At 39.5% G+C, this 115,343-nt stretch carries 97 protein-coding genes and 1 tRNA gene (2 of these 98 only partly in view); 58 read left to right on the top strand and 40 right to left on the bottom strand.

The window, feature by feature from the left end:
* Positions 1-457, bottom strand: the 5' portion of a protein-coding gene (locus MJO53_RS14950; RefSeq protein WP_224837007.1) for an RNA polymerase sigma factor. The gene continues 128 nt to the left of window position 1, outside the view; only the first 457 of its 585 coding nucleotides appear in the window; the start codon lies at positions 455-457; its stop codon lies off the left edge, out of view.
* Positions 458-708: 251 nt separating this feature from the next.
* Here MJO53_RS14950 and uvrA point away from each other — a divergent pair, with 251 nt between their 5' ends.
* The 5 genes from uvrA to MJO53_RS14925 all read left to right on the top strand — a co-directional run bounded on the left by uvrA (position 709) and on the right by MJO53_RS14925 (position 12,975).
* Positions 709-3,486, top strand: a complete 2,778-nt coding sequence (uvrA, locus tag MJO53_RS14945) for an excinuclease ABC subunit UvrA (RefSeq protein ID WP_252079693.1) — start codon at positions 709-711, stop codon at positions 3,484-3,486.
* 382 nt (positions 3,487-3,868) lie between these two features.
* Positions 3,869-8,704, top strand: a complete 4,836-nt coding sequence (locus tag MJO53_RS14940; RefSeq protein WP_252079692.1) for a gliding motility-associated C-terminal domain-containing protein — start codon at positions 3,869-3,871, stop codon at positions 8,702-8,704.
* Between the two features lie 23 nt (positions 8,705-8,727).
* A complete protein-coding gene (locus MJO53_RS14935; RefSeq protein ID WP_286037768.1) occupies positions 8,728-9,708 on the top strand; it encodes a type IX secretion system membrane protein PorP/SprF in 981 nt (326 codons plus the stop codon).
* A gap of 10 nt (positions 9,709-9,718) precedes the next feature.
* Positions 9,719-11,656: an OmpA family protein gene (locus tag MJO53_RS14930; RefSeq protein WP_252079690.1), complete on the top strand. Its 1,938-nt coding sequence runs from the start codon at positions 9,719-9,721 to the stop codon at positions 11,654-11,656.
* 107 nt (positions 11,657-11,763) lie between these two features.
* Positions 11,764-12,975, top strand: a complete 1,212-nt coding sequence (locus tag MJO53_RS14925) for a hypothetical protein (RefSeq protein WP_252079689.1) — start codon at positions 11,764-11,766, stop codon at positions 12,973-12,975.
* A 43-nt stretch (positions 12,976-13,018) separates the two neighbouring features.
* Here MJO53_RS14925 and MJO53_RS14920 read toward each other — a convergent pair whose 3' ends face one another.
* The 4 genes from MJO53_RS14920 to MJO53_RS14905 are packed head-to-tail and all read right to left on the bottom strand — an operon-like array spanning position 13,019 to position 18,470.
* Entirely contained in the window at positions 13,019-14,485 is a 1,467-nt protein-coding gene (locus MJO53_RS14920) for a lipopolysaccharide biosynthesis protein (protein WP_252079688.1), read from the bottom strand.
* On the bottom strand, positions 14,485-15,753 hold the full coding sequence (locus MJO53_RS14915; protein WP_252079687.1) for a glycosyltransferase family 4 protein: 1,269 nt from the start codon (positions 15,751-15,753) through the stop codon (positions 14,485-14,487). Before MJO53_RS14915 ends, MJO53_RS14920 begins: the two co-directional genes overlap by 1 nt.
* Positions 15,753-18,185: a YfhO family protein gene (locus MJO53_RS14910; RefSeq protein WP_252079686.1), complete on the bottom strand. Its 2,433-nt coding sequence runs from the start codon at positions 18,183-18,185 to the stop codon at positions 15,753-15,755. Before MJO53_RS14910 ends, MJO53_RS14915 begins: the two co-directional genes overlap by 1 nt.
* A gap of 24 nt (positions 18,186-18,209) precedes the next feature.
* Positions 18,210-18,470: a DUF4834 family protein gene (locus MJO53_RS14905; RefSeq protein WP_252079685.1), complete on the bottom strand. Its 261-nt coding sequence runs from the start codon at positions 18,468-18,470 to the stop codon at positions 18,210-18,212.
* An 86-nt stretch (positions 18,471-18,556) separates the two neighbouring features.
* Between MJO53_RS14905 and MJO53_RS14900 the strand changes: the two genes are divergently transcribed.
* From MJO53_RS14900 to MJO53_RS14765, 28 genes are all read left to right on the top strand, one after another.
* Positions 18,557-19,525 carry a transporter gene (locus MJO53_RS14900; RefSeq protein WP_252079684.1) on the top strand — a complete coding sequence of 323 codons (969 nt, stop codon included), beginning with the start codon at positions 18,557-18,559 and terminating at the stop codon, positions 19,523-19,525.
* Between the two features lie 80 nt (positions 19,526-19,605).
* On the top strand, positions 19,606-20,724 hold the full coding sequence (locus MJO53_RS14895; RefSeq protein WP_252079683.1) for a GTP cyclohydrolase: 1,119 nt from the start codon (positions 19,606-19,608) through the stop codon (positions 20,722-20,724).
* 146 nt (positions 20,725-20,870) lie between these two features.
* A complete protein-coding gene (locus tag MJO53_RS14890; protein ID WP_252079682.1) occupies positions 20,871-21,986 on the top strand; it encodes a tyrosine-type recombinase/integrase in 1,116 nt (371 codons plus the stop codon).
* 405 nt (positions 21,987-22,391) lie between these two features.
* Positions 22,392-23,195, top strand: a complete 804-nt coding sequence (locus MJO53_RS14885) for a hypothetical protein (protein ID WP_252079681.1) — start codon at positions 22,392-22,394, stop codon at positions 23,193-23,195.
* A 414-nt stretch (positions 23,196-23,609) separates the two neighbouring features.
* The gene (locus MJO53_RS14880) at positions 23,610-24,248 is read left to right on the top strand and encodes a hypothetical protein (protein ID WP_252079680.1); all 639 of its coding nucleotides are present in this window, start codon (positions 23,610-23,612) and stop codon (positions 24,246-24,248) included.
* Positions 24,249-24,370: 122 nt separating this feature from the next.
* The gene (locus MJO53_RS14875) at positions 24,371-24,940 is read left to right on the top strand and encodes a nucleotidyltransferase family protein (RefSeq protein ID WP_252079679.1); all 570 of its coding nucleotides are present in this window, start codon (positions 24,371-24,373) and stop codon (positions 24,938-24,940) included.
* Between the two features lie 191 nt (positions 24,941-25,131).
* Positions 25,132-26,553, top strand: coding sequence for a pyridoxal phosphate-dependent decarboxylase family protein (locus tag MJO53_RS14870; RefSeq protein ID WP_252079678.1), 1,422 nt, complete (start codon positions 25,132-25,134; stop codon positions 26,551-26,553).
* A gap of 2 nt (positions 26,554-26,555) precedes the next feature.
* Positions 26,556-27,398, top strand: a complete 843-nt coding sequence (locus MJO53_RS14865) for a methylated-DNA--[protein]-cysteine S-methyltransferase (RefSeq protein WP_252079677.1) — start codon at positions 26,556-26,558, stop codon at positions 27,396-27,398.
* Positions 27,399-27,554: 156 nt separating this feature from the next.
* Positions 27,555-28,025 (top strand): GNAT family N-acetyltransferase, encoded by a 471-nt coding sequence (locus MJO53_RS14860; protein WP_224837330.1) that lies wholly within the window; start codon positions 27,555-27,557, stop codon positions 28,023-28,025.
* 143 nt (positions 28,026-28,168) lie between these two features.
* Positions 28,169-28,720: a Crp/Fnr family transcriptional regulator gene (locus tag MJO53_RS14855; RefSeq protein WP_252079676.1), complete on the top strand. Its 552-nt coding sequence runs from the start codon at positions 28,169-28,171 to the stop codon at positions 28,718-28,720.
* A gap of 148 nt (positions 28,721-28,868) precedes the next feature.
* Positions 28,869-29,489: a hypothetical protein gene (locus MJO53_RS14850; protein ID WP_224837328.1), complete on the top strand. Its 621-nt coding sequence runs from the start codon at positions 28,869-28,871 to the stop codon at positions 29,487-29,489.
* A gap of 1 nt (position 29,490) precedes the next feature.
* On the top strand, positions 29,491-30,336 hold the full coding sequence (locus MJO53_RS14845) for an endonuclease/exonuclease/phosphatase family protein (protein ID WP_252079675.1): 846 nt from the start codon (positions 29,491-29,493) through the stop codon (positions 30,334-30,336).
* A gap of 6 nt (positions 30,337-30,342) precedes the next feature.
* Positions 30,343-31,026 carry a hypothetical protein gene (locus MJO53_RS14840; protein WP_224837326.1) on the top strand — a complete coding sequence of 228 codons (684 nt, stop codon included), beginning with the start codon at positions 30,343-30,345 and terminating at the stop codon, positions 31,024-31,026.
* Between the two features lie 123 nt (positions 31,027-31,149).
* On the top strand, positions 31,150-31,725 hold the full coding sequence (locus MJO53_RS14835) for a pyridoxine/pyridoxamine 5'-phosphate oxidase (protein WP_252079674.1): 576 nt from the start codon (positions 31,150-31,152) through the stop codon (positions 31,723-31,725).
* Positions 31,698-32,450: a metallophosphoesterase family protein gene (locus tag MJO53_RS14830; RefSeq protein ID WP_252079673.1), complete on the top strand. Its 753-nt coding sequence runs from the start codon at positions 31,698-31,700 to the stop codon at positions 32,448-32,450. The genes MJO53_RS14835 and MJO53_RS14830 overlap by 28 nt, the downstream gene beginning before the upstream one ends.
* A 163-nt stretch (positions 32,451-32,613) precedes the next feature.
* Entirely contained in the window at positions 32,614-33,159 is a 546-nt protein-coding gene (locus MJO53_RS14825) for a hypothetical protein (RefSeq protein ID WP_252079672.1), read from the top strand.
* Between the two features lie 360 nt (positions 33,160-33,519).
* On the top strand, positions 33,520-34,116 hold the full coding sequence (locus MJO53_RS14820) for a hypothetical protein (RefSeq protein ID WP_252079671.1): 597 nt from the start codon (positions 33,520-33,522) through the stop codon (positions 34,114-34,116).
* A 189-nt stretch (positions 34,117-34,305) separates the two neighbouring features.
* On the top strand, positions 34,306-35,007 hold the full coding sequence (locus MJO53_RS14815; RefSeq protein WP_252079670.1) for a DUF4386 domain-containing protein: 702 nt from the start codon (positions 34,306-34,308) through the stop codon (positions 35,005-35,007).
* Positions 35,008-35,421: 414 nt separating this feature from the next.
* Positions 35,422-36,204: a DUF6090 family protein gene (locus MJO53_RS14810; RefSeq protein WP_252079669.1), complete on the top strand. Its 783-nt coding sequence runs from the start codon at positions 35,422-35,424 to the stop codon at positions 36,202-36,204.
* A 43-nt stretch (positions 36,205-36,247) separates the two neighbouring features.
* Positions 36,248-37,021, top strand: coding sequence for a DNA alkylation repair protein (locus tag MJO53_RS14805; RefSeq protein ID WP_252079668.1), 774 nt, complete (start codon positions 36,248-36,250; stop codon positions 37,019-37,021).
* A gap of 26 nt (positions 37,022-37,047) precedes the next feature.
* On the top strand, positions 37,048-37,542 hold the full coding sequence (locus MJO53_RS14800) for a hypothetical protein (RefSeq protein WP_224837318.1): 495 nt from the start codon (positions 37,048-37,050) through the stop codon (positions 37,540-37,542).
* 521 nt (positions 37,543-38,063) lie between these two features.
* Entirely contained in the window at positions 38,064-38,582 is a 519-nt protein-coding gene (locus tag MJO53_RS14795; protein ID WP_252079667.1) for a RidA family protein, read from the top strand.
* Positions 38,583-38,791: 209 nt separating this feature from the next.
* Complete coding sequence (locus tag MJO53_RS14790) at positions 38,792-39,634, top strand: sterol desaturase family protein (RefSeq protein ID WP_252079666.1); 843 nt, start codon at positions 38,792-38,794, stop codon at positions 39,632-39,634.
* Between the two features lie 146 nt (positions 39,635-39,780).
* Positions 39,781-40,416, top strand: coding sequence for a hypothetical protein (locus MJO53_RS14785; RefSeq protein ID WP_252079665.1), 636 nt, complete (start codon positions 39,781-39,783; stop codon positions 40,414-40,416).
* Positions 40,417-40,543: 127 nt separating this feature from the next.
* Positions 40,544-41,458: a glutaminase gene (locus MJO53_RS14780; protein WP_420485534.1), complete on the top strand. Its 915-nt coding sequence runs from the start codon at positions 40,544-40,546 to the stop codon at positions 41,456-41,458.
* Between the two features lie 275 nt (positions 41,459-41,733).
* On the top strand, positions 41,734-42,309 hold the full coding sequence (locus tag MJO53_RS14775) for a sugar O-acetyltransferase (protein ID WP_224837314.1): 576 nt from the start codon (positions 41,734-41,736) through the stop codon (positions 42,307-42,309).
* 50 nt (positions 42,310-42,359) lie between these two features.
* Entirely contained in the window at positions 42,360-42,686 is a 327-nt protein-coding gene (locus MJO53_RS14770; protein WP_252079664.1) for a DMT family transporter, read from the top strand.
* An 88-nt stretch (positions 42,687-42,774) separates the two neighbouring features.
* Positions 42,775-43,599 carry a hypothetical protein gene (locus MJO53_RS14765; RefSeq protein WP_252079663.1) on the top strand — a complete coding sequence of 275 codons (825 nt, stop codon included), beginning with the start codon at positions 42,775-42,777 and terminating at the stop codon, positions 43,597-43,599.
* A gap of 27 nt (positions 43,600-43,626) precedes the next feature.
* On the opposite strand, the gene MJO53_RS14760 is transcribed toward MJO53_RS14765, so the two are convergent.
* From MJO53_RS14760 to MJO53_RS14750, 3 genes are all read right to left on the bottom strand, one after another.
* Positions 43,627-44,886: an aminotransferase class I/II-fold pyridoxal phosphate-dependent enzyme gene (locus tag MJO53_RS14760; protein WP_252079662.1), complete on the bottom strand. Its 1,260-nt coding sequence runs from the start codon at positions 44,884-44,886 to the stop codon at positions 43,627-43,629.
* Between the two features lie 127 nt (positions 44,887-45,013).
* Positions 45,014-46,054 carry a PLP-dependent cysteine synthase family protein gene (locus MJO53_RS14755; protein WP_252079661.1) on the bottom strand — a complete coding sequence of 347 codons (1,041 nt, stop codon included), beginning with the start codon at positions 46,052-46,054 and terminating at the stop codon, positions 45,014-45,016.
* A gap of 71 nt (positions 46,055-46,125) precedes the next feature.
* Positions 46,126-48,264, bottom strand: coding sequence for a S9 family peptidase (locus tag MJO53_RS14750; RefSeq protein WP_252079660.1), 2,139 nt, complete (start codon positions 48,262-48,264; stop codon positions 46,126-46,128).
* A 103-nt stretch (positions 48,265-48,367) separates the two neighbouring features.
* Here MJO53_RS14750 and MJO53_RS14745 point away from each other — a divergent pair, with 103 nt between their 5' ends.
* Entirely contained in the window at positions 48,368-48,694 is a 327-nt protein-coding gene (locus tag MJO53_RS14745) for a YbaB/EbfC family nucleoid-associated protein (protein ID WP_252079659.1), read from the top strand.
* 307 nt (positions 48,695-49,001) lie between these two features.
* Here MJO53_RS14745 and MJO53_RS14740 read toward each other — a convergent pair whose 3' ends face one another.
* Both MJO53_RS14740 and MJO53_RS14735 read right to left on the bottom strand, forming a co-directional pair.
* Positions 49,002-50,027, bottom strand: coding sequence for a threonine aldolase family protein (locus MJO53_RS14740; protein WP_252079658.1), 1,026 nt, complete (start codon positions 50,025-50,027; stop codon positions 49,002-49,004).
* A gap of 8 nt (positions 50,028-50,035) precedes the next feature.
* Positions 50,036-52,438 carry a zinc-dependent metalloprotease gene (locus MJO53_RS14735; protein WP_252079657.1) on the bottom strand — a complete coding sequence of 801 codons (2,403 nt, stop codon included), beginning with the start codon at positions 52,436-52,438 and terminating at the stop codon, positions 50,036-50,038.
* Between the two features lie 212 nt (positions 52,439-52,650).
* Between MJO53_RS14735 and prfB the strand changes: the two genes are divergently transcribed.
* From prfB to MJO53_RS14715, 4 genes are all read left to right on the top strand, one after another.
* Positions 52,651-53,746 (top strand): peptide chain release factor 2 gene (prfB, locus tag MJO53_RS14730; RefSeq protein ID WP_252079656.1). Its coding sequence is split into 2 segments (ribosomal slippage): positions 52,651-52,713 and positions 52,715-53,746, totalling 1,095 coding nucleotides; the frame shifts between segments, so codons are not numbered across the junction.
* 35 nt (positions 53,747-53,781) lie between these two features.
* The gene (gene arsC / locus MJO53_RS14725) at positions 53,782-54,123 is read left to right on the top strand and encodes an arsenate reductase (glutaredoxin) (protein ID WP_224837304.1); all 342 of its coding nucleotides are present in this window, start codon (positions 53,782-53,784) and stop codon (positions 54,121-54,123) included.
* Between the two features lie 69 nt (positions 54,124-54,192).
* Positions 54,193-54,675: a hypothetical protein gene (locus MJO53_RS14720; RefSeq protein ID WP_252079655.1), complete on the top strand. Its 483-nt coding sequence runs from the start codon at positions 54,193-54,195 to the stop codon at positions 54,673-54,675.
* Positions 54,676-54,776: 101 nt separating this feature from the next.
* Entirely contained in the window at positions 54,777-57,266 is a 2,490-nt protein-coding gene (locus tag MJO53_RS14715) for a TonB-dependent receptor domain-containing protein (RefSeq protein ID WP_224837302.1), read from the top strand.
* Positions 57,267-57,449: 183 nt separating this feature from the next.
* Here the strand turns inward: MJO53_RS14715 and MJO53_RS14710 are convergent, their stop codons facing one another.
* Entirely contained in the window at positions 57,450-57,623 is a 174-nt protein-coding gene (locus MJO53_RS14710) for a hypothetical protein (RefSeq protein ID WP_224837301.1), read from the bottom strand.
* Positions 57,624-57,761: 138 nt separating this feature from the next.
* On the opposite strand from MJO53_RS14710, the gene fumC reads away from it, so the two are divergent.
* The gene (gene fumC, locus MJO53_RS14705) at positions 57,762-59,159 is read left to right on the top strand and encodes a class II fumarate hydratase (RefSeq protein WP_252079654.1); all 1,398 of its coding nucleotides are present in this window, start codon (positions 57,762-57,764) and stop codon (positions 59,157-59,159) included.
* Positions 59,160-59,242: 83 nt separating this feature from the next.
* Here the strand turns inward: fumC and MJO53_RS14700 are convergent, their stop codons facing one another.
* On the bottom strand, positions 59,243-60,133 hold the full coding sequence (locus tag MJO53_RS14700; RefSeq protein ID WP_224837299.1) for a hypothetical protein: 891 nt from the start codon (positions 60,131-60,133) through the stop codon (positions 59,243-59,245).
* A 167-nt stretch (positions 60,134-60,300) separates the two neighbouring features.
* Here MJO53_RS14700 and MJO53_RS14695 point away from each other — a divergent pair, with 167 nt between their 5' ends.
* The gene (locus MJO53_RS14695; RefSeq protein WP_252079653.1) at positions 60,301-61,095 is read left to right on the top strand and encodes an MBL fold metallo-hydrolase; all 795 of its coding nucleotides are present in this window, start codon (positions 60,301-60,303) and stop codon (positions 61,093-61,095) included.
* A gap of 68 nt (positions 61,096-61,163) precedes the next feature.
* The gene (locus MJO53_RS14690; protein ID WP_224837297.1) at positions 61,164-61,841 is read left to right on the top strand and encodes a hypothetical protein; all 678 of its coding nucleotides are present in this window, start codon (positions 61,164-61,166) and stop codon (positions 61,839-61,841) included.
* A 25-nt stretch (positions 61,842-61,866) separates the two neighbouring features.
* Here the strand turns inward: MJO53_RS14690 and ettA are convergent, their stop codons facing one another.
* From ettA to MJO53_RS14675, 3 genes are all read right to left on the bottom strand, one after another.
* Positions 61,867-63,558: an energy-dependent translational throttle protein EttA gene (gene ettA, locus MJO53_RS14685; RefSeq protein ID WP_224837296.1), complete on the bottom strand. Its 1,692-nt coding sequence runs from the start codon at positions 63,556-63,558 to the stop codon at positions 61,867-61,869.
* A 32-nt stretch (positions 63,559-63,590) separates the two neighbouring features.
* The gene (locus MJO53_RS14680) at positions 63,591-63,773 is read right to left on the bottom strand and encodes a CAL67264 family membrane protein (protein ID WP_224837295.1); all 183 of its coding nucleotides are present in this window, start codon (positions 63,771-63,773) and stop codon (positions 63,591-63,593) included.
* Between the two features lie 66 nt (positions 63,774-63,839).
* Positions 63,840-64,823, bottom strand: coding sequence for a Gfo/Idh/MocA family protein (locus tag MJO53_RS14675; RefSeq protein WP_252079652.1), 984 nt, complete (start codon positions 64,821-64,823; stop codon positions 63,840-63,842).
* Positions 64,824-64,886: 63 nt separating this feature from the next.
* Here MJO53_RS14675 and MJO53_RS14670 point away from each other — a divergent pair, with 63 nt between their 5' ends.
* Positions 64,887-66,515 carry an acyl-CoA carboxylase subunit beta gene (locus MJO53_RS14670; protein WP_252079651.1) on the top strand — a complete coding sequence of 543 codons (1,629 nt, stop codon included), beginning with the start codon at positions 64,887-64,889 and terminating at the stop codon, positions 66,513-66,515.
* A gap of 1 nt (position 66,516) precedes the next feature.
* On the opposite strand, the gene MJO53_RS14665 is transcribed toward MJO53_RS14670, so the two are convergent.
* From MJO53_RS14665 to menC, 6 genes are all read right to left on the bottom strand, one after another.
* Complete coding sequence (locus tag MJO53_RS14665; RefSeq protein WP_252079650.1) at positions 66,517-68,259, bottom strand: carboxypeptidase-like regulatory domain-containing protein; 1,743 nt, start codon at positions 68,257-68,259, stop codon at positions 66,517-66,519.
* Positions 68,260-68,350: 91 nt separating this feature from the next.
* On the bottom strand, positions 68,351-70,525 hold the full coding sequence (locus MJO53_RS14660) for a TonB-dependent receptor plug domain-containing protein (RefSeq protein WP_252079649.1): 2,175 nt from the start codon (positions 70,523-70,525) through the stop codon (positions 68,351-68,353).
* A gap of 9 nt (positions 70,526-70,534) precedes the next feature.
* On the bottom strand, positions 70,535-71,881 hold the full coding sequence (locus MJO53_RS14655; protein ID WP_252079648.1) for a M24 family metallopeptidase: 1,347 nt from the start codon (positions 71,879-71,881) through the stop codon (positions 70,535-70,537).
* A 33-nt stretch (positions 71,882-71,914) separates the two neighbouring features.
* Positions 71,915-72,985, bottom strand: coding sequence for an AMP-binding protein (locus MJO53_RS14650; protein ID WP_252079647.1), 1,071 nt, complete (start codon positions 72,983-72,985; stop codon positions 71,915-71,917).
* Positions 72,963-73,901 (bottom strand): CPBP family intramembrane glutamic endopeptidase, encoded by a 939-nt coding sequence (locus MJO53_RS14645; protein ID WP_252079646.1) that lies wholly within the window; start codon positions 73,899-73,901, stop codon positions 72,963-72,965. The genes MJO53_RS14650 and MJO53_RS14645 overlap by 23 nt, the downstream gene beginning before the upstream one ends.
* A complete protein-coding gene (gene menC, locus MJO53_RS14640) occupies positions 73,892-74,944 on the bottom strand; it encodes an o-succinylbenzoate synthase (protein ID WP_252079645.1) in 1,053 nt (350 codons plus the stop codon). The genes MJO53_RS14645 and menC overlap by 10 nt, the downstream gene beginning before the upstream one ends.
* Before the next feature lie 45 nt (positions 74,945-74,989).
* Here menC and MJO53_RS14635 point away from each other — a divergent pair, with 45 nt between their 5' ends.
* Entirely contained in the window at positions 74,990-75,784 is a 795-nt protein-coding gene (locus MJO53_RS14635) for an SDR family oxidoreductase (RefSeq protein WP_252079644.1), read from the top strand.
* 1 nt (position 75,785) lies between these two features.
* Here the strand turns inward: MJO53_RS14635 and MJO53_RS14630 are convergent, their stop codons facing one another.
* The 9 genes from MJO53_RS14630 to MJO53_RS14590 form a co-directional block, all read right to left on the bottom strand.
* On the bottom strand, positions 75,786-77,744 hold the full coding sequence (locus tag MJO53_RS14630; RefSeq protein ID WP_252079643.1) for a histidine kinase dimerization/phosphoacceptor domain -containing protein: 1,959 nt from the start codon (positions 77,742-77,744) through the stop codon (positions 75,786-75,788).
* Positions 77,745-78,280: 536 nt separating this feature from the next.
* Positions 78,281-79,039: a LytR/AlgR family response regulator transcription factor gene (locus tag MJO53_RS14625; protein ID WP_224837284.1), complete on the bottom strand. Its 759-nt coding sequence runs from the start codon at positions 79,037-79,039 to the stop codon at positions 78,281-78,283.
* 33 nt (positions 79,040-79,072) lie between these two features.
* A complete protein-coding gene (menA, locus tag MJO53_RS14620; RefSeq protein WP_252079642.1) occupies positions 79,073-79,981 on the bottom strand; it encodes a 1,4-dihydroxy-2-naphthoate octaprenyltransferase in 909 nt (302 codons plus the stop codon).
* A gap of 2 nt (positions 79,982-79,983) precedes the next feature.
* The gene (locus tag MJO53_RS14615) at positions 79,984-80,583 is read right to left on the bottom strand and encodes an SPOR domain-containing protein (protein WP_252079641.1); all 600 of its coding nucleotides are present in this window, start codon (positions 80,581-80,583) and stop codon (positions 79,984-79,986) included.
* A gap of 146 nt (positions 80,584-80,729) precedes the next feature.
* Positions 80,730-81,566, bottom strand: a complete 837-nt coding sequence (locus MJO53_RS14610; RefSeq protein WP_252079640.1) for a S1 RNA-binding domain-containing protein — start codon at positions 81,564-81,566, stop codon at positions 80,730-80,732.
* A gap of 80 nt (positions 81,567-81,646) precedes the next feature.
* Positions 81,647-81,988, bottom strand: coding sequence for a DUF2853 family protein (locus MJO53_RS14605; protein ID WP_224837281.1), 342 nt, complete (start codon positions 81,986-81,988; stop codon positions 81,647-81,649).
* Positions 81,989-82,025: 37 nt separating this feature from the next.
* Positions 82,026-83,768 (bottom strand): 2-succinyl-5-enolpyruvyl-6-hydroxy-3-cyclohexene-1-carboxylic-acid synthase, encoded by a 1,743-nt coding sequence (gene menD / locus MJO53_RS14600; RefSeq protein WP_252079639.1) that lies wholly within the window; start codon positions 83,766-83,768, stop codon positions 82,026-82,028.
* 55 nt (positions 83,769-83,823) lie between these two features.
* Positions 83,824-84,885 carry a chorismate-binding protein gene (locus MJO53_RS14595; protein ID WP_252079638.1) on the bottom strand — a complete coding sequence of 354 codons (1,062 nt, stop codon included), beginning with the start codon at positions 84,883-84,885 and terminating at the stop codon, positions 83,824-83,826.
* Positions 84,866-85,288: a PaaI family thioesterase gene (locus tag MJO53_RS14590; protein WP_252079637.1), complete on the bottom strand. Its 423-nt coding sequence runs from the start codon at positions 85,286-85,288 to the stop codon at positions 84,866-84,868. The genes MJO53_RS14595 and MJO53_RS14590 overlap by 20 nt, the downstream gene beginning before the upstream one ends.
* Before the next feature lie 62 nt (positions 85,289-85,350).
* Here MJO53_RS14590 and MJO53_RS14585 point away from each other — a divergent pair, with 62 nt between their 5' ends.
* Positions 85,351-85,995 carry an alpha/beta hydrolase gene (locus tag MJO53_RS14585; RefSeq protein ID WP_252079636.1) on the top strand — a complete coding sequence of 215 codons (645 nt, stop codon included), beginning with the start codon at positions 85,351-85,353 and terminating at the stop codon, positions 85,993-85,995.
* 6 nt (positions 85,996-86,001) lie between these two features.
* Here MJO53_RS14585 and MJO53_RS14580 read toward each other — a convergent pair whose 3' ends face one another.
* Together MJO53_RS14580 and MJO53_RS14575 are read right to left on the bottom strand one after the other, a co-directional pair.
* The gene (locus MJO53_RS14580; protein WP_252079635.1) at positions 86,002-86,928 is read right to left on the bottom strand and encodes a hypothetical protein; all 927 of its coding nucleotides are present in this window, start codon (positions 86,926-86,928) and stop codon (positions 86,002-86,004) included.
* A gap of 80 nt (positions 86,929-87,008) precedes the next feature.
* Entirely contained in the window at positions 87,009-88,265 is a 1,257-nt protein-coding gene (locus MJO53_RS14575) for an NAD(P)/FAD-dependent oxidoreductase (protein WP_252079634.1), read from the bottom strand.
* Between the two features lie 137 nt (positions 88,266-88,402).
* Between MJO53_RS14575 and MJO53_RS14570 the strand changes: the two genes are divergently transcribed.
* Positions 88,403-89,959 carry a M28 family peptidase gene (locus MJO53_RS14570; RefSeq protein ID WP_252079633.1) on the top strand — a complete coding sequence of 519 codons (1,557 nt, stop codon included), beginning with the start codon at positions 88,403-88,405 and terminating at the stop codon, positions 89,957-89,959.
* 433 nt (positions 89,960-90,392) lie between these two features.
* On the opposite strand, the gene MJO53_RS14565 is transcribed toward MJO53_RS14570, so the two are convergent.
* A tRNA-His gene (locus MJO53_RS14565) sits at positions 90,393-90,468 on the bottom strand.
* A gap of 374 nt (positions 90,469-90,842) precedes the next feature.
* On the opposite strand from MJO53_RS14565, the gene MJO53_RS14560 reads away from it, so the two are divergent.
* Positions 90,843-92,813, top strand: coding sequence for a tetratricopeptide repeat-containing sensor histidine kinase (locus MJO53_RS14560; RefSeq protein WP_252079632.1), 1,971 nt, complete (start codon positions 90,843-90,845; stop codon positions 92,811-92,813).
* Here MJO53_RS14560 and bshB1 read toward each other — a convergent pair whose 3' ends face one another.
* From bshB1 to MJO53_RS14545, 3 genes are read right to left on the bottom strand one after another with little or no spacing between them, the layout of a single operon-like run.
* Positions 92,814-93,536: a bacillithiol biosynthesis deacetylase BshB1 gene (gene bshB1 / locus MJO53_RS14555; protein WP_252079631.1), complete on the bottom strand. Its 723-nt coding sequence runs from the start codon at positions 93,534-93,536 to the stop codon at positions 92,814-92,816. It abuts the gene before it with no gap.
* Between the two features lie 8 nt (positions 93,537-93,544).
* The gene (locus MJO53_RS14550) at positions 93,545-94,714 is read right to left on the bottom strand and encodes a trans-sulfuration enzyme family protein (protein ID WP_252079630.1); all 1,170 of its coding nucleotides are present in this window, start codon (positions 94,712-94,714) and stop codon (positions 93,545-93,547) included.
* Between the two features lie 35 nt (positions 94,715-94,749).
* Positions 94,750-96,159: an MATE family efflux transporter gene (locus MJO53_RS14545; protein WP_252079629.1), complete on the bottom strand. Its 1,410-nt coding sequence runs from the start codon at positions 96,157-96,159 to the stop codon at positions 94,750-94,752.
* 231 nt (positions 96,160-96,390) lie between these two features.
* On the opposite strand from MJO53_RS14545, the gene MJO53_RS14540 reads away from it, so the two are divergent.
* Positions 96,391-97,686, top strand: coding sequence for a M14 family metallopeptidase (locus MJO53_RS14540; RefSeq protein ID WP_252079628.1), 1,296 nt, complete (start codon positions 96,391-96,393; stop codon positions 97,684-97,686).
* 1 nt (position 97,687) lies between these two features.
* Here MJO53_RS14540 and ccsA read toward each other — a convergent pair whose 3' ends face one another.
* Complete coding sequence (gene ccsA, locus MJO53_RS14535) at positions 97,688-100,855, bottom strand: cytochrome c biogenesis protein (protein WP_252079627.1); 3,168 nt, start codon at positions 100,853-100,855, stop codon at positions 97,688-97,690.
* A gap of 133 nt (positions 100,856-100,988) precedes the next feature.
* Here ccsA and MJO53_RS14530 point away from each other — a divergent pair, with 133 nt between their 5' ends.
* Genes MJO53_RS14530 through MJO53_RS14520 form a run of 3 tightly spaced genes read left to right on the top strand, consistent with a single transcriptional unit; the run spans position 100,989 to position 102,847 of the window.
* Positions 100,989-101,750, top strand: a complete 762-nt coding sequence (locus MJO53_RS14530) for a Rossmann-like and DUF2520 domain-containing protein (RefSeq protein WP_252079626.1) — start codon at positions 100,989-100,991, stop codon at positions 101,748-101,750.
* On the top strand, positions 101,734-102,261 hold the full coding sequence (locus tag MJO53_RS14525) for a KdsC family phosphatase (RefSeq protein WP_224837256.1): 528 nt from the start codon (positions 101,734-101,736) through the stop codon (positions 102,259-102,261). The genes MJO53_RS14530 and MJO53_RS14525 overlap by 17 nt, the downstream gene beginning before the upstream one ends.
* Positions 102,254-102,847 (top strand): Maf family nucleotide pyrophosphatase, encoded by a 594-nt coding sequence (locus MJO53_RS14520; protein WP_252079625.1) that lies wholly within the window; start codon positions 102,254-102,256, stop codon positions 102,845-102,847. Before MJO53_RS14525 ends, MJO53_RS14520 begins: the two co-directional genes overlap by 8 nt.
* On the opposite strand, the gene MJO53_RS14515 is transcribed toward MJO53_RS14520, so the two are convergent.
* Together MJO53_RS14515 and MJO53_RS14510 are read right to left on the bottom strand one after the other, a co-directional pair.
* Entirely contained in the window at positions 102,848-103,078 is a 231-nt protein-coding gene (locus tag MJO53_RS14515; protein ID WP_224837254.1) for a ferredoxin, read from the bottom strand.
* Positions 103,078-104,322 carry a peptidase U32 family protein gene (locus MJO53_RS14510; RefSeq protein WP_252079624.1) on the bottom strand — a complete coding sequence of 415 codons (1,245 nt, stop codon included), beginning with the start codon at positions 104,320-104,322 and terminating at the stop codon, positions 103,078-103,080. Before MJO53_RS14510 ends, MJO53_RS14515 begins: the two co-directional genes overlap by 1 nt.
* A 113-nt stretch (positions 104,323-104,435) precedes the next feature.
* Here MJO53_RS14510 and MJO53_RS14505 point away from each other — a divergent pair, with 113 nt between their 5' ends.
* The 3 genes from MJO53_RS14505 (at position 104,436) to MJO53_RS14495 (ending at position 109,828) form a co-directional block, all read left to right on the top strand.
* Positions 104,436-105,383 carry a septum formation inhibitor Maf gene (locus tag MJO53_RS14505; protein ID WP_252079623.1) on the top strand — a complete coding sequence of 316 codons (948 nt, stop codon included), beginning with the start codon at positions 104,436-104,438 and terminating at the stop codon, positions 105,381-105,383.
* A gap of 92 nt (positions 105,384-105,475) precedes the next feature.
* Entirely contained in the window at positions 105,476-108,007 is a 2,532-nt protein-coding gene (locus tag MJO53_RS14500) for a PIG-L family deacetylase (RefSeq protein ID WP_252079622.1), read from the top strand.
* Positions 108,008-108,118: 111 nt separating this feature from the next.
* Positions 108,119-109,828, top strand: a complete 1,710-nt coding sequence (locus tag MJO53_RS14495) for a sodium:solute symporter (RefSeq protein ID WP_252079621.1) — start codon at positions 108,119-108,121, stop codon at positions 109,826-109,828.
* A 52-nt stretch (positions 109,829-109,880) separates the two neighbouring features.
* Here MJO53_RS14495 and MJO53_RS14490 read toward each other — a convergent pair whose 3' ends face one another.
* A complete protein-coding gene (locus tag MJO53_RS14490) occupies positions 109,881-110,735 on the bottom strand; it encodes a DUF2911 domain-containing protein (RefSeq protein ID WP_252079620.1) in 855 nt (284 codons plus the stop codon).
* A gap of 171 nt (positions 110,736-110,906) precedes the next feature.
* On the opposite strand from MJO53_RS14490, the gene MJO53_RS14485 reads away from it, so the two are divergent.
* The 5 genes from MJO53_RS14485 to MJO53_RS14465 form a co-directional block, all read left to right on the top strand.
* Positions 110,907-111,404 (top strand): SRPBCC family protein, encoded by a 498-nt coding sequence (locus tag MJO53_RS14485; RefSeq protein ID WP_252079619.1) that lies wholly within the window; start codon positions 110,907-110,909, stop codon positions 111,402-111,404.
* Between the two features lies 1 nt (position 111,405).
* Positions 111,406-112,095, top strand: coding sequence for an SDR family NAD(P)-dependent oxidoreductase (locus tag MJO53_RS14480; protein ID WP_252079618.1), 690 nt, complete (start codon positions 111,406-111,408; stop codon positions 112,093-112,095).
* Positions 112,095-113,408, top strand: coding sequence for a cryptochrome/photolyase family protein (locus MJO53_RS14475; protein ID WP_252079617.1), 1,314 nt, complete (start codon positions 112,095-112,097; stop codon positions 113,406-113,408). The genes MJO53_RS14480 and MJO53_RS14475 overlap by 1 nt, the downstream gene beginning before the upstream one ends.
* Before the next feature lie 97 nt (positions 113,409-113,505).
* The gene (locus MJO53_RS14470; RefSeq protein ID WP_224837245.1) at positions 113,506-114,933 is read left to right on the top strand and encodes an amidohydrolase; all 1,428 of its coding nucleotides are present in this window, start codon (positions 113,506-113,508) and stop codon (positions 114,931-114,933) included.
* Positions 114,934-114,998: 65 nt separating this feature from the next.
* On the top strand, positions 114,999-115,343 hold the 5' end (the start) of the coding sequence (locus MJO53_RS14465) for a pirin family protein (protein ID WP_252079616.1). Its footprint extends 657 nt past the window's final position; only the first 345 of its 1,002 coding nucleotides appear in the window; the start codon lies at positions 114,999-115,001; the stop codon falls past the right edge of the window.

Raw genomic sequence — 115,343 nt, 5'->3', positions numbered from 1 at the left:
CCTTGTAGATTCGCATGATAAGTACTTCGCGCTGGTCGTCCGGTAATTCTTCGATCAAAAGGGTAAGATCACTTTCTATTTGATCTTTAATGATCTGTTTTTCGGCGTTCAATTTCTCGTCGTGGATTACGGAGAAGATGTTGAAATCGTCGCTTCCCTCAAATTTGGGCATTCTCTTGTTTTTACGGAAATGGTCAATCACCAAATTGTGGGCAATTCGCATTACCCAAGGTAAAAATTTACCCTCTTCGCTGTAGCTTCCTTTTTTCAAGGTTTTGATCACCTTAATAAAAGTGTCCTGGAAGATGTCCTCTGCCACATCTCTATCCAAAACTTTGCTGTATATAAAGCTGGTGATTCTTTGGTTGTGTCTGTTGATTAGGATTTCAAGAGCCTTTTCGTCTCCGTTAATGTAGTTCTTTACTAAAATCGAGTCATTAATCTGTAGCTGTTCCATACAAATTACTTTTTTGGGTTAAAATCACAGCCCTTCCTTTGCCAAGAAAGACTTTAGTTATTCAGTTTTTAATCTTTAAAAAGTAATTATTCTGTATAGGCCTATCAGGATTTTAATTACACTTCAAATATAGATAAATAGGGAGGCGACCTAAAAATCTATGTTGTGAGTTGACGATTTTTATATGTTAACTGATACAATATACGTATAAAGTGCAGTGTATCGTATCTTTGGAACCCTAATTTTAACATATGGCAATCAATATCAACGTAGATCCTAAGCAGAATATTATAATCAAAGGTGCCAAACTACATAACCTAAAGAATATCGATGTTGTGATTCCAAGAAATAAGTTGGTGGTTATCACAGGATTATCCGGTTCTGGAAAATCGAGTTTGGCTTTTGATACACTTTATGCCGAAGGACAGCGTAGATATGTGGAAAGTCTTTCCTCCTATGCACGACAGTTCTTGGGAAAATTGGACAAACCCAAAGTGGATTATATTAAAGGTATAGCCCCTGCCATTGCCATAGAACAAAAAGTAAATTCCACCAACCCAAGATCTACGGTGGGCACTACCACGGAAATATACGATTACCTAAAACTGCTTTACGCACGTATTGGGAAAACCATTTCACCTATTTCTGGCAAAGTGGTTAAAAAGCATACCGTAACCGATGTTATCGACTACATAAAGCAGTTGAACGAAAGGGACAAACTTCTTTTGTTGTCCCCCATAACCATATCCGACGAACGAGAACCGCTAAAATCGTTGGAGCTTTTTTCCAAACAAGGGTATGCCAGGATAAAATATAAGGGAGAAGTCATCCGTATTGATCAAGCCCCGGAAGATATCGGTAGGGAATTCGATCTTGTAGTAGATCGTATTATAGTGAAGAATGATGAGGATTTCTGGAACCGTTTGGCCAATGCAGTGGACAATGCGTTTTTTGAAGGTAAGGGAACCTGTGCCATAGAAAACCTTCAGACTGGCGAGATCAAAACATTCAGCAACCAGTTTGAGTTAGACGGAATGAAGTTTTTGGAACCCAATGTACACTTGTTCAGTTTTAACAATCCCTACGGTGCATGCCCAAAGTGCGAAGGATATGGTGATGTAATAGGTATTGATGAAGACCTGGTAATTCCCAACACCTCTTTATCCGTTTATGAAAATGCAATCTTCCCTTGGCGTGGCGAAAGTATGGGCTGGTACAGGGATCAATTGGTAAATTCGGCATACAAGTTCGACTTTCCCATACATAAACCTTGGTTCGAACTTTCGGATTCCCAAAAACAATTGGTTTGGGACGGCAACGAACATTTTATTGGTATACATAAATTTTTTGAGGAACTGGAGGAGAAAAGCTATAAAATCCAGAACAGGGTAATGTTGTCCAGATACCGAGGTAAAACCAAATGCTCCGTATGTAAAGGAAAACGCCTGCGCAAAGAAGCGAACTTTGTAAAAGTGGACAATAAATCCATTTCAGATCTAATAGAGCTGCCCATTAAACAATTAATGCCGTTTTTTAACGGCTTACAGCTGTCCGAGCACGACACGGCAATATCCAAACGATTGCTCAAGGAAATTACCACCCGATTGGAGTTTTTGGACAAGGTCGGTCTAGGTTATCTTACATTAAATCGAAAATCCAACACCCTTTCCGGAGGGGAAAGTCAACGGATCAATCTCGCCACATCCTTGGGAAGCAGTTTAGTGGGGTCCATGTATATTTTGGACGAACCCAGCATTGGACTTCATCCCAGGGACACCGAAAATTTGATCGAAGTATTAAAATCACTTCGTGATCTGGGGAATACCGTTATTGTAGTAGAACACGATGAAGATATTATGAAGGCTGCCGATGAAATTATCGACATTGGCCCAGAAGCGGGGACCCTGGGCGGAAACGTAGTGGCTACCGGGGATTGGGAAACCATCTTACAGGCAGATTCGTTAACGGCAAACTATCTTAATGGAACCATGGAAATCCCTGTTCCTTCAGAACGGAGAAACTCAAAGCATTACATTCAAATTAAAGGAGCGAGAGAGAACAATCTCAAAAACATAGATGTTACTTTTCCTTTGAACGTACTCACAGTGGTCACCGGAGTGTCGGGAAGTGGAAAAAGTACCTTGGTCCGTAAAATTCTGTATCCTTCTATTTTGAAGGAAACGGGGGGGTATGGTGAAAAGGCCGGACAGTTCTCGGAAATGTATGGCAAGTATGCCCATATCAAACATGTGGAATTTGTAGATCAAAACCCGATTGGCCGTTCCTCGCGCTCCAATCCGGTCACTTATATTAAAGCCTACGATGATATAAGAAGTCTGCTCGCTTCGCAAAAACTGAGCAAGCTACGTGGTTATAAGGCCAAACACTTTTCCTTTAATGTAGATGGTGGTCGTTGCGAAAAATGTAAGGGAGAGGGAGAGATTACCGTAGAGATGCAGTTTATGGCCGATGTACATTTGGAGTGTGATGTATGTGGCGGCAAACGTTTTAAAAAGGAAATCCTGGAAGTCCAGTTCGAAGGTAAGAACATAGATGATATCTTGAACATGACCATTGACGATGCCATTGATCACTTTACCAAGTACAATCAGAACAAGATCGTAACCAAGCTAAAACCGTTGCAAGATGTAGGATTGGGTTATGTTACCTTGGGGCAATCCTCTTCCACCCTATCTGGCGGCGAGGCACAACGAATAAAACTTGCATCATTCCTGGTGAAAGGTCATACCAAGGAAAAAGCCTTGTTCATTTTTGATGAACCCACTACGGGTCTTCATTTTCACGATATCAAAAAACTGCTCAAATCCTTTGAAGAACTTTTGGACAAGGGACATTCCATTATTGTTATCGAACACAATATGGAGCTCATAAAATGTGCTGATTACATTATAGACCTAGGCCTCGAAGGCGGTGAAAAAGGTGGGAACTTGGTAGTCGAAGGCACTCCGGAGGAAATCGTTAAAAATAATTTGTCACATACGAGTAAATATCTCGCTCAAATAATCTAAAGTAAAAAAGCTGACAACTCTTAATAGGACCTTGAGCAGGAGAGTTTATATTTATAAATATAAAGGTATTTCAAGTTTGTAAGAAACCACTTTTGTATTTGTAATCTTATATGTTTACCCCCTAATTTATGGGATTATCCCGTCAATTGATATGCTTATTTCGTCAATTCATATCATTGATTTATCAAATGACACCTAAGCCATCTTATTTATCTGCCTAAAATTGTGGGTTAAATAACAATTTATTCACGTATGGTGAATTTATACGTTCCACAAAACATCCATCCGTTATTTGTAAACAAAAGTTCGAATACATCGAGCATAGCTTATTGTATCGGATTCTTCTTCCCGTTCCTTACCAATAACCACAAAGCTAATTGCCATGAAAACGAGATATAAAGAAAGTAACCAAAGGTTTCATATAGGGTCAATTTTGTTGCTTTTTACCTTGATCAGCTTTAGCTTGGCCCTAAGGGCCCATACATTGAATGGTTACTATACGGAAAATGCAATTTACAATAACACAACCGAAACAGGCACAAACCTCTATGTGCCAAGTATAGCAGTGGTCGTGTCCGGAACCGTCAATGGAGATTGTTCTGCTATAAATTATACAGTATTTATAAGAAATAATAGTACCAATAGTGAATCACTAACAATTACAGAGGCCATTGATATAAATGATCCAGCGTTGATAGTAAACCTTACTCCCGTATCCGGTGATACTAATAACGATGGGATATTGGATCCTGGTGAATCATGGGAACTCAATGCAACACGAAATTTAAGTCCCGATGACCTTAGTCAAGACTCCTTTCAAAACCAAGTAAGGGTCACGTGCGAAGTTGTGGGGCAACCGGGGGTAACCACAATTGATTTATCCGACGATAACTTGTTCAATGAAGATGATCCAACCATACTCGATATTTCCTCATGTAGGAATATAGGGTCGGTGCTTTTGGTGGAAACCAAGGATTTCTTGGGCAATTCACCAGGGTGTATCACAATAGAATACACATTGGTTGTTAGAAACCTAAATACAGCAAATGAATCATATACCAATCTTGTTGTAACGGATCTAGATCCCGAGTTAACTTTTACTGGAGCATCACCAAACATAGGTGATTCCAACAATGATGGGATATTTAATGCGGGGGAGTCATGGGAGTTCACCGCTTCAAGAAATTTGACCACAAACGATTATGACATGGGAACCTTGAGCAACCAAGCAACCATTACCTGCGAATTGGTGGGCCAACCAAGTTTAATCGTTAGTGACCTTTCCCATCCAACTGATTTTAATTTGGATGCCCCAACAAATACAGATTTATTTTGTTCCAACGACATTCGCTTGGTTAAAACAGGAGTTTTTGGTGATCAGGCAGAAGGCGGGGAATGTACAACTGTTTCATATACATTTCAGCTCATACATGCTGGGGACCCTACCGAAACTTTTGAATCGGTTATGTTGATAGATCCATTACTGGGTGGAAATCTTGGAGAGCCCAACTCAGGAGACGAGGGAGCCTCTGGCGTATTGGAACCGGGTGAGACATGGATTTTTGATAAGAAATACGAAGTAACGCCAAGTGATTTTATCGCTGGACAAGTAACAAACCAAGCCTATGTGGAAGCTACTCCCATACCATTACCTAATATTCAATTCCGTTCTGTTGACCTTTCAGATTTTGAAAGTTTTGATGAAAATAGGCCAACTGTAACCAATGTTGCTCCATGCGCACCAAGTGTTACTGTAGTTAAAAAGGGAATTGATGTAATAGTCTGCGAAGAATTGGAATACACTTTTTCAGTAGTCAACCAAAGCTTAAATGGTGAGGTTTTGGAAAATGTTGTGCTTACCGACCCACTATTGGGCGGGGTAATCAATGGCCCGGTATCTGGGGATACAAATAATAACGGACTATTGGAAGTAGGTGAAGAATGGGCTTATATCAGCAATTACAATATAACCCAGCAAGATATAGATAATGGACAGGTCACAAATCAAGCCACGGTTACGGCAGATGTTCAGGGTCAACCTGGAGTTACAATATCTGACTTATCCGATGATGACAATGTATGGGAAGACGACCCTACGGTATTTAGCTTGTCACACTGTGTCCCGAACATATCTTTAATAAAGACCGGTACCGCATTGGATGAAGTCGGTGGCTCTGGTTGTTTTGAAATCTTTTACACTTTTCAAGTAACCAACGAAGGCGCATTGACCGTACTGGAAAACCCAGTACTTAACGACCCGTTGCTAGGCGGTGTTATTACAGGGCCCATATCTGGGGACGACAATAGTAACAACCAGATTGATCAAGGAGAAACATGGATCTACAATGCCACTTATACCGTTCTTCAACAAGATTTGGACAACGGGCAAGTTACCAATCAAGCCACTGTTACGGCAGATGTTGTGGGACAAATCGGAGAAAAGGTTTCGGATCTCTCAGATGATGATAGCCCAACAGAGAATGATCCGACCGTTATAAGTTTGATAAACTGTGTACCTCGAATACACCTAATAAAAACAGGAGTGGCCAAGGATGGACAAGGTGAAATAGACGGTTGTGCATTTATAGATTACACCTTTAGAGTGACCAATGAAAGTACGGATGGACAGATTTTGGAGAATGTGACCATTACCGATTTAAACCTACCCCTATCTATTCCACTAACACCAAGTGAAGGGGATGATGTAAACCCAGGGCAATTGGATCCTGGTGAAACCTGGATTTTCAATACCATTGAGTACCAATTGACCACCGAAGACCGCTTAAATGGACAGGTGGAAAATTCTGCTTTAGTGAAGGCGGCCTTGGTCGGTTTTCCTGATGTGACCGTAGAGGATGTATCTGATTTTGAAAGCGCTGATGAGGACAGGCCGACCATTATACTCCTTAATGATTGTGAGCCCCGTATTGGGTTGATTAAGACCGGGGTCGTAAATGCAGATTGTACGGCCATAGATTACACTTTCACCGTGACCAACGAAAGTACATCCAACGAGCTACTTGAGAATGTGGTGCTCACTGACCTTAACCTGCCCATGGTAATCAATGGCCCCACGGGCGATGAAAACAATATTGGTTTATTAGATCCTAATGAGACCTGGATTTATACTGCAACCCAGCCTATTACCCAAAACGACATCGATTTTGGATGTTTTCACAACCAGGCCTATGTAACCTCAAACGTACAGGCCTATCCGGATTTTCCCATTGAAGACCTATCGGATGACAATAGTCCAGATGAAGATGATGTTACCGAGGTAGACCTGAGTAGTTGCCAAAATATATCCGTCGGTTTGATAAAAGAAGGAGAAACTGTGGATATTATTGATAACGATGGTTGTGATGATCACATTCAATATACCTTTACAGTGCACAATACCGGTGACGCTCCCCTAGCAACCGTTAGTATCGTTGATAATTTGTTACAAGGGAATCCCATTTTGGATGATACCTCGGACGATGGTTCGGATGGTATTTTGAGCGTGGGCGAAAACTGGGTGTTCTCTGGCCTATATCCTTTACAACAGTCCGACATAGATGCGGGCAATGTAGAAAATACCGCTACCGTTACCGCATTCAATCTATGTGGAACCGCTGAGGTACAGGACCAATCCGATGACGATTCCCCAAATTCCAATGAAAATGACCCCACAAACACCACAATATCTTCAGATTCCTGCGAGCAAGGTACGGCAAGCATAAGTCTCATAAAAACAGGGGCGCTGGAAGACTTGAACCAAGATGGCTGCCAAGAAAGTATATTGTACACTTTCACCGTCACAAACAATGGAGATGTGGCTTTGGATAGCGTTGTCTTATTGGATAACTTATTTGGAGGTGAAATTGTTGGCCCCATCGCAGGAACGGACGTAAACGAGGATGGTGTGCTTTCACCAGCAGAAAGTTGGACATTTGAAGCCATTTACGCCATTGTTCAGGAAGATATAGATCTGACCTTTGTGGAAAATACAGCAACAGTAACCGCAGAAATCTTTGATACGGATATCCCGTTACAAGATGTTTCGCATCCTAGCGATGAAACTTTGGATGGGCCGACACAGACCAGTGTTCCCGATACGGCGTGTACAACTGGAGCTCCAAGCATTGAACTCAATAAAATTGGTAATCTACATGATTTTAATAATGATGGTTGTATTGAAAGTATTCTCTACAGCTTTACCGTGGCCAATACCGGGGATTTTGACTTGCTTGAGGTTGTTCTGCAAGATGATTTCTTGGGTGGAACCGTTGATGGCCCCGACCCCAATACCGATATGGGCAATGACAATGTACTGTCCATTGGGGAGAGCTGGAGCTATCAAGTCCTATATAGCCTAGTGCTAAATGAAATCAATAGTACCATCAATAACCAAGCGGTGGTATCCGCCAAACCAGAGAACTTGGATGTAACAATTTCTGACGGTGATTCAGATTCCACAATGGTTCCATCCGATGTGTGTACCAGTGGTGGTCCCGGGATTGCTTTGGTAAAAACAGGGGAACTTGATGACCTAGATTTGGATGGATGCAACGAATCTATCCGATACACCTTTATCGTGAGCAATGTTGGTAGTGCAAATCTCACCGACATAACACTAGAAGACCAAAAGTTGGATGATGTAATTTCCACACAGCTGAGCCCAGGAGAAGACATAGGGGACGATGGTATTCTATCTGTTGGCGAAAGCTGGACATTTACCGCTAATTATAGTATAACAGAAATGGATATAGAGAATGGATCAGTGGTAAATCAAGCTACGGTCTTTGCTTCTATAGTAGGCCAACAAACTAAGGTATCTGATTTATCCGACGATAACAGTCCTTTGGAAAACAACCCTACCGAAACGTTGGTACCCGAGGAGATTTGCACCTTTACGATTAATGACCCTGATTTTGAAATATTTAATGGGATTACACCAAATGGAGATGGAATCAATGATCATTTCCAAATAAACGGTATTGAGGCCTATCCCGATAACACTTTAAAAGTATTCAATAGATGGGGAGCCCTGGTTTATGAAGCCGAAGGATATGGAACCGGGAATAAATTGTTCACAGGGGTTTCAGAAGGCAAGGCTACAGTTTCCAAAGAAAATAAACTTCCTGGCGGTACTTATTTCTATATACTCGAATTTCCCAATGAAAATCCAGGTGCAAAGAACTATTCAGGCTACCTCTTCCTAAGCAACAATAATTAAAATACCCATATCAACTTTTAAAGATGACAAATCCTTTGCTAAAAAGGTCAATAGACAAAAACGTGAAAAAAATAGTTTTCTATATATGCCTCCTGGGGTCAACTTTTTTGATGTGTGCCCAACAAGATGCACAATACACACAATATATGTACAATACCCAGATTATAAATCCAGCCTATGTGGGTTCAAGGGAAACATTGAGCTTTGGTGTGTTGGGCCGTTACCAATGGGTTGACCTGGAAGGTTCTCCAAAAACCGGGACTTTTACGGTAAACCTCCCTGTCGGTTTATATGACAATATGGGAATAGGGCTATCGATTATTCATGATCAAATAGGCCCGGCAGTTGAATCCAATGCTGTAATCGACTTTTCTTACGCACTTCATTTGGCCCGTAGAAATGTGAGCAAGCTTTCATTTGGATTGAAGGTCGGAGCAGATATGTTGGACGTGGATTACTCCAAATTAAATTTATCAAATCCCAACGACCCATTCTTTCAAAATAATATAGATTCCAAAATCCAACCACAAGTGGGGGCCGGAATCTATTACAATACCCAAAAATTCTATGCCGGGGTATCCGTTCCAAATTTCCTTTCCATACAGCACTTTGATGAACAATCACTAGATGACGAAAACCTTGAAGGTGTTGTGGTGGAAAGGTTGCACTATTTTTTTATTGCCGGCTATGTATTCGACCTGAATCCCAATCTAAAATTAAAACCAGCAACCCTTTGGAGAATGGTAGATGGTGCTCCCCTTCAATGGGATTTATCGGCCAATTTTATGTTCAAGGAAAAGTTTGTCGTTGGGGCATCGTATAGATGGAACGCGTCTATAAGTGCATTATTGGGATTTCAAATTTCGGACAGCATCTTTGCAGGTGTAGGATATGATTACCAATCAACAGCAATTGAAGATTATAGCAACGGCTCTTATGAAGTTTTTCTTCGATTCGACATCTTTAACAAAGCGGAAAAAATAGTAGCCCCAAGATTTTTTTAATACACAGCATATGTTACCCCAAAAATACTTCCTACTCTCCTTATTTATTTGTTTTACCTGTGCAATGAACGCACAGTCGAGCATAATCAAAAAAGCAAACAAAGAATTTGATACCTACGATTTCATCAATGCGAGGGAAATATACCTTAAAGTTGTAGAAGATGGATATGAATCGGTCCAAGTCTATAAAAAGTTAGGAGACACGTACTATTTTAATAGTGATTATGCCAATGCTGTAAAATGGTATAAAGAGTTGATAAAAAAATACTCCGATGAGATGGAAGCTGTCTATTATTATAGAACTGCACAGAGCTTAAAAAGTATTGGGGAATATCAAGAATCGAAAAAGGTAATGGGCAAATTTGCCGAAAAATCAGCAACCACCAGAATCGCTGAAATATATGCGAACGAGTATTCCGCTCTGGATAGCTTAGTGGATTTTCAATCCAAAAAATTTGAAGTGGATAACATTACAAAACTATTGTCCAGTTCAGATTTTGGCCCATCTTTTTTTATGGACAAGCTTGTATATGCCTCTTCTTCCCAAGAAACAGAAGGCTCTAAAGTTCATAATTGGTCTGGATTACCCTATGTTGATTTGTATGAGGCCGAAATTACCGATGACTGGGAAATCGCAAACCCTAAACCTATCAAGGGAGAAATAAATTCGCCATATCATGAAACAACCGCCGCTTTCACCAAAGACGGTAATACCATGTACTTTACCCGAAACAACTATATAAACGGTAAGAAAAAGAAGAACAAAGAAAAAATTGTAACGCTTAAAATTTATAGAGCGGAAAAAAATGATGAAGGGCTGTGGAGCAATGTCGAAGAATTGCCTTTTAATAGTGATTCATACTCTGTAGCACACCCTGCATTGAGTCCAGATGAAACTCGCTTGTACTTTTCATCCAACATGAAAGGAACATTGGGTGAATCTGATATTTGGTATGTAAAAATCAGTGAATCAAAAAACTATGGGACCCCTATTAACCTTGGGCCAGAAATTAACACAGAAGCGCGGGAGACTTTTCCCTATGTCAGCAAGAGCAATGTCCTTTATTTTTCCAGCGATGGGCATTTAGGCTTGGGTGGATTGGACGTTTTTGCTGTTTCGCTGGACAGTGAAGGCGAGTTTATAAAAGTTACGAACCTAAAACAGCCCATAAACTCGAACAAGGATGATTTTGGTTTTATTATCAACGAGGAAAAACAAGTGGGATATGTTTCATCCAATAGAGACGGGGATGAAGGTAGCATTTCTGATGATATCTATAGAGTTTGGGAAAAATGTGGTGTAATAAATATTGAAGGACTGGTTTCGGATGCAAACACAACCCAACCATTGAGCAATTCAAAAGTTACCTTATTAGATGAAAACAATAATGTAGTTTCACAAACAAAAACCGATAAAAAAGGGAGATACACGTTTGAAAATTTGGTGGATTGTGGCAAACAATATTCCGTTAGGGCTGAAAACAATACTAGGGAATATACACCCACGGAAAAAAATATCAAGACTCCCAGAGGTTCAAAAACCGTGGAACTGAACCTGGAACTTACTCCACCGGACTGTGCAGTGGATGACCTTGGGTGTAGATTAAATCTTTTGCCTATATACTTTGACTATGGTAAGCATTACATAAGAAAGGATGCAGAAGTGGAGTTGGCCAAAATATTACAAGCATTAAAGCAATACCCTCAGTTAAAAATCCATATAGAATCCCATACTGATTCAAGATCTAGTAGCTCTTTCAACATGAAATTGTCTTCTAGAAGGGCACAATCCACCTTAAATTGGTTTGTAAAGAAAGGTATTAGTAGAAGTAGGCTTACCGCAAAAGGATATGGAGAAACACAGTTGTTAAACGAATGTTCCAATGGAGTCGAGTGTACCGATGAGCAACATCAACTTAACCGAAGATCAATGTTTATTATTAAATAAATAATTATTTACATGCTGTATATCAGTTGGTTATATTTTTTGGCACGCTGATTGCTCTTACAAGGGTGGATGTAAATATTTGCATCTGGAACTTAAAACCTTGTAGTATGAAAAAGTTAGTACTCATTATAGCAGCGGTTGTTTTTGGAATACCAAGTATCCAGGCAGAAACAACAAATACAACGGTTACCGCACCTAATTATCGATATGGAAATTCTTTCATCTTTATAGAAGATGGGGTTACTTTTTCCGTTTATCCCGATGGTGAGTTCGATTTCTATATGGACAACAGGGTAAATGTTGGCGTAGGAGCTAGAATTGGCAATGTCGGTATCACTTTTAACTCCGGATATAACTACAATCCATTTGTTCAGTACGATGATTACGGTGCTGTAATTCAAGTAGAGAATACCCCTATTTTTTACGATTACTATGGCCGTGTATCACAAATAGGAAATGTTGATATATGGTACAACAATGGTAGGGTACGGAGAATTGGTGGCCTACATGTTTACTATAATGGTGGAGTTTTTAGTCACTACACAGGGTTTATCAATGTATATAATCGAAGATATGTGTACAGACCTTTTCACAGATATTTTATAAGACCGACCGTTGGTTTTTGCAACGTATACGCTAGACCGTACAGAAGGTATTACAGACCTGTTCGATATACATATTATACACCTTATAGATACAATACAAGACGTGCTTATGCAAGAGTTGGCAAAGTCTATAGAAATGATAACAGGTATAGAAGGGACAAAATCTATAGAAATGACAGAAGAGTTTCTGTAAGGGACAATAGCGCCAGAAGGGCCGATTATGGAAGAAGCAATGCAACGGTATCCAAAAATTCCTCAAGAAGAGGATACTCAACAGCAAACCGTTCCAGCAATTCCGTAAAAAGAAATACGGTGGCTTCAAGGAGTTCCAGTAGCAATAATTACAGAAAATCCAACAACGTTGGTCGATCAAGTAGAACTTTGACCACCAATACAAAGGTCACTCGAACTCCGAACAAGAGAACCGTGAGCACAAGAAAAGTGACCAGTAACTCACGAGGGACCACTGTAAAACGCACAAGTAGTAGTACATATAAAAAGCCTCAATCGGTAGCAAGGTCTTCCAATAGAACAACGCTGAACAAAGGCAACTCTACACGCAGAACAGTGTCCAAAAGTGCAAGGCCTAGAGTCAAGAAAAGCACTGTGAGCAGAAAAAGTAGTTCAAGAGCAACGGTAAGCCGAAGTTCTGGCAATAGAAAAAGTAATACAAGTGCTTCAAGGTCCTCGAGATCTTCAAGAAGTAACAATTAGAAAGATTTTTTAGGTTGGTTAGTTGTATGCCCCGTAGCTGAATTTATTCGCTACGGGGTATTTTTTTGAGCCATTTGGACAATATTCCGGATACATCTTCAGAAATATTAAAACGGTACAAAATACCTAAGTACATTACAGATACCAATATGGATTTTAAACCAATATTTATTAACGGATGAAATTGAAACTGCACAAAATCGAACAGTACAATCAATAAGACCAAGGTCGAAAAAACCTTAAATGTCGCCGAGGTAAAAGGCAAAATGCCAAATTTCAGCTTCACAAAAACCAATTTTACCAGATTAAAGATAAAAATAGAGACAAAACTGGCCCATGCAGCCCCTTCCATGCCTAATTTGGGAATCAACAAAAAGTTGAGCAAAATGGTCAAGGCAGCCAAACAGACCCCGAACACCAACACCGTTTTATAGTATTTAGAGTTGTACAAGATAGAATTTATGTTTCCCAAAAGTGAATCCATAACTTTGGCCAAACCGATCAAGAACACAATGGTGAAGCCATTTCTATAATTTTCGGGAAGCATTAAATATAAGTCGTTGAGGTTTAAAATAATCAAAACGAACAAGATGCCCGAAGCAATGAACAGTGTTAGTGAGGTTTTTTTGTACAAAGTATCCAGACCAGCTTCATTTTTGGTATTCAACAGCTCTGCTGTTAATGGATAAGTAATCTGGTGCATGGCACGAGACGGTACAATAATCACAGTAGCGATATAAACGGACACTCCATAATACGCCACATTTTCTATACTGATGAACTGATTCAGCATCACTTTGTCTATTTCCAACAAAACCAGGGATGCAGATCCTCCCAAAATAATTAAAAAAGAATAGGACAGGATTTCTTTGGTATAGTTCGGAAACTTAAAACTAAACTTGGGCATCCGAAGGGAAAAAGCATACATTTTAATGATCAGTGTCCGCAATAGATACAATCCTACTAAACATTTGAAGAACATATCCAATGAGATCACATCAAAATAAAACAGGACAAGCAAAAGGGACACCCCTACCCTGGCAAAAACCTCCTTCATAAAGTTTCCGAAAACCGACTTTAGATGCACCTTGGTCCAGGAGTAAAATACTTCAAAATAGCCCATCGCTAGTCCCACAAAAAAGACATACCACAGATAATCCTTTACCATAGGGTTTACTTGGGACACCCAATCGCCAATGGGATTGTACCAAATCAAGCCGACCAAGGCAACGGGAACTACCCCGAGCAGCGGAACCAACAACATCAAGGTAAAAAAACCATCTTTTTCGGTCTCTTGATGATTGCTATAAAACTTGATCATGGTATTGTGCACCCCAAATGCCATTAGCGGCATTAATATGGCTCCCGAAGCCAAAATAAAGGTTACCAGGCCGTAATATTTGTCCGGCAGTATTTTGGTATACAGAAACAACGTATTAATAGCTCCAAAAAAGAACCCCAGATACGTTACTACTGTATTTTGTATGGATTGCTTAAGAACAACGCCCATTAGATAAATTTAGCCAAAGATTCCGTTAACGCCCGTCTGTGATATTGCTCCACTCCTTCTGAATTACAACTTAAAGTTCCTTTTTCGTACTGATGGAATGCCTCCAAAAGTACAGTTTTTAAAGTCGCTACATTATTATGCAAACAGAACGTTCCCGCTTTATGGTCCACGACCATAGCACCCGCCTCCCAGCCTTGTGGTCCTATGGCCAAAATAGGTCGCTTGGCATTCAAATATTCGAACAGTTTTCCTGGAATAATACCTTTGGTTTCTTTGGAATCAATCTCCAACAGCAATAGCAATTGTGACTTTTGCTGGGTTTCCAAAACCTTATCGTGTGGAAGATAGCCCAATTGTTCCACATAGTCGGTAAGTCCAAAATCCTTAATGGATTGTAGCACTTCCTCCCCCACTACACCTGCCAGTTGGATATGTAAAGCGTCTTTAAACAATTCATTTTCAGACAACAGTTCCTGTACAGCTTTCCAAAAACCTAAAGGGTTTCTGCCTGTCAACAACGAACCAATATGTGAAATGGTAAACTTTTTATCCAAGGCAACCAATGGCAATTCATCATCAAAACCATTGGTGATCACTTTAATGGGCTTGGGAGTTATGGCCTCAAATTCCAATTTTGTGGTTTTGCTTGTTACCACGATCTTATCTGCTCGTAAAAGAACGCTTTTTTCCAGTGCCTTATGTTTTAAATGGGCATAATTGGTGAGCCGTAAACTTTTGTGGTACCCAATAGAGGTCCATGGGTCTCTAAAGTCGGCAACCCATTGGATATTGTACTTTTTTTTGAGTCCAAGTCCGATCAAATGTAAACTGTGCGGTGGCCCTGTTGTGACAATAGTGGTTATGCCCTCGTCCGCGATTACCTTCGCCAAATAAGAAATGGATGGTTTTACCCAAAGTTTCCTCGCATCAGGAATAAAAAAGTTACCGCGAATCCAAAGCAGCACCTTCTCAATAAAAGATGGATCTTTCTCCTTTATAATTCCAGAACTTATGGTCCTTGTTTTCTTTTTGGACAATATTGAGGCCCAACCGTAGGGCTCTTTTATCGGACGTTTCAGTATTCGGATGGAACTTGGAACTTCGTTCACCAGCTTGTTATCGATTATCGGATAGCTGGGGTTCTCCGGAACATAAACGATGGGGTCCAACCCAAGTTCGGGCAAGTATTTTACAAATTTGAGCCATCGCTGTACACCTGGTCCGCCCGCCGGAGGCCAATAATACGCTATGACCAAAATTTTTCGCATTAGGCCTCTTCCTTTTTACGCGAGAACAATGTAAAGCCCAGTCCCCCAACTATAATTATGCCAAGCAGGATGTTGGCCATCAAGCTGATCTGACTACCAGTTTCCACCACTTCGGGCTCAAACTTCAATTCGATTTCGTGCTCACCAGCGGGTACCTTGATACCGCGAAGTGCATAGTTTACTTTGTAATGTTCCTGAAATTCACCATCTACAAAAGCATTCCAGCCCGATGGATAATGCATCTCGGAGAATACGGCAAAACCAGTATTAGGGTTTTTAGATGTATATTTTAGGTAATTGGGGCGGTAATCTACCAAATCTATTCTTGCCAACGAATCTGCTGTGTAACGCATCTTGGTCAATTCCGGATATTGCGCCGTGTTCACCACGGCCTGTGTCTTGGAATTAAAATCGCCCAGTTTTTGGATTGCCTCGTTGGCAGATGAAACGGCCACCAATTGATCCACAAACCAAGCATTGCCGTTGGCATCTGGATTTACAGCCGGAAAACTATTGCCTTCTTCATCTTGTTGGATAATATATTTAACATTCAACATATTAAGAACCTGAAGGTTGTTCTGGTACAAATGATACTCGAACAGATCTTGCAGTGCACGTGGTTTCGCAGCATGGTAGCCACCGATCGATTTATGAAAATAGGAGGTTCGTGAACCATTTAAGCCTTCCTGAGGGTCAAAAACACGATAAATAGAATCGTCCTGCATGATCATTTGGTCTATTTGACTGGCTTGGAACGGTTGGTTTACTTGACGCTGACGTACAAAATCGTCCTCGTTCACGTACCTAAGGTCCACTCCTACCAAATCAAAAAGAATAAGGGCGCCAAGGGCAAATACCAAAATGTTTTTGTTGATTTTCTCTTTAATAAAAAACCACAATGCGGCTGCGGCCAAAAGAACATAGACCAACGAACGAATGGTGTCGCTAACATAAACAGCTTCACGATCGCGTAGGATCATGGACATTAACTCATCTCCAAAGTATCCACGGTACATTTCGTCCCGGGCACCTTCAAAATCAAAGAAACCTTTTAACAATAATATCACTATGCCCAAACCAGCCGTTATAAAAAAGCTCCATTTTAGAGCATTTAGTTTTTCTTTTTGACCTGTGCTGGATTTAAACAGTTCCCAAACTCCTAAAATACCAAGCACCGGCAAACAGAGTTCCAGTACTACTTGTATGGAGGATACGGCCCGGAACTTATTGTACATGGGAAAATAATCTATCATAAAATTGGTGAGCAAAGGAAAGTTCTTGCCCCACGATAAGAGCAAGGCCATAACAGCTCCCGATAATAACCACCATTTTTTTCTTCCATCAACCAAAAAACCGCCCAACACAAACAAAAAGAAAACGATTGCGCCTACGTAGGCAGGGGCTGCTACAATGGGTTGATCGCCCCAATAAAGTGGTAGACCACTCGAAAATTCCAATGCTTTGGTGGGGGTCAGCCCTTGATTGGTCAAGTATTCATAAGCTTTGGAATCCTTGCCCAGGTTCTCACTGCCCGAACCACCAAAAAGTCTAGGTACAAATACATTTAGGGATTCCATTACCCCATAACTGTATTGTGTAATGTAATCGTAGTCCAACCCTGTGGAAACGGCTTTTTCACTTCCATCGGGGTTAATGGTGAGTTCGGATTTTCCACGGGTACTCCAATCGGCATACTCCTTTGTAGCCAGCAAACTCGTGGCATTGGTAAAAACGGAAAGAACAACGGCCAAAACCAAAATTCCTACAGAAACAAAAAAGTGTTTAAGTTCTTTTTCCTTAATGGCATAAATGAGATATACCAAACCCATTAGTAGTACCAAAAGCATAAAATAATAGGTCATTTGGTAGTGATTGGCACTTATTTCGAGTGCCATGGCCAGTGCAGTGAGTATAAATCCTAGAATATATTTTTTTCGAAAAACGAGTACAACCCCGCCAAGAACCATTGGAATATAACCCAAAGCATGTGCCTTGGCATTGTGCCCCACGCCAAGAATAATAATCAGGTAGGTAGAGAAGCCAAAAGCTATGGCTCCAAGTGCCGCCAACCTAAAATCAACCTTAAGGCAAAGCAACAGAATGTAAAAGCCTATAAAATATAGAAATAAATAATCGGCGGGTCTCGGTAAAAAACGGATCAGACGATCTAACTCTTTTACATAATTATGGGGATAATTGGCTCCCAACTGGTAGGTGGGCATGCCGCCAAATGCACTATTGGTCCAATAGGACTCCACACCCGTGGCATCCTTGTAGGCATCCCGTTCCTGGGCCATGCCCTTGTACAACGCTATATCGGATTGATAAATAGCTTTTCCCTGTAAAACTGGATAAAAATAGACCAGTGATGCAAGAATGAATAAAGCAATAACACAAATATGGGTGATAATGGCTTTTGGAGAAAGATTCATGGATAGGTTTTGATTCGGCAAATATTAATCAATTTCCTCAAAATCTATGTATTCTCCAACTTTTTTTGAAGGATTGGATCTGCGATGTGGTTTTTTGGATATGGTGGTCTCCCCTTCCCGTGTTTTTGTATGTCCAAAATCCCCAGGATTTCCGAACTGCTGCTCAAAACGCTCGTTGGTCTTGCGCATGGCGTAATTGAACAATTTCGGCGCCAACCATTTTAACAGGAATTTAAGCCCGTAGTATACTAATATGAATATTAAAATCGTTTGTAATAAAACCATATAACCTCAGTTATTGAATCAAATTTACACTGTTAGTCCCGCAAACCCATAAAACGTATCTTAAAATAGTATTAAAAACCAGTTATATGGACATTTCCATAATCAAAAAGAAATTCTTTTTACTCGCTTTTTTCCCCACCATTATCTGCGCACAATATACCGATGTGATCAATTCCAACCGCCCGGGCAGGGCCGCAAGTGCCTATGCCGTTGGTAAAAATGTGGTACAGGCAGAAGTTGGCTTGCTGTACGAACAGCAGGACAATGCGGACTTAAACTCCGACTCCAACATTTTTGGTGCCGATTATGCCCTACGTTACGGATTGCTTTTCGAGGAGCTGGAAGTAATCATGGAAGGTACGTTCATTACACAGAACATTACTTATCCGGACTTGGGCATCGAGGGTTCGCTCACCAATTTTTCCAGAAATCGTGTTGGATTAAAATATTTGGTCTTTGACCCCTACAAAGATCCTGCTCGGAGCAAACCCAACTTGTACAGCTGGAGGGCCAACAACCTTTTTCAATGGAAAAACCTGATTCCGGCCGTGTCGGTGTACGGTGGTGCGAATTTTGTATTGGGCGATAATCCGTTCTATCCCGGCGAACCTACAATTTCGTACCGTGGTGGAATCCAAACACAGAGCAGGCTATCCCCAAGGTTTGTATTGATTTCCAATATTGCCTACGATCGTATTACGACCGATACTCCCGAATGGCGATACGCCCTTTCGGTAACCCATGCTTTTCGTGACCCCAGATGGAGTGTCTTTTTTGAGGGACAGGGCATTTCCGGGGACCGCTATTCTGATATTATCCTAAGGACCGGGGTGGCCCGTTTGATCAATCCTAATTTCCAGGCCGATATCCATATGGGATCGGGTTTTAAAAACGACCCTTCCCGTATATTTGTAGTGCTCGGTTTTTCGTATCGCTTGGATTTTCATAAAGATGAACTTATTCCGATCAACGAGCAGCAATCTGGCATGAACGGGAAAATCAAAAAGAACTCCAATAAACGGAAATCAAAAAAGAAGAGAAAAAACCGTGGTTAATCCATGGATTTTTACGTTTTACATCATCTTATTTTTCTAGCGCAAGTAATATTCATAATATTGGGTATTAATTTGCAACTATGGTTACCATAAAACAGGTTTCGTCCAAATCCGACCTTAAACGATTTGTGAAATTCCCTTTCTTGCTCTACAAAGGTTCCCCGTATTGGGTGCCCCCTATTATCAATGATGAAATGGAGTCTTTTGACAAGGACAAGAACCCTGTTTTTAAAACAGCGGGGGCGCAGTTTTTTTTAGCCTACAAGGATGGTAAGTTAGTGGGGCGCGTAGCGGCCATAATAAATTGGTTGGAGGTAAAGGAACAGGGGCTTAAAAAAATGCGCTTTGGTTGGTTCGATTTTGTGGACGACCCGGAAGTTTCCAAAGCCTTGTTGGACAAAGTGCAGGAAATCGGCAAGGAAAACCAACTCGATTACATGGAAGGTCCGGTAGGTTTTTCCAATTTGGACAAAGTGGGCGTGCTCACCGAAGGTTTTGATCAAGTTGGCAATATGATCACGTGGTACAATCACCCCTATTATCAATCTCATTATGAAAAGCACGGGTTCACCACGGAAAAAAAATACTCCGAAAGCAAATTTTTGGCGGCCAATGCGGACCCCAAACTTTTTGAGAAAGCCAATATGCTCATCAAAAAACGATTCGGGCTCCGAGAACTCAACTTTAAGAAAAGTGCCGATATTATGCCGTGGGTGGACAAAATGTTCGACCTGTTCAACGATAGTTATGCCAAACTATCTTCCTTTGTTAAGATCACGGATATCCAAAAGGAATATTTTAAGAAAAAGTACATTGGTTTTATAAACCCGGAGTATATTAAGTTTGTGGTGGACGCCGAGGACAATATGGTGGCCTTTGCCATTGTAATGCCCTCTTTCTCGGAAGCTTTGCAAAAGGCCAAGGGCAAATTGTTCCCGTTCGGCATTTTCCATTTGCTCCACGCCAGAAAACACAGTAAGGATGCCATTTTCTACCTTATCGGCATTCATCCAAAATACCAGAACAAAGGTGTTACGGCCATTATTTTTAACGAGTTCCACCACACTTTTAAAAAGCGTGGCGTTGTGAATTGCATTAGAACCCCCGAACTGGAGGACAATATTGCCATACAACAGATGTGGAAGCATTTTGACCCCAAGGTAATTCGTCGTAGACGCACTTATGTAAAAAACCTATAGTCTCCCTTTTTCCCTCAAGCATCGGTACCAAAATAACAGACAGTATTTGGGCCAAATAGTTACACTGACCGTTTACAAATTTGATTTTGTATTTTAACGGACAGGTTTACCGCGTAGCACCCCCTATTTATTTTAAACGAAATTAAATGAAATCCGTAAAACTGGTTTTAGGGACAAAAAATGGGGCGGACAATATCCGTATCGACTATAAATCGGACACAACACTAAGGAAACATCTATTAAAGTTGCCGGTATTGCAGCAGGATCTTCTGGATGGTACGTTCTATCTGGAAAACTCCTCAAATAATCTAAATCTTATTTTCAATCATTTACGAAAAATCGGATGCTATGTGGACTATTCGGAGGTGAGACAAAAAAAGAGAGGACTCCCCAAAAATAAAAAGCCGTTCTTTTTACCTCCTTTAGGTCCAAAACAACAACGAGATCTACATAGTTTCAGAAAGTGGTTGATGGAGAAAAGATTGAGCCCAAATACCGTGAATACTTATGTAGAAGTAAGCGGTTTTTTTGTTAGGTACGCCATCCTAAAAAAATCAAAATTCTATTCCAAGGCATTGGTGGAGTCCTTTAATTATGATTTTATCGTGAAAGAAGGGAAATCAATTTCATACCAAAACCAATGTATCAATGGTATCAAAAAATATTTTTTGTTCAAAAATATAGCTATGGAGGCCCTAGATCTGGTGAGGCCAAAAAAGGAAAAGAAACTTCCTGTTGTTTTGAGCAAGGAAGAAATACGGTCCATAATAGAGGAAACACACAACTTAAAACACAGAACGTTACTGTCCTTGATCTATTCGGGCGGATTGCGAATCGGAGAGGCCATCAATTTAAAAGTGACCGATATTGATAGTGATCGAATGTTGGTCCATATTAAGGGAGGAAAGGGAAAAAAGGACAGGTATACCTTGTTGTCCCATAGTTTTTTGGAAACGCTACGTACATATTATAAGCAATATAAACCGAGTAAATATTTATTCGTAGGTCAGCGTTCGGAAAAATACAGTACTAGCAGTGCGCAATGGGTATTAAAAAAAGCTGTTTTTAAAGCGGGAATTAAAAAAGAGGTTACGTTGCATACGCTTCGACACAGCTTTGCCACACATTTATTGGAAAACGGTACCGACATTAGGTACATACAGGAACTATTGGGCCATAGCAGTCCCAAAACTACAATGATCTACACCCACGTTACCGAGAATAGTTTTAAAAATATTAGCAGTCCGTTTGATGATCTATAAAAACAGTATATTGCATTGTAAGAAAATAACACAACCGGACTAAACTGAAGAAGCCATGTATAAACTTGGGCATAGTCCTCCATTGTGGGGGTATAAACTCAGTAAAGTTCGGCATATAAACAAGTTGGGACGGATTTTGAAAGCCTCCGGCCTCAACCAAGTAGCTACATTGCTCCGCAATTCCCGCCCCTTGGGCATCCGTCCCAACGCCCTGCTAAACCAAATTGCCAATGCAGTCGGGACTGGAAGTCCTCGGCCCCACGATTGAAAACACCAAAAACCCGACCCAACATTAACTAAAAGCAATTTGATAACGTTCTGCTTGTCTTTAAAATCATTTGTGAATAAATTCACATAATTTTAAACCCAGAACGTCACTGCGTTTAGCAGGGCGTTACCTGCAATTTGAAAACAAGAAACTTCATATTAATAATTTTAGTTTTAGGAATTTGTAATATTTCATTTTCCCAAAAGACTGAAGTGGAAAAATATTATGTTAGAGTTGATACACTTTTCATATCTCAATTAACGGAGGCTTATAATAAATCAACAGAGGAATTATTAAAAACTCTTGAAGTCAAAAATGACAGACGTGAGAATTTAGGATTTGGATATCAACTAAAAGAAAGCGGAAAAGGAGTTGGAAGTATTTCATTTAATTACAAAATCTTGTATTATAAAAATGAGGTTATTGCATATGAACTTTCTACATATATAAAAGCCAATAAGTCCAGAAAACTTAAAAAATTGTATAAAGAAAGACTTTCTGCAATGTTTGAAGTAAACGATGATTACAAAGTTGAACCAATATATTTCGGACTCGATAAAGCTAACGAACCGTTAGACGGAATTGAAAAACGGACGGAAAATAAATCAACTGACTTGATTAATCCTTTCGCTGGAATAATTTTCGGAAATAGGTGTGGCTATGGAATGAGCGTTTTAAATAATCGAAAATTATTTGATGAAATTATAAAAAATGAGAATTGCGAATATTTACTTTACAGTATAAATCCGGCAACTCGATTAATGGCAGTTGAATTTTATTATTGTAATCTGACTAAATTTAGTGAGAATCAAAAAAAATCAATTGAATTGCGAATTGAGGAACTGAAAAAAGTGCCTTTATTAACAAGAAACTGTTATGGTTGTATAGTAGGTTCTGAATTGACCGAAAAGACCATAACTGAATTAAAAAACTGCAGGTAACACCGTATATAATTTATTGCTAGTTCTAGCCTACTTACGAAAATCCTCGCGGATTTTCTATTTGGTTTGTATTTGTTAAATTAGGTGCTTAAACACGCAACAAACCATATACAAATACGTTGGGACGGATTTTGAAAGCCTCCGGCCTCAACCAAGTAGCTACATTGCTCCGCAATTCCCGCCCCTTGGGCATCCGTCCCAACGCCCTGCTAAACCAAATTGCCAATGCAGTCGGGACTGGAAGTCCTCGGCCCCACGATTGAAAACACCAAAAACCCGACCCAACATTAACTAAAAGCAATTTGATAACGTTCTGCTTGTCTTTAAAATCATTTGTGAATAAATTCACATAATTTTAAACCCAGAACGTCACTGCGTTTAGCAGGGCGTTGTGCGTCATTTGAGAAAACCAAAATGCCAGAGATATTTAAGCGAAATGTTAAATCTGAATATCAGGAAAGATTAAAAAAATCGTTTCCAAAAAAATTGCATTCGGACTTGAACGAAGTTTTGAAAATCTTACCATTCGAAAATAACCTAGTCAAATTATGTGATGGACAAACTCACAAAGTCGACAATCTGATTCACGAATCGGAATTGAATATTGAATTTGACAACGAATCCCTATTAATTCCTTACAGGCTTTACTTTAACGAACCAAGTCCAGAATTAGAAAAGTCTTTGACTGACAAACAAAAAGACATTTTAAATTGTATTTATTTGCGTCATCATAATGGATATTTAAGAGAAAAACGACTGAATTTAATATCTGATAGTTCAGAAAAGTGGACTGTTCCATTTATAATCCAATTAATTGGTGAATACGTTTATGAATTGCTTCCAATTATTGACAAAAAAATAAACGAAAACACTTTGGATTATTATGCTGAATTTAGAGATGAAAACCCTAAATATTGGCAACAGACCGAAAGTAGAATGATAAGCTATTGGAATGAATACTATAGATACAAATTTCCGAAACTGAAAGAATATTTGGGATTTGAAATTGTTAACCGAATAAAAAAACGAACGCACAACAATGGCTATAAGTAATTGCTACAACTTGCCTACTTCTGAAAATCCTCTCGGATTTTCAGTTTGGTGTGTACTTGCGAAGTTAAGTACTAACCCACGCAACTACTCATAGCCGAGACCGTTGTAGCCAATTTGACAAAATGAACCTCAAATTAGAAAATGAATTCATAAGAATAATTGAATCTGATAAATGGATGATTGAAACTTTGACAATAGTTCGAGAGTTAAAATTAAATGATTGTTGGATTGGAGCAGGTTTTGTAAGAAATAAAATATGGGATGAAAAACACGGAAAAGACAGGACTAAATTGAATGATATTGATGTAATACATTTTGACAAATCAAATCCGACTAAACATTATGACATTCAAATAGAAACTAAACTCAGAAAACTCAACCCTAAACTAAATTGGTCTGTAAAAAATCAATCGAGAATGCATATCAGAAATGGACACGAACGATATAAAAATTGTAATGAAGCCATTTCTTTTTGGCCAGAAACTGCAACTGCTATTGCTGTGAGGTTGAATTTTAAAAATAAAGTTGAATATATTGCGCCTTACGGTTTAGAAGATTTAATTAATCTTTTAGTAATACCAACACCCAAATTTGATTTGAATATTTACAAAAATAGAATTGAAAAGAAAAAGTGGAAAGAAAAGTGGAATAAACTAAAAATAAAAACTGGCTACAACATTGGCTATAAGTAATTGCTTGTTCTCGCCTATTTCTAAAAATCCTCTCGGATTTTCAGTTTGGTGTGTACTTGCAAAGTTAAGTGCTAAACCTCGCAACTACTCATAGCCGAGACCGTAAGTCATTTAGAAGAAAACCGCAAGAATCGGGTTCTACAGCACAAAAGCATTTTAGAATTTTGTCAAAAAATTAAATGATACATAAAATGAATTTTGATTTTGACGAAAAACAACGCAAAGAAATACTAAATACTGTTTTACAAAAAATAGAGCATTTTTACACTAATACTAAAGATTACAGTACTACACCAGAACTTAACTTACAAGACATTAGAAATAGTATAGAATCTGAAAATTTAGTTTCTGGAACCGAACCAAACAAAGCTATAGAGCATATAATAAACGGACTTGAAAATTATTCTGTTCACACACCACATCCAAAATATTTTGGTTTATTTAATCCTCGAGCAAATTTTGCGGGAATTGTTGCAGATTTTATAACCGCTTCTTATAATCCTCAATTAGCAGCTTGGAGTCACGCTCCTTTTGCCGTTGAAGTAGAAGCTCACGTAATTAATCAGTTTATTGAAAAATTTGGCTTAAATCCAAAAAAATCAGACGGAGTTTTTACAACTGGCGGAGCTGAAGCAAATTTAACTGCTGTATTATCTGCATTAAATAATAAATATCCTGATTTCGCTAAAAACGGAATGTTTGGTTTAGATAAAAAACCTGTTATTTTTTGTTCTCAAGAAGCACATCATTCTGTGCAAAAAGCATCGAAAATTGTAGGCTTAGGATATGAATTTGTAAAAACAATTCCAACGACTAAAGATTTAAAAATAGACACTGATTTATTAGAAAAAGAAATCAAAAACCTAAATAATTCAACACATAGCCCATTAATGGTTATTGGTACAGCAGGAACAACAGGAACAGGAACAATAGACGACTTAGAAGAAATTTCAAAAATATGCAAAACACATAATATTTGGTTTCACGTTGATGCCGCTTATGGTGGAGGAGCTGTTTTAAGTTCAAATCTAAAACATATACTGAAAGGTATTTCTGCTTCGGATTCTATAACTTTTGACGCACATAAATGGATGTCTGTTCCTATGGGAACAAGCGTATTCTTGACTTCTCATCAAGAAATTCTAAACAAAACATTTAGAATTACCACAGAATATATGCCTAAAGAGGCAAATGAATTAGAAATTGTTGAACCATTCTCACATTCCATTCAATGGTCAAGACGATTTATAGGTTTAAAAGTCTATTCATCTTTATTATTTTACGGTTGGAATGGTTATGAAAAAGTAATCAATCATCAAGCTAAAATGGGAGAATATTTAAGAACTAAACTAACAGAAAATAATTGGATTATTAAAAACAGTACCGAATTACCAGTAGTTTGTTTTACAGACCAACAATTTGAATCTGATGTAAACTTTACAAAAACCATTTTAGACAACATTTTGGCTAAAGGAAATTCTTGGATATCGGTTTACCCTATAAAAAACGTTCCAACATTTAGAGCTTGTATTACAAATTACAATACAACCGAAACAGAAATAGACGAATTAATTGAAGAATTAAATATGGAAAGAAAAGCGTATCAAGATTAACTATGTCAGATAATAAAAACACATATCATTACAATAAAATAGCAGAAGCTATTGAATATCTAGATGAGCATTTTAAAGAGCAACCGACTCTAGATGATATTGCTGAACATTTAAATATGAGTTCTTTTCATTTTCAAAGATTGTTTAAAGATTGGGTTGGTGTTACACCAAAAAAATACATTCAATTTTTGAGTGTAAATTATGCAAAAAGCAAACTTAAAAAAGATAAAAATACATTGCTTGATATTGCTTTAGACACAGGGCTTTCAGGTACTAGTCGTTTACACGATTTATTTATAAACATAGAAGGAATGACACCAGGAGAATATAAAAACGGAGGTAAGAGCTTAAATATAAACTATAGTTATGCAGAAACCCAGTTTGGTGATATTTTGATTGCCACTACTAAAAAAGGAATATGTCATATTGCTTTTGTAGATAATAAAGAAGAGGCTTTACAGGTTTTGATAAATAGTTTTCCAAATGCAAACTACCAACAAAAGGTAGACAAAATTCAACAAGAAATATTAATGGTATTCTTAAATGATTGGGATAAACTAAACGAAATAAAATTACATTTAAAAGGCACTGATTTTCAATTAAAAGTTTGGGAAGCTTTATTGACTATTCCAAAAGGAAAATTGGCTACCTATGGAGACATTGCGAAAAAAATTGAAAAACCCAAAGCATCAAGAGCTGTAGGAACAGCCATTGGTAGCAATCCTATTGCTTATTTAATTCCTTGTCATAGAGTAATTCAATCTTCTGGAAAAACAGGTGGTTATCGCTGGAATCCAATCAGAAAGAAGGCAATAATAGGATGGGAAGCATCAAAATTAGATTAAAAACGCCTTACAACAATGTGTATAAGTAATAGCGGTTTAAGTGATAAAACGAAAGTATAAACATAAAACAAAGGTCAGTACAAAACCGAAAGGTTTGTGAGTAGAAACCCGCTACAACTCATACACTAGACCGTTTTACGCAAGCTGAACAAAACGATGAAAATTAAAAAAGCGCATAGAACTGATGCTAATAAAATAACTGATTTAACTATCCGTTCAAAAGACTTTTGGAATTACGGTGCTGAACAAATTGCGGAATGGAAAGATGACCTAACAATCACTTCTGATTACATTGACGAGAATCAAGTTTTTAAACTTTCGGTTGAGAACGAAATTATCGGGTTTTACGCATTCAATTCACAAGATAAAAATACAGTCAAACTGAATTTCTTGTTCGTAGAACCTAAGTTTATCGGAAAGGGTTATGGAAAAATTTTACTGAATGACTTTTTAAAACGAATGGAAGAAACGGATTACGATAAAATCACACTTGATGCCGACCCAAATGTCGAAAATTTTTATACACGAGCCGGATTTAAGGTTGTTGGAAGACTTCAAAGCTCGATAAAAAACAGATATTTACCAATAATGGAAATGGAAATAAAGCCAGCGTACAATAATGTGTAACCGCAATTACGGCGGATTCGACTACGTCCGAATGCACTCGGAATTGCTAAAGTCCAGTACTAAACCGAAAAAATTAACTCTAATCTCGTAACTGATGGTTATACCAGACCGTTGGTGGTAATTAGAGAAATCCAATAACAAAAATGACATTTAAAGAATATTTGATAGAAAAATACAACAAAGAAACACAAGAATTATTTCTTGGAAATTTTGAAACTTTAAGCTATTCAAAAGAACATATTCTTACGAACTATAATCAAGTTGAAAAATACTGTTACTTTATTGAAAAAGGCGTTCTTGAAGCCGAAATTTCAAATAATAAGAGCGAATTTTTAATAGACATTTTGTTTGAAGAGGAAATCGGCACATCATTTATTTCATTTTACAATGATTTACCTTCAGATATTCTTTTAAGATGCGCCACAGATGCAATTTTAACTAAAATACCTTTAGACTTTATTAAGTCAAATAAAAATCCTTTAGTTATAAATTTTTTATTGAATGAGTCTATGCGTTATACGATGAAAAGAATTCAGCGAGAAAAAGATTTTTTTATACTTTCAACCAAAGGAAGATATCTTAAAATATTACAAAATAATCAAGAGTTACTTAATAACATCCCATTATTTAAATTGGCCAAATATTTAAAAATCACTCCTGAACGATTAAGCAGAATCAGAAAAGAAATTTCTTGACCTTGGGTCAATTCGATGAAAATCATGTCTTAATAAATTTGCAAAAATTTGAAAAAGATAGATTTTTATGTTAAAAAAAATATTAATAATCGTTATTACCTCTCTTCTGTTTATTTCTTGTAACTCTCTCAAGCATACTTCTGCATACTTGAATACAAACGAATATTTAGTAATACATACAAAAGATGAAATTGATGGACAGACAGTTACTGTAAAAGATTATAACAATAAAATTTACACAACTGTTATCTCAATTGCAAATGGTAATTGGGTAGACCTAAAAGTAGGAGATATAATTTCCTTGGAAATTGAAGATATAATTAAAATAAACCCTGTTCATCTTATTTCGAAAAACATTAAGGTTATATCAAAAAAACATTTAAAAGAAAGAATAGTAAGTTCTATTTCAATGATGAAAGATTCTTACAACCTAGGTGAATCTTTGGAGCTTCAAATGAAAGTTGAAAATTTAGGAAAAGAAAAATCCACATTTTTACCTTGGAAAACACCAATAGAAAATAGCTTCACTGGTGAGTTTATGGAAATAACTTTTGATAACAAAAAAATTGAATATAGTGGCATAGTGGTTAAACGAATGCCACCAACCGAAGAAGATTACATTACATTAAAACCAAATGAATCTGTGACTGGAAAAATAAATCTTTTAGATGGATATAAATTCACAAAAAAAGGTGTTTACAGTATTCAGTTTGATGGTAATAATGACAAATTACCATCATCAAATGTAATTCTAATTGAAATTAAATAATATGAAAGTATTTCACTTTTTAATTGTATTTACTCTAATAAGTAGTTGTAACCCAACAGAAATTGAAGATTTTTCGGGTGATTCTGATTTAAGTGTAATGTCTTTCAACTTGCGTTATGATGAACCTGCGGATGGAGAAAACAAATGGAGCAATAGAAAAGCATCTTGTATAACTATGCTTAATGAAGTAAAACCCACGGTATTTGGTATTCAAGAAGGCTTACACAATCAAGTATCGTATCTAAATGACAATTTACCAAACTACAATTATGTTGGTGTAGGTAGAGATGACGGTCATTCAAGTGGTGAGTATGCCGCTATTTTTTATGATGAAACCTTAGTTGAACTTATTGATAGTGGAGACTTTTGGCTAAGTGAAACTCCCGAATACCCATCATTAGGGTGGGATGCCAATAATGTACGTATATGTACTTGGGCAAAACTTAGAGATATTAATAAAAATAAAGATTTTTATGTATTCAATACACATTTTGATCATAAAGGTAAAACCGCACAAAAAGAATCGAGCAAATTAATAGTTCAAAAAATTCAAGACATTACAGAACCTGGTTTGCCAGTTTGTATTACTGGAGATTTTAATATGCTTATAGGGAATTCTCGTTTAGAGCCCATTACAACTAATTATTTTAGTGCACAACGATTTGCAGAACGAAGTGATGATAATAAGTCTTACAATGCTTTTGGTTTAGGAATAATAAGCAGAAATATTGATTTCATATTTTATAATAATTCAAGAGCGATATCTTATAAGACACTCGTAAAAAATTATGGGGCTCCATATATCTCTGACCATTACCCTATAATAACTCACTTTAAATATCAATAAATTAGTATGAAAAATTACATTTTTTTTATTTTACTAGTACTAGTTTCTTTAAAGATAAATGCACAGAGTAAAAATGATTGGCCACATATTCCAGGTTTTGATCCAACTTTGCATACAACTTTAACAAACCGAAGCACTTTAATTGGTGTTTTAGGTATAGCAGCATTATCATATAGTCTAGAAGAATTGATTTTTAAAAATCATGAAAACCTAAATTTTTATTCGGCTAGAGTTGGAATGAATAATGAGTACGCTTTTGGATTAAGAAATGTTTGGCATCAAAATATAGGTGTAGAACATAGAGTTGCTAGTTGGTTTTCCATATCAGCAGAATTCAACATACAGGAATGGCAAGACCAATCACCATTAATAGAAAAAAATCAAAGATTTGGCTTTGGCGTTGGTTTAATGACATATTATCGTTGGTATTTGTTCGGAAAAAAAAGACTAAGTCCTTTTATCGAATATGGAACAGGTTTATTTACAGGGTTTGAAAAATTTCCATACAATGGAACAAATTTCACATTTAACAACTCAACACAATTAGGGCTAGAATATTCGCTAAAAAACAAAAGTAAACTAAGACTGAGCTATGGTAATTTTAATCAAACAAATTACAATATTTTAGAATCAAACCCAGCTTATAATGGAAATGGTTTTAGTATTGGGTATTCTCTTAAGATGAAATAAAAACTACCGCTAACAATGACTCCTATGAAAAGCCCTAGTCCAGTACTAAACCGAAAAAATTAACTTTAATCCCGTAACTGACGGTTATACCAGACCGTATATGCAATCTGAAATACATAACAAATGAACCCTTTATTATTATTTGAAAAATGGTTTTCTGAAGAAAAAGAACAAAACAATTTAAAACTACCTGCCGCCTGTTGTTTATCTACTATTGGATTAGATGGATATCCGAATTCTAGATTTGTCTCTTTAAAAGAAATTAAGAACCAATCATTTGTACTTACGGGTCCTTTAGATTCAAGAAAAGGAAGAGAAATTAAAAATCATTCGAAAGCTGCACTATCATTTTGGTGGACGTGCACCGAAAGACAAATTAGAATACAAGGAGATGTATCAGAAATTCCCAAGCCTGATGCTGAAATTTACTTTAAGCAAAGGAATAGAGACTCAAAGATTGTATCTACTATTTTTGAGCAAGGGCGGGAAATTCAAGATATACCATATATGCAAAAACTGTTCGAAGAGAAGAAAGCAGCATTAGGAAATAAAGACGTTGGGCAGCCAAAAAACTGGAGAGGTATTTACATTAAACCGATTAGAATAGAGTTTATGGAGTTTAAAACAAGTAGGCTACACGAAAGAAAACTTTTTGAACAGACCAGTAATGGATGGAAAATGACAATACTACAACCATAACACATTCTGTGAACAAAAAAATTGCATATATAACCGATATTCATTTAGATGAACGATTTCCTATTGACCAGGGCGTTGACGCTCGAAAAAATTGGGAAATAATACTTAATGATGTTTCCAAAAAGGGTATAGAAGAAATTGTATTTGGAGGAGATATTGGAGAAAAAACTGCAAACCAATGGTTTTTTGAATCTCTACAAAATTATAATCTAGCCATAACTTTAGGAAATCACGATTACTTTGATGAAGTAGTCGATCACTACGGCATGGAAGGCGTTGAAAGCCAAACTGAACTGTATTATAGTCAAGAGTATAATTATTACAAATTTCTATTTTTAGACTCAAGTTCAGGCTCCATAAGTCAAGAACAATTTAATTGGTTTAAAAAGGAACTTTTAACGGAAAAAAACATCATCCTCTTTATTCATCATCCCATTTTAGGGGTTGACACCGAAGTAGATAGGCAATTTGCCTTAAAAAATCGAAATCTTCTAAGAACAGAGTTGCAAAACCTTGAAAAAGATGTTGTCATTTTCTGTGGGCATTATCATTTCGAAGATGAAAGAAGTAATGGTAATATCCGACAGTATATTACACCTGCAAGTTCTTATCAAGTAGAAAAAATACCCGATGAGATAAAAGTTAGTAGCGCAACATTTGGATATAGAATTATTGAGCTGAACAAAAATAAACTTAATACGGAAGTAATATTGTTTACTACATAAAAAAACACTGCATACAACACGGTGTATAAGTAATTGCGGCTTAAGTGCTTAATCTAAAGGTTTTAGCGTAAATAAGAGTATATTGTAATCCGAAAAGTAGTTTCTTAAAATCCGCAACTACTCATAGCCGAAGCTGTTATGCGTAATTTAAACTAAAAAGTAAATGAACATTAAAGGACCGAATCCAAATAAACCAGGTTATAGTAATGATGGTAAATATATGGGAACTGATAGATGGAAAGATTCACTAGAATCATATAAGAAAGGAAGTAAATATGTTAGGGGTTTATATTTAATTGTTGCTATCGCTATTATTTGGGGAACTTATGAGGCCAGTAAGTCACAATTTTCCGGAAATCGAAACGGAAAGTTGACTAAACAAGATATTGAACAACAACAAAAGTTGGCTAAAGAATTAGAAAAAGAATCTTATTTATATGATGCACCTAATTATTCAAAAAATCAATTATTGATTTCTTTGGAGGGAAAAAAAATTGATGATTGGGCTTTAGGACTGCAAAACTATGCTACAAAAAATAGAAAGTTTGATGCTCAATTATATAGAGATTTGGCAGATAGTACTACAATTTATTCCTCTTACGAAGAACAAGAGAGGTTTTTGAAATTTATGTGGGGCTTAGATTCGAATGGAAAATCTAAACTTACAAGAGCTCACGTAAGAGAGGTTAAAGAAAAGTACTCAAAATAACCAATAAAAACTACTTACAACAAAGAACTGAGTTAAAGAACAAGTTCTTTTAGTTCAATTTCGATACATAGTGCTCATCGTAAGGTATTCCGTATAAAGCCAGTTTATTGCTCTTCCCCTTCCCTGTCAAACGTTAATAGATTTCCCAACAGGTCTTGTTGCTTGCACGATGAGAAAGCACATAGGAACAATAGGTTCCACAATTTCCCGCCCCTTGGACATCCACCCCAATCTTACACATAAATGCAATTTGATAACGCTATACTTGGCATTAAAATTTATACGTAACTTTCAGTCACCATAAATTTTCATCCAAGAACGTAACTGCGTTTAGCAGAGCGTTGGCCACTATGCTTTATCATGAACAACTTCAAAAAATATTTTGCCGAAGGATTGCTAATTGTCTTTAGCGTGCTATTTGCTTTGTTAATAAACAAGTTATTCGAAGACTATAAAACTAACAAGAAAAAGACCGTTGCCATTGAAAGTCTTAGGAAGGAATTATATCGGAATTCGGCCATATTAAAAAATTGGAAAGAACAACACATAGAAATAAGAAACCGGATTAATGAGGTAATTGAAGGAAGGAATGACAGCCTAAAAACGGAATTAATGAAATATAATTACCTAAATCTGGGAGTATTGACTAAAAACGAAAGTTTGATTGATGCCATTTTGACCAATACTGCTTGGGAATCGGCTAAATCAACAGGAATAATTGCTGAATTTGATTTTGAAACAACACAAAAGCTGACCTACGTTTATTCAATGCAAGATGTGTTGACAAATAGAACGATTGCAAAAATTATGGATTTCTATTTTGATACAAATGCTCATAATATGGAAAACATAGATCAGAGCCTAGTTCAGTTTCAATTGAGGTTTTGGGAACTAACAGGACAAGAAGAACTTATAGGAAATCTATATACTGAAGCAATTAAGGAATTAAAAAAATAGGACAACTAGCCATACACGAATACGTTGGGACCCGCAACCTACGGCTCCACGATTGAAAATAACTAAAAACCGACCCAACCTTACCTAAATGCAATTTGATAAGGTTCTGGGTTTAGCAGGGTATTGAAAGCCATTATAGCAAAACTGTAACAATAATCCTGTTACATCGTCAAATGTATTATGAACACTATGAACAAACAACCTGTGGATTTAAATAAAGAACAAAAGCAATCGATTAAAACTGCAAGAATAACTGGCGTTTGGTATTTAATGATGGCTATTTCAGGGATTTTAGGGTTTATGGTCTTTCATTCTCAAATATTTGTATCGGGCAATCCTGAACAAACATTAACAAATTTAGTGGAACTAGAATCCACTGCAAGAATTAGGTTGCTATTAGAGTTTGCTATAGTAATTTCACAAGCACTTACCGCAATTTGGTTTTACAAATTGTTTAAAGACAAATATGAATGGGAAGCATGGACTCTCGGTATATGGGGAATGGTGAATGCCATAGCCATTATGATAAGTGCAATTTCGATCGCCTCTGCTTTAGGCGTTGCCAATTCCGACACGGGTACTTTGGAAGACAAAGTTTTACTTATTCAGGTTTTTCAAAGTATAATTTCAAATGCTTGGGGTATTGGTGGTCTATTCTTTGGGCTTTGGCTATTTCCCATGGGGTTTATGGTCATTAAATCCAAAAGAATGCCAGTGTGGTTAGGAAGGGTTATTGTTTTAGGTGGTATTGGCTATCTAATCAGCACCGTTATCCGCTACGCAGGAATTGATTTTGGCTTCAATAGATTTCTTACCCTACCCGCAACCATTGGTGAATTTTGGATGATTGGGTATTTACTTATTTTTGGAATAAGACCTATAACCGAATAAAATTAAAACGGCACATAACAAAAGTCTGAGTCAAAAATGTCCTTTGGCCCAATTTCCATACAGAATTCTCATTCCTGGTTCCGTAATGGAAGGCACCAACTTCAACAATTTGTTCGCCCTACTCCCATAGGCCTTACTTTCCTCTGCAGCAGCTCAAGCTTAGTGTAATCTAAAACAACTTTTATACATTTTTACATACGTATTTTTATAAAATGAACGTGACTTTTTTGTTTTCAACAAAAGTAATTCCTCATTTTCTTAAATGTTTTAGGGAAGGTTAACGGAATCTTACTAATTTTAAACAAAATCTCCCCCTAAGAACATATAATTTCCTTTAGAGCAAATGCGGCGCATTCCTGCCCTATTCGAAGTTATTATCGATTGTTGTGCATCGATATAACCAACCACTAATAAATGATAAAATTCTTTAGGAAAATTAGACAAAGCTTACTATCCGAAGGGAAAATTGGAAAGTACCTGAAATATGCGATTGGGGAAATTGTACTCGTAGTCATCGGAATTTTGATTGCATTACAGATCAACAACTGGAACGAGCAACGTAAAGATAGTATTAAGGAGCAAGCTATTTTAAAAAGACTTGAAAAGGAATTTATATCCAATAGAGATCAACTGCTTGATAAAATTCAACTCAGAAATACATTGATTGAAAATTGTAGGCGATTATTGGAATATTATAATCAACCGGAAAATGCCAAACTCGATAGTATCCTTGTTTTCTTAAGTACTATTCAGCCCCCAACCTTTGACCCTATTCAAAACGACTTAGTGAGCTCTGGAAATATCGAAATTTTGAAAGACGAAGAGTTAAAGCAACTACTCGTTAATTGGAGCACCGATGTGATTCAACTTCAAGAAGTAGAGCAAATATTCCTTAGATTTTGTGAACAAGATCTGTATCCTTACTTAAATAAAGTAGATATACAGCGTGATATGGTATACACCTATTGGAAAGGCACGCCAAAAAACTTATTAGAATCCAAACAAGTTAACAACCTAGTGCCTGGAAAATCAAAACTCATAACAAGGACTACCAATGAGCTTATGGGAGATTCAAAATTAGAAGGTAACATTGCTTGGTCATTAACACTAAATATGTTCAATAATCAAGAATCCTTAACTTTAATGAAAAGGATTAACCGTATTCTTGAAGTATTAGATAGCCAAATAAAAAAATAACCAAAGCTCAACATTGCATAAGCACATTGTAACCAACTAAAGAGTGGCCTATAAAAAATTAAAATATTGGTTTGATAAAGGTTTAGTTACCCAACTTGCAGAAAAATTATCTTCAAATAATTCTGCTTTCAACAAAACAGTTCTAATACACAACATTGAATCGAAATTAGATTTTCTTGAGCTAAAAGGTAGAGTAGAATTAATTGCAGACCAATTGCATAATAGTTTTGAGCAGGATTACAACTTAGGACTCCCCCAACTAATTAACATATTAGGTCCAGAAAACAGCAATGAAACTGGAATGTTCACTGAGTATTATTGGGTAATGCCCATCGCAAAATATGTAGAAAAATATGGTTTAAATGATTTTGAAAAATCGATGAACGCCTTAGAAGAAATAACCAAAAGGAATACAAGCGAATATGCTATTCGCCCATATATTTTGCATCACTTTGATAAAACACTAAAGCAAATGGTAAAGTGGTCAAAACACTCAAACTTTCATATTCGACGGTTGGCAAGTGAAGGAGTAAGACCTAGATTGCCTTGGGCAAAAAAACTAGATGTTTTTATTCAAGATCCATCCCCAATAACTCCTATTTTAGAAAACTTAAAAGATGATACATCCAAATATGTTCAAAAATCTGTAGCTAATTGTTTAAACGACATACTTAAAGATAACTTTTCTGTTGGTAAGGAAATCGTAGAAAGCTGGAAGCAAGAAGAAATGACGACGGAAAGGCAATGGATTGTAAAACACGCCCTTAGAAACTTAATAAAAACAGGGGATGATTGGGCAATAAAAATGATTAAATAGCTTATACCAACTAAAACTTAAATAAAATGAAAAACTTATTACTAATACTTCTGACATTATTTCTTATTTCTTGTAATGGAAAAAACAATCGATCAGAAATCAAATCGACTGATGTAAATAAATTTGACATTCAAGCTGAATTAGCCTCCATTGAAGAAACTCGGAATGGATTTCAATTGGCCATTAAAGAAAAACGTTACGCTGATTTAAGAAATTTTGGCACTAAAGATATAATATCTTTAACACCTATTTGTGGAACTTGGGAAGAATACAAACGTTTACGAAATGAACCTGTCGGCTCTTTTAGTTACGACAGTTTAATTATGAATCCTAAAGAAACAATAATTGTAAGTGACAGCGTAGCATATGACTTTGGAACGAGTTCTGTGTATTATACCAATGAGCAAGGTGAACCGGTAGAAATTGAGGATACTTTCTTAGCTATATTAAAAAAGGATAAGAATGATGGGAAATGGAAATTACACAGAGAAGTAGCCACAACTAATAAATTGGAAAAATAATATATACAACAAAGAACTGGACTAAAAATGTCTTTTGAGCCAATTTCCATACCTGGTTCACATCACCGATTCCGCAATAGAAAGCACCAACTTCAACAATTTGTTCGATACAATTCCCGAAGACCTTACTTTCTTCTAAAGCAATCCAAACTTAGTGTGATCAAAACAACTGTTTAAACATTATTTATATGCTTTTTTATAAAATGAACGTGACTTTTTTGTTTTCAACATACTAATTGTTCACTTTCCTTAAATGTTTTAGGGAATGTTAACGGAATCTTACTAACTTTAAACAAACTCCCCCCTAACAAATTAAAAATTCGTTTAGAGCAAATGCGACGCATTCCTGCTCTATTCGAAGTTATTATCGGTTGTTGTGCATATGTATTGCCAATCACTGACCAATGCCAAGATTATTGGAAAATTAAATACAAACTACCCGGTAAAAACAAACTGGGATAGCTCCATTATAAACGGGACAGTCCAAAACTGACCAAAGTAAACATTAAACAATCACAATTATGAAAAAAACGACCGCCAAACTAATCTTATCCTCAACACTTGTAATCTTCACTTTGGTGTTTCAAAGCTGTGAACAAAAGCAGCAGCAGCAAACCAAAGAAATTGAAAACGAAACAATAGTTGAATCCGAAAAACCTGAATATTTTTTGTTAAGGCCAGATATAGAAAAGGCCTATGGATATTCTCACGCCGTAAAAATTGGAAATACTATTAAAATTTCTGGAGCTGTTAGCATGGATGATGAAGGTAACCCGACCGCCATAGGAGATTTGGAACAGCAGATAAAAAATTGTTATGCTGATTTGGAAAAAATATTAAACCACTATGGTTGCTCATTTGACGATGTAGTAAAAGAAGACATTTTTACAACCGATATGGCACAAATGATAGAAAAATCTGCCTACCGCGCCGAAATATACAAAAATGGATTTCCAACTGGTTCTTGGCTCGAAGTAAAGGGGTTGGCATTGCCGGAATTTATGGTAGAAATCGAACTTGAAGTTCATAAATCTGAATAAAAGACGAGCATACGGCATCGAAAATATACGTATAGGAGCATATTGAGCAATTGGAATGGAAAGCGGCAACTGGCCATGGTATTGACGCCGTTTGTTCATTGGATACTCTACCAATTTGTCAAAAGGAATACATATTTTTCAATGAAGCCCACGCTTTTATATCCATCAGAACATAAAATATAAAAATTAAAAACAAAACAAGTACAGACATGGAGTTTCTAAATAGATTGCTGGGTATTGATCCCAATTACATTATTATAGGATTGATCGCCCTGTTTTTTACCCTGGAACAAATAATGGGGTCACCATTCAATTTCCAGAAAAGGGCCCATCATCTATTACAGAATGTGCTGTTCCAAATTGTACTGGTAGGCATAAACATTTTTTTTGTTACGTTTCAGGTATTCTCAATTGATTGGTTGAACAACAATGGCGTGGGGCTCCTTTATCTTTTTGAACTGCCTATATGGGCAAAGTTGATTGTTTCCGTGGCATTTTACGATATTACGGCGTATTGGATACACAGGGCCACCCATAAAATACCTTTGCTTTGGAGGTTCCATAGAGTTCATCATAGCGATACCACCATGGATTCTTCGACCGTTTTTCGATTTCATCCCATTGAGCTGACCATGGTATTCGGACTTGGAAATATTGTCACTGCAGCAGTTTTTGGCACTGATGTTTTTTCTATGGCGTTGTACTATTTCATACTTTATATTTTCTTCTTTTTTGAGCACGCGAATTTAAACTACCCAAAATGGTTGAACTCTACATTTGGATTGATTTTTGTAATGCCCGACCATCATAGGGTGCACCATCAACAAGATCAATTCTACACCGACTCCAATTATGCCGACATTTTTATCCTCTGGGATCGAATTTTTGGTACCTTCAAAACAATGCCTTTGGAAAAAATGAAGTTTGGCTTGGTCGAATTCGAAGACGATAACAAGCAGACTTTTCTCTATTTAATCAAAAGCCCTTTTATCAATATTAAGAGAACAACATCGGCACCGGATAAAAGAACCCCAACTACCCTTAAAAAATAAGATAGGTTTTAGGGAGATTTCTCTGCTCTTTCGTGCACGGCATATTATAGGCATAACGACCCAGAATCAGACCCTAAAACGCTCTAGATTTTACTTTAAAGTAACAAACCAATATTCTATTCGTCTACATAGGACCAACGAACAAAATGAATAGAATTAAAGAGAAAATATTACAGCAGATCTGTGTTGTTTATACAAGATATTTAATAGGCGGAGCATTTGTTTTTGCCAGTCTTATAAAAATAAAAGGACATCGATTTACAACTGAAAGTGGTGAAATGTACCCCATACATAGTGCTTGGCATTTTTTTGAAACTATGTACCAATCCGGTTTATATTGGAAATTCATCGGAATGGGTCAGTTGATTGCCGGGTTGTTATTAATGACCCAGAGATTTTCAAAACTAGGAGCGTTGATCAATTTTCCAATCATATTAAATGTCTTCGTAATAACATTATCCTATTCCTTTGCCTATACACCTGTGGTCACCGGGCTAATGCTGCTGGGCAATATTTGGCTCATACTCTGGGAGTGGAACGAGATCAAAATTATATTTAATTTACAGCCGCACATTGACACTGGGGAAAGATTGGAAAAAGACGTCCATTGGCAAATTCTTGGGTCAATTCTATTCGTTTTTACCTTTACCTATAGAGTATTGATCGACCAATATAATATTGGATTTTGGGCCTTAATTTGCCTTTTAATTGGTGTAGTAGGTTTGATTGTTGGGTTGTACCGGGAAGGAAAACGAAAAATCCGACTAAACCAGCAGCACTGATATAAGCCTAATGCCCAGCGGTTCGTTATTATACTTTTTAAGATTCTTGATAAGTTCTATAATAAATTACCATTTTTAAAATAGTAACTTACAACATACTATTCTAAATAGCCGTAAAAACTAAATTGTGGATATTAAAGAGATTGTTCAAAGCGTTTTTGATAGGACAAAAGGTATTGAAGACAAAGGCAAACTGGCCTCCTATATTCCCGAGCTCAAAAATGTTGACCCAGACTCGTTCGGAGTCCATATTTCTACAACCAACCACTTGAACTTTGGTGTTGGTAATTACCATGACAAATTTTCCATACAAAGTATAGTAAAAGTACTGTCTTTGGCCATGGCCTACAGTTTGCTCGGTGAGGATTTATGGCAGAGGGTAAAGGTTGAACCCTCCGGAACCGCTTTTAACTCCCTTGTTCAGCTTGAGGTAGAAAATGGGATACCAAGAAATCCCTTTATCAATGCTGGGGCACTTGTGGTCACCGATGTGCTTATGAGCAGTTTAAATAACCCTCAACAAGATTTTTTGGCCTTCCTTAAAAATCTGTCCAAGAGCAATTCGATAGCATATTCAAACAAAATAACGGCATCCGAAAAAAAAGTGGGGTACAGAAATGCGGCACTTTGTAATTTTTTAAAATCTTTTCACAATATCGATAACGACCCAACCGATGTGTTGGATTTTTACTTTAAAATGTGTTCCATAGAAATGAGTTGTGAAGAATTATCCCAACTTTTCTTGTTCCTTGCAAATGGCGGTTGCACCCTGCACAAGAACAACCGAATAATAACCCGGAGCCAAACCAAAAGAATAAATGCGCTTATGCAAACTTGTGGTTTTTATGATGAATCCGGCGATTTCGCCTTTAGGGTCGGGCTGCCCGGAAAAAGTGGCGTCGGCGGTGGAATTGTGGCCGTACACCCCAAGGAATACGCCATTGCAGTTTGGAGTCCCCCATTAAATCAAAAGGGTAACTCATACAAAGGCATGCGTTTTCTCGAAGAATTTACCACTCGGACCGAATTGTCCATATTCTGATCTGGTAGTAAATTGATTTATTGTACGCCACAGATTTTATGACGCCTATCCCTCTCCAGATGTCGTTCCTGATCAAGATAAAATAATTCGTTAAACCGGATACGAATATTGACTGAATATGTGCTAAAACTTACTTTTGATACTTTAGGATTAAGCGATAATATTACATTGTCCAAACAGAATTAAGGCCTATCGGGTCAAACCAATAACTTACATTATAATCACCAAAAGATAATGGCATCGTAAGGTGATGAACTTCATTAAAAAAACCAATTGTGACGGAAAAAGAAAAAATGCTAAATGGGGAATATTACGACTCCCGAGACCCAGAACTGATTAAAATCTATCATAAAGCACGAAAACTTCTGAAAGATTACAATAATCTAAATTCCGAACTAATCCAAGAACGGGAGCGGATTCTAAACGAACTTTTTGAACACAAGGCCCATGGTGTTTGGATAGAAATCCCATTTTATTGCGATTATGGAGAAAATATCTCCATTGGAGAAAACACCTTTGTCAATACCAATTGCATGTTTTTGGACAATAATAAAATCAAAATCGGCAAAAACGGGCTAATCGCCCCGTATGTTCAAATCTATACCGCCACACATCCATTAAAGGCCTCAGAAAGAATTGTTCAAAACAAGAACGAAAACCGCTATCTCACCTATACCAAGCCAGTGACTATTGGCGATAATGTTTGGGTGGGCGGGAATTCCGTAATTTTTCCTGGAGTAACCATAGGAAGCAATGTGACCATTGGTGCAGGAAGCGTCGTAACCAAAGATATTCCCGATAACGTGCTGGCGTACGGCAACCCATGCAAAGTGATAAAAATATTGGAATAGGACACCCATAAAGGTTAAAAATGAACAGCAAAAGGTATTAAATAAAAACTATGAATTGGATATTATTGATTATTGCCGGGCTTTTTGAAGTTGCATTTGCAGCCTGTCTCGGAAAAGCCAAAGAAACATCTGGAACCGAAGCGACTTACTGGTATTTGGGCTTTTTGGTATGTTTGGCCATAAGCATGGTCCTTTTAGTAAAAGTTACCCAACACTTGCCCATAGGAACTGCATATGCAGTTTGGACCGGTATCGGTGCCGTCGGGACTGTTTTAATAGGAATTTTGGTCTTTAAGGAACCGGCCACTTTTTGGCGACTTTTTTTTATAACTACTTTGATTGTTTCCATAATTGGACTAAAACTAGTCTCCAACTAGCAGTTTTAGATCGAATTGTTGTTGCTCAACTAATTTTATTGTTGGATTTGCTTCTTTTTGATAGTTTTAATACAGTAACCCATTGACTATGAAAAAGATTGCCTCAAGCCTTTTTGTTTTTCTATTTGTCCTATCGAGCACAAGTGCTCAAAACTCCAACTTTGTCGGGACTTTTGTAAACGGTACCAATAGTATCTCAATCCAATTTAAACGTGTGGGTGATGAATACCACGGTATGCTGGCGGCTGTAGGCGCAAGTTTTGCGATCAGAGCTACAGGTTCTGGTACGCGGATTAGTGGTGAGATCTTTGGATTGGACGGCCCAGTGGATTTTGAGGCTACTTTAAATGGGCTGAACATGAGTGTTAGGGCAACAGGGTTCAACGAACCCTTTTATAAATATTCCGACTTACAAAATCTAGGCAATTATGATCTTACGCCTTTTATGAAGGATAATAGGAAAATTTCCAAAAATGATACTTTTGGTATTCCCCCCTCGCCCACTACGGAACCAAACAGCACAGCTCAGTATCCCGAATTGAACAATCAAGGCCTATGGAACATTATAGCTGGCAGTCAACTGGTTTATTATCAGCGTACATCTTACGTAAATGATAGCATGGCCAGCTCCATAACCTATGTTAACTTTTGTGGCAATGGTACTTTTTCCATAAATACGGATGGCTCCTTTAGTGTGGAAGGGAACTATGGCAATGCTCAAGGAATTTCCAGTGGGTCCAACGGAGGGCGGTGGCAACTGGTGGATTATCAAGGACAACCAGCAGTACAGTTACAATATTATGATGGGCAAACCAGCATAAACCCATTTAACGAGAATAATGTGCGCCAAGGCAGATGGCGAATAGGAAATACACAATACGCATTGCAGCGGAACAAAGTCCGCTGCAATTAGTTTTAAGTGTTTTTTAAAAGAAGGGTATTATTCTCCCATTGCAGCTGCCACGGCAGCAGACAATCGTTTGTACGTTCCATTTTGTAAACGCTCCCTGATCGATGAAAATGCATCCAAGGTTTCTTCGATATCCTTCATGGTGTGCGTTGCTGTTGGAATCAAACGGAGTAGAATCAATCCTTTTGGAATTACGGGATAAACCACTATGGAACAGAAAATCCCATGATTTTCGCGCAAGTCCTTAACCAAGGCCATTGCTTCGGGTATACTTCCGTTCAGGTAAACAGGGGTCACACAGCTTGATGTTGTACCAATATCGAACCCTCTTTCCTTTAATCCGTTTTGTAGCGCGTTTACATTCTCCCACAACTTTGCCTTAAGTTCTGGCATAGTTCGCAACATATCCAATCTTTTCAACGCGCCCTTAACATAGATCATGGGCAAGGATTTTGCGAACATCTGTGAACGAAGGTTGTATTTTAAGTACTCTATAATTTCTTTATCTGCCGCAACAAAGGCGCCAATACTCGCCATGGATTTGGCAAATGTGGCCAAGTACACATCAATCTGGTCTTGTACCCCTTGCTCTTCTCCAGCTCCGGCACCTGTTTTGCCCAAAGTTCCAAATCCATGGGCATCATCCACCAATAGCCTGAACTGGAACTTTTTCTTAAGCTCCACAATTTCTTTAAGTATTCCTTGCTCACCACGCATACCGAATACGCCCTCGGAAATCACCAAGATTCCACCACCGGTCTCATTGGCCAATTTTGTAGCGCGCTCAAGGTTTTTTTCTAAACTTTCGGGGTCGTTATGTTTAAAGGTAAAGCGCTTGCCCATGTGCAATCGAACACCATCAATAATACAAGCATGGCAGTCCACATCGTACACGATTATGTCATCTTTGGCCACCAAGGCGTCGATTACGGACATAAATCCTTGGTATCCAAAATTCAATAGGTAAGCGGCTTCTTTTTGAACAAATTCTGCCAATTCGTTCTGTAATTGTTCGTGGTAATCGGTATGACCGCTCATCATTCGGGCACCCATGGGATAGGCTGCTCCGTGCTCCATGGCTGCTTCACCGTCCACTTTTTTAATCTCGGGCAAGTTGGCGAGACCCAGATAGTCATTGATACTCCACGTTATTACGTCCTTTCCTTGAAATTTCATTCTGTTGGAAATGGGACCCTCCAGTTTTGGAAATACAAAATAGCCTTCTGCTTGTGAAGCCCATTTACCCAAAGGTCCTTTGTTCTCAATGATTCTATCGAATAAATCTCTCATCTACATTAATATTGATTCATCTGCAAAAGTATATATTTTTATGAACCTCGCATAACGATATTTTTATAAATAAAAAAAACGGCAATGAATTTACATTGCCGTTTTTGAGGTATTATAAGGTACTTATTTATTTTATGTATTTGATTTCTTCGGGAACCTCGGCATCTTGGATATCGAAAAACCCTTGGTTGTCCATCCATTCGTTGCTGTATACCTTGCTCATATATCTTGAACCATGGTCCGGGAATACCACAACAACATTACTGTCTTCCGTAAATTCTCCCTCCGTGTTCAATTGATACAGTGCCTGAGTGGCTGCACCACTGGTATATCCTGCAAAAATACCTTCGGTATGGGCCAATTTACGTGCCATATGGGCACTTTCGCCATCGGTTACCTTTATATATCTGTCTATTGCATTGAAATCTGTAGCGGAAGGAATCAAATTTTTCCCCAAACCTTCAATTCGGTATGGGTAAACTTCGTTATGATCAAATTCCCCTGTTTCGTGGTACTTTTTCAATACCGATCCATACGCATCGACCCCCAAAACTTTAATGTTCGGGTTTTGCTCTTTTAAATAACGGGCAATACCAGAAATGGTACCACCTGTTCCACTACAAGCCACCAAGTGGGTTATCTGACCATTGGTCTGTTCCCAAATTTCCGGCCCTGTACTGGAATAGTGGGCATCTATATTAAGCTCGTTAAAATATTGGTTGATGTAAATTGAATTCGGGGTTTCACTGTGCAAACGTTTGGCCACTTCGTAATACGAACGTGGGTCATCTGCACTTACATGGGCAGGACATACATAAACGTTCGCTCCCATGGAACGCAACATATCAATCTTGTCCGGGGACGATTTTGAACTTACTGCCAAAATACATTTGTATCCCTTAACAATGCTTACCATGGCAAGGCTAAAGCCCGTATTGCCAGATGTGGTCTCGATAATGGTGCTACCCGGCTTAAGAATCCCTTTTCGCTCGGCTTCTTCAATAATATGAATTGCAATTCTGTCCTTTGAAGAATGTCCGGGGTTAAAGCATTCAAGTTTAGCATAGAAATTTCCAGTAAGAGGGGCGGTAATTCTGTTTAGCTTAACCAAGGGGGTACTTCCAATTAGGTCTAGGATATTGCTGTGCGCATTTATCTGTTTCTTCATAACTGGTATTAGGTAGGAACAAAACTTCGATTAAACGAAAGCTTATTCCGTGCAAATGTAACATTTTATTTTTAATGGGCTTTTCCTTCGAGGTCCAAAATAAAGGCATATTCCTTTGCGGTTTCCTTCAATGCTTCAAATCTGCCCGATGCCCCACCATGGCCGGCATCCATGTTCGTATCCAAAAACAAGAGGTTTTCCCCGGTTTTGTATTCCCTTAACTTGGCTACCCATTTGGCAGGCTCCCAGTATTGAACTTGAGAGTCGTGCAGTCCTGTGGACACATACATATGGGGATATTCCTTGGCCTCAACATTATCATACGGCGAGTATGATTTTATGTAATCGTAATACGCCTTGTCATTAGGATTTCCCCATTCGTCATATTCGCCAGTGGTCAACGGAATGGTATCGTCCAACATTGTGGTTACCACATCTACGAAAGGTACTGCAGCAATTACGCCATGGTACAGTTCTGGTTCCATATTTATGATGGCCCCCATTAAGAGTCCGCCAGCGGAACCACCCATGGCATACAAATGTTCGGAGCTAGTATATTTCTTCTCGATCAAGTGGTTGGAAACATCTATAAAATCCGTGAAGGTGTTCTTTTTATTGAATAATTTGCCATCTTCGTACCAAGGTCTTCCTAAATATTCACCACCTCTAATGTGTGCAATCGCATAAATAAACCCTCTATCCAATAAACTCAATCGTATGGATGAAAAATAAGGATCCATCGTTGCTCCGTAAGAACCATAACCGTATTGCAACAAAGGACTTGTGCCGTCCAGTGGGGTATTTTTATGGTATATTATGGAAACAGGCACTTTTTTGCCGTCCCTCGCCGTGGCCCATATACGTTCGGTCTTATAATTATTTTTATCGAACTTGCCTCCAAGGACCTCTTGTTGTTTTTGAACCGTTTTGGTCTTGGTTTCCATGTCAAAATCGATGATGGCATAAGGTTCACCCATTTCGTTATAATAATAACGAAGTATTTTTGTGTCAAAATCCAAGTTCACAGATGGTCCCGCTACATAAGTCTCGCTATCAAAAGGCAAATAATAACTAAGGGAACCATCCCATTTGGCAATCTTCATCTGATTGAGACCGTTGTTTCTTTCGGTAACCACGTAATAATCCCTGAAAATTTCCACATCTTCGAGCAGCACATCTTCTTGGTGCGGAATAAATTCTTCCCAATGTTCGGATGCGGTGTTGTTTTCGTTGGTTTTCATCAACTTAAAGTTAGTTGCACCATCCTTATTGGTAAGTATATAAAAGTTACCTTCAAAATGGGATATGGAATACTCCACGCCTTTTTCCCGCTCAGAAAAGATTTTAAAATCGCCTTCGGGATCATCGGCATTTAAAAAGCGATATTCCGAAGTAAGGGTGCTACTGGATCCGATTACAATATATTTTCTGGTCTTTGTTTTATAAACAAAGGTGTTGTAAGTGTCGTCTTCTTCATGAAAAACCAATTCATCCTGGTCGGCAGATGTGCCCAATACATGCTTATATATTTTATCGGAACGAAGGGTGACAGGGTCTTTTTTAGTGTAGAACAAAGTTTTGTTGTCGTTGGCCCATACTGCGCTGCCCGTTGTATTTTCGATAACATCCGGGTATATTTCACCTGTTTTTAGGTTTTTTATCTGGATATTGTACTGTCTTCTGGAAATAGTGTCGGTTCCAAATGATGCCATGGTATTGTCCGGGCTTATGGAAACACCTCTCAAGTTAAAATAATCGTGACCTTCTGCCATTACGTTACAATCGAACAACAGTTCTTCCGCTGCTTCCAGCGTTTCTTTTTTTCTGGAATAAATCGGGTATTCCTTTCCTTCTTCGTAACGGGTTATGTACCAATATCCGTCGAGCTTATAGGGTACGGAAGAATCATCTTCCTTGATCCTTCCCTTCATTTCTTCAAAAAGTTCTTCTTGGAACGCTTTGGTGTGGGCCGTCATTTTTTGGAAATAATCGTTCTCGGCATTTAAATAATCGAGAACCTGTTGATCTTCCCTATTGTTCATCCAATAATAATCATCAATTCTAACATCACCGTGCTTTTCTAGCTTGGTTGGATGTTTTGGTGCCACCGGCGGAGCTATACTCATGGATTGTTCTTTGTTGTTTTTACAAGCGGGGGCAAAAATAAGGCATAAAAGCAGAATAGAAATTCTTAAAATGGATTGTTTCATTTGTTAGTGTTTTGACCAATTTACTACTTTTGAACTTAGTTTAAACAATTATAGATAGAATGCTTGTTCCGACAGCGGTCCGGCAAGCCCTAAAATTAAAGTTATGTTTGGAGATTTAATGGGAATGATGGGTAAATTAAAAGAAACCCAAAAGAAAGTTGAAGTCACCAAGGAAAGATTGAACTCCGTTATGGTAGATGAAGCATCCTCGGACGGACTCCTTAAAGTAACGTTAACCGCCAATCGTGAAATAAAATCCATCTCCATTGATGACTCTTTGTTGGAAGATAAAGATCAATTGGAAGATTATTTGGTACTTACCCTAAACAAGGCCATTGAGAAAGCCTCCAAAATAAATGAAGCCGAATTGGCCGCTGTAGCCAAGGAAGGTATGCCCAACATTCCGGGAATGGATGCTTTTATGAAGTAGTCTTGGTTTGATGTTAGTATTGAAACGCTAAACTTTAGAATTCGATCGTCCGCTCATGTGCAAAGCGTATCACGAACAGGTTTGGATAATTGGATTTTGCTCAGGTCAAAGGTCTAAAGATAAAAAAGTATAAGGTCGAATAGTATAGAGTTCTTGCACTTATACATTTTATCTTCTAGAAAATTCGTTCCATTGGTGTAAACCCCATGAATTTTGGAGTTTTAGACACCTTTGCACTTTTAATGTTAGACCGAATACAATCAATTGCTTTTCACGCTTCTCCTTCGCGCTCGAAATGATCACCCTGCTACCCTATACTTTTTAAAACCTTTAAAAAATGTTGGTGCATCGTATCGGTGTAATCCAAATGGGTGACTATACGCAGTTTTCCCTGTCCCATTCCAATTATGGAAACCTTATTTTCGGCCAATCGTTCCAGAAATTCTTCGGACGACATGCTTTTCTCATCAATTTCAAAAATTATGATATTGGTCTCGATAGGTTCCACCTTTTTGATAAAATCGAGAGATGTGAGCACCTTCCCGATCTCTTCAGCTTTTTTGTGGTCTTCCACCAACCTATCCACATTATTTTCCAGTGCGTAGATAGCCGCTGCCGCTAAATAACCGGATTGGCGCATTCCTCCGCCAAAAATTTTGCGTATTCGAATCGCTTTGTCCATATCTTCTTGGCTACCGACCAAAACCGAACCTACGGGACACCCCATTCCCTTACTGAAACAAACGCTAATGGTATCGAATAACTTACCGTAGGCTTTTGGATCTTCTCCCTTTTTTACCAAGGCGTTCCAAAGTCTCGCACCATCTAAATGATATTTTAGACCATGATTATTGCAGACTTCTCGGATTTTACGTAGTTCTTCGAAATCCCAACAAGCCCCGCCACCTTTGTTCGTTGTATTTTCTATGCTTACCAATGTGGTCAATGGACTATGGTAAAAATCCGGTGGGTTTATGGATTCCTCGACTTGTTCCGCCTTCATCATTCCCCTATGCCCATTTACCAATCTACAGGAAACCCCACTGTTAAAACTCACACCACCTCCTTCATAATTAAATATGTGGGAGTACTTATCACAGATCAATTGATCTCCTGGATTGGTATGGATTTTAATTGCAGTCTGATTTGTCATGGTACCACTTGGAAAAAACAGTGCCGCCTCCATACCAAAAAAATCTGCGACCTTGGCTTCCAACTCATTCACAGTAGGGTCGTTCTTGAACACATCATCCCCCACTTTGGCTTTCATCATGGCCTCCAACATTGCTGTCGAAGGCTTAGTGACCGTGTCACTTATTAAGTTTATCTCCATAAATAAAATTAGTCCATACAATCCATGCCAATAGGCGAACCATCAGGGATTTTAGAAACTGGGATCAGTTTAAAATCGGATGGTTTTTTGGTAAAGGCATCTATTCTTTTTACCATTTCGGTTGATATTGCATTTTTACCATTGCTCAACAACTGTGTTTTTAGTTCACTTAAAGTTTGGTTGGCAATCGCATTTACCTGTGGGTGAACTTTATCGTGAGCCGCAAGGTTCATGATATGGTAGAGCACCCTGAAATTTATAGTGTTCTGCACTTCTTGATGGTAGGCATCTCGATGTGAAAGATCAAAAGTGCCTTGAATTGTCTTTTGCAACACATCTTTTAACCCCATCTGTCCTTTATCTATGCTTTTTTGCTGAATAAGTCGAGAGGCCCGTTCTGGGTGCAATAATAATTCGAGGGTCATATCTGCGGCCGTTTCCGATGCGGACAATGCATCAAAACTAACCCCTGTTCTTCCTTTAAAGGATTCCCTGGAACGGTTAAATCCGATGGCGCGAGGAGGAAATAGGTTCAATTTGTCCTTAGGGATTGCAATTACTTCGGCATCCAGGGTTTTTAGAATGGATTCCATAGCTGTTTTTTGCTCAGCTTGACCAATTGGCTTCACTGGAAACTGCCCACCATTTTTTACGGCATAATTATAATCCAAGCCACCAATTACCTTGGATACTGCTTCGGTTTGGTAACGATGGAAAAAATAAAGGGGTACAAAAACATCTTCCAAAACGGAATATGCTTCCCCGTTTCGGATATTGTCGATAGAAAAATTATGTATGGCCGTCTCCCTTATTTTCAGCATTTCCTCCAATTCGCTACTTGCACTTTTACCGTTGTCCCACAAGTGGGCCAATGCGTGCGCACCTCCTTTTGGCCTTGCATCTTGATCGGAGATATAGCGCAATCCATCGTCCTGGGCTTTTTTTAATATGGCTTTGAGCGCGGCAGTCTTGTCTGTTCCTTCGGGAAAATCTGAATACGCATAGGCTACGGTTACCTTGTCCCACTCTCCTATTCCTGTATCGTATGCGTTCTTAAAGCTAATCTTATCGCCTTCCAATTCAAATTGCGGGTGTGGATAATCCATAACAGAAGCCCTATTGTTGGTGCTTGCCGCAAAATTATGCGCAAACCCGAGTGTGTGTCCTATTTCGTGTGCGGAGAGTTGTCGGATTCTGGCAAGTGCCAATTCCAGCATTTCTTTATGGTTATCATCTCTTTCGGCAAATGGTTTGTCCATTAAAGCTTGTGCTATCATAAAATCTTGACGAATTCTTAAACTGCCCAGACTAACATGGCCTTTTAATATTTCCCCTGTTCTGGGATCAACAACACTTGCCCCGTAGCTCCAACCCCTGGTCGATCGGTGTACCCATTGTACTACATTGTAACGCACATCCAATGGATCGGCGTCATCCGGCAGAATTTTCATTTGGAATGCATTTTTATAGCCTGCCGCCTCAAAGGCTTGATTCCACCATTTCCCACCATCCAACAAAGCTGATCTAATGGGTTCCGGTGTCCCATTGTCCAAATAATAAATTATTGGTTCAACGGGTTCACTTATAGCTGCGTTAGGGTCTTTTTTTTCCAATCGATGTCTTCGGATAAAACGCTTTACCAAAGATTCTTGAACCGGAGTGGCATAATCATAATAGGTAAATGGGTAGCCACCACTTCGAGGGTCGTACAGCCTTTTTTCAAATGTATCATCAGGTAATTCTATTAATGAATGATGTTGTGCCACTGTGACCAAGCTTGGTGTAGGTGTAACTGAACGAATCCAGGCACCTTGTGGATCTCCCTTAAAGGTAAGGGTTACATCAAACTCTACATTTTTTGGAAAAGCCTTGGTACGCTCCAATGCGAATGCGCTTTTACTTTTATCCAAACTGTAAGAGCCTTGCTTAGATCTTTTTAGACGATTGGAAACTCCATGTGCGTCGCGCACCAGAAAATCGGTAAAATCTATAAGATAACTGCCGCTCGCCTCTTCTACCACATCAAAACCATGCAGAATTGACTTGGCAAAGGCTTGCTCCACAGACTTTCTCTCGAGCTCATTTTCCGTAATGGCCCTAAAAGTTTGGTTGGGCTGCACAAGTAGCAACTTGTTCCCTGCCTTTTTAAAATAGACCACCTGTTCGTTGCCCAATTGCCCGCGATCTAGACCAATATCGTTGCTTCCTATTCCACTGCTCAAAGAGTAGACGTACAAAAACTCTTTTTCCAACTCATCGACTTGGACGTAAATCTTATCGTTGGAGTCATCGTAATAAAAATTAAAATAGCCGTTAAACTTTTGAAAGTCCCTAACCTTCTCGAACGTTTGTGCCCCCATGGTAAAGCCCACAAAAAATAATAGGGCCATGAGCTTAGTTGAGTTCTTCATAATTTGGTTGAATTAGTTGCCTTAAAAATATGCAAATCATTTTTAAAAAACAGTTTGCACTGTCTTATTCTATCCCAATAAATTGAAAAATCAACTTCCGTTTTAATTTAATGTATGAGCTCGGACACTATACCACAAGTTGTTCGATAGAATTCCATTTATAATAAGGCCATGTGAGGAAAGAAACTTATTTTTACCCCAAAATATATTACATGGTAAACACAGATCAACAGAAAGATCTTATTGAGCGCCTTGGTGCGTTAAGGAGGTATCTTTGACATCGATGCCAAACTTATCGAAATAGAGAACGAAGAGGAAAAAACCCTTGCTCCAGGTTTCTGGGACAATCCGCAAGAAGCCCAAAAACAAATGCAGTCCATCAAATCCAAAAAGAAATGGGTAGAAGACTTCGAAGAGGCCAAAACATTGGTCGGTGATCTTGAGGTGTTTATTGAATTTCAGCAGGCCGGAGAAGTTACCGAAGAAGAGGTAAACAAACAGTTCGAAAAAGCACAATTGTCCATTGAAAAATTGGAATTTAGAAATATGCTTTCGGATGAGGGCGATGAGCTTACCGCAGTGCTACAGATTACCGCGGGCGCTGGTGGGACCGAAAGCTGTGATTGGGCTTCTATGCTCATGCGCATGTACCTAATGTGGGCCGAAAAGAACGGCTACAAGGTAAAAGAACTCAATTACCAAGAAGGTGATGTTGCAGGAATTAAAACGGTTACCCTGGAAATAGAGGGTGAATATGCCTTTGGTTGGTTAAAAGGTGAGAACGGAGTACACCGTTTGGTCCGCATTTCCCCTTTCGACAGCAATGCCAAAAGGCACACCTCCTTCGCTTCTGTTTATGTGTACCCCTTGGTGGACGACAGCATTGAGATTGAAGTAAATCCTTCGGACATTGAAATAACCACAGCACGATCTAGTGGTGCAGGTGGACAAAATGTAAACAAGGTAGAAACCAAAGTTCAATTGGTTCACAAACCAACTGGAATCCAAATTTCCTGTTCCGATTCTCGATCGCAGCACGATAACAGGGCTACAGCCATGAAAATGTTGAAATCGCAACTTTACGAAATCGAACTTCGTAAAAAGCAGGAAGCGCGCGCAGAAATCGAGTCTTCAAAAATGAAGATCGAATGGGGATCGCAAATCCGAAATTATGTAATGCACCCCTATAAATTGGTGAAGGACGTTCGAACGGCCGAGGAAACCGGAAATGTAGATGCCGTTATGGATGGGGAAATCGATGCATTTTTAAAGTCCTATTTAATGATGATGGGACAAAAAGAAGAATAATCGGTCGGCAGCAATTAGTTTAAACATATTGAAATATGATCAAAATTTATCATAATCCACGTTGTAGAAAATCCAGGGAAGGATTGGCCATTTTGGAAAAGTCGGGGAAAGACTTTGAAGTAATCAAATATTTAGATGATGTTCCCAGCAAGGAAGAACTAACAGCCCTGATTTCATATTTGGGCATTGCACCGATAGACCTTGTTAGAAAAAATGAGTCCATTTGGAAAGAGAACTTTAGGGGGCGGAACTTAACGGATGATGAAGTTATCTCCGCGATGGCAAACTACCCTAAATTAATTGAACGACCCATTGTGGTCGATGGGAAAAAAGCTGTGGTCGGCAGACCTCCCGAGAACATATCAAAGCTGTTATAAGCTTGATTTCCAACATGATTTAACAGGGTAGATCGAAACAAAGAAAACCTAAAATACTATCTTTACCCCATGAAAAGTACCCATTCACTATTTATTGCGACCTTGTTGGTCGGCATGTTCGCCATAAACGATATCAGCGCACAATATGGATATGGCTCCCCATATGGCAACCGTTTTGGCAGAAGAATGAGCTCTGTACCCCAAGCCGGTCCAACAACCCCGCAAAAAGAGGAAACACCACTAACCGCCGAAGAAATTGTAGATGAGCAAATGCCATCCATATCGGAGGCCATTAATCTAGATCCATTTGAGCAAGCCGTAGTACGTACAGCTTTGATCCAGTCCGTGCAGCAACGAATAGAACTTCAGATTTTGGAACTGGAACCCCTTAAAATGAAAGAAGAGGTTGAAAAAATCCGTATACGCCAAGAGGCTGAATTAAAGGCCGGACTTCCCGAGGATAAATACGACGCCTTTATGGAACTTCAAGAAAACAGATTCAAGCCAAAAAAGAAAAAGAAGAAGAAAAAGAATAAGAAAGGCAAGAATTAACAATTTGTTAAGGTCATTCGCAGGATCATTTACGTTGTTCGGGGATTAATATTTCGCATCCCTTGTTTTTTCTTTCACATTTGCAGCGTAAAAATCAAACTATGCAAAGGATACTTATCCCGTTGTTGCTATTGACCCTGTCTATCTTTCAAGGCGCAGCACAACAAAACCAAAAGCCTATCACAATAACCGGTAAAGTTATTGATTCCGATTCCGGACAACCCCTGGAATATGCCACCTTCGTATTGCAAAATGCGGATAATCCGGAGCAAGTTACCGGTGGAATAACGGACCTCTCGGGTAATTTTGAAGTCGAAGCCACCCCGGGCACCTACAACATAAGCGTGGAATACATCTCCTATAAATCCTATTCTTTAAAAGGACAAACCTATAACTCGTCCATTAATTTGGGTTCCATATCATTATCCCCTGATGTGGCACAACTTGCGGAAGTAGAAGTGGTCGGCGAAAAAACCACTGTAGAAGTACGGTTGGACAAAAAAGTCTATAACATAGGAAAAGACATTACCACGAGTGGAGGTAACGTTAGCGATGCCTTGGGCAACATTCCATCGGTTTCTGTAGATGTAGAAGGAGCCATTAGCCTACGTGGCAATGATAATGTCCGAATTCTGATCAACGGAAAACCATCTGCATTGGCAGGATTTGGATCTACCGATATTTTACAACAATTACCTGCCGATGCCATTGAAAAGGTGGAAGTAATTACCAGTCCTTCGGCCCGATATGACGCAGAAGGTACGGCAGGTATTTTAAACATTGTACTAAAAAAGGAAAAGACCCTTGGGATCAACGGTTCCATCAATACAACCATTGGTGATCCTTTCAATGCCAGGGTTACATCCAACTTTAATATCAGAACAGAAAAGTTCAACATTTTCAACACAATCGGATATTTTCACCGTGAGTCACCGGGTGGTGGACTTTTTGATAACAGATACCTAACCGATGCCAGTGATTTTGACAGGATATTGGAGGATAGGGACATTAGCAGGAATGATGATGGTATTAGCGTTAACATCGGAATGGAGTACTTTCTTACCGAAAAATCATCCATTACCGGTAGCTTCTTTTACAGATGGTCGGATGAAAACGATTTGACCGAGAATGACAACCAACGTTTTAACGATGGTACGCTTGAGAGCAGAACCTTTAGAAGTGAAGATCAAAAGGAGAACGACAACAGTTATCAATTCTCTTTCAATTATACCAATAAGTTCAATGATGATGGGCATGAATTAACTGCCGATTTTCAATATTCTTATGATGATGAGGATGTTTTGACCCAGATATTGGAATCGAATACAGTACCTAACACGGATTTATTGGCAAGTGAAAATATATATGAAATAGAGACCCAAGACGATATTTTGGCTCAGATAGATTATGTTTTGCCCATGGGCGATGCACAATTCGAAGCTGGGTACCGAGGTACTTTCGAAAAACAGGTCAGCGATTATCAATTGGATACCTTAAACCAAGGCACCGGTCAGTTTGAAATGAACGAGGATCTTACCAATGTTTTCACCTACCACGAAAACGTAAATGCGCTATACACCCAATATGGCAACAAATATGGAAAGTTATCTGTGCTTTTAGGACTGCGATTGGAAAACACGGAACTAAGGGGCAATGTAGATTCCAGTGTGGACATTGATGGTTTACAGGAAATTGTGGGGGAAGATGTTGATTTAAATTTTGATAAAAACTATTTGGGGCTTTTCCCAACCGTGAATTTAATCTACGAACTATCCAAAACGGAAAATATTTCCTTGGGGTACAACCGAAGGATAAACAGACCAAGGGGATGGTTCATTAATCCATTTCCATCAAGATCCAGTAGAACCAACGTCTTTCAAGGTAATCCAGATCTAGATCCGGCATTCGCAAACGCATTTGATCTTGGTTACTTAAAAAGATGGAAAAAATTGACCCTCACTTCCTCCGTTTACTACCAAAGAGAAACAAATTCGTTTGAACGAATCCAAGAAGAAACGGGGCAGCTAACCTCCGATGGTATACAGATCATTCGTTCGGTTCCCATTAATCTATCCACGAACGAGCGTATTGGTGCGGAAGCTGGCGTTATATATAGCCCATTTAAATGGTGGCGCCTGAACGGTAGTGTAAACTTCTTTACTTTTAGTTCGGAAGGACAGTTCAATGGTGTTGAGTATGGAACGGACAATTCCAGCTGGTTTGCCAGGTTCAGTTCTAAATTCACTTTACCTGCCAAAATCGATCTTCAGGCCAACTCGTTTTACATGGGTCCAAGACAAAATGCACAAACAGACAGCAAAGCTATGTTCTCTTTGAACTTAGCATTGAGCAAAGATATTTTAAAGGACAATGCAACAGTATCTTTAAATGTGAGCGACGTTTTTAATTCAAGAAAAAGACAATCTTTTACCGAAACGCCTACTTTCACCTCAGATAGTGAGTTCCAATGGAGAAAACGACAAGTAAACTTATCTTTTATCTATCGTTTTAATCAACCAAAGGAACGCCAGCGCGGTCGGGACAGACAAAATGATGGCGGTGATGATGAGGAAGGCCAATTCCAGGGTTAAACCAACGTAGTTCCCCTATACCTAATTAAAAAAAAAGCAACCAATAAGGTTGCTTTTTTAGTTTCACTGAATTTGCCACAGGTTGATATGGACCAAAAAATTAGCCCTTACAATGTAGTAAAGGCTAATTATTAAATATGGGTAAAACAAAAAAGAAGCCGATACGGCTTCTCTTTGTTTATATTATTCTTCTAGTTGGGCTCTTTTAGCCTCTTTTCTTTCTTTGGCCATTTCCCTAAGGTTACCGATCAACCAGTAAGGAACAACAAAGGTCAATAAGAATATCATTAACCAAAAACCTATTGTCAAAATCGTTAGAAAAGCTAAAAAACCTAAATATTGGTCAAATTCGAACATCTTTACTCCTTTTGTTTTAACAAAGATACTTTCTTCTGATGAAAAAAAACAAATCGTACGAGAAAAAAGTGTAATTATTCCAATCAACTACCATATAAATCCCCTATATCCTACCTTTGTAGGACAAAATTTTTAACTATGAGTTTCAGGATTGAAAAAGACACCATGGGCGAGGTAAAAGTACCCGCCGATAAATATTGGGGCGCCCAAACCGAACGTTCCCGAAACAACTTTAAAATTGGTGCGCCTGCATCCATGCCCTTGGATGTGGTCTATGGTTTTGCCTACTTAAAAAAAGCTGCAGCCTACGCCAACCACGAACTAGGAGTGTTGAGCCAAGAAAAGAGAGATTTAATCGCGCAAGTATGCGATGAAATACTTGAAGGAAAGCATGATGACCAATTTCCCCTGGTAATTTGGCAAACAGGCTCTGGAACACAGAGCAACATGAACGTAAACGAAGTTATCGCCAACCGTGCACACGAAATTGCGGGTAAAAAAATCGGCGAAGGGGAAAAAACCATACAACCCAACGACGATGTAAACAAAAGCCAATCTTCCAACGATACTTTCCCAACTGGCATGCACATTGCAGCTTACAAAAAAATTGTGGATGTTACCATTCCGGGAGTTGAGCAACTGCGTGATACTTTACAAAAAAAGTCCGAAGAATTTAAAGATGTGGTAAAGATTGGTAGAACCCACTTAATGGACGCCACTCCCCTAACCTTGGGGCAAGAGTTTTCGGGTTATGTTTCCCAACTGAACCATGGCTTAAAAGCATTAAAAAATACATTGGCCCACTTAAGCGAGCTTGCACTTGGCGGAACCGCAGTGGGAACAGGCCTAAATACACCAAAAGGATACGATGTCGTCGTGGCAAAATATATTGCCGAATTCACAGGTAAACCTTTTATAACTGCAGAAAATAAATTTGAAGCCTTGGCGGCACACGATGCCATTGTGGAAAGTCATGGCGCTCTAAAACAATTGGCAGTCTCTTTGAACAAGATTGCCAACGATATACGTATGATGGCCTCTGGTCCTCGTTCTGGAATTGGAGAAATTATAATTCCGGCCAACGAACCAGGTAGTTCCATTATGCCAGGAAAGGTAAACCCAACCCAGTGCGAGGCACTTACCATGGTCTGTGCCCAAGTAATGGGCAACGATGTTGCTATTAGCGTAGGTGGCACACAAGGACATTACGAACTTAACGTTTTTAAACCTGTAATGGCGGCCAACATTTTACAATCGGCACAATTGATCGGTGACGCTTGTGTTAGTTTTGATGTAAACTGTGCTGTTGGAATTGAACCTAACCATGAGGTGATCAAAACCCTGTTGAACAATTCTTTAATGTTGGTTACGGCTTTGAATACTAAAATTGGTTATTACAAGGCTGCTGAAATAGCCAACACGGCACATAAGAATGGTACAACTTTAAGAGAAGAGGCCATAAACCTTGGCTATGTTAGCCCGGAAGAGTACGATGAGTGGGTAAAACCGGAAGATATGGTCGGAAGTTTAAAATAGACCATTCGATTTTTTAGCATATAAAAAATGCCCGTCCAAAACAGGACGGGCATTTTTATTTATAATGGTGATAGTGTGTGTGCTTATTTCAACTCGAAGCTGGAAGTACCCAACAATTTCAATTTATTGTCGTACACATTTACCATGTAGTTTCCTTTTTGGAAATCACCACTTGGCTTGTTTATGTAATCACATACATCCAACGCATCGTTCTCATAATAGAAATTGGTTCCTTTGCTGTAAGTAAGAGAACTTCCTTCTTCGGTAGTTTTTGTTAGACCTTCGCCCAACACATTGCCCTGTGGACCAAGAACTTCGATATAAAATTCTCTGTCGCCAGCTTCAGCAATTACGTTGTCCGCAATGGTAAAGCAAACTTTGAATTTATCTGTAGCTCTAGCTCTAGAAGTAGATACCAATTTTCCGCTGTTTCTTTCTTTAATAGCGTCAACACTAATAGTGTTAAGGTTAAGTGCAGAACCTTTTTCAACAGCATCGGCCAATTGCGTGTTCTGGATAATCAATGAATCATTAAAAACAGTTTGTTGCTCCAACTCTGCAAAAGTGCTATCTCTTTGCATGGCCAACAAGCTATTGGATTGTGTCAAGGAATCCACTTGCTTCAACAATTGCTCTCTTTCTTTCTTAAGAACACTTACTTGTCTTCTGTAACGAGAAAGTGTGGCGATATCGGCTTTCATGCTACTTACGGAATCAATATATTTTGCGATATTGTCTCTTGCTGCAACCAACTCCTCGTTAGTGGCGTTGCTTTCCAAAATAGCTTTGTCGTACTCAGATTTCAAGTTGTTCAAATCTTCTACAACCAATTCTTTCTCCTGGGTAAGAGCTTCTGTGGTTTGTTTTTTATCTTGATAAAGACTTACGGTGTAAATAATAGTTCCCAAAAGAACTACACCCAACAAACCAGCAATTACTTTTAATCCGTTATTGTTATTTTTTGTTTCAGTCATAACTTTTTGTTTTAATTGATTCTTCGTTTAAGGTTTTTAATCAATCGCGTTCGGTTTATATACGCAGTGGATGTAACTTTGGATTATTTAGATGTAAATATTCTTGATAAATTATTCTGATTCTTCGGATTATCCCTTAATTTTAAAAGGATTTAAAAGATTGCATCATGAAAAAAAATATTGCGCTTACAACAACAATCTTGTTATTGATTCTTATTGCTTGCAAGGGAAAAGCAGAAAAACAAGAAGAAACCACAGAAATAGAAACCACAATTAAAGCTGAAACCTACTCCCCGGCCAAAATAATACCTATTGAACATGCTACCGCCATTATTGAGTGGAACAATACAACTATTTATATAGATCCCGTTGGTGGTAAGGATGCTTTTAAAGGTCGGCAATCTCCCGATATAATTTTTATTACAGATATTCATGGTGACCATTTTAATGCGAACACGCTAAACGAGTTAAATCTTGAAGGTGTACAGATCATTGCCCCAGAGTCAGTTAAATCACAAATGGACCAAGAATTAGCATTAAAAACAGATACCATGGTCAACGGGGAAGTCAAAGAATTGGCCAACTTTTCCGTAGAAGCCATTCCCATGTACAATTTACGGGAAGAAGCGAAGGATTTCCATATAAAAGGTAGAGGGAACGGATATTTGTTCACCTTTGGAGATGAACGTATTTACTTTTCAGGGGATACCGAGGATATTCCCGAAATGCGCGCACTAAACAATATAGACAAAGCCTTTGTTTGTATGAATCTCCCCTATACCATGACCGTGGAAAGTGCTGCGAATGCAGTGTTGGAATTTAAACCGAATCAGGTATATCCATATCATTATAGGGGCAGACCGGATGTTAGTGATGTTGAAAAGTTTAAAAACTTGGTAAACCAAGGCAATCCCCGTATCGAAGTTGTCCAATTGGATTGGTATCCGAACGAAGCATATTAGTATTGTAAAATATAAAGCTGTTTTTAGCGTTAGTACATCAAACTATTAACCAATAACAAGACTCGAATATGGCTCCCAAATCCCATGTTTTAGTAGTTTTGGCAGTATTTTGTGCCATACAAGCTACCTACTCTTTTCAATGTGATAATTTCTATTCCAAAGTAACCTATGCACTGAGCCATGGAAAAAAGGCCATGGACGCTACCAACTTTGAGCATCAGATGTACTATGCCGAAAGAGCTTTGACCGCTCTTGAAAAAGGTGAAGCTTTTATGGCTGATTGTTCTTGCGACAAGGCTAAGGGCAAGACCGTGGATGCTATGGAAACCTTGGACAAAGCCATAGAACCTGCGGACTGGGAAGCTGGAAGATTTTTTACCAAAAAAGCTTTGGGAGAAATCAACGAATTGATCACTATTTTGGACCAATGTACACTAGGTGTTTCTTCGCCAGTTGTTACCAATGATGATGATACCATAACAACCGATGAATCTGTCGAGAAAGGCCCCGATGGGTCTCAATCCGTGGCAGCCATGGAAATGGAAATGATCAAGGTCTTTAATAAACATGCAGACGATAAGCTCCAATCTGCCGAACAGGCCATAGATCAACTCATAGAACTATCCAAATCCATAAGCTCGTCCCCGGACGAAGTGCAGGACCCGAACAGTTTGGCCGCCCACCAAAGGGCATATTTGGAAAAGGCTAAAAAACTTTTAGAGGAAGGAATCAAAAATCTTAAATAAGATTAATCACTCCTTCCCTTTAACTTTAACGAATCAGTTTTTTGTATTTAATACGCTTGGGCATAATATCCGTACCCAGGCGTTTCTTTTTGTTTTCTTCGTAATCGGAGAAAGACCCTTCAAAGAAATATACTTGAGAATCTCCTTCAAAAGCAAGGATATGTGTACAGATTCTATCCAAGAACCATCTATCGTGGGATATGATAACTGCACAGCCCGCAAAATTCTCCAAGCCTTCTTCCAAAGCACGGAGTGTGTTCACGTCCAAATCGTTCGTCGGCTCATCCAAAAGTAACACGTTGCCCTCTTCCTTTAATGTCATTGCCAAATGCAAACGGTTACGTTCACCACCAGAAAGCATGTTTACTTTTTTGTTCTGCTCACTACCAGAAAAGTTGAATCGGCTAAGGTAAGCTCGTGAGTTGACCTGTTTCCCTCCCATCATAATCAATTCCTGACTATCACTAAAGTTTTCCCAGATGGTTTTTTCCGGGTCAATGTTGGAGTGGGACTGATCTACATAGGCCAGCTTTGCCGTTTCACCAACAATAAACTCCCCTTTGTCCGGGGTCTCCTCTCCCATGATCATTTTAAAAATGGTCGTCTTACCGGCACCGTTGGGACCAATTATACCAACAATACCTGCTTGGGGCAGGTTAAAGTTTAGGTTCTCGTACAATAGTTTATCTCCAAAAGCTTTGCTTACATCTTTGGCTTCTATCACATTGGTTCCCAAACGTGGCCCGTTGGGTATATAGATTTCCAACTTCTCCTCCATCTGCTTTTGATCTTGGCTTAGGAGCTTATCGTAATTTTTTAAACGTGCTTTTTGTTTGGCCTGCCTTCCTTTAGCGCCCTGGCGGACCCAGTCCAACTCTCGCTCCAAAGTTTTTTGGCGTTTGGATGCCTGCTTGCTTTCTTGCTCCAATCGCTTGGCTTTTTGATCTAGCCAGCTAGAGTAATTGCCTTTCCATGGAATTCCCTCTCCACGGTCGAGTTCCAAGATCCATCCGGCAACGTTGTCCAAAAAGTAACGATCGTGCGTAACAGCGATTACCGTTCCTTTATATTGCGCCAAATGATGCTCCAACCAATGTACGGATTCGGCATCCAAGTGGTTGGTAGGCTCATCCAACAACAAAACGTCCGGTTCTTTGAGCAATAAACGGCACAAAGCCACTCGTCTTCGTTCCCCACCGGATAATACTCCTATTTTCTTATCAGAATCCGGGGTACGGAGTGCATCCATTGCAATCTCCAATTTCGTGTCCAGTTCCCAAGCATTGGCAGCATCTATTTGATCCTGGAGTGCAGCCTGCTTGTCCATTAACTTTTGCATCTTGTCGGCATCCTCGTAAACCTCGGGCAAACCGAACATATCGTTGATTTTATTGTACTCGTCCAAAATGGCCACGGTTTCGGCAACGCCTTCCTTTACCACTTCGAGCACAGTCTTATTTTCATCGAGCTGCGGCTCTTGTTCCAAGTAGCCAACGGAATAGCCCGGAGAAAATACCACATCGCCTTGATAGTTTTTATCTACACCGGCAATAATTTTCAATAAAGTTGATTTACCTGATCCATTAAGGCCCAAAATCCCAATTTTGGCACCATAGAAAAAGCTTAGGTAAATATTCTTGAGTACAGGGGTGTTGGCCGTTTTATAGGTCTTGGTAACCCCAGACATGGAAAAAATGACTTTTTTATCGTCTGACATCTACTTAAAATTAAATTGTTTATGAAAAGAGGCTATACCCTGCCCTTTAAGGCGTTGAACACCCAGGCAACAGCTAAAAATCCAATTCCGACAGCAGCAAAGCCCCATCCTGCCACTTCATCATATTTAAAAGCTCCAAGTGCGATCATTCCCAAACCTACAAATATCATAATCCATGTGGCATAGGCCAGCACCGTGTTCTTATTCATTCCCATTATATATTTTTCTGAAGGATTTCAAATATCGTAAAAATAGGGTTAATGCAAAGTGATTATTGTGGATTAAGTTTCAAAAGGGAACGTTATTCCACTTTTTTCCCTGACCGTGTCCAGCAATTCGGACAAATCCAAACTGTTCTGATGTGACCAGAGGTTACTTTCAATCTTGTTCTTTCTTAGACATTTATGTACTTCCAATATCTCATGGTAATAACCGATTCCCGTCATGGGCAAACTAACCTCCTCAACATCATCTTCCCGTATTAAAGAATAGCCATCGGCCTCGTGCCATCTTGATTTTAATAGAAATTGGCCCGTTGTTCCCGATATTTCCGCTTCCAATCTAGATCTGCTGGTAAATCCGCTGTAAAGCATGGCTTGGGCATTTGGATAATCAAAAATCATACTAGTTTGTAGCTCTGTTCCATTTTCGTGAAACTTTGAACTTGCCATAATTTGACTGGGCATACCCAACAATAAATAGGATAAAAAAATAGGATAGATCCCTATATCCAATAAAGTACCCGAAGCTAAATTAGGATTTAGCAATCTGGAGTCCTTGTCCCTGTTCAATGCATAAAAAGCAAAGTCAGCATTTATAAACTTTAAATCCCCTATTTCCCCTTGATCTACCAATTGTTTTACTTGTTGGATAGCTGGGTTAAACCGAGACCACATAGCCTCCATTAAAAACGTATTGTTCTTTTTGGATGCACTTACCTGTTCCATCACCTCCGTCCTATTAACGCCCATTGGTTTTTCACAAAGCACACCGATTTGATGGTTCAACGCACGAACCGACAAGTCTTTATGAAAATTGTGCGGCGTAGCGATGTACACCACATCCACTGTTCCAGATCGGAACAAGGCATCATAACTTCCAAAAACATGTTTAGTTCCATACTCATCGGCAAATTCTTGGGCGCGTTCCATTGAGCGCGATGCGACCGCAGTAACCTCGGCATCATCTACCAATAAAAGGTCCGACACAAATTTTTTGGCAATTTTTCCGGGCCCTAAAATACCCCATCTAATTTTGTTCTCCATATTCATCAAAAGTAATAATTATAACTCCGTATCTTTAACCAACAAATTGAATTATCGATAAGAATGGACATAAACTTCAATAAGAACGAAGACCATAACAAGTTAAAGCTTTCCGAACTAAAGCGGAGATTGGCAAAAGTTAAACTTGGTGGCGGCAAAAACCGTATTGAAAAACACCATGCCAAAGGTAAAATGACCGCAAGGGAACGTATCGATTATTTGTTGGATGAGGATAAGGGGTCGATTGAAATAGGCACTTTTGCCGGTGAAGATATGTACAAGGAGCATGGTGGATGCCCATCTGGCGGTGTGGTGGTAAAAGTGGGTTATGTACAAGGCAAACAATGTGTTGTTGTGGCGAACGATGCGACGGTTAAGGCTGGCGCCTGGTTCCCGATCACGGGGAAAAAGAACCTACGTGCCCAGGAAATCTCCATCGAAAACAAATTGCCCATTATTTATTTAGTGGACAGCGCAGGGGTGTATTTGCCCATGCAAGATGAAATTTTTCCAGATAAAGAACATTTTGGAAGAATTTTTAGGAACAATGCCGTAATGAGCAGTATGGGCATTACCCAAATAGCCGCTGTGATGGGAAGTTGTGTTGCCGGAGGTGCTTACTTGCCAATTATGAGCGATGAAGCACTAATCGTGGACAAAACCGGAAGTATATTTTTGGCGGGCAGTTATCTGGTGAAGGCCGCTATTGGGGAAAGTATCGACAACGAAACACTTGGGGGCGCTACCACCCATTCCGAAATTAGTGGAGTAACCGATTATAAGGCCAAGGATGATAAAGATGCATTGGACAAAATTAAGAACATTGTAGATAAAATCGGTGATTTCGACAAGGCAGGGTTCAACCGGTCCGAAGCCAAGCCCCCAGCTGAAAATCCTGATGACATTTTTGGAATCTTGCCTGCTTCACGAAGCGATCAGTATGATATGTTGGAAATCATCAAACGATTGGTGGACGATTCCGAATTTGAACAATACAAAGAGGGCTATGGCCAAACTATTTTAACAGGTTATGCCCGAATCGACGGTTGGTCCGTGGGCATAGTTGCCAATCAGCGCAAAGTGGTAAAGACCAAAAAAGGTGAAATGCAATTTGGAGGTGTAATCTACTCCGATTCTGCCGATAAGGCCACCCGTTTTATTGCCAACTGCAATCAAAAGAAAATTCCCCTCGTGTTTTTACAGGACGTTACCGGATTTATGGTAGGTAGTAAAAGTGAACATGGCGGAATTATAAAAGACGGTGCCAAAATGGTGAACGCCGTGAGCAATTCGGTAGTTCCCAAATTTACGATCGTGATCGGAAACAGCTACGGCGCTGGGAACTATGCCATGTGCGGAAAAGCCTATGACCCCAGATTTATTGTAGCTTGGCCAAGTGCCGAACTCGCGGTGATGAGCGGGAATTCTGCGGCCAAAGTGCTTTTGCAAATTGAAAAAGCCAGCTTGGAAAAAAGCGGAAAACCGCTCGATACCGAAAAGGAAAAAGAACTATTCGATGAAATAAAACAGCGATACGATAATCAAATATCACCCTATTATGCTGCTGCACGACTATGGACGGATGGCATTATAGACCCAATGGATACGCGAAAATGGATTTCCATGGGGATCGATGCCGCCAACCACTCACCCATTGAAAAAAAGTTTAATATGGGAGTATTACAGGTCTAATTTATTTACTTTGAACAATATTTGAAGTAACCGGAAAGGTAAACAATTGCCGATTAACTCCCTTTACGCCCAAACGAAACACTTTAACTTCTTTGGTTTGCAATTTGCTGCCATAGTTCTGATACATGGTTACTTTGAGATAAGTGGGCGTGAGTTGTTTGTTGCCATGGTAGGTGGCATTTATTTTCCATGTTCCCGGAAATTCATCGTCTAATAAAAAATCGGCCATCGAATAGCCCAGTTCCTTTTCCGAACGAATTCGTTCTGGCATCTCTGTAAGGGTATGCTTCCAATTAAAGTATTGATTGTTGGGATTTACAAACTGTAGATCGAATTCAGCTTCGGAGTCGTTCCATTCAAATACCAATCTAGATGAAAATTCCTCGTTGTACTTATACTTTTTTCGGTTTTCAATCTGCATGGAACCATTGTCCAAAGTAAAAATATTGTACAGCTCTCTTTTCATAATTCTGGACAAATCCAGCGTATCCTTGGGCAACAATCCTTCTTTCTGTAAATATGCATGTCTTGCAAAAAGGGTTGTGGCCGATTTAGCTTCGCCCAAGTTTCGATAACTTTTCGCCATATCTATAAAACTTTGGGCGTAGTCCGGCCGAAGAATATAGACCTTTTTATAAGTTTCATGGGCTTTTTTATAACGTTGCTGGGATTCCAGAACGTAGGCCAACGACTTTAATGCCACTGGGTTGTTGTTGAACAACCTTGCATGCTCCTCCAATATATTATCGGCAAATCCGATATCTTTCCATATATCGTGGAAATAACGATAACTCTCCAATACAAAGTGGTAAGATGCACTATATTTTACTGCTGCTTTCTTATAAATAGCTATGGCCTCCCCTTTGTCCGATGCACTATTTAAGTCTTTTAAATATTGAGGAGCATTATTGAACACCACCTTGCCGTCCAAGGCGTTGTCCCGATATATATTGTTGCGCAATCTTGCTTGATCATAAATTTCTCCATTGTTCTCCCTAGGCAGATCTGTTCCCGAAATGGTATTGATCACCACCACTCCACCTACGCCTATTGTGCCATATTTGGAAAGCGCCGAAACAGAGGGGATAAAAGCCATTCTTTTTACATTGCCCCAAAGCCAACTACAATAAACCTTGGTCATGATTTGTCCATCAACATCGAACACAGCCGTTGCCTCATTGTTGATACTTTGAATTGCCCTCATACTAACCACTAGTTCATCACTCATTGGGTCACATACGGCCCGTACCCCGGCAAATTTTCCCCAAATAACAGAATTGATCGTAGGCGCATTTTTAAAATCGTCCTCATCTGCAATTCGAAGTGAGAAATTAGCAGTCTCTTTGTCCAGAAATCCGAAATATGTTTTTATCAAGTTCTTGTTCTTGTGGTAATCCAGGATTTTCTCTTGATAGGTTTTTCTTTTTTTAGCTGCAACAGTTACCTCTTCCAACTCTTCCACATTTGCGTTCATGGTAACATTTAAAATGCGTGTTACATCCTCAACAAGTATAGAAACCGTATCCATACCCAAATAGGTAAACCTAAGTTCCTCTTTGGGATTGGCCTTAATTTGATATCTGCCCTCTGCATCGGAGGTAGTCCCAAGACCCGAAGTAAGATTGGTTACCGATACATCCGGCAAATAAGAAACTCCGTCCATAATACGGCCGTTTATTTGTTTTTGGGCAAAGGTAATTATCGTAAAAAAGAAACACAGTCCAGTACAAAGTAGTATTCTCATAGCAACTTGAATATTAGAGGTTTACTAAATTTACAAAATATATCAGTAAACCATAGATTACCTCCATGGCTCATTAAAAAAATGGAAATCCTTAATTTTTAAAGGATACTATTTCTTTTCTGCTATTTTGTTGGTCAACGTACAACCAAATTACTTCCCTCGACTGGGATGGGTAGCCAAAATCGGTATAAACGGTACATAACAGTACCAAGGGGTCTGTATTGGCCTTGTCCAAATTGCCCAGATAGTTGATATTGATCTGCCAGAGCCCTTTTAAGTCATCGTAAACCTCAAACTCTTCCATGGCAAAACCAAGGTTAACTTCGTTGGCAATTCTATTCGTATCTTCCATGGATGTATGTTCCCAGTTGAAATATCTATTCTGGGGATTTACAAATTGAATTTGAAATTCGGCTTTGGGGTTGCTCCACTCCAAACGTAAACGAACATTGACCTTCTCGTTATTAAAATAGATATCATCCAATTTGGTTACATTGAGTAGAGTTCTCTTTTGAAAAACAAGATTTTTAATTTCTCGGTTCAAGGATTTTTTGATCGCATCTACCTGCATAGTGCCATAAGCACCACCTTTGGCCAACGTAGCCCACGCATCTAGCGCTTTTTGGTACTCTCCTTTCTCAAAATAGATCTGGGCCTCGGTAAAAAACGGTTGTAGCGCTGTTGGGTCGGCTGTATAAATGGCCTTGTTGAGATAGTTGGCCAATTCAAGTTCGTTTAAACCTCGTGAGGAAAGCTCGACCAATTTTAAGTAATGTATGTCTTTGGGATTCAGCTCCAGTAAATTGGAGATTATCCGGGTGGCCACATTTGCATCCTTGTCCTTGAAAAACTCAAAACTGTCCAAAAAGAAGGATTCATTATCCAAATTGAAGTTTCTAAGTTCTAAATACTTATGGTATGCTGTCTCTACGTTTTGGGCATTTTTCAATGTTTTGATTATCGCAGATTCTCGGTGTACAATTTTAGATTTTGCATCGTAAATATTGTTTTGGACAAGTGCCGAATTTACACTCCCACCTGCTCCTTTTGATTTTAGGGCGTTTTTAGTGGTGATCAAAATTACACCTGCATTGCCCAATGACCCATACCTGTTCGTAGCGGCCAACCCTTTTAAAACCGTAATTTCTGCAACATTGTTTGGGTCAATAAAAGATGCATCGGCAGCATAACCGGAGGACGAATCCGACTGTTGTATAGGGATGCCATCCACTACCACAAGGCCATAAGTGTTGCCCAGCAACGTATTGTTGCTTCTTCCCTTAAATTGTGTCAAGTCTTGATCTCGGCTTAAATTCACATTGGAAAACCGCCCTTGAACGCTTTGGTTTAAATCGGTTTGTATGGGCGTTATCTCTTCACTTCCAATAGATTGCACTGCATAGCCTATACCTTCCTTGCTTTTAAGACCCGTTCCAGTTTCCACCATATCCTTAGTGGTGGATTCAACACGATTCTCCGAAACAATAACTTCTTCGAGTGCAGTTATGTTCGAATTTAAAAATACTTCCAGATTATCTGAAAAATATCCAATGGGGATTTTTTTCATGGTTTTAAAGGACCTACTCGATATTAAAATCGAATCGCCCGGAATACTGGGTATTGTAAAAGCTCCAGTAGCATCTGTTTTATAAATCTCTTGGCTCCCCGTTACTCTGATTTCAATATCAGTTTGTGGAACATTGTCTATGTAAACTTTACCTTTTATGGTTTTTTCTAATGGTGGATCATTTACGGTACTTTCCCTATTTTTTGGTAACATGGCCGCAAAATCCATTAACCGTCCGTTACCTATCAATGCAGATTTTTTAAGTACCTCCACATTTCTGGTCGGCACTGTATTGATAATTACGTTCCCTTTCTTAACCGGTAAGATTACATTGGGCAGCAGGCCGTTGCCATCACTAAAAAAATAAACCTGATCATTCTTAATTGTTTCGGACAGGCCATTATAAATGGTGCCCCCATCTGCTCTGTAATGGGTCAACACCTCTTTAAGCTCGTTCCAGTTGCCATCGGAAATTTCAAAAAACCGTTCTTCAATGGCCGTATTAAATAGAATAAGTTGTACGCTCAGTTCGGGTGAACGGTGGAGTATTTTATCCAATATTTCAAACTCCTTTTCAATATCCCTCTCCAACATGGAAAAAGAAGTGTCCCAACAAATAGTAATCTTGGTATCGGTATTCTCTTGGGAAAATACCAATATAAAAGTCAGGAACGCAATTATCGAAAAGTTTTTTCTCATGCCTTGATCTTAGTTGCCCAAATGATCTTTTACTCTAGGAATCAGCATTAGCTCTGTTTGTCTACCATTAACATAACGAAATCCGTTTTCCCCAAAAAAGCCAGCTTCTTCCAGCATAATTCGTATATCGCGATTCCATTCCGGGATATTCACAGTGGTATTCAACTCAATGGCGTACACCGTGTTTGGATTTAAGGGGTAATTCTCTCCATCGTCCTTCATAACACCTCCTTGGGCATCCCACATGCCAATGGTAGTACCTGCGGAGTGGCCATAACTTCCTAATGGATGGGTGTATATTGCTGGTCGCAGTCCAGCGTTTTTGGCATCTTGCAAGGCCTTGGCCAAAATGTCGTTGCCTACCCTTCCTGCTACCATGTTCTGGGTTAGATAATCCTGCACTCGGTTACCATCGTACAGGGCGTTTACCAAAAATGTTGGGGCCTCGGTTTCCTTTGGTTTTAAAACATAGGCCAATTCCTGACAATCAGTATTAAGACCAAGGTAGCTTATCCCAAAATCGCAATGCAACAAATCTCCCTGTTGTATAATTTCGTCATCTGGCCTTCCGGAAAATGAATATAAATGGCTTACCAATTCTTCACTGGTGCGCTGAACATCCACAGTGGGATGAAACCAGGTCTCTAAACCAAGATCTGTTACTTTTTGACGCATCCACCATTCTACCTCGGTGGTTGTGGTTACTCCCGGCGTAATTACTTTTTCTGAAAAAGCTTCTGCAATTATATCATGGGTAATATCCACGAGTTGATTGAAAATTGTCATTTCCCGAGCAGTACGTGTCTCTATCCATCTAACGGCCAACTGCTCTGCCGACTTTACCCGTGAGTGATACTTTTTGGGAAGATTGGCCATAAACTCATCAAAATCGGTCTTATCCAAACCATCCGCTATATTATGGTCTTTAGAAAAATTTAAACCGATCGTATTAGGGTCACGTTCGGAAATCAACTGCATTAATCGTTTCCATTGGTTTGGCTCTTTGTCCTTGTCCCAAGCGGAGATAATACTTTTGCCCACATTGTAGCGTGCTACGGCCAATCTATCCATGGTATTGTTTTCCTGGTCCCTATAAAAAAGCAGAATGGTTCGTCTACGGGCATTCAGCCATGTGGCCGGAAGCATGGTTTTTAGGACTGGGTCCTCGTTATATTCCCTGGATATAAGAACCCACATATCTATTCCCGTATCATCCATTAATTTAGGAAGCAAATCGGTGAATCGTTCCTCAAGAATTTCATCCACCACACGAGCACGTTCCGCCTCGGGCAGAATTTGTTGGGATAAAACAATAAAAGGCAAGAGTAGAAAAGTAAGGTTGAAGATTTTTTGCATGGTTGATTATTTAACGTTCTGAAAATACAAAACTTAAATAACTTGTTCCAAGGTTTTTTTACGATCTACTTTCTTGGTCGTTGTTTCTTGAAAAGTTTTTACAAAGTAAACTTGCTTCGGCACTTCATATTTTGATAATTCCTTTAAACCTGAAATAGTTCTGATCAGTTCTTGTTCGTCCGAAGGATTTCCTTCGATCACGAGCACTAATTTTTGACCCAATATCTTATCTGGTAAACCTGAGACAAAAAATCGAGAGGAAATGAGTGATTCCAGTTTTTCCTCTATTTTTTCGGGCATCAATTTTATACCGCCGGAATTTATGATAGAATCGAATCTACCGACCCAAATAAAAGTTGTATTACTTAAGAGCTCAACTAGGTCGTTGGTTATGATTTTTGTATCGGTAACTTTTGGAGCATCAATTACAAGGCATCCTCTTTTGTCTTGTGAAACAGTTACATGTGGAAGTGCCTCAAAGTACTTTAAAGAGTTCCCGCTGACGGGTTTTACTGCAATATGGGTTATGGTCTCCGTCATTCCATAAGTTTCAAAAGCTTGCACGGGCAATTGGTTCAATTGCTCCCTCAACTGTAAATCCACCGGGGCACCGCCAATTATCAATTTTCTCACTCTTTGTAAATGGGGCAGGGAATTTTTAACCTGTAAGGGAACCATGGCCACAAAATCGTAAGTTTTGTCCATTTTGGACAAAGGGCTCGATGTGGGCTGAACAAAATCCAGTTGCAATCCGAGTACCATGGCCCGGACCAACATCATTTTACCGGCAATTCCGGTACAAGGCAAACACAAAAGTGCTTTTTGACCTGGTTTTAAATCAAAATATTCTCCTGTGGCCAAAGCGGAATTTACCATATGCTCTTTTTTGAGCTGAATGGTTTTCGGGTTGCCGGTAGAACCCGAGGTATTCACATTTAATGTTTCAGAGTTGGATATCCAATCCAACAAGAACGCCCCGATATCTTTTTTAAATGCTTTTTCTTGTTTTAAGTTATTGGCAAGTTCCTCCAATTGTTGTACGCCGAAAAAGCCTCCATTAAGACGAAATTCTGGATGTATGTTACGCCAAGTCGGATCTACCATCGGTCAGTGCTACAAATTCTTCTTTGGTCTTTACACGACCGAATAGTTTGTCCTTCCAATTCTTCCAACCGTATTTCCTGGAGAAAATAAATAAAAGAATGGGGTAGATCACAAAAACAGGAATTAACACATCCCAACCAAGCACTGGTTCCGAAACGTCCTTATAAATTGAGTCAGTCTGGAACGCAGTCCAATCGGAAGTAACCAACAACGCAGTTATTAAATTATTGGCCGCATGGAAACCTAGCGCAAGTTCAAGCCCTTCATCCATTAAAGTTAAAATCCCCAAGAAGAAACCTGTACCTATATAATAAATCATTATACCGGGGCCCAATTTTTCAACCTCTGGATTGGCAGCATGCATTAACCCAAACAAGGTGGAAGTAATTATCAACGGGACCCATCGATTCTTAGCCATTAACCCTATGCCCTGCATCATATGGCCCCTGAACAAATATTCTTCAAAGCTGGTTTGCAAAGGAATCAGCAATACGGCTATAATAGCCAGCGGGATGAACTTTCCCAAATTAAAGTTTAGCTCATAATTTTCAGGTGAAAAATAAATACCTATTCCAGTGAGTAAAATGGTAATGCCCCCCCATAAACCAAACGCATAAAAAATACGTTTCCAATCAATCTTTTTGCGTGATGTAGTAAGTGAGGTAATGGATTGTTGATGAACCAATAGTGTCCATCCCAACACAACAAAAAAGCCAACCACCAAAGGTGCCAAAAGTATAATCAATACAAGGTTTGTTCCGAATCGATCTATAATCTGTTGCATGGCATCTTCCATACTTATCGGAGAATTTATGGTAGTAATATAATTGAGTACCATAAATGCTATAAATCCAATTGGCAACACCAAATACTTCCAAAGTCCTTCGTTACCTTTATATCCTTGCTCTATATACATATGTTTTTTATTAAATCCATATCCCAGTCTTTTGCTTGTCGGTAATATAATTTGCCTTGTGATACCTCCAACGGACTCTCAATATTGTTGGTGAACAAACTTCCTGTTCCCAAACCTTGAGGCATTGTTGTTTTTAACGAATAGGTAAATTGTGCAATGGCATTGAGCCCAATATTGCTCTCCAACGCACTGGTAATCCACCAGCCTATATTTTTGTTTTCGACAAGTTCTATCCATTCACGGCTCCCCTCTATTCCGCCCACCAAACTCGGTTTTAAAATAATGAATTGGGGTTGTATGGTTTGTAGTAATTCCTGTTTTTTTGTTACATCAAAAATACCGATCAATTCCTCGTCCAAAGCTATGGGCAATGGTGTTGTTTTGCATAACTCCGCCATTGCTTCCCATTGTCCCGCTTTTATGGGCTGTTCAATCGAGTGAATATTAAAGGTTGATAGTATTTGGAGCTTTTCCATGGCTTCGGCTGGTGAAAAAGCACCGTTGGCATCCACACGAAGTTCGATTTCTTCAGGTGAAAAATTTTCCCTTATGGATTTGAGTATGGCTACTTCTTTATCAAAATCGATTGCTCCGATTTTCATTTTTATACAGCGAAAACCATTTTTCAATTTTTGATCTAATTGCCGCAACATAAAATCCACATTTCCCATCCAAATAAGACCATTTATCGGGATCGGGGATTCGTTTTTTGTAAAATCCGAAGGGAACAATTCAAAGCATTTTGGTGATCGAAAGGACAATAAGGCTTGTTCCACGCCAAACTGAATAGAGGGAAACTCCTTTAATTGCAATAAGAGTTCCGCCTTGTTCATGTGTATATTTTGGCAGGTCCAAGCAAGTTTTTCTTCGTAGTCCGGTCGGTCGTCCACACTTAAACCCCGCAAAATGCCACATTCGCCTACACCTATTTTTGCATGGTCCTGCAATATAATGTACCAAGTTTCCTTCTGTATCATTACCCCACGGGAGGTTCCGCTGGGAACTTTAAAATCGAGGGTGTACTTTTTATAGCTTGCTTTCATGAAGTAGGTCAAATTTAAGTATATTTTAAATCTAAAAAAGGAGTTATGGGAAGTATCCATGGAAAAACGATATGGATTACCGGGGCATCATCTGGAATTGGAAAAAGTCTGGCCCTGGAACTGGGTTCGCGATCCTGCAACCTAATTTTGTCCTCTCGGAAAAAGGGCGAACTCGAAAAGGTAAAGGAATTATGCGGAGGTACAGATAACATTGCCGTTCTTCCATTGGATCTGCAAGATCTTGACAAAATGGAGCATTTGGCCCAAATGGCAATTTCCTTTTTTGGGAAGGTCGATATATTGATCAACAATGCCGGAATAAGCCAACGATCGTTGATCATGGATACCAAGCTGGACGTTTATGAACAGCTTATCACTATTAATTATTTGGGCACTGTGGCGCTCTCCAAGGCGATCCTTCCTCATTTTATCCGTAACGGATCCGGACATTTTGTAACTGTTACCAGCTTAATGGGAAAATTTGGTTCTCCATATCGTTCGGGCTACTGTGGTGCCAAACATGCATTACATGGTTTTTTTGATGTGATGCGAATGGAGCATGAAAAAGATGGCGTTAACGTTACCTTGGTTTGCCCTGGCTTTGTACGTACCAATGTTGCAAAAAATGCGTTAACGGCCGATGGCTCTCCACAACAAGAGGACGACGTTGCCACGCAAAATGGGATTGATCCCGAAACGGCCGCCAAAAAAATGATCAAGGACATCGAAAAAGATAAATTTGAAGTTTATGTTGGCGGAAAAGAAGTAAAGGGAATCTATCTTAAGAGATTCTTTCCTAAACTTTTGCATAAAATGGTTTTAAAAAGTCGGGTAAGATAGATCAACTAAAGTTGAACCAAAACCGAACCCCTTCTTGATCCCTGTCCACATTGAGCTTGGATTGAAGCTGGTTCACCAATCTATTGATCAATCGCAGTCCCATCGAGGAGTGTGCCCTCTCATCGCTATCTTCCGGGAGCCCTATACCATTATCGGTATATTCAAAATATCCTTGGTCCCCATTTTTGCGTAAATGGATGTAGATTTTTCCATTTTCGTCATTCTCGGGAAATGCGTATTTAAACGAATTGGAAACCAACTCGTTTAAAATCAATCCAAAAGGAATAGCGCGATCAATGTCAAGTTCGGTTCCTTCGGCATCAATGGTAATACTGATGTTGTGCCCTCCCTTTTTATAAACTGATTGTACGCTATTGATCAAACTTTCAATATAGCCTTGCATTTCTATTACCGAAAGATCATCGTTCTGATATAATTTTTGATGGATCAATGCCATGGCCTTTACCCTACTCTTCCCTTCTTCAAGGGCAACGATTGCCGCTTTGCTCCTAGTGTTCTTGGTCTGTAGGCTCAATAAACTGGAAACCATCTGTAGATTGTTCTTCACCCTATGGTGAATTTCTTTCAGTAAGGAATCCTTTTCGACCAATGAGTTTTCGATAATATGTTTCTGCTCCGCAATTAATCGTTGGTTTTTTATACTCTTTAAATAAGCATACACCAATCCCGCAAAACCTAAAAGGGTAAATATGAGTGAAATAAATACCAAATTAATACGCTCATCTTTGGCTTTCATTTCGCTGCGGGCCAATTCGTTTATCTTTTTTTGCTCATCTATCAATCTTTGGGAATTTTCCAAATCCTCGTTGGCTACTATGGTTACCAGCTGTTGTTTTATCAGTGCCGATTGTTTTTTGGCCAGAGAATCCTTGATCCTTTCGTTTCTTTTGTAGTAGATGGATGCATTCTTAAAGTTTTCGACCTTATCATAAAAAGCGGCCAACAAACTGTTCTTCTTTATCGTTTGCAATACCGATATGTTGTCGAACTCCGTATCGAGGTGTTTTTTGGCCTCGGAAAAGCGTTCCATTTGCAAATTGGCTTCTGCCAAGAAAAGCGTGTTGTCCACAACTTCGGTTTTATCCTTGTTATAAGGTGATTTGGTCAAGGTTTCGATGCTGGATTGCAAAAGTGGCACGGCATCTTCGTAATTGCCCATCATTACATGGCACTTGGCTATATTTCCTTCGATCTCGGCCTTTAACAGCTCGCTCTCGAACATATCCGATGCACTTTTTTGGGCGGTGATATCGTTCATGTAAACGCCCAAGTAGTGATTCGCTTTTTTTAGTTCGCTCAGTGCGGTTGGAGCGGAATCGTCCAATCTAAGGTAATTCCCAACTTTGCTATGATACTTGGCCAAACCGTAGGAGTCGTTGTCCGCAATGGTAGGCTTAACCTCCATAATATATTGGTTCCTTGCTTTTCGGTAAAGTCCAAGGTTACTATATATATCGTAGAATGATACATTGTTCGTAATGCCCAGTTCACGTTTTTGCTTTCGGATCTCTATTTGCTTGTCGTACAGCTGTAGGTTGGCATAATTATCGTCCAACACATCCAAAATTACCTTTTTTGAATCGGTATCGAGTGAATCTTTGATGTCGTAAAGCTCTTTGGCCAACGCGGTACTTTTGTCGTATTCCCCCAGATCGTTGTACACTTGGGCCTGCATTACTTTGTATAGTCGTGTAGCTGTGGTGTCCTCTGTTTTTTGTGCGTTGGACAAATAAATTTTAATGGTATCCAACCAATCGTATGCAGAGTTCACGTTATAGCGATCCAATGAATTAAAAAATACATCGAATCGTTGTGATGGTAGATCGGTATCCTGAAATTCTTTCAGTTTGCTTTCTTCATCAAAGGCAAGGTCCTGCCCCGATGCAGCATAGAAAAAAATTAAAAATACTGAGGTAAATAAAATTACGTAACGTCCCATTAATTAAATTGATACAGTGACCACTCCAGAGGCGGTCCTATATTATTATCGTGCCCTTTTTTCCTTTATTGTCCCGATAGCACTCCAATCCAATAAATGGAATATCCAACTGAATTGCAATGTATGGGGTATATAAAGAACGTTAGTTTGTCCACAAAATTAAATCCCAAGGGAGAGAGTTGCCCACTATTGTTGTGAAACCTATGTTTTCTGTTGTGAAACAATATAAAACATAGGTATATGGGTAATTTATCGATGTTTTGTGCTTTTTATGGATAAATCCGAACAGGACAGAGGCGCTTAAAATTGAAAAAGGCCCTGTTTTTTAGAACAAGACCCTTTTACGAGAACACTATATGAAAATGAAAAAATTACTTTCTTGATTATTACACTGCTAAAGTAGCGGTAGGGTCCAAAGGGAGAAAATTATTGTTGTGAACCTACCAAAAGTTGTGGTAACCCCAAAACTTGATGGCATTGCCAAAAAAAAAGTGCCCTAAAGGGCACCTCATTCTATTCTTTGATTAAGGGGAACGTTAACTGTTCATTGATGAAAGAATAAACTCCTTAAAATCCTTGGAGATCGGAATAAGATTATTGTTGATCATTATATCTTTTGAATTGATGGCATCAATATGGTCCACATTTACGATATATGATTTATGGGCTCTATAAAATTTGTTCTTGGGCAATTTCTCCAAATAATCTTTTAAGGGAGACCGTACCAAAAACTTTTTATCCACAGTGTTAACCTCCAAATACACATTATCAGCCTTGATAAATTGTATGTCGGTAAACTGAATCCTGTAGTACAAGTGTTGTTTCTTTACAAAAATGGAATCTTTTAATACAGAGTTCGATGTGATTTCGTCGGCTGCTTCTTGATTCTCCTCAACTTTTTCCGCGCCTTTTTTGGCATAATTGAAATTTGACAGTGCAATTTCTATGGATGTATAGAGATCTTGTTGTTCAAAAGGTTTTACCAAATAACCATCTGGTTTAACCGTTTTGGCATTTTCCACTGTTGCACGATCCGAGTTCGAGGTTACAAAGATGAATGGAATGTTGTACGTTTCGCGAATATGCTTACCTAGATCTATACCTGTTTTGTCCGAGGCCAAGATGATATCGATAAGTACCAAATCAACATGGTTGTTCTTTAACACATCTACCGCTTGTTCGTACACTATGACATTATCAACAATTTCATAGCCGATTTCCTCTAACATGGACTGCATATCATCAGCAATGATAACATTGTCCTCTACGATCAAAATTTTTATCGGATGTTCCAAGTTCCTTAAAGTTTATTTGGTTGTAAGTCAAATTTACAAAAAAATATTGACTGAAATGAAGAATAAAACCGCTAACAAAAAGGTGCTCAACGCCACTTTCTTAAGTTCGGGGTCCAACCGAACAGGTTCTTTGGTGGCCATAACGGTTCGCAAATGAATCAATAATGGAACAAACGCCAGCATAAAAAAGGATTGTTTCCAGTCAAAACCAATTACAATTATATAAGCTAAAAAGCATAGCAGCGCGGTAAAAATCAAACCAAGATGATAGCGTTTGCCATTCTCAAATCCCATTTTAACGATCAGTGTGTTCTTACCATGCTTTTTATCGGATACCACATCCCTTAGGTTGTTCAGATTTAACACGGCCACGCATAATAGCCCAATTGAAATTGCTGGTAAAATTGAAGGCCATTCCAAGGTTTTGGTGTATAAGAACATACTGCCCAATACACCTAACAATCCAAAAAAAAGAAATACAAAAAGATCTCCCAATCCTCGGTAGCCATAAGCGTTGGAGCCTACCGTATATTTAATGGATGCCCAAATACTTAACAGGCCTAGGACCAAAAAAACGAGGACATAGGCGAAATTACCCGCCCCAAAAGCTAAATAGATGAGAACTACTGCTATGGCCAAACTTATTAGAGCAGAAATGATTACCCCGGCTTTGAGTGATGTTCGTGAGATGGTGCCACTTTGCAAAGCTCTTGCAGGACCAACACGATCTTTGTTATCGGTACCCTTTACCCCGTCTCCGTAATCGTTGGCAAAATTGGAGGTTACTTGAAAACCTACAGTTGTCAAAAGGGCCAAAATAAATATGGACAATTCGAATTGAGCGTGTAAACTGGCCAAAGCAGTTCCCACAATAATGCCCGATAAAGATAAAGGTAGTGTGCGCAGTCTAGCGGCCTGTATCCAAGCCTTTGTTTTTCCCAAGATTAATACGGATCTTCTATTTTAACTCTTTGACCATCCTTATAAGAAGCTACAAAAGCATCGTCAAACCCCATCTGTACCAGTTGCTTTCTAAATTTTTGAGCTTCCTCCAAGGTTTCAAAATTACCCAAAGAATACGCATAAAAAGGGTTGGTTTTTACAAATAATGTATTGGTCAATGCCTCGGACGCAAGTGTTACATTATTCTCCACAAACGATTTAACTTGTACGGAATAGATCATTTCCTTGTTCAAAAACTCTTTGGCCAAGTAAAATTCCTTTACCAAGCTAAGCTCTTCGTTTTGGGATTTTAAATTGTCTATCCTGGCCTTGATCACATCCAAGCTGTCTATGGATACCAAAAGATTTCCTTGGTTCTCAAAAGATTGTTTGCTGCTAAGGCCTGCAGTGAACGAAGTGATGGCCAGCGCACCAATTACAAATAATCCAACAAATCCCATAAGGATGTTACGTTGTAACTTAATTTTGCGAAGATCTTTGTTCTTGTACTTTATCTGATCAAGGAGTCTTTCGTTGATAATTTGGGCCTTATCTATATCCTTATGAAGGTCCAACAAATCGCTTTCTTCAATAAAAGGCATATCCTGGAGGGGGTTATAATTATGCGTCATGCTAAGAGCATAACAACCAATAAGTTAATCTGTATCTTCACAAAAATAAAATATTTAACTAAAGAAAAAAACTTTAGAGCTGCATTAAACACAAAAATCCAAATCCAGATTCCGATCTAGTCTCCCAACAAATGGATCCCATCGTCCTGAATATCGATTTTTCGTCGACGATATAAAATACCAACGCCTTTTTTAAATGCCTTCTTGCTCATGTGCAGTGTGTGCTGTATCTCTTCAGGGGACGACTTGTCGTGCAGGGGCAAGAATCCGTTGTTCTTTACAAGTTTATCAAAGATAAATTTTGCCGTAGGCTCCAACATTTTTGCCCCAATGGGTTGCAGCGAGATATCTATCTTCTTATCATCTCGCACACTTTTTACATAACCTTTGACCTGGTCACCGATTTCTAAAGGCCTATAGATATCGCTATCGAAAACCAGACCTTTGTGACGGTTATCCACGATCACTTCCCACCCCAAAGGGGTCTTACGGTAAATTAAAAGATCTACCTGATCGTTCTGGTCGTACGCAACGCTTTCGTTGGATAAAAATTTATCTACTCTGCTAGATCCGGTAAGACGCATACTTTCCTCATCCATATAGCAATGTACCACATAGCTTTGACCCTCCTCCATTCTGTGGGATTGCTCCCTAAAGGGAACAAGCAAATGCTTCTCCAGTCCCCAATCCAAAAAAGCACCGTATGCCCCGACTTCGACCACTTTTAAATACGCAAATCCGTTACGTACGATTTTTGGCTTTAAGGTAGTAGAAATAGGTCTTTCCGCATTGTCCAAATAACAGAACACATCCATTTCTTGATCAATCTCAAAATCGGACGGAACATATTTATTCGGTAAAAGAATCTCTGTTCCTTCATCATCACCTAAAAAAAGACCTATACTCGTGCTCCTTAACACTTTAAGGGTATTGTAATTTCCCAATTCTATCATAGGGCAAAGGTAGCTGTAAAAAATGGGTATAAAAAAAGCTGTCTTAACAAGGACAGCTTTTAATTTAGTTTTGTGGACGCTTAATTGTAAACGGATTCCTTGCCGAAATGTTTGGCCAACATATAGTAAATTACCGCACGATGTTTGTTTTTTTCAGATTGACCGTATGAATCGATAACACTTTTGATCGATTCCATTAGTGCCGGCGTATCGGCCAGCCCCAATTTTTTGATCAAAAAATTGTTTTTAACCGTTTCCAGCTCCTTATCATCGGAACCTGATACCTTGGAGGCGTCCAAGTTATAGATGGCCGGACCCAACCCTATGGCCACCTTGGTCAGAAAATCCATGTCTGGAGTCTGTCCAAATTTGTTTTTGATGTCTTCTGCGTACTTCTCGATCAATTCGTCTCTTTTGCTCATAATCTGTTAGTGTTCTTTTTTATTTATAGTTAAGGTTCTAAGATATAAAATCGAAGTATCCAAGCAAAATTTTATTGTTCAGTTCACGAGGCGTTCTTATTTCCAATAGTTTAGGTCGGTCGGAAGTTGCATAAAACTCGTTCGTCCCCTTTAAAAGTTCATCCTCGTTTTCGGCAACCAAATAGTCAAAGCCGTACATTTCGGCAAGATGTTTTGCAGATAACCCATGGCTGGTCTCAAAAAAGGTCTCGAACTCCTTTGTGTCCTCTTTCCCCGGCAATATTCTAAAAATACCGCCTCCCGAATTATTGATGAGCACAATCCTAAAATCGGGACGTAAATATTGATTCCATAGCCCATTGCTGTCATAGAAAAAACTAAGGTCTCCCGTTAACAACAAAGTGGGTTCGGCGCTAAAAATTGAACTGCCCACTGCAGTGGATGTACTGCCGTCGATACCACTGGTGCCACGATTACAGAATACCTTCAACGACCTGTCCATTGGAAACAGTTGGGCATATCTAACCGTGGAACTATTGGCCAAATGTACTTGATACCCTTTGGGTATTCCCTTTATAATGTGATCAAAGACCTTAAAATCCGAGAATGGAATTTCCTTAAGGTAAGCATCACGCTTTTTTTCGTATTGATTCTTTTTCCGTTCCCAAAAAGATTTGTATTCGCTTTGTGCGGTTACATCTTGCCCAACTATTTTTTTAAAAAAGAGATTTGGGCCTATTGTAATATGCTTGGTTAGGCAGTAAAACGTATCGTTCGCCTTTTTGGTGTCGATGTGCCAATGTTCTTTGGGCGTATACTCCCTTAAAAAAGCTTTTATTTTTTTGGATACGATCAATCCCCCAAAGGTCAACAATAGTTCTGGTCGCAGTTGTTCGAACAACGTATTTTTCTTCCCGGATTTTTCAATAGGCGCTATGATACTGTCTATACTCTCAAAAAACTCCGGATGATGCAAATTCGAGGTAGTTTCGGTAAACAGCACGGTGTTTGGGTCATTAGCCAGCTTTTGAAGCACTTCATCTTCAATGGTGTTGGGCTGATTTACCCCTACCAGAATCATTTTTCTGGAACTATTGGCCCATGTTTTTGCCAATTCTTCCCAATCTTGATTATCGGATAAGCTCTTGGTCAAGAATTTTTTTTCATCAAGACGCTCTATCGACGGTTCCTCTACCCTTCCGTACAGAGGTTCTTCAAAAGGAATATTGATGTGCACCGGGGCTTTTTCCAAAAACGCTACCGTTAAGGCTCGATCTATTTCTGTTTGATTGAAGGATTGTACTTCTTCCTGACTTTCCCGCAACAACGATTTACCAAATTTTAATATGATATTTCGTGCGTGGGACACATCTTGCTTTAAATTGGCCGAATAGCTTGTATGTTTTTCCAAAACATTTTCTTGGCGAATGGTCTGTCCATCTCCAATATCGATTCGGTATGCGGGTCTATCCGCCGAAATTACAATGAGAGGGATATCGCTGTAAAAAGCTTCGGCGACTGCAGGGTAAAAATTTAACATGGCGCTTCCCGATGAACATAAAACGGCGACAGGTTCCTGCAAGTGTTGTGCCATTCCCAAGGCAAAAAATGCCGCACAGCGCTCATCCACAATGCTGTAACAATTAAAAAAAGGATTTTTTGTGAAACTTATTGTAAGTGGGGCATTTCTTGATCCCGGTGAGATTACAATGTTTTTAACTCCCCTTGATCTAAAGTTCAGAACCAAGGTTTGTGCAGCAGGAATATCTGAGTACATCATGGATTACAAAAATACATCATCTTTGTGGTAATGCCTTAAATTAGATAGCTTCTATTTAAAGGACATTCAACATGGTCTTACTTTTGTTTTGGGTTTCGACCCATTCACTTTCCGGGTCGGATGCTTCGGTAATGCCACCACCAACAAATATGGTTGCATTGTATTTGTTCAATTCCATACAACGAAGGTTTACGTAGAGTGAGGTTTCCTCTTTTGCACCAAAGTTCAATTCTCCCAAAAATCCGGTATAGAACGTTCTTTTATAGTTTTCGTTCTTCTTTATAAACTCTTTTGCTTCGGCCGTAGGAATACCACAGATCGCCGGCGTGGGATGCAAGGCCCTTACTGCCTCTTTGGTTTTAATATTCGGGAGCATGGTTCCCCTCACCTCGGACCTTAAGTGCCATAGTGTACCGGCCCGGACGGATTCGGCATCATCTATTTCCAAATGTTCCATGGTATGGGCCAATTTATCTCCGATGTACTCGGAAACCATTTGTTGTTCATCTACCTCTTTGCTACCCCATTTTGGTACTTCCCCTGCAACGTAAGGGAGTGTCGCTGCCAACGACATGGTGTTTAGCTCCTTGTCTTTTACTTTGACCAATGTTTCTGGTGTGGCACCACACCATGTACCTACCTTTGGATGATGAAAAAGGTAACCAAATGCATGGGGACAGGTGCCCAAAAGGGCCTTGAAAATTTCAAGAGGTGATTTGGTCAACGGTACCTCGATCTTTCTTGAGAGCACTACCTTTTGCAATCTGCCTTTTTTAATTTCCTGTATGCCTTTTTTTATTAAGTCAACATGAATTTCCTTACCATCTTCCACCAAATTTATGTGGGCGGTATGGGCAAGGATCTCTGTTTTATATTTTCCTTTCCATACTTCATCCGGTCTGATCAAAATGGCATCACCCTCGGTATCGAAAGGAGCAAAAAGAAATCCTTTCTCATCAAAATCCTTGGAAACTAAAAGGTCCTTATCTGTTTGAAAAACGGCCTGTAGTTCCTGTTGGTCGGGTTTGCGATATATGGCAAAGGGCAAACCATTTTCAAGGCAGTGAACCACCTTTTCAAAAATTGCTTCGGGTTCTTTATTTTCTAGGTAATGCAATGGTCGTGAGTTTACAATTGGATATCAGGTTTCCTTCCTCGTCCGTTATTTTTATTTCCCATAACTGAGTCGTTCGTCCTTTGTGTAAAATGGATGCCCTTGCGTACACATATCCTTCTTTTATGGAACGCACATGGTTAGCGGAAATCTCTATACCGCGCACAAAAAACTCGTTTCCGTCCAAAAAAACATAAGATGCCGCACTTCCCACACTTTCTGCCAACGCCACAGAGGCACCACCGTGCAAAACACCATCGGGCTGGTGTACTTTTGGTGTTACGGGCATTTTGGCCAAAAGGAAGTTTTCGCCAACATCTATATATGTTATATCCAGAGTTTCCATTAAGGTCCCTTTGCATATCTGGTTGCAAACGGAGAGAATTTTCTCCTTGTGTTCGTTCATCGCTCTACTTTTTTGTAAAATTACGCAAAGCTTTTGCAATATTCATTAAAGCCTAACTGAACATGTCCAACAAAGAGAAAACCGTAAGCTACACTACTCAGAATACATATCTGACGCAGAACAAATTAGGTCCCAAAACAAAAAATGTTTGGTTGGTTTTCCATGGAATAGGCTATTTAAGCCGCTATTTTGTAAAATACTTTAATGGTCTAGATCCAGAAGAAAACTACATTATTGTACCGCAGGCTCCGTCCAAATATTATTTAAAAAATGAGTATAAATATGTTGGCGCCAGTTGGTTGACCAAGGAAAACACTGCAACGGAAATCAATAATGTGATCAATTATATTGATGCTGTCCTCGATTCGGAAAAGCTTCCAAAAGGTGTTGATTTGATCCTCTTCGGTTTTTCGCAAGGTGTATCGGTGGCCACCCGATGGTTGGCCCGTAAAAAAGTGAATTGTAAACTTATTGTGTTGTATGCCGGGGGTATTCCCAACGAACTTACCGCTCAAGATTTTGAGTTTTTAGATTATAATAGTACCCAAATCAAAATTGTGTACGGAGACCAAGATCAATATCTAAATCCAGAACGCTTAAAAAACGAAAAAGTAAAAAGTGACACTTTGTTCCGTGGCATGGCCGAAACCATGACTTTCATTGGTGGCCATGAAGTACAACCGGAAATAATCCAGAATTTAGTATAGTATTATTTAGTTGCTGGTTTCTTCTTTTAAATCCTCTTCCGGGTAGTATGTGATAGTCCTTGTGGTATAGGTATTGCCAGGTGTTACGATTTGCTTGACCCAATTGCTGGGCTTATGATTATCGAACTGAAAAATGTACTTTTCCGCAGATTCCGTATTAATGGTCTTTTTTATCACCTTGCTCAAAACACCATCGGTATATTGATAATACCGCTTTTTTTGTGAAACGAATTCTTTTTCTGTAAAATCGTACAAGAATTCCTCGCTGGTCACCAACTTTCCTGCACTGTTGAATACTTCTTCCGTGGCAGTATTCGGTTCACCATCAATATATTCCTTGGTCAAAATCACCTCCTGATCACCATTTGGGGTCTTTTTAATGGAATTTCTTACCGCTTTTTGCAAAATACCATTAGTAAATGTACTCACGGTAAGTTCATTTTTTACCTGGGTATATTCCAAGGTGGTTTCATCTACCCCCTCTACATTGGACGAGATGATACGGACCAACCTTCCAGCTTCATCATAATAATATTGTTCTTGCTCTAAAAATTGTTTGTCGTAAGAAATTATCTTTTCCGTTACTTTTCTATTGGGAATGGTATCCACTTCATAAAAATTGGCCATTGAAGTGGATTCGTCCAGGACATTGTTCTTATAGCTTTCCATCCGTTTTTCCAACAATTCACCATCTTTATAGGTGTAATAGGTAATGTCTTGGTCATTGTCGTTGTACTGCGTGACCGTTTTCTTTAACACCCCATTTTTATTGAATTCGAACAGTTCCTTGCCATAATCGGTAGAAACCAAACAGGTCTTCACTTTTCCCTTTAGATCGAAGTCATTTAATGTGAAAATTTTAAGCTCTTGCGACCTAAGTGCGGTCAAATTGAGCACTAAAATTAAGATTGGGATGTAACTGAGGTTTCTCATACTGTAAAATTAGTTGTAAAAAAGTCAACTGAAAAATCTATGCCACATTAAAAAACCCCTCAATAAAAAAATTTTATGATCTAAAATTTACGGTCGGGGTCGAACGGTTGTATGTCCATGGAGAGTGACTGCCCGGAAACAAGTTCGGTGATCAACTTGCCCGTTGCCGGTCCCAAGCTCCACCCCATCATGGCGTGTCCGGTGGCTACGGTTAAATTTTTGATTCCTTTTGGTCTTCCAATATATGGAAGCCCATCTGGTGATACTGGTCTCAATCCACAACTTGCATTCGTTTTGGCCTTTTCCGGAACCTGTAATCCTTCATAATAACCCTCCACACCTTTTGCAATGGCTTCCACTCTTTCTTTTCGTATAGTATGGTTTATCCCCGAAAATTCCATAGTGCCCGCGAAACGGGTAAACCCTTCCATTGGGGTTACGGCAATCTTCTTTTCCATTAAAATGGCGGGCATGGAAATGTTCGTAGGTTCTTCCACATTTATTCGATATCCCTTGCCAGCTTGTAACGGCAGTTTTAGGTTTAATTTTTTTGATATGTTCGATGTCCATGAACCTGCGGCAAGAACAACTTCGTCTGCCGCATAGGAGGCCTTGTTCGTTTTTACCTCGGTTATTTTACCGTTGGAAAAAGCTATATCGGATACTTCCTCGTTTTTATGGATGGCCACTCCACTTGTATTTAGGTGTTTTACCATATTTTCCATGATCAACGGGGGTGTTGTGTGGCGATCACATTCCCAAAGTATAGCGCCTTTGGCATTGACCTTTATATTTGGTTCGAGTGCCGTTAGCTCTTCCTTGGACAACAATTTGCCATCCAATCCCAAGGTGCTGGCCTTTTCCACCACCTCCATCTCATGGTCGCGGGCCTCATCGGTTTGGAACATCATCAACAGACCTTTATCCCCTATTTTAAATGTACCTAAATCACCGGAAGACTGTATGGCTTCGTACAACTCTCTACTTAACAGATTTATGTCCCGAATCACCGGCATTGCCAAATCGACCTTTGTTCGTGTCGAGGATTTTTTAAAATACCACGCCCATTTCATAAACTCGGGATCCAAACGAGGTTTCATGTAAAAGGGACTGGAAGAATTGAACATGTATTTTATTCCTTTGGTAATCATTCCGGGGGAAGCCAAGGAAATAATGTGACTTGGTGTAAGATACCCCGCGTTTACAAAAGAAGCCCCCGAAGAAATATCGGACTTGTCCAAAACGGTTACCTGATGGCCTTCCCTTTGAAGAAAGTATGCGGTAGATAGTCCTATTATTCCTCCACCTACTACTACTACACTCTTATTCTTGCCCATAATACGTACAAGTTTAATAAATCCACTAAAAGGGGACCAAGTTACGCAATGGGTTTGATAATGTTTATCTTAGAATAGTAATTTCTTTCCTAAACTTTTAACTATTTTTGGAGGATTCAGATAACTTAAAAACACAAATGAAAAAATTATCCTTATTGGTATTGGGCTTAGCCTTTGCCTGTAACACTTCCCAAAAAACGGTTTCGGAAGTAGCAAAAACCCAACCTGTAGCAGACCCCGTACCTTATGCGGAATCAATTACAGAAACCGAACTAAAAGAACACCTGTACACTTATGCTTCCGATGAGTTTGAAGGCAGGGAAACTGGAAAACCTGGCCAAAAAAAGGCTGTGGAATATATAAAGGCGCATTACGAGTCCTTGAACATACCCGCTGCACAATCCAATGGAAACTATTTTCAAAAAGTAGCATTGCAAGAAACCAAAGTGCCAAAAGGCAATGTAACCTTCAACAACGAAAGTTTTTCTTTAGGAGAACATGCCGTAGCATTTAGCCCAGCGCAAGGTACTTTTAATGAAATTGTTTATGCAGGTTTTGGAATTGAAGACGGTGATCATAATGATTACAACCGAATCGATGTATCCGGCAAACTGGTACTTATAAAAGCCGGCGAACCTCAAAACACCGATGGAACTTATGTAATATCCGGAGGTCAGGAAAAATCCGACTGGAGCAATATGTCCGAGGCCATGGGGAAAAAATCTACTTTGGCTTTGGAAAAAGGCGCCAAAGGGGTACTGTATTTTGATTCACAGAATTTTCCAAGATTTAGAGGATATTTCCGATTTATGGAAAGCAACAATAGTGGTCGAATGCAACTTGCAGATGACAGCAACAATGATATTTTGATTGTTTTGGACGAAAAAGCAGCTACTACGCTTTTCGAAAATATAGAAAAGGACCATACGCCAAAAACTATTACAGCCAATGTAAACTTGAGTTTAACCGGCAGTAACGACAATATAGATTCTGAAAATGTGGTTGCCCTTTTAAAAGGTACCGAAAAACCGGAGGAGTATGTGGTTATTTCTTCTCACTTGGACCACATCGGGGTTACGGCAGACGGTCAGATCAATAATGGTGCTGATGACGATGGCTCGGGTACTGTGGCGCTTTTGGAAATTGCCCAAGCATTTAAGCAAGCTGCCGAAGAAGGCAAAGGCCCCAAGCGTTCCATTGTATTTTTACATGTTACCGGAGAAGAAAAAGGATTGTTGGGTTCCAAATACTATACCGATGTTGAGCCGGTATTCCCATTGGAGAACACAGTCGCCAACCTTAACATAGATATGATCGGTAGAATAGACCCAAAATACAAAGGTTCTCGAAATTATTTATACCTGATCGGTTCCGACAAACTTAGTACCGAACTCCACAATTTATCGGAGGAGGTAAACAAAAAGTACACCAATATCGAGTTTGATTATACGTACAACGACGAGAACGATCCCAATAGATTTTACTACAGAAGTGACCACTACAATTTTGCGAAGAACAATATTCCGATCATATTCTATTTTAACGGAACCCATGCGGACTACCATAGACCAAGTGATACTCCCGATAAAATAAACTATAATCTTTTGGAAAATCGCTCTCGACTTATTTTCCATACGGCATGGGAGATAGCCAATCGCCCAAATAGATTGGTGGTGGATAAAGCAACGGAATAACCAATAGCTATCTTTATAATTTAAAAGCCCTTGAAAACAAGGGCTTTTTTATTCAATTTCTCGAAAATATAAATAACCCATGGTCAATCCGAACAAGTTTCGGAATCTAAGTATACGGTGAAAATTGAAATAAAAGTATGGTTTAAAAGCTGTCTAACCAATGGTCCGAGAAAAGAGAGGGTAACAACGTATGGAGTTTAGAGGGAAGAGCATAGTTAAAATGAAGTAAAAATAAATCATGATTTAACAGATGGCATTTTTCAATTGACGGATGAGGTTATTTTCTTAAAAAAGGATAGAAAAATATGATCTAAAACTAAAAATTATTATAGATCAAGCTTCTGCTAACAACGAAGTACACTAGAATTTGACTTTGATTATTTTTAAAAACAAAAAATCCCAAACCATTAGGTTTGGGATTTGATAAACTTAAGGGTGGAAGACCGGGTTCGAACCGGCGACCTCTGGAACCACAATCCAGCGCTCTAACCAGCTGAGCTACAACCACCATTTAAAGCGGATGCAAAAATACTTTTTTGTAATGATTCAACCAAAATATTTTTCAATTTCCATCAATAAAATTATATCCAATGGATTTGCCCTAGAAAAATCCCGCATTCAACTAACATAATATCAATTCTGTACAATTTACCGACGAAGTGCACGTTTTTAAGACCAAACACACAATTTTGGCAGTTTCACAACAAATAATTCCAATTAAAGTAGTGTAAAGGTAGATTTACCATAAATAATTTTCAACCTATTGTTGTCAGAAAAAAACTTCATACCCAACAACTTTAAAACACTATCATTTTGTATAGTGGTACTGGGCTTTTGTCTTTTTTCCGGTCCGCTATCAGGACAAACCAGCAAAAAAGACAGTATGGAGCTTAGATTACGTCGGTTGGAATCTACCAACAGATTTAATCCCAAGGATAGTACCCACATTAATCTACTCCTAGGTTTGGCAAGAGTTTACAGGTTCCACGACAACGAACGTCTCTACGATGTGGCCCAAAAAGCCTTGGAATACAGTAGCGAAATTAATTACAACTATGGCACCATAAAAGGATTGGAAGCCGTGGCAAACTATTACTATGATAAAGGGGATAGAAAAAAATCCATGCCCCTGTTCAAAGAAGCGCTTCAACTTTCGAAAGATGTGGAGGATGTTCAAAGTGAAATATCCATATTGAACACTCTGGCCCAAAATTATAGTTTCGAAGGCAACTATGCCGAAGCTCTTAACTTAAATCTGAAAGGCATTGATCTGGCAAAACAGATCAACAACCTTAAAATGCTCTCGGTACTCAATGAGAACATAGCCGGCCTCTATGCCGACCAGAAAGATTTTAAAAATGCTCTGATGTTCTACGATACGGTCCAAAAAATAAATCGCAAAGTGGGCAACGAAATTATCGATGCGGAGACCCAGAGCAATATGGCATCTTTATACAGAGATGCTAAAGATTATAAAAATGCAATCTTCAACATCAACCGCAGTATAAACACATTCGAAAAATACAAAATATACGATTGGCTTGCCTACGCCTACGAGGTAAAAGGCGATATCTACCTGGATCAAAAAAAATATAAGTGGGCCCTGTATTGGTACGATCAAAGTAATATGCTCTTTAAAGACGAGATTGAGGACAATAGGATAAAGATCCAATTAATGAACGGTATGGCCAAAGTCTATTATGGCTTGGAAAAGGATAGTTTATCTTTGGTGCATGCAAAAAAAGGTCTCGCAATATCCCAAAAAATAAAATCGCTTCAAGGGCAGATCGATTGTTCTGAGACTTTGTACAAAATATATAAAAAGAAAGGTGAAAACGAGGAGGCACTGGCCTATCTCGAAACTTTTAAAACCCTGTCCGATTCCCTGTTTATGGACAAAAACAAACAGAGCTTGTCCTTGCTCGAAACCAAATTGGAATATCAACAGGAGAAAAAAGAATTGATCGAGGCCAACCAAGCCGCATTGGCCAAACAACGGAACTATATTTATTTTTCAGTAATTGTTTTACTTATTCTGAGTATCATCACCTTTGTGGTCCGCAGGAGTGAAAAGATCCAGAAAAAACTGAACAGGGAGCTCAAGGAAAAATCTTTGGCCGTAACCCAGCGAGAAGCGCAGCTGCACGAAATCAATAAAACGAACACCAAACTATTCTCAATCATCGGGCACGATCTGCGAGGACCTATTGGAGGATTGCAAAGTATTTTAAAAATGTTCACCGATGGGGATATTTCAACCAAGGAACTGGTATCTTATATTCCAAAACTAAAGTCCGATGTGGACAATATTTCCTTTACACTGAACAATCTATTGTCTTGGGGCATGAACCAGTTGAACGGAGTGATCACCAAGCCAAAACGCGTATCATTATCCACATTGGTCGTCAACAATATTCAATTACTGTCGGAAATTGCGAACAACAAGTCCGTTAAAATAATAAATCAACTGCCGGATAATCCCCGTATTTGGGCGGACAACCACCAAATAGATATTGTTATCCGGAACCTTTTGAGCAATGCCATAAAATTTACGCCCGAGAATGGTCTTATTACCGTGGGTGCCGAGGAAAAGGCGGGCATGTGGCAGATATCGGTCAGGGATACTGGTGTTGGTATGACCCAAGAAATGCAGGAATCCATATTCAAGGACTCTTCCAACATCACTACTTACGGAACCAATAACGAAAAAGGTACCGGTTTAGGTTTATCGCTATGTAAAGAAATGGTCCACAAAAATAATGGCGAAATCTGGGTAGAAAGTACGCCACGTAAGGGGACGACCTTCTATTTTACCGTACCAAAAGCATTGAAAAGATACCAAAATGCATCTTGATCAAATCAAATCGCACAAACTGTCCACCCCTACAAAACGTTCCACTGTAAACCCTTCGGCATGCTCCACCCCTATTATTCTACCTAGGTCCCTTGCCCTATAATTAACACTGTCCGTAAAATTTTTACTACTGATGGGAGTTTCGGGCTCATCGCTATTGGGATCGTAAAATTGAGAGCTGTACGCCATTATGGCCTCGGTTTTTTTATCAATAAAACCGCTTACATCCACAACAAAGTCGGGTTCCAAATTTTTCCATTGGATGTAATGGTAAACCAATTTTGGTCTCCATGCTTCTTGCCATTCGTCATCCCCGTCCATTTTAGTGTCAATTTTCATTAAACCACTCAAAAAGCAAGCGTCACTTACCAATTTACTGCCGCGCGCATGATCTATATGTCTATCATCAACGGCATTGCATAATACAATTTCTGGTCTATACTTACGAATAATTTTAATGAGCTCCAGTTTATGCTCTTTGTCGTTAACAAAAAAACCATCGGCAAACTCCATATTTTCCCGAACGGCAACACCTAAAATTTTTGCAGCCCTAGCCGCTTCTTGGTCCCTTATTTCGGCAGAGCCCCGTGTTCCCAATTCACCACGGGTCAAATCTACTATACCTACTTTTTTACCTTTGGAAATTTCCTTTGCAATGGTGGCCCCTGCCCCTAGTTCGGCATCATCAGGATGGGCACCAAACACTAAAATGTCTAATTTCATATATATTCTTAAACCGTAACGGTCATGGATTTTACCTTGGCTATTGCCTGTTCTATATCCTCGACCAAATCTTCTATTTCTTCAATACCCAACGAAAAACGGATCAGAGAATCCTTTATTCCCTGCTTGACCCTATCCTCAGGGCTCATTAGCGCATGGGAGGTCTGTGTTGGCGAGAGCATGGTGCTTTCAATCCCAGCTAAGCTCATGGAAGGTTTTATCAATTGTAGTTCTTTAAAAAATAAAGACGCATCAATTTCTGGATTCAGCTCAAAGGACAACATGCCCCCAAAGCCTTTCATTTGTGATTTGGCCAATGCGTGTCCCGGATGATTTTTTAACCCCGGGTAATATACATTGTCCACATCTTGGTTGCTCTCCAAATACTCCGCCATTTTCATCGCATTTTCGTTCTGGGCCCTAACACGAATGGCCATAGTTTTTAGACTTCGCTCCAACAGCCAAACGGTGTAATCGCTTAAACTGCCACCAAAACAAATTCCTGTTTGGAATACTTTGTCCATATTCTCTTGTGATGCAGCTACTACTCCTGCACAAATATCCGAGTGTCCGCCCATATATTTTGTTGCGCTGTGCACCACCACATCGATTCCAAAATCTGTCGGGGTTTGATTTACCGGACTTGCAAAAGTATTGTCGATTATAGAAAGGATTCCTTTCTTTTTTGCCAAATCCGCTACTCCTTTTATATCGGTAATGGTCAATAAAGGATTGGATGGTGTCTCCAAATACAACACTTTAGTGTTGGGGTTTATTTCCTTTTCAAAATCATCCACTTCCCACCCGTTGGTAAACGAATATTCTATACCAAACCGTTCAAACTGGCTCACGGCAAAATGATAGGTGCCCCCATAAATGGTTTGTTGCAGTACAACATGATCACCGGCCTGAAGAAAAGTCATTAAGGCTGTGCTGATGGCCGCCATGCCACTACCAAAGATCAAAGCGGCCTCGGTATGTTCCAAGGCTGCCAATTTTTTGCACAAAGCTTCCTGGTTGGGGGTATTAAAATATCGTGGATAACGTTTTACCTCCACATCATCAAACTGATACGAGGTACTCATATACAATGGCGAAACGGCTCCCTTGAACGCTTTATCCTCCAATTCCCCAACATGGGTACAGATGGTGTTCAGACCTTTTTTATCACTATTCATATTGGATTTTCTTTATGCTAAAGATACGAAACCCATTATACTTGCACCTTCTTCCAGTTTCCTTTTTTGAACCAGACCATGGCCAAAACTGCCAATAAAATTTCCGCTGCGGTAATGGCCACAAAAACACCAGTTGCGCCCCAACCTAAAACCAGTGCCGAGATATAGGCCAATGGCAATTGGAAGAACCAAAAGGAAAGCAAGTTGATCTTTGTAGGGGTCCTGGTGTCCCCTGCCCCGTTAAAAGCCTGGGTCATAACCATTCCATAGGCGTAGAAAATATAGCCTACCGCAATAATCTGAAGACAGAGCGCTCCGCTCCCAACAACTTCCGGTGTTGAATTGAACCATGAGATTATGGTCTTTGCAAAAATGAGGTAAACCAAGGAAACCACGCCCATGAACCAAGCATTGTATTTTCCTGTTTTCCAAACAGATCTTTCTGCCCTATCGGGTTGTTTGGCACCTAGATTCTGGCCGACCAAAGTTGCTGCAGCGTTGCTCATGCCCCATGAGGGCATCAAGGAAAACATCATTACCCTAATGGCAATAGTGTAACCTGCCAACACTTCGCTTCCAAATTCGGACATGATCCGCATTAAGAAAATCCAACTGGAGGTACCGATCAAAAACTGTGCAATCCCACCTAAGGAAACCTTTACCAGATTTGCCATAACCTTAAGGTTGACCACCAAATCCTTGGCCGCCAATTTGATTTTGCCCCATCCAAAGAACAAAATTCCCAATTGGAACAGTACCGCTGTTCCACGACCGATATTAGTGGCGACCGCGGCCCCTTTAACTCCCATTTCCGGTATTGGACCAAATCCAAAAATGAACATGGGGTCCAAAATTATATTGAGCCCGTTGGAGAGTACCAAGGCCCACATGGCAATGGATGCATTTCCTGCACCCCTAAATATGGCATTGATCAAGAACAGTAGGACCACGGTGATATTCCCTCCAATCAAAAATTGGGTATAACCGTAACCTTCTTCTATTAAGTCGGGCTCTCCTCCCATTAATCCAAGGATTTCTTTGGCATAAACTATTCCGAAAATCCCAATTACCACAGAAATTAAAACACCCAATCCTATGGCCTGCACTGCGGCAATTCGAGCTCCATCCACATCCTTTTCGCCTATTCTACGGGCAACTACGGCAGTGGCTGCCATACTTAACCCAATGGCTAGAGCGTACACCAAAGTAATTACGGATTCCGTTAACCCGATAGTCGCAACTGCATTTACACTTACTTGGGAAACGTAGGCAATATCCACCAAAGCAAAAATGGATTCCATGAGCATTTCCAAGATCATGGGAATGGATAACATAAAAATGGCTTTACGGATGCTTCCTGTGGTAAACTCAGTCTCTTTCCCAGAAATAGCTATCCAGAAATACCGAATAAATTTTTTAAATGAATTTGTATGTTGATTTGTCATTATAAATAGAATTATGTGTAAAAAAAGAAGTGAAATACCTAGTTACCGAGAAGTTTTCGGTTACTTAAATCGGGTTTCCCCAACGTTGGCATCTATCGCGTACATAATTCTTATAACTTCATAATGGCGCAAAGATGCGAAAAAAATGGATACAATTATATCTATTTTATATTTATCGGAAAATCAGTTGTAGTATTTTAGTAACCAACCAATTCAAAAATTCTGAAAACCATGCGAATTAAACTTTTGATTACCATTGGAACATTATCGTCCTTAGTACTTCTATCCTCCTGTAAAAAAAGTCCAGAAACTATAGAAAGTAAAGAAAAAACGGGTTATCAAGGGCAAGGAAAAAGTCCAGTTGTACCTACGGTGGACAAACCCATCCAAAAACAATGGAGAGGCGTTTGGGCCTTTAACGACAGTACTACTTTTTTCTCCAATAAGTTCGATGGTGCCCGACTGAACGGCGTTGCCTACGATGGCAATGATCACTATACCGTTTGGATAACAGCAGAAAATACCCCCATTAATGTGAGTCCCTGGTACGCCTTTCAGGTTTGGTCCAAAGAGGCGAAGGAGATTACCGTACAGATCAATTACCAAGATTCCCGAAGCAGATATTACCCAAAAATAAGTACTGATGGTAAAAACTTTAAGCCTTTGGACAGTACCCGTTTTAAAGCAATTAATCCGGGTGAAGGCGAGTTTGGCATTAAAGCCGCACCAGAATCTGCCGAGCTTACCATTAGTGTCAACGAAAAACCTACTTGGGTGACCGCTCAGGAGCTATATACATCTGCCGTAGTGAAGGAATGGGTGGATTCGTTGAGCCAAAAGAGCTTCATTGACAATTATCCCATTGGGCTTTCCAAGGAGAAAAGAACCATGCATTTAATGGAAATCAACGAAAATACTGCCACTAAAAAAGCATTAATGATCATATCGAGGCAACATCCACCAGAGGTTACTGGATTTTTGGCCATGAAATCCTTTATAGAAACCATCTCCAATGATTCTGAACTGGCTAAAAATTTTAGAAAGGGACATACCATTTTTGTTGTGCCATTAATGAATCCTGATGGAGCAGATAACGGTCATTGGCGGCACAACATGGGCGGAATCGACCTTAATAGGGATTGGCAAAATTTTAATCAACCCGAAACTCGGAATGTCCGCAATTTTCTTGTGGATAAAGACAAAGAATATGATTTTGTCTTTGGCGCAGACTTCCATTCCACTTGGGACGACATTTATTATCCCATTGATACAACGGTTACCGGTAAAAAAGGCAAAATAATCTTTGATTGGATCGAAAGGATCGGAGATAGATTACCTCAAAAGAAAACCAATGTAAGTGCTTCCGATGAAATTGCCCCGACCATGGTATCCAGCAAATACTTTTATGTGCACCACAATATGCCATCCATAGTTTTTGAACTGGGCGATAATACCTCTAGACCTTTCCTAAAGGAAAAGGGCAAGGTGGCCGCAGAAGAGATTATGAAGTTATTAATGGAACAATAGCCTACTTTTTGGCATAATGTACTTTGTACCTCCAAAAACTAATTCCACCTAAAATAAAGACCCCGAGTACTGTATACCATACAAAGCTTGGGGTTATTACTTGGTCCCCACTGGCGTAACTATGCAGTCCGACCAAGTAGAAATTTACGCCAAAATAGGTCATCATAATACTGGCAAAAGCCACAATGCTCGCAAAATTGTATATCCATTTGCCACGTAGTCCCGGAACCAGCCGCATGTGCAAAACAAAGGCATACACCATAATGGAGATAAGGGCCCAGGTTTCTTTAGGGTCCCAGCCCCAATAACGCCCCCAACTCTCGTTGGCCCATTGTCCTCCTAAAAAGTTGCCAATGGTCAGCATTACCAAACCTGCCGTTAATGCCAGTTCGTTAATCACGGTGAGCTCCTTAATATTCAGGTCCATACGTTTTTTGTTCTTTTCCGTGGTGAGTATGATCAATAACAACGCAACTACACCCAAGATCATACCTACCGTCAACGGTCCATAACTACCTACAATAACAGCAACATGGATCATTAACCAATAGCTGTCCAATACCGGAACCAAATTACCTATGGCCGGATCTACCCAACTTTGGTGGGCTATCCACAATAACATGGAAGTTACAAAGGCGCTTGCCGCAATGGTGAGCTCACTTTTTCGGCCAAGGGCCAGTCCAATGCCCATAGTTGCCCAACCTACGTACAATATACTTTCATAAGCATCGCTCCAAGGCGCGTGCCCCGAGATATACCATCGCATTATCAACCCAACGGTATGCCAAATAAAGAATAAAACAATGGTTCCCTTTAACAGGTAGGCAAAGGCGTCCAAAAATTTACGCTCCTTAAAAATTTTGGCAATCAGAACAAAAAACAACAGCACACCGACCATGGCGTAGTACTTGTACAATCGGTTGAACAAATCCAGTTTGTTATATATGATCTCGGCTTTTATTTTGTTGTCCGATGGCAATATTTCCGCTCCATGGTTTACCTGATTTTGTTTAAAGGCGTCCAACAATCTATCGGGCTGGGAATAATCCCCGGTCGCAATGGATTGTTGCAAGGAGTTTAAATAGTAAGGCATTGCATTGTTCACAAAATTGGCATATAGCGAATCTTGCATTTGATATTGACCAGAACGGTATTCCACAGCAGAGATCCATTTGTTGTTCTCATCGTTCAACAAAGGAAAAATCTTCACGATCTGTCCACTCAGCGCAATATCCAACAAGCTTAATCGCTCCCCTACTTTTTTAATGTCCTTCTCAAAATTGGATGGATTATTGGTGGATGTTGCTTTTTCCAGATACGGCCTTAGTTTGTACGCCCCTTTGGCATCAAAAAAATCGGTTGCTTTTACAAATTCTGTGCCTTCCGGAACTCCTATTACTTTTCTAATACTATCGTTTTGCCATTTTCCCACTTCAATAAAATCCACGGTATACCAAACACCCGGATTGAGCATCATGGAAAGGAAAACTTGACCTGGCGTAAGGTCTTTGTATTTGTTTTCCCCACTTAGTTTTCGCAATAGTTCAGAAGCAAAGGTGTGTACCGGTTTCATTCGTCCTCCCTCGTCCTGTATGACCAATGCGCCAAATTTTTCCGCATGTTCCCTGGCAACAGTCGTAGCTTGGATAACTGAGTCGATTTGAGCTTTTGTGGGCAGCCCTTGGTGCTCATGTGACGTTTCTTGTGCGTTTATGGAAACAAAAGCAAAAAAGAGCGTAATTGTGGTCAAGGCGGCTTTTTTGGCCTTTATTTTTTCGAGCATTGCCTGTAGGTCCCTAAATCGTGTTTTTCCGTAGAACATAATACCCATTAAACCAATATAGAGAAGAAAGTACCCTATATAGGTAATCCAGGTCCCCCACCAATCGTGGTTAACGGAAAGTACCGTTCCCTTTTCATCGGGGTCAAAACTGGATTGAAAAAACCGATATCCTTTATGATCTAAAATATGGTTCATATAAATATCATAATCAAAAGGTCTTTCGTCGTGAACGGTTACTTTGCTCATAAAAGAAGCATATCCTGTTTCGGTCCCAGGGTATTTCTCGGCGATAAAATCGTTCAATTGAACAGAGAACGGAAGCTCGTACACTTTGGAGCCATAACTTAATGTAAAATCGAGACCTCCAACATTGAACTTATCGGAAAAATTGGAATTTCCCTTGCTTCCCAATAGTTTGATTTCCTTACTTTCTCCATTTGCAGAAACGGAGACAATAAGCGCATCTTGGGTTACGGCGGTAATCTCTTCGTCCGGAACTTTTACAATGCCATAACTACCTTTGGTAATAGGTTCGGGGACAACGAACTGCATGCCTCCCACAGTGTATAGCGACCGTAATTGCAAAGGTTGTATGCTATCTGCCAGCAATTCACCTTGGTATTGGTCGGCCATCCTCATAAAATCACCCTCAAAAGGAGATTTTATACGAAAGCCATTTTCTTCATCATAAAAAATATTGATGGCCCCTTCTGTTTCGTTGTTTAGGGCAAAAAGAATATTGTGCAAACTGGCAATTTTCCCATTTTCCAAATAGTGTTCATGCCTTTGGCCATTGCCTGCCTCAACAATCTGCAAAAACTCGGTGCCATTTTCATCAGGAATCAATCCACGTTCCGCTCCTTTTATAAAATCCACATAACTTATGGTAAAAGGCTGTCCATTAAAATCCGATTTCCACGGTAAACTCGACCGTCTGCCTTCTGGAGTAACCAAAATGGCATCCTCTAAAACCCTTCGTTTGGTTTCCCCGTTGATATCACCATCTATAAAAGCGGTCAAATAGGTTTTGTCCGAATAAAAAACCTTTTCCGTGGCGCCTTCACGAATGGGCATCATGCCTTCGTAACTGATATATCGGGTTACAAATGCCCCCACAATGATCAAGATCCAAGAAAGGTGAAGCAAAAGTACCGGCCATTTTTTCCATTGCAACAAGCGATATCGGTAAATATTCCCGAAAAAGTTGATTACAAAAAAGACCATTATGGCCTCGAACCAAGTGGCGTTGTAAATATAAATTCTTGCGGTGTCCGTGCTGTACCAGCTCTCTATAAACGTTCCCATGGCCATTGCCGCGGCAAAAACCAAAAAAAGAACGGCCATAAGTCTCGTGGAAAAAAGTGTTTTCTTAACAATGTCGATCATGGAAATTCGGTCTACTTTCGGCTTGCAAAAATACGGCCTTTTTAGAACTTCCTAAATGCGAAAGCTGATAAAAATCATACAGATTTGTTAATTCTTGCTGCAATCCATCAACCCTAAATTTGTAGTTTTGATCATGCTCAAGATAGTACTATTGGGAACCGGCAACTTGGCAAAACATTTACACGATGCTTTTACCAAGGCCAAAAACGTTAATGTGGTCCAAGTTGTAGGTCGCAATACCCAAGCGTTGCACCAATTTTCCGACAAATCCGAAGTAACCGATAATTTTAAGGAAATCGTCGATGCCGATGTGTACATTATTGCTGTTAAGGACGATGTTATAGGCAAAGTATCCAAATTTGTTGCAAACAAAAAAGGTGTGGTGGCCCATACTTCCGGAGCTATGCCCATGGCAGTTGTTCACTCCACAAAAAAGGGTGTTTTTTATCCCCTACAAACCTTTACCAAAGGTAAGATGGTAGATTTTTCCACAATTCCCATTTGTATTGAAGCAAGCGATACCGAATCTTTGAAAGTATTGGAGCTTTTGGCCAAACCTATATCTGAAAATGTACATCCTATCGACTCGGAACAGCGAAAAAAATTGCATCTTGCAGCCGTTTTTGTAAATAACTTTACCAACTACCTATATGGGGTTGGCGAAGAGATTTGCCTACAGGAGGGCCTGTCTTTTAATTTGTTGAAACCATTGATTTTGGAAACAGCGGAGAAAATTAAAACGATGCCACCCAAAAAAGCACAGACTGGGCCCGCACGCCGAAACGATCGGCAAAGTATGCAAGGTCATTTGGGACTCTTAAAAAACGAAAAACATATTACTTTATACAAACTATTGAGCAGAGCCATAATACAAGCACATGAAGAAGAATTATAAAGAGCTTTTGAGCAGTATCACAACTTTTGTTTTTGATGTCGATGGTGTTTTTACCGACGGCACGGTATTGATCACCACCGATGGTGAACTATTGCGCAAAATGAGCGTTAAAGACGGTTATGCCTTAAAAACAGCTATTACCAAAGGTTACAACGTTTGCATAATTACGGGAGGTACCAACCAAGGGGTAAAAGAGCGTTTAAAAGGTCTAGGTGTTACCGATTTTTACATGGGGGCACATCATAAACAGGAACCTTTGGAAGAATATATGGACATTCACGATATAGACCCGAAAACCGTGCTTTACATGGGCGATGATATGCCGGATATTCCTCCTATGAAAATGGTCGCATTGGCGGCATCCCCACAAAATGCCGTTGCAGAAGTTAAGGCGATTTCGGATTATGTTTCCCATAAAAACGGAGGAGATGGTTGCGTAAGGGACGTAATTGAACAGGTCTTGAAAGTTCGAGGGGACTGGAACGATAATTTTAGTGCAAAGAATGACTAAAAACCCACTCAAGGAAAAACTCAAAGGTAGACACATAATCCTAGGTTCGGGTTCTCCCCGTCGTAAAATGTTTTTGGAAGAATTAGGGCTGGATTTTGAGGTACGCCCAAAATCCGTGGAAGAAATTTACCCTCAAGAACTACAGGGCGAAGAAATATCCGCTTATTTGGCTAAGTTAAAAGCTACCCCCTTTAAAAATGAATTGAACCCTTCGGATATTTTGATAACCTCGGATACCGTGGTCTGGCACAACAATGCATCGTTGGCAAAAGCGAGCAACCAAGGTGAGGCTTTTAAAATGTTAAAGACCATGTCCGGGGATTGGCACGAAGTTATTACCTCGGTATGTTTTACCACCACGCAAAAACAAACCATGGCCAGTTGTGTTACCAAAGTAAAATTGAAAGATTTGACCGATGATGAGATCAATTTTTATATCGAGAGATGCCAACCTTACGATAAAGCAGGTGCCTACGGTATTCAGGAGTGGATCGGAATGATCGGTATTTCTGAAATCCAAGGTTCTTATAACAATGTAGTCGGATTGCCCACTCATTTGGTATACACTACCCTTTTGGAACTTTGATCAGGTTCTTTTTACCGATATGATTTTTACAGGACATGCCTTGGAAGCTTGTTCACAGCTATCAAAAATTCCCTCATCGTGCGATTTTATGGTATGGAACCCCTTTTTGTTCTGTGAATGCAATAAAACAGATTTACCATCCTTTTTGGACATGGCAAAATGTTGTGGCGCCATTTCAACACAATAGTTGCAGCCGATACATTTTTCTCGCTGAAGCGTAACAACTACCATTAGGCTTCCACCTTGTTTTCAACAATTTTGTACAATTTGTCCGAAAGGCGAATCCTAAAACCTAAAGGAATGGTTACGGAGTCCCCTTTTTTGGCAGTGGATAATTTGGCATCGTTCACCAACATTTCGGTAACCTTCATTTCCTTGGCACCAGTGGTTGGGCCTGTAACCAAAATTGTATCTCCAACAGAAAGATCATAGGCTTCAATAGTAAACTCGCCAATGTTGCTTTTTGGAAAGAAATGTGCTCCTTTTCCAATGTACACTTTCTTTTGTGTGGCAGAGGAACCGGGTATTTTACTCCACTCTCCCAGCTTTTGACCTAAATAATAACCGCTCCAGAAGCCGCGATTGTAGACTTTCTCCAACTCTTGCATCCATTCAATCACCTTTTTCTTATCATAGTTTCCCTCGTACAAACTATCTATCGCCTGGCGATAGCATTTTATTACACGGGCCACATATTCCGGAGCACGTCCACGTCCCTCTATCTTTAAGACCTTTACCCCTGCATCTGCCACTTGATCAAGAAAATCGATGGTACAGAGGTCTTTCGGCGACATTATATACTCATTGTCAAGTTCCATCTCAAAACCACTTTCTTGATCGATCACCGTATACTTTTTACGGCAATTCTGCTTGCAAGCTCCTCTATTTGCCGATGAATTGTGGGAGTGCAAACTCAAATAACACTTACCGGAAACAGCCATGCAAAGAGCTCCGTGTCCGAATACTTCAATCTCGACCAAACGCCCGGATGGTCCCTTGACCTGCTCCTTCTCAATTTGTTCGGTTATCTTTTTTACCTGACGCAAGCTCAACTCTCGGCTCAAAACCATGGTATCGGCAAACATGGCATAAAACTTTACCGTTTCTATATTGGTCACATTGATCTGTGTAGAAATATGAACTTCCAGTCCCAGCTCTCTTGCCGAAGATATCACAGCCTGATCCATAGCGATTATGGCGGTGAGACCAACCTCTTTGGCTTTTTTTAAAAGAGTTTTTACAATGGATAGATCGTGATCGTAAATTATGGTATTCAAGGTAAGGTAAGTCCTAACACCTTTGGCATTACATCGTTTGGCTATCTCGGGCAGGTCGTCCAAAGTAAAGTTCATCGTGGCCCTTGCCCTCATGTTCAATTGTTCAACTCCAAAATATACCGAATCTGCCCCATTGTCCAGAGCGGCTTGCAAAGATTCAAAATTACCGGCCGGAGCCATCAGCTCAATTTGTTGCATACCAAGAATATTTGCTTCTGAAATTTTTGCAAAATTACAGTTTTCCCTGTATTGGAAAAAGTTAAGTATATTGATATAAACCGACTTTAACCTTAAATTTGAAAAAAGCATCCATGAAATTTTCTCATATAATACCAAAAATTGCCCGCTTGATTATTGCAATCGCATTATTTGTCAGTTGTCAAGAAAAAAATAGTGTTGCCGAGGAGACTTTGCAAAAACCAGAGCTCGAAATGGAAAAGCCCCTGCCCAGAAATCCGCTCACCGAAGATTTTAAAAAGTATTGGTATGCAGGAAATGCCGAAATCACTTCCTACCGGTTGGAACAGGCGCGATATGGAGAGCTACGAGATGGAACAGCCGCGATGATCTACGTTACCGAACCCTTTTTGCCCAATAAACAAGTAAAAGCAGACCGTGCCAGTGCCGATAATATTTCAGTTCTTAAACTCAATGCGACCAAAAAGTTTTTAACCGGTATTTATCCATACTCCATTATGAACAGTACGTTTTACCCTGTCCATGACAATCTACATGCATTAAAGACGAGTTTGTCGGTCCAGGAATGGTGCGGTCACGTATACGCTCAATTGAACAATAGAGATCAATTTGAGTTTACTTCACATTCTTATTTTGAGAGTGAGGCGGACCAAGCATTTTCAATGGAAAAAGCCAACTTGGAAAACGAAATCTGGATCAAAATCCGCATAAACCCCAATAATCTTCCCTTGGGCGATATATCCATGGTACCTTCGCTGGAATATTTACGATTGGTCCATAAAAAGGTTAAGGCATACAGTGCCATGGCCAACATATCATCAAACCACGAAACTTCTACCTACACCATTCATTACCCTGAATTGGAACGTACTTTAAAGATTGATTTTACTTCAGATTTTCCTTATGCCATAGAAAGTTGGACGGAAGAATTTAAAAGTGGTTTTGGTCCAAATGCAAAAGTAATGACCACTTCTGCCACAAAAATAAAAACATTGAAAACCGCATATTGGGGTCAAAATAGCAATAATGATCTAATTTTAAGGGACAGTTTAGGTTTATAGCATTGAACATTTTCTATGTTAAAAGTCTTGTAAAGAAACGAATGTCTGTACACAAACTACCTATATTTGAACAACTTGCTAAACCAACGATCATGAAACATTTCTGGATATTTTTTTCAGCAACAATAGTATTGTTTACCAGTGGATTTGCGCAAAAACCAGAAAAACTTACCTCTGCCGAACTGTTTCACGAAGTTCAGAAATTGAATTTTTTGGGAACCGCACTTTATGTTGCGGCCCACCCTGATGACGAGAACACCAGCTTAATTTCGTACCTATCCAATCACAAAAAAGCAAAAACAGTATACCTATCCTTAACCCGTGGTGATGGTGGACAAAACCTGATTGGTTCAGAACTCAGAGAATTATTGGGCGTTCTGCGTACCCAGGAACTTTTGGCGGCAAGAAATGTGGATGGTGGAGAACAACTATTTACACGGGCAAACGATTTTGGATTCTCCAAACTGCCCAAAGAAACATTGGAGATTTGGGACAACGATAAAGTGTTGGCCGATGTAGTTTGGGCAATCCGAAATATTAAACCGGACGTGATCATAAATCGTTTTGACCACAGAACACCGGGAACTACGCATGGCCACCACACGGCCTCCGCAATGTTGAGCATGGAAGCTTTTGATCTGGCCAACAATCCACAAGCTTACCCGGAACAACTGAACCACTCCGATACTTGGCAACCCAAACGTATTTTTTATAATACATCTTGGTGGCAATATGGAAGTAGGGAAAAGTTTGCCAAAGCGGATAAATCCAATATGATTAAAATGGATGTTGGCGTATATTATCCGGAGCTTGGCCTATCCAACAATGAAATTTCGGCAATGTCCAGAAGCCAACACTTATGCCAAGGTTTTGGAACGTTAACGGTTCGTGGTTCGTCCGAGGAGTATTTGGAATTGCTTAAAGGACCGGCAGCTACCGGCAACGATCTTTTTGAAGGGGTCAATACAACCTGGTCCCGTGTAAAAGGTGGTGAAGCCATTGGACGGATTTTGGAAAAAGTCGAAGAAAATTTCGATTTTCAAAACCCGGCCAAACACATACCCGAACTCATTAGAGCCTATCAAATGCTTCAAAATATTGAAGATGAGCATTGGAAGAGTATAAAATCAAAAGAATTAAAGCATATTATCTTGGCCGCTACTGGGCTATATCTGGAAGCCAGTTCCGAAAATGCTTCAGCCACCCCTGGAAGTCAGGCGACCATCAATTTGGAAGCCATAAATAGATCGTCCGCCAACATTACTTTAAAAGAAATCCAGTTGGTCGGTGCAAACGCCAAGATCGCTCCAAACAAGGTTTTAACCAACAATCAAAAGGAAAATTTTTCAATTGACTTTTCTGTCCTCAGTTCCATGATGTATACCAGTCCGTACTGGTTGAACGAGCAGGGGTCGCTTGGCATGTACGTGGTTAACAATCAACAATTGATAGGAAAACCGGAAACGCCCAATGCCTTTAAAGCTAGATTTAGCTTGTTGTTCGATGGAAGTGAAATTATATTCGAAAAAGATATAGTACACCGCTATTCCAGACCGGACAAGGGAGAATTGTACGAGCCTTTTGCCATTCTTCCCGAAGTAACCTCCAAGATCGATGAAAAAGTTTTGATTTTTGCAAATTCGGACACCAAAGAAGTACAGGTAAAGGTCAGAGCTGGAAAAAATAATGTCTCTGGAACCATTTCATTAGATCATCCAACGGGCTGGTCGGTCTCCCCAAAATCCATACCATTTACGATCGAACAAAGAGGTGAAGAAATTCCGTTAACCTTTAAGGTTACTCCCCCAAATTCTGAGAGTGAAGGTTATATTGAACCAAAAATTACCGTTGGCGATCAAGTTTTTGACAAGGAATTGGTGGAAATCGCTTACGATCATATTCCAAAACAATCGGTTCTTTTGCGATCGGCGGCCAAAGTAGTGCGAATGAACATAAAAAAAGCTGGTGAACACATTGCCTACATTATGGGAGCTGGTGATAAGGTCCCTGAAAGTTTGGAACAGATCGGGTACCAAGTACATATTGTAGACCCCAATGAAATACAAAATGGAGATTTGGACAAGTATGATGCCGTAGTTGTAGGCATTCGAGCATACAATGTAATCGGCGCACTTAAGTTTAAACAGCCGGTGTTGTTCGATTATGTGGAAAGAGGCGGAACCATGATCGTGCAATACAATACCGCTGGCAGATGGTCCAATCAATTTGAAAATATTGCGCCCTACGATATTACACTTTCACGGGATAGGGTTACCGACGAGAATGCCGAGGTCAAAATACTGGCCCCAAAAAATTCCCTTGTTAATTTTCCCAATGCGATTACCACGAAAGATTTTGAAGGATGGGTACAAGAGCGCGGTCTATATTTTCCAAGCAAATGGAGTGCCGAGTTCACCCCTATTCTATCCATGAAAGATGAAGGTGAAACCGAAAAACAAGGAAGCTTAATTGTGGCACCTTACGGAGAAGGTCACTATATTTACACAGGACTTAGCTTCTTCAGGGAATTGCCCGTGGGAGTTTCCGGAGCATATAAACTGTTTGCCAACATGCTTTCGATCGGCAAAAATGAAGTAAAAAAGGACAGTAATGTCAAAGGATAACATGAACACCAAATACGAATGGAAAAGGGAATACAGCATTGTAATCCTCTTAAATGCCATTTATATCTTGGTTTTTTACCTCATTATGATACTAAATAATTAACATCCTGAATGGCATTACTTGATTGGATAATTCTTGGTAGTACCTTGCTTTTCATTGTTGCATACGGTGTTTGGAAAACACGGGGCAATAGCAATGTGGACGACTATGTCCGCGGGGGAGACAATATTAAATGGTGGACCATCGGTTTGTCCGTGATGGCCACTCAAGCCAGTGCCATTACCTTTTTATCCACACCGGGACAGGCTTTTAACGATGGTATGGGCTTTGTTCAATTCTATTTTGGATTGCCCCTGGCCATGATTTTTATTTGCTTGGTATTTATTCCCATCTATAAAAAACTAAAGGTCTATACCGCATACGAAATGTTAGAAGGTCGTTTTGACCTTAAAACCAGGACACTTACGGCATTATTATTCTTAATTCAGCGAGGACTTGCCGCCGGAATTACGATTTTTGCCCCTTCCATAATTCTTTCAGCAGTTTTGGGGTGGGACTTACGAACGCTCAACGTTATTATAGGAATATTGGTAATCATCTACACAGTTTCTGGAGGGACCAAAGCGGTAAGCGTAACCCAAAAACAGCAGATGTTCATTATTATGTTGGGTATGTTCTTTGCCTTTTTCTTTATTATGGGGGCTTTACCGACCGACCTTTCCTTTGGAAAGGCATTAAAAATTGCCGGGGCCAACAATAAACTCAATATTCTCGATTTTTCTTTCGATACCAATAATCGCTATACATTTTGGAGCGGTATCACTGGCGGGTTCTTTTTAGCTCTGGCCTATTTCGGGACCGACCAAAGCCAAGTACAACGTTATCTATCGGGCAGATCTGTTCGCGAAAGTCAGTTAGGCCTTATTTTTAACGGCGTTTTTAAAATCCCGATGCAATTTTTCATCCTTTTGGTCGGGACCATGGTTTTTGTTTTTTATCAATATAATTCCTCTCCCCTTAATTTTAATCCCGCAGCCACCGAGGCGGTATTGCAATCCGATTACGCCAACGACTACCAAGCACTGGAGAACGACCACAAGGAACTGGAAAAAGAAAAACGGATGGCACAGCATTCGTTTTCAGCGGCACTGGAGCTCAAAGAGTACAATGCGATAGAACAAGCAAAGCAGGATATCGTAAAGATCAATGAAAAGGAAAAAGCAAATCGGGCCACGGCAAAAACATTAATTTCAAAAGCTGATGATACTGTAGAGACGAATGATAAGGATTATGTGTTCATCCATTTTATCTTGAATAACCTGCCCATGGGTCTTATTGGGCTGTTATTGGCCGTAATTCTGTCCGCAGCAATGTCCTCCACGGCATCCGAATTGAATGCTCTGGGTACCATTACAGCGTTGGACCTTTATAAAAGAAGTATAAAAAAAGAAGAATCTCAGGAACACTATGTTAAAGCGACCAAGGTTTTCACTCTTGTTTGGGGAATAATTGCAATTATTATTGCCAATGTGGCCAACCTTTTTGATAACCTGATCCAGCTCGTAAACATTATTGGTTCTATTTTTTACGGTAATGTCCTGGGTATTTTCCTTTTGGCCTTTTTCTTTAAATATGTGAAAGGAAATGCCGTTTTTGTTGCTGCCATTGTTACCCAAGTGATCGTAATTATAGGTTGGTATTTTGATTGGATGTCCTATTTATGGTTGAATGCTTTCGGATGCTTGTTGGTTATCCTATTGGCCTTTATTACTCAAATATTCGATAATTTTCTGGGCAATTCCACCGCAATTGATGAATAAAAAAACCCACTTTTAAAGTGGGTCTCTTCAATATATTAAAATTGGGGCTTGTTTACATCTGGGCCCATTCTTTCAAGGAATCCTTGTTCATTTTAACATAATCCTGATTACCCTCAGCTTGAGCGGCCGCCAATGATTTTTTTGCTGCTTCGATAGCAGCTTTTTTATCTCCAAGTTTGGCATAGATCAAAGATTGTGTCCGCATCATCCAATATGCTTTACCTCCATCCATTTCTACTGCTTTGTTTACCCATTCCTTGGCTTGCTCCATATTCATGCCCTCGGCAAAATAATAAGAACCTGCGGCATAATAGTCGCCGGCTTTTAAATCTGCTGTATTGGCCATGGTCTCCTCTATACTTTTAGTGGCTTTTTTCACAGTTGGAACGGTAAATTCTACGCCGACATAAGTGTTCTCCCACATAATGCCCAACACACCTCCATTGTTATGAAGATCATCTATGGTAATGGTAAATGATTCTATCGGCACGGGTATATCCATTGTCTCCACTTTTACAGTAGCCGCAACTTTAGATGCATCCCACTCCTGTGGAGTTCCCCAATTCTCTGTATCGGAATAGAAAAATACTTCCCAAACCGCTTCATTGGGTCTAGTGTAAATGGCATAAGAACCGGCTTTCAACTCCTTGCCCTTTACCACAACATCATCAGAGAAGGTTACTTTGGTATTTTGGTTGGCACCAGTTCTCCAAATAGCATCGAAAGGAACCAAATCCCCGAATATTTTTCTCCCTCTCATTGCAGGTCTAGAATATTCAACAGTAACATCGGTCAATCCCACTTTTTGTTCCAATTTGGAAAATGGACTGGGTGCAGGAGTCTGTATTTGCGCTTCCAAAGAAAAACACATGGATACAGTAAATAATAAGAGTGCAAATTTTTTCATAATTAAGTGTATTAAATGTTTAGCAAAACAAAATTAAGATAAAGCAGAGCTCAATTTGTTAATTAAAGTATAAATCAAAAATATCAATAAAAACCGTAGAATTTAATTTTTGTTTAACTTTATAACAAATAAATTAAACATTTTACGATTATCTTTGTACAAACTATTCGAATGCAGCTTTATCAATTAAAATCGAGGCAATTTTTGCCTATCAGTAAAAAGGAGGCCTGGGATTTTTTATCCGATCCAAAAAACCTTGCTGTGATAACACCCCCACACATGGGGTTTCATATCTTGTCCGGTGCAGATAGGCCCATGTTCCAGGGGCAAATAATCCAATATATAGTTAAACCATTCCCGCTTGTCTCAACAAAATGGGTAACAGAAATCACCCATGTGCAAAAAGGATCCTATTTTGTGGATGAACAACGGTTTGGCCCCTACTCTTTATGGCACCACAAGCACTTTATTAAAGAAGTTCCGGATGGTGTGGAAATGGAAGATATTATTGATTATAAATTACCTTTTGGGTTTCTTGGGCAAATAATGCATCCTATTTTGGTAAAAAAACAGTTGCAAAAAATATTCAGGTTCCGCGAAAAAAAGCTGGCGGAAATGTTCGGAGAAGTAAAAGGTAAAACCAATTATCTCAACCTTAGAAAAGTATAAAATGAAACACATATTATTAATTGGAGGTTCTTATGGTATAGGCTTGGAAATGGCCAAACATCTTTCCAAGGAACACTCTGTTTATGTTGCAAGCAGGAGTAACGATGAATTGCGCAATTTGGACGTAACCCATATTCCTTTTGATGCCTTAACCGAAGATATAACGCACAAAAACATCCCCGAAAAACTGGACGGCTTTGTGTATTGCCCCGGGAGCATCAATCTAAAACCTTTCAAATCATTGGGAATCGAAACAATTCAAAATGATCTGGAAATCAATTTTATCGCATTGGCCAAGACCGTAAAATCCATTATCGAACGTATGAACGAAGGTGGCAGTATGGTGTTTTTTAGTACCGTAGCTGTCGGAACAGGAATGCCTTTTCATACTAGTGTAGCAGCGGCCAAAGGTGCTATAGAAGGATTTTCTCGTGCTTTGGCGGCCGAGTACGCCCCAAAATTACGGGTCAATGTTATTGCTCCATCCTTAGTGGACACTCCCCTATCCGAAAGATTGCTCAGCAACGAAAAAAAGAAAGCTATGATGGATCAGCGGCACCCTCTCAAAAGGGTCGGAACTGCAACCGATATAGCCAAAATGGGTGTTTTCTTATTGCAAGACGATAGTTCTTGGATTACCGGTCAGGTAATTGGTGTTGACGGCGGAATGTCCAGTTTAAATATAAATTGATGAAGGACAAAGTCAATATATTTTGGTTTAGGCGAGATTTACGGTTGGATGACAACGTTGCCTTGTACCATGCCCTTCAAAATGGCACGCCAGTTTTACCGATATTCATTTTTGATACCGAAATACTGGAAAATCTGCCAAAAAATGATGCCAGGGTCACGTTTATCCATGAACAGGTCCAAAAACTGAACAATCAACTTTCTACAAATTTCGATAGTGGCTTGGCCCAGTTTTACGGCACCCCAAAAAAGGTTATTCAACAACTAATTGAAGATTATACCATTGAGGCTGTTTATACCAATCACGATTACGAACCATACGCCAAAGAAAGAGATGCTAAAATAAAATCGTATTTAGAGGAAAACAATATTGATTTCAACACCTTTAAGGACCAAGTGATCTTTGAAAAAAGCGAAGTTGTCAAGGACGATGGCGAACCTTATGTGGTGTACACCCCGTTTATGCGTAAATGGAAAGAAACTTTTAATCCTTCCATCCATCTGGTGGAATATGATACTTTTCCCAATCTTGACAAGAATACGATTAAGAACAAGTCCTTGCCTCAACTCACCTTGGAAGATATAGGTTTTGAAGCATCTTCCATTAAAGTACCGGATTTTACGGTTACACCAAATCTTATTCAAAAGTATGAAGATACCCGTGACTACCCCGACAAGGAAACAGGAACATCGCGATTGGGTCCCCATTTGCGATTTGGAACGGTTTCCATACGAAAAATGATAAAAAAAGCCATTGGAGAAAAAAACGAAACTTTTTGGAACGAACTGATCTGGAGAGAGTTCTTTATGCAGATATTATGGCATTTCCCAAAAACGGTCAATCAAGCCTTCCGGGCCAAATATGATCGAATAGAATGGCGCAACAATGAAGATGAATTCGAAAAATGGAAAACGGGAAAAACAGGGTATCCATTGGTGGATGCCGGCATGCGAGAACTCAACGAAACCGGTTACATGCACAACCGTGTGAGAATGCTGGTAGCCAGCTTTCTTTGTAAACATTTATTGATAGATTGGCGTTGGGGCGAAGCCTATTTTGCAGAAAAACTCTTGGATTACGAAATGGCCAGCAATGTGGGGAATTGGCAATGGGCCGCTGGCAGTGGTGTGGATGCCGCTCCATATTTTCGGATATTCAACCCCACCACCCAGATCAAAAAATTTGATAAGGATAAGAAATACATCAACAAATGGGTCAAAGATCTTCAGGAATTAAGCTATCCAGACCCTATCGTGGAACACAAAATGGCAAGGGAACGATGCCTAAAAACCTATAAAGAAGCGGTTAGTTAAAGCTTTTTCTTTAAATTTAGTGCTATCGATATCGCTTTGCTGTACCACTCTCAGCAGCAATGTCGTTACGATATATAGCTAACTCAAAACTTTTACAATGAAAAATTTAACAACCTTATTTCTTTTTGGGCTGTTCGTCCTGAACCTATCCGCCCAAAAGATGACCAAGGACAAAAAAGCCGTGGTCGAAGCCGTAGAAAAACATAAAGATAACCTTATACAAATCAGCGATTCTATCTGGGCCTTGGCCGAGACCGCTTTTGAGGAGTCGATTTCATCAAAATTACTTGCGGATTATGCTGAAAAAAATGGAATGACCGTTACTCGTGGTGTTGCGGATATCCCAACGGCCTTTGTTGCAACCTTTGGTTCGGGAAAACCCGTAATCAGTGTGTTGGGCGAGTTTGATGCACTCCCAGGATTATCCCAAAATACGGTCCCCAACAAAGATCCTCGGGTTGATGGCGCTCCTGGTCATGGCTGCGGCCACAATATGTTCGGTGCTGCCAGCTTGGGTGCCGCATTGGCAATTAAAGAACAGATCGAAGCTGGAAAAATACAAGGGACCGTCAAATTTTTAGGTACACCTGCCGAGGAAAAGTTCTTTGGTAAGGTTTGGATGGTCGAGGCAGGCCTCTGGGACGATGTAGATGTCAATGTAAGTTGGCACCCCTCCGCTCAAATAGAGGCCGATGTGCAAAGTGGGCTCTCCCTTATCGACTTTATGATCGAGTTTTATGGTCAAGCAGCACATGCATCATCCGATCCATGGAACGGAAGAAGTGCCGCAGATGCCCTTGAACTCTATACAACGGGAATCAATTATTATAGAGAGCATATAAAACCAACATCAAGAATACACTATCATATTCAAGATGGTGGCCAAGTGGTCAATGTAGTTCCCGATTATGCCCGTTTATGGGTTAGGGTCCGCGATCCTAAAAGAGAAGTTATGCTTCCAACTTTTGAACGAGTAAAGGCCATGGCGGAAGGTGCAGCCATTATGGCCAATGTAGAATATAAATACTCCTTGATTTCGGGTATCTACGAGACTTTGGTAAACCGCGAAGGAGGAAAGATCATGCAAAATAACCTAGAGCTTTTGGGACCAATAACCTATACCGAGGAGGAGACTGCCTTTGGTAAAGCCATTCAAGAGGCGACCGGGAAACCACAAGTGGGCATGGACGGCGAAATTCATCCGTTAAAAGAAACCGAGGCTTTGCCCGGCGGCGGTTCCACCGATGTTGGAGATGTAAGTTGGAACGTTCCGAACATTAACCTTGGGGTAACCGTTGCACCCAAAGGAACACCATGGCACTCCTGGGCCGTTGTGGCATGTGGCGGTATGAGTATAGGACATAAAGGCATGGTCTATGCTTCAAAAGCCATGGGAATGACCATGTTCGACCTGTTCGATGACCCCAAATTGGTAGAAAAAGTCAAAGATGAATATATTACCAGAAAAGGTGATGTAAAATACGAGGCCATGATCGATGGCCCACCACCTATTCCCGGAAAATAACTTGCTACGAAATACGATAAAAAAGCCTGCTCTGAGCAGGCTTTTTTACCAAAACAAAACTTAACATGAAAAAATCGGTAAAACAAACGTTTCCATTAAGTATACCATGGCAAACATTAGATCCCTTTTTGTTCAGTGTGTATCATTTGGACAATTACCCAAAAGGTAACGGTGAAATGGGTCCTGACAGCTTACTACTTCAAGATAGAAACTTAGGAAACGATTTTGACCCATCTCACAAATGGCGAATGTACCACGGACAGACCATTCCCGGGTTTCCTTATCATCCACATAGAGGTTTTGAGACGATAACCATAGTAAACAAAGGGTTTTGTGATCATTCCGATTCGTTGGGAGCAGCTGGAAGGTTCGGCGAAGGCGACGTACAATGGATGACAGCCGGACGCGGT

Origin of the sequence: Flagellimonas marinaquae, assembly GCF_023716465.1 — a bacterium.
In the GTDB taxonomy this organism is placed as follows: Bacteria; Bacteroidota; Bacteroidia; order Flavobacteriales; family Flavobacteriaceae; genus Flagellimonas; species Flagellimonas alginolytica.
This window is presented reverse-complemented; position numbering and strand designations above follow the sequence as displayed.

Coding starts and splice junctions, on each gene's coding strand:
- MJO53_RS14815 (WP_252079670.1), top strand. CDS start 34,306: ATGAACAAACAACCTGTGGATTTAAATAAAGAACAAAAGCAATCGATT.
- MJO53_RS14475 (WP_252079617.1), top strand. CDS start 112,095: ATGAAGGACAAAGTCAATATATTTTGGTTTAGGCGAGATTTACGGTTG.
- MJO53_RS14810 (WP_252079669.1), top strand. CDS start 35,422: ATGATAAAATTCTTTAGGAAAATTAGACAAAGCTTACTATCCGAAGGG.
- MJO53_RS14935 (WP_286037768.1), top strand. CDS start 8,728: ATGACAAATCCTTTGCTAAAAAGGTCAATAGACAAAAACGTGAAAAAA.
- MJO53_RS14690 (WP_224837297.1), top strand. CDS start 61,164: ATGGCTCCCAAATCCCATGTTTTAGTAGTTTTGGCAGTATTTTGTGCC.
- MJO53_RS14590 (WP_252079637.1), bottom strand. CDS start 85,288: ATGAACGAACACAAGGAGAAAATTCTCTCCGTTTGCAACCAGATATGC.
- MJO53_RS14890 (WP_252079682.1), top strand. CDS start 20,871: ATGAAATCCGTAAAACTGGTTTTAGGGACAAAAAATGGGGCGGACAAT.
- MJO53_RS14615 (WP_252079641.1), bottom strand. CDS start 80,583: ATGCCTTTTATTGAAGAAAGCGATTTGTTGGACCTTCATAAGGATATA.
- MJO53_RS14610 (WP_252079640.1), bottom strand. CDS start 81,566: ATGATAGAATTGGGAAATTACAATACCCTTAAAGTGTTAAGGAGCACG.
- MJO53_RS14505 (WP_252079623.1), top strand. CDS start 104,436: ATGAAATTTTCTCATATAATACCAAAAATTGCCCGCTTGATTATTGCA.
- MJO53_RS14760 (WP_252079662.1), bottom strand. CDS start 44,886: ATGAGAGATTTATTCGATAGAATCATTGAGAACAAAGGACCTTTGGGT.
- bshB1 (WP_252079631.1), bottom strand. CDS start 93,536: ATGAAATTAGACATTTTAGTGTTTGGTGCCCATCCTGATGATGCCGAA.
- MJO53_RS14550 (WP_252079630.1), bottom strand. CDS start 94,714: ATGAATAGTGATAAAAAAGGTCTGAACACCATCTGTACCCATGTTGGG.
- MJO53_RS14905 (WP_252079685.1), bottom strand. CDS start 18,470: ATGGTTTTATTACAAACGATTTTAATATTCATATTAGTATACTACGGG.
- MJO53_RS14650 (WP_252079647.1), bottom strand. CDS start 72,985: ATGGTAGATCCGACTTGGCGTAACATACATCCAGAATTTCGTCTTAAT.
- uvrA (WP_252079693.1), top strand. CDS start 709: ATGGCAATCAATATCAACGTAGATCCTAAGCAGAATATTATAATCAAA.
- MJO53_RS14745 (WP_252079659.1), top strand. CDS start 48,368: ATGTTTGGAGATTTAATGGGAATGATGGGTAAATTAAAAGAAACCCAA.
- MJO53_RS14495 (WP_252079621.1), top strand. CDS start 108,119: ATGGCATTACTTGATTGGATAATTCTTGGTAGTACCTTGCTTTTCATT.
- MJO53_RS14830 (WP_252079673.1), top strand. CDS start 31,698: ATGGAAAATGACAATACTACAACCATAACACATTCTGTGAACAAAAAA.
- MJO53_RS14575 (WP_252079634.1), bottom strand. CDS start 88,265: ATGGGCAAGAATAAGAGTGTAGTAGTAGTAGGTGGAGGAATAATAGGA.
- MJO53_RS14570 (WP_252079633.1), top strand. CDS start 88,403: ATGAAAAAATTATCCTTATTGGTATTGGGCTTAGCCTTTGCCTGTAAC.
- MJO53_RS14855 (WP_252079676.1), top strand. CDS start 28,169: ATGACATTTAAAGAATATTTGATAGAAAAATACAACAAAGAAACACAA.
- MJO53_RS14795 (WP_252079667.1), top strand. CDS start 38,064: ATGAAAAAAACGACCGCCAAACTAATCTTATCCTCAACACTTGTAATC.
- MJO53_RS14720 (WP_252079655.1), top strand. CDS start 54,193: ATGAAAAGTACCCATTCACTATTTATTGCGACCTTGTTGGTCGGCATG.
- ettA (WP_224837296.1), bottom strand. CDS start 63,558: ATGTCAGACGATAAAAAAGTCATTTTTTCCATGTCTGGGGTTACCAAG.
- MJO53_RS14865 (WP_252079677.1), top strand. CDS start 26,556: ATGTCAGATAATAAAAACACATATCATTACAATAAAATAGCAGAAGCT.
- MJO53_RS14895 (WP_252079683.1), top strand. CDS start 19,606: ATGGTTACCATAAAACAGGTTTCGTCCAAATCCGACCTTAAACGATTT.
- MJO53_RS14915 (WP_252079687.1), bottom strand. CDS start 15,753: ATGCGAAAAATTTTGGTCATAGCGTATTATTGGCCTCCGGCGGGCGGA.
- MJO53_RS14845 (WP_252079675.1), top strand. CDS start 29,491: ATGAAAGTATTTCACTTTTTAATTGTATTTACTCTAATAAGTAGTTGT.
- MJO53_RS14530 (WP_252079626.1), top strand. CDS start 100,989: ATGCTCAAGATAGTACTATTGGGAACCGGCAACTTGGCAAAACATTTA.
- MJO53_RS14910 (WP_252079686.1), bottom strand. CDS start 18,185: ATGAATCTTTCTCCAAAAGCCATTATCACCCATATTTGTGTTATTGCT.
- MJO53_RS14545 (WP_252079629.1), bottom strand. CDS start 96,159: ATGACAAATCAACATACAAATTCATTTAAAAAATTTATTCGGTATTTC.
- MJO53_RS14715 (WP_224837302.1), top strand. CDS start 54,777: ATGCAAAGGATACTTATCCCGTTGTTGCTATTGACCCTGTCTATCTTT.
- fumC (WP_252079654.1), top strand. CDS start 57,762: ATGAGTTTCAGGATTGAAAAAGACACCATGGGCGAGGTAAAAGTACCC.
- MJO53_RS14470 (WP_224837245.1), top strand. CDS start 113,506: ATGAAAAATTTAACAACCTTATTTCTTTTTGGGCTGTTCGTCCTGAAC.
- MJO53_RS14480 (WP_252079618.1), top strand. CDS start 111,406: ATGAAACACATATTATTAATTGGAGGTTCTTATGGTATAGGCTTGGAA.
- MJO53_RS14940 (WP_252079692.1), top strand. CDS start 3,869: ATGAAAACGAGATATAAAGAAAGTAACCAAAGGTTTCATATAGGGTCA.
- MJO53_RS14485 (WP_252079619.1), top strand. CDS start 110,907: ATGCAGCTTTATCAATTAAAATCGAGGCAATTTTTGCCTATCAGTAAA.
- MJO53_RS14900 (WP_252079684.1), top strand. CDS start 18,557: ATGGACATTTCCATAATCAAAAAGAAATTCTTTTTACTCGCTTTTTTC.
- MJO53_RS14770 (WP_252079664.1), top strand. CDS start 42,360: ATGAATTGGATATTATTGATTATTGCCGGGCTTTTTGAAGTTGCATTT.
- MJO53_RS14930 (WP_252079690.1), top strand. CDS start 9,719: ATGTTACCCCAAAAATACTTCCTACTCTCCTTATTTATTTGTTTTACC.
- MJO53_RS14605 (WP_224837281.1), bottom strand. CDS start 81,988: ATGAGCAAAAGAGACGAATTGATCGAGAAGTACGCAGAAGACATCAAA.
- MJO53_RS14660 (WP_252079649.1), bottom strand. CDS start 70,525: ATGAGAAAAAACTTTTCGATAATTGCGTTCCTGACTTTTATATTGGTA.
- MJO53_RS14675 (WP_252079652.1), bottom strand. CDS start 64,823: ATGGAGAACAAAATTAGATGGGGTATTTTAGGGCCCGGAAAAATTGCC.
- MJO53_RS14820 (WP_252079671.1), top strand. CDS start 33,520: ATGAACAACTTCAAAAAATATTTTGCCGAAGGATTGCTAATTGTCTTT.
- MJO53_RS14520 (WP_252079625.1), top strand. CDS start 102,254: ATGACTAAAAACCCACTCAAGGAAAAACTCAAAGGTAGACACATAATC.
- MJO53_RS14515 (WP_224837254.1), bottom strand. CDS start 103,078: ATGGTAGTTGTTACGCTTCAGCGAGAAAAATGTATCGGCTGCAACTAT.
- MJO53_RS14635 (WP_252079644.1), top strand. CDS start 74,990: ATGGGAAGTATCCATGGAAAAACGATATGGATTACCGGGGCATCATCT.
- MJO53_RS14880 (WP_252079680.1), top strand. CDS start 23,610: ATGCCAGAGATATTTAAGCGAAATGTTAAATCTGAATATCAGGAAAGA.
- MJO53_RS14790 (WP_252079666.1), top strand. CDS start 38,792: ATGGAGTTTCTAAATAGATTGCTGGGTATTGATCCCAATTACATTATT.
- MJO53_RS14835 (WP_252079674.1), top strand. CDS start 31,150: ATGAACCCTTTATTATTATTTGAAAAATGGTTTTCTGAAGAAAAAGAA.
- menD (WP_252079639.1), bottom strand. CDS start 83,768: ATGATGTACTCAGATATTCCTGCTGCACAAACCTTGGTTCTGAACTTT.
- MJO53_RS14655 (WP_252079648.1), bottom strand. CDS start 71,881: ATGCAAAAAATCTTCAACCTTACTTTTCTACTCTTGCCTTTTATTGTT.
- MJO53_RS14825 (WP_252079672.1), top strand. CDS start 32,614: ATGAACATTAAAGGACCGAATCCAAATAAACCAGGTTATAGTAATGAT.
- MJO53_RS14785 (WP_252079665.1), top strand. CDS start 39,781: ATGAATAGAATTAAAGAGAAAATATTACAGCAGATCTGTGTTGTTTAT.
- MJO53_RS14750 (WP_252079660.1), bottom strand. CDS start 48,264: ATGAAACAATCCATTTTAAGAATTTCTATTCTGCTTTTATGCCTTATT.
- MJO53_RS14860 (WP_224837330.1), top strand. CDS start 27,555: ATGAAAATTAAAAAAGCGCATAGAACTGATGCTAATAAAATAACTGAT.
- MJO53_RS14665 (WP_252079650.1), bottom strand. CDS start 68,259: ATGAGAATACTACTTTGTACTGGACTGTGTTTCTTTTTTACGATAATT.
- MJO53_RS14765 (WP_252079663.1), top strand. CDS start 42,775: ATGAAAAAGATTGCCTCAAGCCTTTTTGTTTTTCTATTTGTCCTATCG.
- MJO53_RS14695 (WP_252079653.1), top strand. CDS start 60,301: ATGAAAAAAAATATTGCGCTTACAACAACAATCTTGTTATTGATTCTT.
- MJO53_RS14740 (WP_252079658.1), bottom strand. CDS start 50,027: ATGGAGATAAACTTAATAAGTGACACGGTCACTAAGCCTTCGACAGCA.
- MJO53_RS14580 (WP_252079635.1), bottom strand. CDS start 86,928: ATGAGAAACCTCAGTTACATCCCAATCTTAATTTTAGTGCTCAATTTG.
- MJO53_RS14680 (WP_224837295.1), bottom strand. CDS start 63,773: ATGGGAATGAATAAGAACACGGTGCTGGCCTATGCCACATGGATTATG.
- MJO53_RS14500 (WP_252079622.1), top strand. CDS start 105,476: ATGAAACATTTCTGGATATTTTTTTCAGCAACAATAGTATTGTTTACC.
- MJO53_RS14525 (WP_224837256.1), top strand. CDS start 101,734: ATGAAGAAGAATTATAAAGAGCTTTTGAGCAGTATCACAACTTTTGTT.
- MJO53_RS14630 (WP_252079643.1), bottom strand. CDS start 77,744: ATGGGACGTTACGTAATTTTATTTACCTCAGTATTTTTAATTTTTTTC.
- MJO53_RS14710 (WP_224837301.1), bottom strand. CDS start 57,623: ATGTTCGAATTTGACCAATATTTAGGTTTTTTAGCTTTTCTAACGATT.
- ccsA (WP_252079627.1), bottom strand. CDS start 100,855: ATGATCGACATTGTTAAGAAAACACTTTTTTCCACGAGACTTATGGCC.
- MJO53_RS14585 (WP_252079636.1), top strand. CDS start 85,351: ATGTCCAACAAAGAGAAAACCGTAAGCTACACTACTCAGAATACATAT.
- MJO53_RS14755 (WP_252079661.1), bottom strand. CDS start 46,054: ATGAAGAAACAGATAAATGCGCACAGCAATATCCTAGACCTAATTGGA.
- MJO53_RS14510 (WP_252079624.1), bottom strand. CDS start 104,322: ATGCAACAAATTGAGCTGATGGCTCCGGCCGGTAATTTTGAATCTTTG.
- MJO53_RS14875 (WP_252079679.1), top strand. CDS start 24,371: ATGAACCTCAAATTAGAAAATGAATTCATAAGAATAATTGAATCTGAT.
- MJO53_RS14670 (WP_252079651.1), top strand. CDS start 64,887: ATGGACATAAACTTCAATAAGAACGAAGACCATAACAAGTTAAAGCTT.
- MJO53_RS14870 (WP_252079678.1), top strand. CDS start 25,132: ATGAATTTTGATTTTGACGAAAAACAACGCAAAGAAATACTAAATACT.
- MJO53_RS14840 (WP_224837326.1), top strand. CDS start 30,343: ATGAAAAATTACATTTTTTTTATTTTACTAGTACTAGTTTCTTTAAAG.
- MJO53_RS14735 (WP_252079657.1), bottom strand. CDS start 52,438: ATGAAGAACTCAACTAAGCTCATGGCCCTATTATTTTTTGTGGGCTTT.
- MJO53_RS14920 (WP_252079688.1), bottom strand. CDS start 14,485: ATGGGCGTTGTTCTTAAGCAATCCATACAAAATACAGTAGTAACGTAT.
- MJO53_RS14540 (WP_252079628.1), top strand. CDS start 96,391: ATGCGAATTAAACTTTTGATTACCATTGGAACATTATCGTCCTTAGTA.
- menC (WP_252079645.1), bottom strand. CDS start 74,944: ATGAAAGCAAGCTATAAAAAGTACACCCTCGATTTTAAAGTTCCCAGC.
- MJO53_RS14925 (WP_252079689.1), top strand. CDS start 11,764: ATGAAAAAGTTAGTACTCATTATAGCAGCGGTTGTTTTTGGAATACCA.
- MJO53_RS14490 (WP_252079620.1), bottom strand. CDS start 110,735: ATGAAAAAATTTGCACTCTTATTATTTACTGTATCCATGTGTTTTTCT.
- MJO53_RS14560 (WP_252079632.1), top strand. CDS start 90,843: ATGGAGCTTAGATTACGTCGGTTGGAATCTACCAACAGATTTAATCCC.
- arsC (WP_224837304.1), top strand. CDS start 53,782: ATGATCAAAATTTATCATAATCCACGTTGTAGAAAATCCAGGGAAGGA.
- MJO53_RS14800 (WP_224837318.1), top strand. CDS start 37,048: ATGAAAAACTTATTACTAATACTTCTGACATTATTTCTTATTTCTTGT.
- MJO53_RS14645 (WP_252079646.1), bottom strand. CDS start 73,901: ATGTATATAGAGCAAGGATATAAAGGTAACGAAGGACTTTGGAAGTAT.
- MJO53_RS14700 (WP_224837299.1), bottom strand. CDS start 60,133: ATGACTGAAACAAAAAATAACAATAACGGATTAAAAGTAATTGCTGGT.